87 protein-coding genes and 2 tRNA genes (2 of these 89 running past the window's edge) are annotated in these 115,343 nt (G+C 45.7%); 48 read left to right on the forward strand and 41 right to left on the reverse strand.

Annotation, left to right across the window (positions count from 1 at the left end):
* The 7 genes in view from SEDOR53_RS18600 to SEDOR53_RS0112100 are tightly spaced (at most 46 nt apart) and all read right to left on the reverse strand, a layout consistent with a single transcriptional unit that may run on beyond the window.
* Positions 1-774: the 5' portion of a hypothetical protein gene (locus SEDOR53_RS18600; RefSeq protein WP_157576795.1), read on the reverse strand. The gene continues 108 nt to the left of window position 1, outside the view; only the first 774 of its 882 coding nucleotides appear in the window; the start codon lies at positions 772-774; its stop codon lies beyond the left edge, outside the window.
* Positions 775-820: 46 nt separating this feature from the next.
* Complete coding sequence (locus SEDOR53_RS0112075; RefSeq protein ID WP_037361173.1) at positions 821-1,369, reverse strand: HAD-IIIA family hydrolase; 549 nt, start codon at positions 1,367-1,369, stop codon at positions 821-823.
* A gap of 2 nt (positions 1,370-1,371) precedes the next feature.
* Positions 1,372-1,947 carry an SIS domain-containing protein gene (locus SEDOR53_RS0112080; protein ID WP_026769956.1) on the reverse strand — a complete coding sequence of 192 codons (576 nt, stop codon included), beginning with the start codon at positions 1,945-1,947 and terminating at the stop codon, positions 1,372-1,374.
* The gene (locus SEDOR53_RS0112085) at positions 1,944-3,071 is read right to left on the reverse strand and encodes a glycosyltransferase (protein ID WP_198018914.1); all 1,128 of its coding nucleotides are present in this window, start codon (positions 3,069-3,071) and stop codon (positions 1,944-1,946) included. Before SEDOR53_RS0112085 ends, SEDOR53_RS0112080 begins: the two co-directional genes overlap by 4 nt.
* 25 nt (positions 3,072-3,096) lie before the next feature.
* Entirely contained in the window at positions 3,097-4,035 is a 939-nt protein-coding gene (locus SEDOR53_RS0112090) for a glycosyltransferase family 2 protein (RefSeq protein ID WP_026769958.1), read from the reverse strand.
* 6 nt (positions 4,036-4,041) lie between these two features.
* Positions 4,042-4,554 (reverse strand): DUF4199 domain-containing protein, encoded by a 513-nt coding sequence (locus SEDOR53_RS0112095; RefSeq protein ID WP_026769959.1) that lies wholly within the window; start codon positions 4,552-4,554, stop codon positions 4,042-4,044.
* A 22-nt stretch (positions 4,555-4,576) separates the two neighbouring features.
* Positions 4,577-5,842: a dihydroorotase gene (locus SEDOR53_RS0112100; RefSeq protein WP_026769960.1), complete on the reverse strand. Its 1,266-nt coding sequence runs from the start codon at positions 5,840-5,842 to the stop codon at positions 4,577-4,579.
* 88 nt (positions 5,843-5,930) lie between these two features.
* Here SEDOR53_RS0112100 and SEDOR53_RS0112105 point away from each other — a divergent pair.
* A tRNA-Pro gene (locus SEDOR53_RS0112105) sits at positions 5,931-6,004 on the forward strand.
* A 564-nt stretch (positions 6,005-6,568) separates the two neighbouring features.
* Here SEDOR53_RS0112105 and SEDOR53_RS0112115 read toward each other — a convergent pair.
* The 5 genes from SEDOR53_RS0112115 to SEDOR53_RS0112140 all read right to left on the reverse strand — a co-directional run bounded on the left by SEDOR53_RS0112115 (position 6,569) and on the right by SEDOR53_RS0112140 (position 30,641).
* On the reverse strand, positions 6,569-7,729 hold the full coding sequence (locus SEDOR53_RS0112115; protein ID WP_026769961.1) for a hypothetical protein: 1,161 nt from the start codon (positions 7,727-7,729) through the stop codon (positions 6,569-6,571).
* Between the two features lie 544 nt (positions 7,730-8,273).
* Complete coding sequence (locus SEDOR53_RS17880; RefSeq protein ID WP_051416623.1) at positions 8,274-20,207, reverse strand: LysM peptidoglycan-binding domain-containing protein; 11,934 nt, start codon at positions 20,205-20,207, stop codon at positions 8,274-8,276.
* A gap of 14 nt (positions 20,208-20,221) precedes the next feature.
* Complete coding sequence (locus tag SEDOR53_RS0112125) at positions 20,222-21,640, reverse strand: hypothetical protein (RefSeq protein WP_026769962.1); 1,419 nt, start codon at positions 21,638-21,640, stop codon at positions 20,222-20,224.
* 17 nt (positions 21,641-21,657) lie between these two features.
* Positions 21,658-25,362 (reverse strand): hypothetical protein, encoded by a 3,705-nt coding sequence (locus tag SEDOR53_RS0112130; RefSeq protein WP_037361184.1) that lies wholly within the window; start codon positions 25,360-25,362, stop codon positions 21,658-21,660.
* 3,602 nt (positions 25,363-28,964) lie between these two features.
* Positions 28,965-30,641: a Hint domain-containing protein gene (locus tag SEDOR53_RS0112140; RefSeq protein WP_037361190.1), complete on the reverse strand. Its 1,677-nt coding sequence runs from the start codon at positions 30,639-30,641 to the stop codon at positions 28,965-28,967.
* Between the two features lie 664 nt (positions 30,642-31,305).
* Between SEDOR53_RS0112140 and SEDOR53_RS0112145 the strand changes: the two genes are divergently transcribed.
* The 13 genes from SEDOR53_RS0112145 to SEDOR53_RS17885 all read left to right on the forward strand — a co-directional run bounded on the left by SEDOR53_RS0112145 (position 31,306) and on the right by SEDOR53_RS17885 (position 45,265).
* Positions 31,306-31,959, forward strand: coding sequence for a response regulator transcription factor (locus SEDOR53_RS0112145; RefSeq protein WP_026769966.1), 654 nt, complete (start codon positions 31,306-31,308; stop codon positions 31,957-31,959).
* Positions 31,960-32,204: 245 nt separating this feature from the next.
* Positions 32,205-32,708 carry a hypothetical protein gene (locus SEDOR53_RS0112150; protein WP_026769967.1) on the forward strand — a complete coding sequence of 168 codons (504 nt, stop codon included), beginning with the start codon at positions 32,205-32,207 and terminating at the stop codon, positions 32,706-32,708.
* A gap of 671 nt (positions 32,709-33,379) precedes the next feature.
* Positions 33,380-34,171, forward strand: coding sequence for a sensor histidine kinase (locus SEDOR53_RS0112160; RefSeq protein ID WP_026769969.1), 792 nt, complete (start codon positions 33,380-33,382; stop codon positions 34,169-34,171).
* Position 34,172: 1 nt separating this feature from the next.
* Positions 34,173-34,820 carry a response regulator transcription factor gene (locus SEDOR53_RS0112165; RefSeq protein WP_037361193.1) on the forward strand — a complete coding sequence of 216 codons (648 nt, stop codon included), beginning with the start codon at positions 34,173-34,175 and terminating at the stop codon, positions 34,818-34,820.
* Positions 34,821-35,177: 357 nt separating this feature from the next.
* Positions 35,178-35,603, forward strand: coding sequence for a hypothetical protein (locus SEDOR53_RS0112175; RefSeq protein ID WP_037361196.1), 426 nt, complete (start codon positions 35,178-35,180; stop codon positions 35,601-35,603).
* Positions 35,604-35,623: 20 nt separating this feature from the next.
* A complete protein-coding gene (locus SEDOR53_RS0112180; protein WP_051348002.1) occupies positions 35,624-36,193 on the forward strand; it encodes a globin family protein in 570 nt (189 codons plus the stop codon).
* A gap of 79 nt (positions 36,194-36,272) precedes the next feature.
* Complete coding sequence (locus SEDOR53_RS0112185) at positions 36,273-36,821, forward strand: sigma-70 family RNA polymerase sigma factor (RefSeq protein WP_026769973.1); 549 nt, start codon at positions 36,273-36,275, stop codon at positions 36,819-36,821.
* Positions 36,822-36,825: 4 nt separating this feature from the next.
* Complete coding sequence (locus SEDOR53_RS0112190) at positions 36,826-37,605, forward strand: anti-sigma factor domain-containing protein (protein WP_026769974.1); 780 nt, start codon at positions 36,826-36,828, stop codon at positions 37,603-37,605.
* A 118-nt stretch (positions 37,606-37,723) separates the two neighbouring features.
* The gene (locus SEDOR53_RS0112195; protein ID WP_026769975.1) at positions 37,724-38,290 is read left to right on the forward strand and encodes a fasciclin domain-containing protein; all 567 of its coding nucleotides are present in this window, start codon (positions 37,724-37,726) and stop codon (positions 38,288-38,290) included.
* 328 nt (positions 38,291-38,618) lie between these two features.
* Positions 38,619-41,360, forward strand: a complete 2,742-nt coding sequence (locus SEDOR53_RS0112200; RefSeq protein WP_037361199.1) for a DUF1553 domain-containing protein — start codon at positions 38,619-38,621, stop codon at positions 41,358-41,360.
* Positions 41,361-41,379: 19 nt separating this feature from the next.
* Positions 41,380-42,888, forward strand: a complete 1,509-nt coding sequence (locus tag SEDOR53_RS0112205) for a DUF1501 domain-containing protein (protein WP_026769977.1) — start codon at positions 41,380-41,382, stop codon at positions 42,886-42,888.
* Positions 42,889-42,908: 20 nt separating this feature from the next.
* The gene (locus SEDOR53_RS0112210; protein WP_026769978.1) at positions 42,909-43,838 is read left to right on the forward strand and encodes a sugar phosphate isomerase/epimerase; all 930 of its coding nucleotides are present in this window, start codon (positions 42,909-42,911) and stop codon (positions 43,836-43,838) included.
* 29 nt (positions 43,839-43,867) lie between these two features.
* On the forward strand, positions 43,868-45,265 hold the full coding sequence (locus tag SEDOR53_RS17885) for a c-type cytochrome domain-containing protein (RefSeq protein WP_037361201.1): 1,398 nt from the start codon (positions 43,868-43,870) through the stop codon (positions 45,263-45,265).
* 78 nt (positions 45,266-45,343) lie between these two features.
* Here the strand turns inward: SEDOR53_RS17885 and SEDOR53_RS0112220 are convergent, their stop codons facing one another.
* From SEDOR53_RS0112220 to SEDOR53_RS0112235, 4 genes are all read right to left on the reverse strand, one after another.
* Entirely contained in the window at positions 45,344-45,649 is a 306-nt protein-coding gene (locus SEDOR53_RS0112220; RefSeq protein WP_026769979.1) for a hypothetical protein, read from the reverse strand.
* Positions 45,650-45,822: 173 nt separating this feature from the next.
* Positions 45,823-45,896, reverse strand: a tRNA-Arg gene (locus tag SEDOR53_RS0112225).
* A gap of 72 nt (positions 45,897-45,968) precedes the next feature.
* On the reverse strand, positions 45,969-46,748 hold the full coding sequence (locus tag SEDOR53_RS0112230; RefSeq protein WP_026769980.1) for an SDR family oxidoreductase: 780 nt from the start codon (positions 46,746-46,748) through the stop codon (positions 45,969-45,971).
* A 76-nt stretch (positions 46,749-46,824) separates the two neighbouring features.
* The gene (locus tag SEDOR53_RS0112235) at positions 46,825-47,637 is read right to left on the reverse strand and encodes a phytanoyl-CoA dioxygenase family protein (protein WP_026769981.1); all 813 of its coding nucleotides are present in this window, start codon (positions 47,635-47,637) and stop codon (positions 46,825-46,827) included.
* Positions 47,638-48,007: 370 nt separating this feature from the next.
* On the opposite strand from SEDOR53_RS0112235, the gene SEDOR53_RS0112240 reads away from it, so the two are divergent.
* Positions 48,008-48,886: a BamA/TamA family outer membrane protein gene (locus SEDOR53_RS0112240; RefSeq protein ID WP_198018916.1), complete on the forward strand. Its 879-nt coding sequence runs from the start codon at positions 48,008-48,010 to the stop codon at positions 48,884-48,886.
* 1 nt (position 48,887) lies between these two features.
* Here the strand turns inward: SEDOR53_RS0112240 and SEDOR53_RS0112245 are convergent, their stop codons facing one another.
* The 5 genes from SEDOR53_RS0112245 to pfkA form a co-directional block, all read right to left on the reverse strand.
* On the reverse strand, positions 48,888-49,565 hold the full coding sequence (locus tag SEDOR53_RS0112245; RefSeq protein ID WP_198018918.1) for a phosphatase PAP2-related protein: 678 nt from the start codon (positions 49,563-49,565) through the stop codon (positions 48,888-48,890).
* A gap of 23 nt (positions 49,566-49,588) precedes the next feature.
* Complete coding sequence (gene nagB, locus SEDOR53_RS0112250; RefSeq protein WP_026769984.1) at positions 49,589-51,487, reverse strand: glucosamine-6-phosphate deaminase; 1,899 nt, start codon at positions 51,485-51,487, stop codon at positions 49,589-49,591.
* 183 nt (positions 51,488-51,670) lie between these two features.
* Complete coding sequence (locus SEDOR53_RS17890) at positions 51,671-53,302, reverse strand: beta-N-acetylhexosaminidase (RefSeq protein WP_037361205.1); 1,632 nt, start codon at positions 53,300-53,302, stop codon at positions 51,671-51,673.
* Positions 53,303-53,455: 153 nt separating this feature from the next.
* Positions 53,456-54,946, reverse strand: a complete 1,491-nt coding sequence (gene pyk, locus SEDOR53_RS0112260; RefSeq protein WP_084220424.1) for a pyruvate kinase — start codon at positions 54,944-54,946, stop codon at positions 53,456-53,458.
* 41 nt (positions 54,947-54,987) lie between these two features.
* Positions 54,988-55,974: a 6-phosphofructokinase gene (gene pfkA, locus SEDOR53_RS0112265; protein ID WP_026769986.1), complete on the reverse strand. Its 987-nt coding sequence runs from the start codon at positions 55,972-55,974 to the stop codon at positions 54,988-54,990.
* 159 nt (positions 55,975-56,133) lie between these two features.
* On the opposite strand from pfkA, the gene SEDOR53_RS0112270 reads away from it, so the two are divergent.
* Positions 56,134-57,015, forward strand: coding sequence for an SDR family oxidoreductase (locus SEDOR53_RS0112270; RefSeq protein WP_026769987.1), 882 nt, complete (start codon positions 56,134-56,136; stop codon positions 57,013-57,015).
* Here the strand turns inward: SEDOR53_RS0112270 and ctlX are convergent.
* Both ctlX and SEDOR53_RS0112280 read right to left on the reverse strand, forming a co-directional pair.
* The gene (ctlX, locus tag SEDOR53_RS0112275) at positions 57,002-57,916 is read right to left on the reverse strand and encodes a citrulline utilization hydrolase CtlX (protein WP_026769988.1); all 915 of its coding nucleotides are present in this window, start codon (positions 57,914-57,916) and stop codon (positions 57,002-57,004) included. The two genes, SEDOR53_RS0112270 and ctlX, sit on opposite strands and share 14 nt — an antisense overlap.
* Positions 57,917-57,920: 4 nt before the next feature.
* Complete coding sequence (locus tag SEDOR53_RS0112280) at positions 57,921-59,357, reverse strand: arginine deiminase family protein (protein WP_026769989.1); 1,437 nt, start codon at positions 59,355-59,357, stop codon at positions 57,921-57,923.
* A 216-nt stretch (positions 59,358-59,573) separates the two neighbouring features.
* Here SEDOR53_RS0112280 and hutI point away from each other — a divergent pair, with 216 nt between their 5' ends.
* Both hutI and SEDOR53_RS0112295 read left to right on the forward strand, forming a co-directional pair.
* Positions 59,574-60,818 carry an imidazolonepropionase gene (gene hutI / locus SEDOR53_RS0112290; protein ID WP_026769990.1) on the forward strand — a complete coding sequence of 415 codons (1,245 nt, stop codon included), beginning with the start codon at positions 59,574-59,576 and terminating at the stop codon, positions 60,816-60,818.
* 56 nt (positions 60,819-60,874) lie between these two features.
* Positions 60,875-61,921: a formimidoylglutamase gene (locus SEDOR53_RS0112295; RefSeq protein WP_026769991.1), complete on the forward strand. Its 1,047-nt coding sequence runs from the start codon at positions 60,875-60,877 to the stop codon at positions 61,919-61,921.
* On the opposite strand, the gene SEDOR53_RS0112300 is transcribed toward SEDOR53_RS0112295, so the two are convergent.
* From SEDOR53_RS0112300 to SEDOR53_RS0112310, 3 genes are all read right to left on the reverse strand, one after another.
* Entirely contained in the window at positions 61,918-62,478 is a 561-nt protein-coding gene (locus SEDOR53_RS0112300; RefSeq protein ID WP_026769992.1) for a UbiX family flavin prenyltransferase, read from the reverse strand. The two genes, SEDOR53_RS0112295 and SEDOR53_RS0112300, sit on opposite strands and share 4 nt — an antisense overlap.
* A gap of 56 nt (positions 62,479-62,534) precedes the next feature.
* A complete protein-coding gene (gene glgP / locus SEDOR53_RS0112305; protein ID WP_026769993.1) occupies positions 62,535-64,187 on the reverse strand; it encodes an alpha-glucan family phosphorylase in 1,653 nt (550 codons plus the stop codon).
* 113 nt (positions 64,188-64,300) lie between these two features.
* Positions 64,301-65,251, reverse strand: a complete 951-nt coding sequence (locus SEDOR53_RS0112310; protein ID WP_037361208.1) for a hypothetical protein — start codon at positions 65,249-65,251, stop codon at positions 64,301-64,303.
* Between the two features lie 136 nt (positions 65,252-65,387).
* On the opposite strand from SEDOR53_RS0112310, the gene SEDOR53_RS0112315 reads away from it, so the two are divergent.
* From SEDOR53_RS0112315 to SEDOR53_RS0112325, 3 genes are all read left to right on the forward strand, one after another.
* A complete protein-coding gene (locus SEDOR53_RS0112315) occupies positions 65,388-67,271 on the forward strand; it encodes an Nramp family divalent metal transporter (protein ID WP_026769995.1) in 1,884 nt (627 codons plus the stop codon).
* Between the two features lie 65 nt (positions 67,272-67,336).
* A complete protein-coding gene (locus tag SEDOR53_RS0112320) occupies positions 67,337-68,569 on the forward strand; it encodes an NADP-dependent isocitrate dehydrogenase (protein WP_026769996.1) in 1,233 nt (410 codons plus the stop codon).
* Between the two features lie 138 nt (positions 68,570-68,707).
* A complete protein-coding gene (locus SEDOR53_RS0112325) occupies positions 68,708-71,632 on the forward strand; it encodes a prolyl oligopeptidase family serine peptidase (RefSeq protein ID WP_026769997.1) in 2,925 nt (974 codons plus the stop codon).
* Positions 71,633-71,635: 3 nt separating this feature from the next.
* On the opposite strand, the gene SEDOR53_RS0112330 is transcribed toward SEDOR53_RS0112325, so the two are convergent.
* The 3 genes from SEDOR53_RS0112330 to SEDOR53_RS0112340 form a co-directional block, all read right to left on the reverse strand.
* Positions 71,636-72,352, reverse strand: coding sequence for a hypothetical protein (locus SEDOR53_RS0112330; RefSeq protein WP_026769998.1), 717 nt, complete (start codon positions 72,350-72,352; stop codon positions 71,636-71,638).
* Between the two features lie 183 nt (positions 72,353-72,535).
* Positions 72,536-73,963 carry a dihydrolipoamide acetyltransferase family protein gene (locus SEDOR53_RS0112335; RefSeq protein WP_026769999.1) on the reverse strand — a complete coding sequence of 476 codons (1,428 nt, stop codon included), beginning with the start codon at positions 73,961-73,963 and terminating at the stop codon, positions 72,536-72,538.
* Between the two features lie 167 nt (positions 73,964-74,130).
* Complete coding sequence (locus SEDOR53_RS0112340) at positions 74,131-75,387, reverse strand: competence/damage-inducible protein A (RefSeq protein ID WP_026770000.1); 1,257 nt, start codon at positions 75,385-75,387, stop codon at positions 74,131-74,133.
* Positions 75,388-75,439: 52 nt separating this feature from the next.
* On the opposite strand from SEDOR53_RS0112340, the gene dacB reads away from it, so the two are divergent.
* The gene (dacB, locus tag SEDOR53_RS0112345) at positions 75,440-76,846 is read left to right on the forward strand and encodes a D-alanyl-D-alanine carboxypeptidase/D-alanyl-D-alanine-endopeptidase (RefSeq protein WP_157576799.1); all 1,407 of its coding nucleotides are present in this window, start codon (positions 75,440-75,442) and stop codon (positions 76,844-76,846) included.
* A 275-nt stretch (positions 76,847-77,121) separates the two neighbouring features.
* Here dacB and cas5 read toward each other — a convergent pair whose 3' ends face one another.
* Positions 77,122-77,211 (reverse strand): CRISPR-associated protein Cas5, encoded by a 90-nt coding sequence (gene cas5, locus SEDOR53_RS19500; RefSeq protein WP_369751319.1) that lies wholly within the window; start codon positions 77,209-77,211, stop codon positions 77,122-77,124.
* 17 nt (positions 77,212-77,228) lie between these two features.
* Here cas5 and SEDOR53_RS19505 point away from each other — a divergent pair, with 17 nt between their 5' ends.
* On the forward strand, positions 77,229-77,645 hold the full coding sequence (locus SEDOR53_RS19505; RefSeq protein ID WP_157576803.1) for a hypothetical protein: 417 nt from the start codon (positions 77,229-77,231) through the stop codon (positions 77,643-77,645).
* Here the strand turns inward: SEDOR53_RS19505 and SEDOR53_RS0112355 are convergent.
* Entirely contained in the window at positions 77,615-78,043 is a 429-nt protein-coding gene (locus SEDOR53_RS0112355) for a thioesterase family protein (protein ID WP_026770003.1), read from the reverse strand. The genes SEDOR53_RS19505 and SEDOR53_RS0112355 overlap by 31 nt on opposite strands.
* Before the next feature lie 132 nt (positions 78,044-78,175).
* Between SEDOR53_RS0112355 and SEDOR53_RS0112360 the strand changes: the two genes are divergently transcribed.
* The 4 genes from SEDOR53_RS0112360 to SEDOR53_RS0112375 are packed head-to-tail and all read left to right on the forward strand — an operon-like array spanning position 78,176 to position 84,568.
* Positions 78,176-81,220: a tetratricopeptide repeat protein gene (locus tag SEDOR53_RS0112360; RefSeq protein ID WP_026770004.1), complete on the forward strand. Its 3,045-nt coding sequence runs from the start codon at positions 78,176-78,178 to the stop codon at positions 81,218-81,220.
* A gap of 45 nt (positions 81,221-81,265) precedes the next feature.
* Positions 81,266-83,041 carry a hypothetical protein gene (locus SEDOR53_RS0112365; RefSeq protein WP_157576805.1) on the forward strand — a complete coding sequence of 592 codons (1,776 nt, stop codon included), beginning with the start codon at positions 81,266-81,268 and terminating at the stop codon, positions 83,039-83,041.
* A 9-nt stretch (positions 83,042-83,050) separates the two neighbouring features.
* A complete protein-coding gene (locus tag SEDOR53_RS0112370) occupies positions 83,051-83,611 on the forward strand; it encodes a hypothetical protein (protein WP_026770006.1) in 561 nt (186 codons plus the stop codon).
* A 42-nt stretch (positions 83,612-83,653) separates the two neighbouring features.
* A complete protein-coding gene (locus tag SEDOR53_RS0112375) occupies positions 83,654-84,568 on the forward strand; it encodes a class I SAM-dependent methyltransferase (protein ID WP_026770007.1) in 915 nt (304 codons plus the stop codon).
* On the opposite strand, the gene SEDOR53_RS0112380 is transcribed toward SEDOR53_RS0112375, so the two are convergent.
* Both SEDOR53_RS0112380 and ychF read right to left on the reverse strand, forming a co-directional pair.
* Complete coding sequence (locus SEDOR53_RS0112380) at positions 84,565-85,371, reverse strand: glutaminyl-peptide cyclotransferase (protein WP_051416625.1); 807 nt, start codon at positions 85,369-85,371, stop codon at positions 84,565-84,567. The two genes, SEDOR53_RS0112375 and SEDOR53_RS0112380, sit on opposite strands and share 4 nt — an antisense overlap.
* 9 nt (positions 85,372-85,380) lie before the next feature.
* The gene (gene ychF, locus SEDOR53_RS0112385) at positions 85,381-86,484 is read right to left on the reverse strand and encodes a redox-regulated ATPase YchF (protein WP_026770009.1); all 1,104 of its coding nucleotides are present in this window, start codon (positions 86,482-86,484) and stop codon (positions 85,381-85,383) included.
* A 66-nt stretch (positions 86,485-86,550) separates the two neighbouring features.
* On the opposite strand from ychF, the gene SEDOR53_RS0112390 reads away from it, so the two are divergent.
* The 4 genes from SEDOR53_RS0112390 to SEDOR53_RS0112405 all read left to right on the forward strand — a co-directional run bounded on the left by SEDOR53_RS0112390 (position 86,551) and on the right by SEDOR53_RS0112405 (position 88,998).
* On the forward strand, positions 86,551-87,810 hold the full coding sequence (locus SEDOR53_RS0112390; RefSeq protein WP_026770010.1) for a nucleoside recognition domain-containing protein: 1,260 nt from the start codon (positions 86,551-86,553) through the stop codon (positions 87,808-87,810).
* Positions 87,811-87,860: 50 nt separating this feature from the next.
* A complete protein-coding gene (locus tag SEDOR53_RS17895; RefSeq protein WP_037361213.1) occupies positions 87,861-88,046 on the forward strand; it encodes a hypothetical protein in 186 nt (61 codons plus the stop codon).
* Between the two features lie 110 nt (positions 88,047-88,156).
* The gene (locus SEDOR53_RS0112400; RefSeq protein WP_026770011.1) at positions 88,157-88,342 is read left to right on the forward strand and encodes a hypothetical protein; all 186 of its coding nucleotides are present in this window, start codon (positions 88,157-88,159) and stop codon (positions 88,340-88,342) included.
* 2 nt (positions 88,343-88,344) lie between these two features.
* Positions 88,345-88,998 carry a hypothetical protein gene (locus SEDOR53_RS0112405; RefSeq protein ID WP_026770012.1) on the forward strand — a complete coding sequence of 218 codons (654 nt, stop codon included), beginning with the start codon at positions 88,345-88,347 and terminating at the stop codon, positions 88,996-88,998.
* 22 nt (positions 88,999-89,020) lie between these two features.
* Here SEDOR53_RS0112405 and SEDOR53_RS18605 read toward each other — a convergent pair whose 3' ends face one another.
* The 4 genes from SEDOR53_RS18605 to SEDOR53_RS0112425 all read right to left on the reverse strand — a co-directional run bounded on the left by SEDOR53_RS18605 (position 89,021) and on the right by SEDOR53_RS0112425 (position 92,422).
* The gene (locus tag SEDOR53_RS18605; protein ID WP_026770013.1) at positions 89,021-90,328 is read right to left on the reverse strand and encodes a hypothetical protein; all 1,308 of its coding nucleotides are present in this window, start codon (positions 90,326-90,328) and stop codon (positions 89,021-89,023) included.
* Between the two features lie 46 nt (positions 90,329-90,374).
* Positions 90,375-91,064 (reverse strand): Sir2 family NAD-dependent protein deacetylase, encoded by a 690-nt coding sequence (locus SEDOR53_RS0112415; RefSeq protein WP_026770014.1) that lies wholly within the window; start codon positions 91,062-91,064, stop codon positions 90,375-90,377.
* Positions 91,061-91,885, reverse strand: a complete 825-nt coding sequence (locus tag SEDOR53_RS0112420) for a bifunctional 2-polyprenyl-6-hydroxyphenol methylase/3-demethylubiquinol 3-O-methyltransferase UbiG (RefSeq protein ID WP_232214773.1) — start codon at positions 91,883-91,885, stop codon at positions 91,061-91,063. The genes SEDOR53_RS0112415 and SEDOR53_RS0112420 overlap by 4 nt, the downstream gene beginning before the upstream one ends.
* Before the next feature lie 120 nt (positions 91,886-92,005).
* The gene (locus tag SEDOR53_RS0112425) at positions 92,006-92,422 is read right to left on the reverse strand and encodes a nucleoside-diphosphate kinase (RefSeq protein WP_026770016.1); all 417 of its coding nucleotides are present in this window, start codon (positions 92,420-92,422) and stop codon (positions 92,006-92,008) included.
* A gap of 134 nt (positions 92,423-92,556) precedes the next feature.
* Between SEDOR53_RS0112425 and SEDOR53_RS0112430 the strand changes: the two genes are divergently transcribed.
* Together SEDOR53_RS0112430 and SEDOR53_RS0112435 are read left to right on the forward strand one after the other, a co-directional pair.
* On the forward strand, positions 92,557-93,564 hold the full coding sequence (locus SEDOR53_RS0112430) for a bifunctional oligoribonuclease/PAP phosphatase NrnA (protein WP_026770017.1): 1,008 nt from the start codon (positions 92,557-92,559) through the stop codon (positions 93,562-93,564).
* 5 nt (positions 93,565-93,569) lie between these two features.
* Complete coding sequence (locus tag SEDOR53_RS0112435) at positions 93,570-94,511, forward strand: FKBP-type peptidyl-prolyl cis-trans isomerase (protein ID WP_037361216.1); 942 nt, start codon at positions 93,570-93,572, stop codon at positions 94,509-94,511.
* A gap of 93 nt (positions 94,512-94,604) precedes the next feature.
* On the opposite strand, the gene folP is transcribed toward SEDOR53_RS0112435, so the two are convergent.
* The gene (gene folP, locus SEDOR53_RS0112440; RefSeq protein ID WP_026770019.1) at positions 94,605-95,459 is read right to left on the reverse strand and encodes a dihydropteroate synthase; all 855 of its coding nucleotides are present in this window, start codon (positions 95,457-95,459) and stop codon (positions 94,605-94,607) included.
* Positions 95,460-95,525: 66 nt separating this feature from the next.
* Between folP and SEDOR53_RS0112445 the strand changes: the two genes are divergently transcribed.
* From SEDOR53_RS0112445 to SEDOR53_RS0112460, 4 genes are read left to right on the forward strand one after another with little or no spacing between them, the layout of a single operon-like run.
* The gene (locus SEDOR53_RS0112445; RefSeq protein ID WP_157576807.1) at positions 95,526-96,071 is read left to right on the forward strand and encodes a DUF1599 domain-containing protein; all 546 of its coding nucleotides are present in this window, start codon (positions 95,526-95,528) and stop codon (positions 96,069-96,071) included.
* A 21-nt stretch (positions 96,072-96,092) separates the two neighbouring features.
* The gene (locus SEDOR53_RS0112450) at positions 96,093-97,169 is read left to right on the forward strand and encodes a BT_3928 family protein (protein WP_026770021.1); all 1,077 of its coding nucleotides are present in this window, start codon (positions 96,093-96,095) and stop codon (positions 97,167-97,169) included.
* A gap of 57 nt (positions 97,170-97,226) precedes the next feature.
* The gene (locus SEDOR53_RS0112455; protein ID WP_026770022.1) at positions 97,227-98,420 is read left to right on the forward strand and encodes a DUF1624 domain-containing protein; all 1,194 of its coding nucleotides are present in this window, start codon (positions 97,227-97,229) and stop codon (positions 98,418-98,420) included.
* A gap of 22 nt (positions 98,421-98,442) precedes the next feature.
* A complete protein-coding gene (locus SEDOR53_RS0112460; protein ID WP_026770023.1) occupies positions 98,443-99,489 on the forward strand; it encodes an ABC transporter permease in 1,047 nt (348 codons plus the stop codon).
* Positions 99,490-99,570: 81 nt separating this feature from the next.
* Here the strand turns inward: SEDOR53_RS0112460 and SEDOR53_RS0112465 are convergent, their stop codons facing one another.
* Positions 99,571-99,852 (reverse strand): DUF721 domain-containing protein, encoded by a 282-nt coding sequence (locus tag SEDOR53_RS0112465; RefSeq protein ID WP_026770024.1) that lies wholly within the window; start codon positions 99,850-99,852, stop codon positions 99,571-99,573.
* Positions 99,845-100,942 (reverse strand): DNA replication/repair protein RecF, encoded by a 1,098-nt coding sequence (locus SEDOR53_RS0112470; RefSeq protein WP_037361220.1) that lies wholly within the window; start codon positions 100,940-100,942, stop codon positions 99,845-99,847. Before SEDOR53_RS0112470 ends, SEDOR53_RS0112465 begins: the two co-directional genes overlap by 8 nt.
* An 80-nt stretch (positions 100,943-101,022) precedes the next feature.
* On the opposite strand from SEDOR53_RS0112470, the gene pyrR reads away from it, so the two are divergent.
* Genes pyrR through coaD form a run of 3 tightly spaced genes read left to right on the forward strand, consistent with a single transcriptional unit; the run spans position 101,023 to position 102,987 of the window.
* On the forward strand, positions 101,023-101,544 hold the full coding sequence (gene pyrR, locus SEDOR53_RS0112475) for a bifunctional pyr operon transcriptional regulator/uracil phosphoribosyltransferase PyrR (protein WP_026770026.1): 522 nt from the start codon (positions 101,023-101,025) through the stop codon (positions 101,542-101,544).
* A 33-nt stretch (positions 101,545-101,577) separates the two neighbouring features.
* The gene (locus SEDOR53_RS0112480; protein WP_026770027.1) at positions 101,578-102,504 is read left to right on the forward strand and encodes an aspartate carbamoyltransferase catalytic subunit; all 927 of its coding nucleotides are present in this window, start codon (positions 101,578-101,580) and stop codon (positions 102,502-102,504) included.
* Between the two features lie 9 nt (positions 102,505-102,513).
* Positions 102,514-102,987, forward strand: coding sequence for a pantetheine-phosphate adenylyltransferase (gene coaD, locus SEDOR53_RS0112485; RefSeq protein ID WP_026770028.1), 474 nt, complete (start codon positions 102,514-102,516; stop codon positions 102,985-102,987).
* Positions 102,988-103,099: 112 nt separating this feature from the next.
* Here the strand turns inward: coaD and SEDOR53_RS0112490 are convergent, their stop codons facing one another.
* Positions 103,100-103,531, reverse strand: coding sequence for an Hsp20/alpha crystallin family protein (locus tag SEDOR53_RS0112490; protein ID WP_026770029.1), 432 nt, complete (start codon positions 103,529-103,531; stop codon positions 103,100-103,102).
* 217 nt (positions 103,532-103,748) lie between these two features.
* Here SEDOR53_RS0112490 and SEDOR53_RS0112495 point away from each other — a divergent pair, with 217 nt between their 5' ends.
* The 8 genes from SEDOR53_RS0112495 to SEDOR53_RS0112530 all read left to right on the forward strand — a co-directional run.
* On the forward strand, positions 103,749-104,165 hold the full coding sequence (locus SEDOR53_RS0112495) for a BrxA/BrxB family bacilliredoxin (protein ID WP_026770030.1): 417 nt from the start codon (positions 103,749-103,751) through the stop codon (positions 104,163-104,165).
* A 113-nt stretch (positions 104,166-104,278) separates the two neighbouring features.
* Positions 104,279-105,433 carry a prolipoprotein diacylglyceryl transferase gene (locus SEDOR53_RS0112500; protein ID WP_026770031.1) on the forward strand — a complete coding sequence of 385 codons (1,155 nt, stop codon included), beginning with the start codon at positions 104,279-104,281 and terminating at the stop codon, positions 105,431-105,433.
* 141 nt (positions 105,434-105,574) lie between these two features.
* Positions 105,575-108,034 (forward strand): TonB-dependent receptor domain-containing protein, encoded by a 2,460-nt coding sequence (locus SEDOR53_RS0112505; protein ID WP_026770032.1) that lies wholly within the window; start codon positions 105,575-105,577, stop codon positions 108,032-108,034.
* Positions 108,035-108,216: 182 nt separating this feature from the next.
* Entirely contained in the window at positions 108,217-108,708 is a 492-nt protein-coding gene (locus SEDOR53_RS0112510; protein WP_026770033.1) for a YajQ family cyclic di-GMP-binding protein, read from the forward strand.
* A gap of 112 nt (positions 108,709-108,820) precedes the next feature.
* Positions 108,821-109,072, forward strand: coding sequence for a type B 50S ribosomal protein L31 (locus SEDOR53_RS0112515; protein ID WP_026770034.1), 252 nt, complete (start codon positions 108,821-108,823; stop codon positions 109,070-109,072).
* 349 nt (positions 109,073-109,421) lie between these two features.
* On the forward strand, positions 109,422-111,038 hold the full coding sequence (locus SEDOR53_RS18610; RefSeq protein WP_051416627.1) for a hypothetical protein: 1,617 nt from the start codon (positions 109,422-109,424) through the stop codon (positions 111,036-111,038).
* 22 nt (positions 111,039-111,060) lie between these two features.
* Complete coding sequence (locus SEDOR53_RS0112525) at positions 111,061-112,497, forward strand: hypothetical protein (protein ID WP_157576809.1); 1,437 nt, start codon at positions 111,061-111,063, stop codon at positions 112,495-112,497.
* Positions 112,498-112,570: 73 nt separating this feature from the next.
* A protein-coding gene (locus SEDOR53_RS0112530; protein ID WP_037361224.1) for a DUF5977 domain-containing protein crosses the window boundary here: on the forward strand, positions 112,571-115,343 show its 5' portion. It continues 1,601 nt past the right edge of the window; the window shows 2,773 of its 4,374 coding nt (coding positions 1-2,773); it begins with the start codon at positions 112,571-112,573; its stop codon lies off the right edge, out of view.

Below are 115,343 nucleotides of genomic sequence, written 5' to 3' on the forward strand. Positions count from 1 at the left end.
TACCAGCGTATGTTTCTGTGCAGTCTCACCTGTTTCACTGGTAAGATGTGAGAATATGATGAGGTCCAGATCGCGCTCGTAATTGAGTTTGGCATTGGCGCCTTTTTTAAATTCCAGACAGAAACGGTATGCGGGTTGTGGCGGTTTCAGCGCATCGTTGGGATAACTGAAATAACGGCCGCCGAATTGCGGACTGCCATCGGGGGTGAACGTTAACACTTCAACCCATTTCTTGGTGGTACGTGCATCGTTCTCGTCATACCCCATCAAGGTATAATATTTTCTGTGGTTGTATTCTTTGAGGATGATGCTGTAATAAATGGCACCGATCCAGTTGCGGTTGCTGCGTACAGAATCTACCGGCGCTTCGGTGAATTCAGAAAAATCAAACAGAGGAAATATCTTGAGCGAGCCATCGGTTGTATGCATTTGTATTACTCCTTTCTGGCGGTAATACGTGTAATCTTTCATCACCTGCCAGGTAAAAATGCGAAAACTGCTGTCGGGCGCGTATAGTTTTGAAATGGTGGTCAGCGAATCGAAGGGATAAGAAAAAGAATACGGAACGCGCAAAGCCTGCACCAGTCCGCGTGTAAAGAAACTGTCAGCCCTGAACCGGTCCGGCATTTCTTCCGACTCCATAATGGCTGTAGCATAAGGCTTGATAACCGTTTCAATGCCTCGTATCTTTTGCACATATTCATTGGCAGATTTTTGTGCATTGAGTAAAGATGTTGTCAACAGCAGCAGGCAAATAAAACCTGTTCTTTTCATAACGAATGATATGAACAAATATCAGGAATCTTATGTAAAGATTTTGTTAGAGCAAGCGGGCAAATTCCAACAGGCTGTCCACCCGCAGGTCGATCAGCGGATCGGGGTAGGGTACATCGGGATGAGTAGTGGCCAGGAAAACCGTGTGCATGCCTGCGTTGCGTCCGAATTGCATATCGCTTAAACGGTTACCAACCATGATACTTTTGCTGAATATGATTTCGGGAGCATCTTTTTGTGCCTGGAAAGCCATGCCTGGCTGGGGTTTCCGGTTAGGGGAAAGGTTGTCGAGGTCGGAGCAGAAATAGATGCGATCGATGCGTCCGCCCCTGGTTTCAATTTCATCCAGCATGTGCCTGTGGATGTTGGTAAGATCGGCTTCACTCATCAATCCTTTTCCGATGCCTTTTTGGTTAGTCACTAATATGATCCTGCGAAAATGACTTGCCAGCAAGGGAAGTGCTTCGAGGCTTTCGGGGTAAAATACAAATTCACCCCAGTTGAGGATATAGTCATTATCCTTTTCGTGGTTGATCACTCCGTCGCGGTCGAGGAAGAGGGTCCAGCTATGATCGATCTCTTTGAGTGGCAGCATGATTATCCGAAAATATTAGCTTCTACCAACTGGCAAATGATATGTCCGATCAGTATATGCGATTCCTGTATGCGGGGTGTATCGGTAGAAGGTACGTTGATAAGGCAATCGCTGATGGCTTTCATTTTTCCTCCGCTGGCGCCGGTCATGCCAATCGTGATCACCCCTTTTTCCTTCGCTGTTTCAAACGCTTTAAGGATATTACCCGAATTACCCGATGTGCTAAGTCCGATCAATACATCACCGGCTATACACATACCGTCTACCAGTCTTGAATAGATCACATCGTAACTGTAATCATTGGCTACGGCCGTTATATAAGAAGTGTTGCAGTGCAGTGCTTCGGAAGGAAGCGCTTTACGGTCTTTATAAAACCTGCCGGAAAATTCGGCAGCCAGGTGCTGGGCATCGGCAGCACTGCCACCATTGCCACAAAACAATACTTTATTACCTTTTTGGAAGGCGGTGGTCACAATATCAATTACCTGCTGTATGGTTTGTTGGAGAGCTGCATCTTCCAGCACCTGGCGCTTCACTTCAATGGATGCTGCAATGAGCTCTTTTATTTTTCCGTTCATGGAACTAGGGTTGTAATGGTTTCGGTGAGCCTTGTCCAGCTATACCGCTGTTTTTCATTGCGAAGATGAGGCAAAAAATAATTCTCACCTAATTCATACAATTGCACAATACCGGTGGCAATGGCTGTGGCATTCGGTTCAACAACCACTCCTACCTTACCATCCGGCACCAGGTCGGGCAATCCGCCAACATTGGTAACCAGCATGGGCTTTTCGAAATGATATGCCAGCGGTGTTACACCGCTTTGGGTTGCATCGCGGTAAGGCTGGATAATGAAATCGGCGGCGCTGACATAATAAGCCACTTCATGATTGGGTATGAACCCCGTATGCAACAATAGTTGTGGGACGATCTGTAATCGTTCAATCAGTTGGTCGTAGGGTTCGCGGTTTTCATAGAACTCGCCGGCAATGAGCAGTTTGATTCTTGCATTGCGTATGCGTTCATCGTTCATCGCTTCCAGTAACAGGTCGAGCCCCTTGTATTTACGGATGAAACCGAAGAATAAAATGATTTGATCGTTGGCCGGCAGTTTCAACTTGCTTCTTGCAACATCTTTTGGTATGGCCGGGCCAAAATTATCGTACAACGGATGTGGTACCAGTTGCGATGGTTTGTTGGTGAACTGTTGCAGATCCTGTTGCACCTGTTTGCTCATGGTGATGAACCCGTGCACCGGTTGTATAAAATATTGTGTGAAAAGTTTGTCGCCCGGCCGTTTTTCATGCGGGATGATATTATCTGCGATGCAGATGATCCGGGTATGCTTATTCGTTCTTACTATTCGCAGGATGGTACCAAAACAAGGGCCCATGAATGGGATCCAATAGCGTACTACAATGTAATCGGGCGCCAATGCTTTCAATTCCCTGCCAACTTTCCACCAGTTGAAGGGATTGATGGAATTAATGCGCACTTTAATGGGTATGCCTTCAGGGGCGGGTTCATCAGTGTATTGCGAACTGCCCGGGAATAAAAAATTGGGGTATTGTAATGAAAAAGTATAGATGGTGGTATCAAATCCCTGCCTGATATATTCCAGCGCCAGCCTTTCATTGAAAGTTGCCAAGCCGCCTCCGCGTAGCGGCCAGGCGGGACCTATGATGATCAGCTTTTTCTTCATGATCCAAATATCAACAAAAGAGTGGTCAGTCCAATTTCTTTTCTACCAGGTAAACATTCCTTTCACTGGAATTGCGGGTAACCAGTTCGGCTACAAAGCCGGTGAGAAACAGTTGCATGCCAATGATCATAGTAGTGAGGGCAATATAAAAACTGGGCCTGTTGGTCAATGCAAAATCGGTAACCATGAATTTGGCGATGACTAGATAAATGCTCGCAATAAAACCGATGAGGAAAGAAATGGTTCCCAGCAGGCCGAAGAACTGCATAGGGCGCTTGCTGAATTTACCCAGGAACATAATGGTGGCCAGGTCAAGAAAACCATTTATAAAACGCTGCCACCCAAACTTGCTGATACCATATTTACGCGGGCGGTGTTCCACCACTTTTTCCCCGATCTTGCGGAATCCCGACCACTTCGCGAGTATGGGAATATAGCGATGCATTTCTCCGAACACTTCAATGCTCTTGATCACTTTACGATTGTATGATTTGAGACCGCAGTTGAAATCATGCAACTGTATACCCGAACTAATCCTTGCCACCGAATTAAATAATTTAGAGGGCAGGTTCTTGGTAAAAGTATTATCGTAGCGTTTCTTTTTCCAGCCACTTACCATATCGTATCCATCCTCTATGATCATCCTGCGTAATTCGGGAATTTCATCGGGAGAGTCTTGCATATCGGCATCCATGGTAATCACCACATCGCCCTGGGTCGCTTTGAAACCTTCATTCAGCGCAGCCGACTTACCATAGTTGCGTTGGAACTTGATACCCTTGAAGCGGTTATCGCGTTGATGGATCTCTTCGATCACTTTCCAACTGTTGTCGGTACTGCCATCGTCTACCAGTATCACTTCAAAACTGAGCTGGTGAGCGTTGGCAACAGATTCAATCCAGCTGCACAGTTCGGGCAGCGATTCATCTTCATTGAACAGGGGAACTACGATCGATACATCCATATATGCTTACTGCTCTAAAGTTGGGTTGGGATTCTTTTTAGCAACTGCGGCACCGATCAGTGATGCTACGGCGCCCAATATAGCGCTCATGATCAGCGTGCCGCCGATGGCAAAAGGCATGAAAAATTTCCGCATCATATCCAGTCCCTGTTTGATCTGGTCATCGGACATGTTGCCTTTTGCTTCCATGTTCTTTCGTGCTTCTTCTATGGAAGCGTCGATCATTTCGGGATAAATGAATTTGAAAGCCAAGAAAGCATATACAGCAGTGATAGCAGCAATAGCAGCCGTTACTTTAAAACCGTGTGCGAACACATTGCCAAAAGTTACATTGCCCTGCATCTGCTTGGCATAATTGGTACATGCCCAGATAATAGCAGCTATCATGATGCAGAACTGTATCCATCCGAGGGATTTGTTCTGTGCTTGTCCGGCGAAATAGATGATCAGTCCGATCACGATCAATATAAGACTGATGAGCAAGCCCTTCAGCCAGGGTGGAGTAATTTTGTTTTCCATGATATGCTGTTTAGGTTTGGTTTTAGTTGTTTAAAGATAGTTTTCCTTTATGGATAATTCCGAAAACTTTTCCTTTCAACGGCTTGTCAAGGAAGGGCGTGTTAGCCGATTTACTCCTGATGGTTGCTTTGGTAAGCAGGGTGTTTTCTTTTTTACTGAACAGGCTCAATTCAGCCTCGGCTCCTTCGGCAATGCTAACCGGAGGAAGCGAGAAGATGACGCGGGCATTGGAACCCAGTAGTTGAACCAGTCTTTCATCCGTTAATTCAGGCAGTACTTCGTTGACTACAGCAAACAGTGTTTGCAAGCCCAGCATACCAGGCAGTGCATATTCAAATTCGCAGGTTTTGTGATCCCAATCCTGCGGCAGGTGATGTGAAGCCAGGCAGTCCACAGTGCCGTCCAATACAGCTTTGCGCAAGGCGAGCATATCGCCCTTGCTTCTGAGTGGCGGATTCAGTTTGAGATTGGTATCGTAACGCTGCATGTCTTCGTCGGAGAAGAAGAGGTGGTAAGGTGTAACACTACAAGTTACCTGCAAGCCTTCCTGCTTAGCGGCTTTGATCAGTTCCAGGCTTTTTTGCGTGCTCACAGCTGTGATATGCAGTTTCGATTGTGTATAGCGCAGCAGTTCAAGGTCTCTGCGGATCATCAGTTCTTCTGCTATGGCGGGCAAGCCAGGCAGGCCTAACCGGGTAGAGATGATACCCTCGTTCATGAGTCCGCCTGCACCAATGCTTTTATCAATGGGAATCTGAACCAGTACACCGTCGAATGCTTTTACATATTGCAGGGCTTTCAGGAACAGTCCGGCTGATTGTACCGGCTCCAGTCCGTCTGAGAAAGCGATAGCCCCGCTGTTGCGCATATCGTACATCTCTGCTAATTCTTTGCCTTCTTTTTTCTTGGTAACGGTACCCATTGGGTGAATGGTGACGGGCAGTGAAACAGCACGTTGTGCGATGTATTCAACCTGCGCTTTATTATCGGTTACCGGGTGTGTATCGGGCAGGGTAAAAACCCTGGTAAAGCCGCCAGCCGCAGCGGCAGCAGCTCCGGTATCCAATGTTTCTTTGAATTCGTATCCGGGATCACAAAAATGAACGAAAGGGTCTACCCAACCCGGAGAGACCTGCAAGCCTTTTTCTTGTAGTTGGATATCTGCTTTCTCGCTGATTTTATCTGCGATTTTTGCGATGTGATGACTATCAATTAATATGTCTTTTACGGAACCGTTAAAGGGGGAGAGTGGGTCGGTAATTTTAACCTGGCTGATGAGAATCTTCATGTAGCGGTGTAAAATTTTGTGCAATATAATCTGAAATTTTCTATTTGCGTTTACATCCCTATATTTGCAGCCCAATTCAACCCATGTTCGGGAAGTGGCGCAGCCCGGTAGCGCACTTGTATGGGGTGCAAGGGGTCGCAAGTTCGAATCTTGTCTTCCCGACTGAAGAAGAGATCAAACGAAGGTTTGGTCTTTTTTTATTTCGGGTTGTCAGTGATGCGGAAGTAATCTGCGATCCTTATCCAGATTGCGTTTTAGCCAATTTGTCCCATTTTTCGCCCCGACAAAATGGCTTATTCCGAAATATAAAATGTTAATATCAGCGTGATTTTTCTGCATAACCATAGCAGAAAATATCAAAAAATATCAGACTTGTTTCAGGCAAATCCTTGAGTCGTGTCAGGCATACGGCTTGAACTCAAGGAATTTGTACTGACATGCTGAACTCCGGCTACTAGGTCATCTTTTGATCTGATTGGTTCGAATCTGATCCGGAATAGAACCTGCGGAACACGTGAAAATGTGCAGAAAGACTCAAATCATTTCAAAACGAATTAAAAAAGTCTGACATGAAATCGACACACACTTTTGCGGTGGATATGATCATCCGTCGCAGCAAAGCAGAATAGGCATTGATATCTCCAATAAAAGGTACCGTATAATAAAGTCATTAGGGAATAGTCCTGCAACTTGTGGAATTATTTAATATGCTGACAAAATTGGCATCTATTTGGAAGATGGCATAAAATTGATCGTGACGCTAATAAATCCAAATAGATTTCCCTTTGAAGGATCATAGCTTACTGTCAATGGTAACCACACACTCTGAAACAGTTTATATTTAAAAACTGCATTTGCAGTTAGTTTTCCCCTGTCCTTAGCAGTGTTAAATACGTAGGAGTAGTCGCCACTGAATTTTAATTCCATTTGAGATTCGCCTTTCTCATTTTCCAACAGAATTTTGTTAACTCCCAATGAGAAGTCTCCTATCGACTGCTCTAAACTGACTTTGGTAGTGGCAGTATCATCTTGGAAATAATAAGACACTGTACTAATCAATTCCAATGGTTTTTTCTCCGGATTTTTGTTTAATGAAACTAATAGATTACTTCCTGCTCCCAGTTTTGAAAATGCTCCATACTGATAATTGTAGGATATGGCCGGGTATGCAATCCATAAGGGTTTTCTCTGTATGGATTTTGCGAACAGATTAAAATCCTTGTGCCATCCTGTATAATAATCAAGGAATGATAGTGCCTTAGATTTTGTAATTGAATCAGTAACAGCATTCAAATATTTCAGGTAATTTTTGTCTATTTCGCCGATTGATTTTCCTCCTTCCAAATTAATAGTATTAAATGCGGTGTTAGTGATGTTATCTGCTTCGGGTTCCGACTTGCCGGATTTGATTAAATCGTCATAATATTTAATTTTGGCTATGCGCATTATTGATAAAGCGTTAAGCTCACTTTGTTTGTTCCGGTATACATAAATGGCACTATCTCTTTTATTCAAAATGGTAAATACAGATCCTAAATTAATATTGGTGATATTTTGAGACTTATCCATATTGACACCTGCATTAATTTCGGTGTATCGTAGAAAACGATTTTTAGGGTTAACGAAATTTGTATCAATGGTCCACTTAGCGGAATCTTTAATTGATTTTAAAGACATTAGCGACATTTTAAAAGTATAACCGCTGGTGCCGCTTGTAATGTGATCTGCTACCACTCTGAAGTATGATGTCAATTGGTTATTATATTCCTCTGTTGCTCTGCTATTGACGGAATCATTGGTTTTTTTGTCTCTATTTGTATTTTGGCTCAAAGCAAACACAATATTTAATGAGAGGAAAGTTGTCAGCAGTATTTGTCTGGTTTTCATAAAATATATTTATACGCTTATTGTAAGGCTTTTTAAGAAGGGGCCTGCGGAATTTACTGTCAAGGGGAGGGTTTTACTGCTAGACGTTATACCCTTAATATCTATCGAAATATTGCCGCCGAGAGGACAATGGCCGGCAATGCCAATGTTATATGATTCCTGGGCTAGAATCTGATCCCAACTGTCACTGCGGTCGAAAAAATGTTCTAATGTCACCCGGTGGTTGAATATATTTATGGAGGTATCTCCCACGCCCGAGTTAATGGTTACGGTAAATGTTACTGTAGGCATAGTAAATATTTTAAGGTTTGGATAATTTAATTTGAACGTCAAATTGCCGTGATGCCCAATCCACTTACGGTAGTAGTAATGGACCAACTGCTACTTCGGAAACGTCCGCCACTGGCACTCCGTTTTCGCTATATACATCAGGTCATAACTGCAGGTTTTATTTAGAGAGTTTATTACAGCGGTGATAGAACTTTTTAATTTAACCTTTCTCCGAATTGTATTTTAATACTGTCTGTCGCCTGACATACACTGACTAACTTTTTTGACCCTGTTTCGGCGCAATACGATACACCAGGTGTTCAATATTCAATAAAGTCTGCGGGTAATCCGTAAGTTGAGAATACTGTTTCAAAGAAAAGACCCATGCACCTCCTTTTTCAACCGGGTTATTGTCCCTTTTCCATTCAACAATAACATTGTTCAGGTCGTTTGCTGTAGTGGCGGATAAGGGTTGGTTAGGATACAGCCCGATTGGCAGATAAGTAATAAGCCCTTCATCATCAAGACCAGAGGGCGCTACCAGTTCAAAACCATAACTGAGTTGAATGGTTACCGGTTGTCCATTCATTGAGGTTCCGAACAAACCATTAAAACAGGCATTCAATGCATCGGTAAGATTGCTGCCCAAAGCGCTGATGTCAACCCGTTTGCCGAATGTATTGAGGGGGGTAACAATGCCGGGTGCAATGACTGTATCTGTTGAGAAAATAAAATCAGTATTGGTACTGGCATGATCGATGAGGTCCTGGTTGCGCTGTACATGCATTTGCGAACGTGCATTCTGTACAGTTGCCAGGTTCAGGCTTCTCCAGGTTAATTTGAACACCGGCCAGCTAACAGGAGGTATGCTGATGGCAGCTGGAACCTTGTATACGGTGGTATCCGGCACGTCGCTGTGCGGCTCCAGTTGTTTGAAAGAACCGTCGGGTAATTGTACAAATGCATCGGGCCAGCTATTGTTGGGACCGGGCTGGTTACCCAATCTTTTTAATGTAAGCGTATCCAGATCGTTGTTATTACGATAACTTACCCGCGCATTGAATTCATAGCTAAGGGCTGCAACTACGAGGTCGAGTTTATTGGTGGCTATTTCTTTTTGTGATATTCGTGCGCTCCAATACTGGTTGATATTTCCTGCAAGGGTGGCGAAAGTCCGTACCGCATTTTCAATATAGCCGATGGGTAATTTTGTTTTCGGGTCGGTTAATCCGTTGATGAGTCGCCATAACGGATCAGCTACCGTAATGTACTGGGCCAATTCGGTGAACAGGTCGCGCAGTGGGTCTATCATTTTCCGCGCAGCAGTCGGCAGCTTAAGGTTGAACTCTGCTTTCAGTACCACATAATCCTGCTCTGCATGCTGGTGGGTGTATACGTAATCGTAATTCCAAACGCCCAGCTGGTTAACAGTTTCAGTTCCGTCAGGGAAGGTCTGCTTTGCCTGCTGGGAAACGATCTTGGGCATATCGGGGAAATTCCGCAAAGGAATGGGAACATCAATTTCAATACTGGGGTCAGTACCCGATAAGGCAGCGGGCTTTTCTGGTTTAGACAACAGCGGAATAAAGCTAAGCCAATCTGATGCCTTGAAATTTTGTGGCAGGTGGTCACTGCTAATATTGAATTCAAGATGCGATACATCGTAGAAGAACTTACCCGATACGTCTTTATGAAAAGCCAGGTTATCCAGTGTCATGAGGAAATTCACATAAGCGCTGGCTTTGGAAAGATCTGTTTTAGCAGCAATCATGGTGAGCCCGAAAAGAGGTTCATTGGTAGTAGTATCGATGATCTTTCCATTACCGTATAGACCGGCTGGCTTTGGCAGAACAGCAGCTTCTGTTTTTGAATCATACTGAATAAGCACGGTTGATTCATAGGTCTTTGCCAGGCTTACACCCAGTTGTTGTTCCAGCGCATCTACTGCGCTGACCAATGCCGGTATTTTATCGGTATCCTGTACATCCAACACATTGCTCAATCCCGCCGCAATAGCCGGAATCAACCCGGTCTTTGCATCGAGCACCAGTTTTAACTGGTCGCGGATATTGACATTTTTATAAACGGCCGCTGCATAAGAGCCGGACAGGAAACGATCCATGTCTTCCACAAAACGGCGTGCCCATAGTTCCACGTCAATGCTCTGGAAAGAACGCTGCAGTCCTGCATCCAGCGTGCCGTCGGTCTTCAAAGGGCTTACTGTTACCGGGCGCGTTACCAGTTGCTGGTACAATGGTTTCAGTGCAAAGAAACGCGGCTGCGGTTGGTTATTAATGGTGATTGCTCCAACAAATTCGACTTTTTTAAACCCGCTGCTGTTGAAGTTCACCTGCCAGAGATCCTGCACCACGCCGGTTACCTGTGCGGTTCCCAAACGCAACTGAGGTAATGCAACTTTCATATTAGCAACAAAATCATTCAGGGTAAGACCGCTGGTCTTACTATTGTCTTTTACAGGTGCCGGGAAATCGGATTCGGCCATTTCTACTGCCCCTGTTCCTTTTGTTGTTTCAAAGCCCGGATAGATTAGCGCTTTGGGGCGCAACAGGCGAAGGGATACTTTTAATGGTGTAATGGGCGATTCATAAGGACCGCCTTGGTCAAGCGATGTACTGAAGCTGATCATGGCAGGAGGCAGCATGGCAAGGGCGCCTGATTTAATGAAAGCTACATTTGCATTGATATCAATGATCTGGCTGGCGCTAAGACTCACTTTTTTTGCCGCAAAGCGAACGATCAGCGTATTGAATGTGTCGTTGTCGCCTGTTTGAATCGTAATACTTCCCGGCTCTGCCGACGCCTGTAAGGTTTTTTGTGGAGCAATGATGCCCTGCATGGCCGTATTGGCCAATGCAAAAGCGCCGGCACTCACACCATACATACCCGGTATATCAGCAGGCATGGTGTCTTGCGTGAATCTGGCAGGCGGACAAAGGAATAAAGCGCCGGTGTTTAATACGCCCGTACTGTTTCCAATTGAATTAACGATATCCTGCAAACTGCCTGCAGGCACTTTCTGCCGCAAAGCTTTTAAGAAAGAAGTGAAAGACGGATTGCCTGAACCGGTATTCACAGGATAGGTGTTGCCACCAACGGTTATCGTAACATCAATGCCGGGGATTAGTGCGCCTGGCATATTGGAGTTATTCGTTGCCAGTTGCAGGGCAGCAGAAGTGGTGGCAGTATTGAAATTGAATTGTTGCGCAATATTGTTTAATGTATCGGTGCTGCGAACGGTATACGGAACGTTAATAACACCGGTATTGGCAGGCCATGCCAGGGTGCCTGGTAAAACGAAAGCGCTGTTGGATGGAAGTGTAAGTCCGGCGTTATTGCTGAGTAACAATTCAACCGGGCAGGCATACCGGTCTGCAAACTGTTGCAGTGAAACCGGTGCTGTTCCGGTAGTAACAGCTGCAAAATTTCCAAAATAAACCAAAGCTCCCGGGTCGAAAAGATCCTGTGTATTGCCATTGTTATTGGCCAGGTCGGTGACGCTTACTCCACTCTTGTTTTTATCCAGTGTATCGCCATCCTGCACCAGGTATGCTTTTACATCAAGTGTTTTGTTGAGGGCCAGCATACCTCCTTTCTTATTATGTGTAGTTGCCAGCGCTTCTACCGTAGTGTTCACGCCATTATTGGCGAATGCGTCAACCACCAGTTTAAAACTATTGGTAGTGGCATCTACTTTTACCACTACTTCTGTATACTCATCTACCTCTACAGCAAATTCAAAACCGGTTTGCAGTACAGGTTGTTCATTGTTCTGTGTGGCCAGGTGCGCTACCGTAGTATAAGCACCATCTGCAAGGGTTTGCAGGCTGGCGGTAGGTGGTGTTATTCCTGTTGTAATTGTTTTACCGGGGATCACCAGCAGTGTACCGGTTTTCAGTAACAAGGAAGTATTCTCAGCGTAAGTGAGGAGGGTTACAGGGGTAGCCGGTACGGGCCAGCCCACAGGAGGCAACGCAGCCAATGCCGTGATGGAAAGGTGTTCTACAAAAGGAAAATAAGCGGGCACTACCGGAACCGTATTGCCAAATAATTGTTGTACAGCATAACCTGCGTTGGCCTGGGCCAGCTCTGCATAGCGTTTCTCAATACCATACTTTGTAATGATATCGCCCAGCGTTGTAATACCTGTAGGTTGAGCCGCCAGAAAGCTGCGCAGCGATGTTACCACAGCATAAGAGCCTGCCGCGAATTTCCACAAAGGGCTGATCTCACTGATGGCAACGCCTTTGTTACCATAGTTCGGGTCGCTGATATAATTTAGTGAAGTAACCAGCCAACCGGTAAGTCTGGGTTGTATGAGTTGGTAATACGTTTGACTGAATGACTTTTGTTGCTGTTTAAGCAGGTCATTGTTCACATCTCCCGGCTGTGTGGGTGTCGGCAGTAATTCAGAAGGGCGCGGTGCAATGTAAATGGTGAGCACTGCATTGGAACCCGATTGCTGTACATTGAAATAACGGGCAACAGATGACCAGTCGCCCACCGAAACCATGTTGTCAGTATAACCAACTTTAATAGAAGTAGTACCTTGCCCGTTTCCGTTAGCGCCCGTGCGGTTACCCAATACATCGCCAAAACCAAAGACAAAATTGGCAACAGGCAGTGCCGTCTGGGTACCGAATCCCTGGTAAGGATCATCTTTCGCAGGAGGCAGTCCCGTTACATCGGCTGCGGCAAGTACTGTGTCAGGCAGTATAAACCGCGATACAGGTAATACCTGTGCGTAACGCCAGTAAGGTTTAGCACTTGTATCTGCTGTTGTTACAAGTTTAGCTGCAATCGCTTTGCGAAGAGCACGCGCTTTTTCCCACGCCTGTTGTCTTGAATTGTCCGAAGGATCGGGCATCACGGGCATGCCTGATGGTGGTGCATAGAAAGGAGATCCAGTTTGTTGCGACACTTCAAAACTCAACAGGCTGTACAGGTTGCGTAACAATTTTACCGGGGCAGGGGGGGCAGGTGTAATGGTATCCGGATTGGCAGTAACCAACTCAAATCCAACGTTGCCGGGTGGAACCAATGCCTGTGCAATTGTTTCTGAAGGATCGGTACTGCCTGCGCTTTCCATGAAAAGAGAGAACTGCGCATTGTATGCACCAGGGCCGATCAATGCACAATTATTGAAAGGAAGCAGGCTGCGCCCATTAGGAGCGAGTGATTGTTGTGTACCTGCGATCACTAATAATTGTAAAGTGATATTTCCCTGCTGGTCGAATGCACTTCCCGGAAGTTCCAGACCCGGACTGAAATAATAACCAACGCCCCCTACTACACTTCCTTCCCATAACAACTCAAGGAAATCGGCCAGTGATGCCATGGTTGCATAATAAACTGTATCATCTGTTTCTTTCAGACTCGCTGTCCTTACCAGCATGGCAGGAGGAACCGATACGGTCGACAGGTTGGTCTTTATTAAGAAAGCATTTGCAGCCGTTGTTGAAAGTATGGTGAGGCCCGATGCATTGGTAGCATTCGGCGCAGGTGAAAGCAATAGGTTTACGGTGGTTTTATCGGTACTGCCCTGTTGGCGCAGCCAGTTACTGAGTGTAATCAGCAGGTTGCGTTTATCGGTATCTACACCCATCAGATTGAACTGCGATGAACTGTCATTCATCCGTTTCACTTTAAACGGAATGAGCGTGCCATAGGTACTGCTGTTGATTTGAACAGCTTTGCTTCCTGCAGCTGTACCTTGTTGCACCGTTAATATTTCATACAGGGTAGTAATACCATTTCTTGCTTTCTCCTGCAGATCGGAAGGCAACATCCACAAACCAGGATTGCCGGTGATATTAGGAAGGGCAGGATCTGTTGGAATAGCAAGCGCCAAAGGCGTTTGTAATTCAATGCCATGCTCCAGTCCATAGGTGCGCGGTACTGTACCCAGTATCTTCATCACCACAGGTGCAGGCGGCGTGGCCGGAACGGGTGTGATGGCTAAACCTGTTGCGGGCATTACACCCAGTATATCTGCATTGGTATAACTATAATCGAGCGAGTTTACCGGTGCGGTCAATAATATCATGCCAACTTTAAAAGTAGACTCATTGAGTCCCGGGTTGTATACAAGCAGGTTGGGGTAAGCTGCTTCCAGTGAAGCCAGCGTTTGCCCGGTTTGCACAGTAATGGAATTGAACAGTTTGATCCAGCTTTGTTGTGATGCAAGGGAGAGTGTAAGTGCATTATCTGTTGGTTTGGTACTGTCCAATGCAATATTGAACTGCTGACCAGTAAGATCATACAGTGGAGAAGGATGGGCAGGATCAGGCACTGTATGTCCGCCTCCGTCCGTTGTCAGTGATGGCAGACGTAATCCTGAGAGCAACATTCGTGAGGACTGGTTCACGATGGATGTAAAACTATCGCCTTGCAGTACTGCATTCACCAGAACAGTGATATCCTGCGCCGGTAATAATTTCACTTTCAGCACGGTGCCACTGGCATAGAGACCGTTTAATTTTTTAAGACGCGTGGCTGCGTCGGTAACAGTAAGTCCATATTTTGTCGAAAGTATGCTGAAGCTGAGCGGGGTGGTTGAAACTACCGTTGCATTGGGTACGGTGATGCTGGCGAGCGGTGCAATGATTTTTGCTGTCGATAACCATACGGCCACTTTATCCCAGTCGTATGACCATGTGCCTTTTGAAGGTTGCACCGGTATAATGCTTATCCAGCTTGCGTTTACAATCAACCGGCGCACCAGCGATTCAATGTTTGTTCCGGATTCAATGATCATTCCTTGCCATGCGGGGATAGACCAGCTTTGTGTGCCGGAGGATGTAACGCCTGCCCGGAATGTAGGCCACTGTGTAATACCTGGTGGGGTAGTAGTTCCGAAATCCTGCTGGAATACGAGCGCCAGCGCGATGCGATAAAGTGTATCGCCTGCAACAGTGGTATAATTGTTACGATTAGCGAGTATATTGTAGGCATTCTGATAGGCATTCGGTACCGATAAAACCTGACCCGGTGGTAATTCAATGACCGAAGGGATCTTTTGCTCGGGGAATAATTGTTTCAACAGGTCCTGGTTCACCTCGGCAATGGCCTGCACATACCAGTTGGCCATATCGGGAAGCGGTGTATTTTTCAATATTGATGCATCAAGGTAACGTGCAAAGAAAACACCTGCGACACGCAGCTGAGCAAAATCGGCAGGTGCATTGGTAAATGTTTGCTGCGGCAAATCAAAACTGTTTCCTGGTGCCAGGATATTTGGGCCAGAAGAAAGTGGCGGATAAGCTTTATCCTGGTAAGAGAGTATAGTAGCAACGCTTGTTATGTTGAAGAGGTTTGCAATATTTTGCAGGGTATCGTTTTGAACGGCCTGGTGAACCAGTGTGCCTAATGTACATTGATTGACGGAAAACGAAATACCGGCGTTGTCCATAGCCAATACTTCGGGTGGAACGCCCAGCTTAATGGTAAGGAGCGTACCAACGGGTAATGTTTCAAGGTCGCTTTGCAGGTGATCGTTCAGAAATGTAAGCTCTTCAACTGTTGCACCCAGGCTTTCCGCTACGCTTTCAACTGTGTCTCCCGAACAGATCCTGTATGGCACGCTGGCATTGGGCAGTGTATTTGCTACTTGTTCCAGGTTTTGCACTACACTGCTCACAGTCGTTACGGTAACCGTGGTATTATTCATCTGCTTCTGCATCTCCTTAATACCGTTCTGCATAAGGATGAGGCAAAAGTCGCGGAACATGAAACTGGTGAAGGATTCGTAAGTGGAGGGGTCGTCCTGCGCCGGCTTCTTACTGTTGTCTCCGCCTACCGGGAAATAATCACCTAGCAATTGTGAAATACCCCATTCATACCACGGCCCGATCTTATTTTTAGTACTGAAATCAATTGTGCCTCCCTGCGGTGAAGTCCATCCTACAAATGGAGGGAGTGGCAATACCATGGCAGATTTGTCATCAGGACGGGGTGTAATATCGCCACTGATCCAGAGATTGATATTGGTTGTGAAGAATGTTTTAAGGTAGTCGATGGATAGTCCGCTCAACATGGTATCGGGCATATTGAGCTGATCCAGCAAGGACGTGATCTGCCAGGCCGTAATATTGTTGCCTTCTGAAGGGTCGCGCGGGAATGCCTGGATGGCATATAAAAGCAAGCCCTGTGTGAGTATATCGGCAGCGAGCAAACTGGTATCGGTATCGCTTACCGTCATGGCGCTGTGGGCCGCACTGCGTATGGCGCAGTCAGCCGCTGTTACGGCGGAGGTGGACATGCCGGTGTCTGCAAAAAGAACAAAAGCGCTTCGGTAATTGGGGTTGCTGTTTACCGGTGTTGTGCCATCCCAGTTAACCGGTACACTATTAATGGTGAATACTGGCAATAAGGTAAGGTGTGCATTGCGTGGTGAATCAGGGAAAACCTGATTGGTGGGATGCCATACCAGATTGTATTCCTGCAAAGCAGCCCTGCCCTGTAAACCCATGTTCATTACATGCGCTTCACGAAGCACTTGCAAACGCCGGTGCTTGTTGGTTCTCAACGCAACGGGACGCCTAGGGTTCAGCAGGTGATGACTGGTAGTTGCCAGTGCAGCGGAGGACCTGCCGCCACTGCTGTTGTTGCTGAGTATCCAGGGTGTGGGTTCGGCGGAGCCAACGGTGAAATCGAGGCTTAGGTGTACGCCAAATGAAAAATAAATTCTGACGAATAATATTTTGATCGATGCTTCGGCGCTTACATCCACTTCCAGTTCAATGAGCATAGGCTGATAACACTCATAGATGATGCTCACCTGTGCATAGGCTTCGAGGGTAATGGATACTTTGACCACTACAAAATCTACCGAGCCATATATTTTTCCATGAATGGCGGCCACGCCCTGGCATTTGAAAAATTTGGCGGGAGCAGCGCCGCTGCTGTTGGGATTGAACCAGGCGAGCACACCCTGGAATATGACCTGCAGCTCTACAAAAGCGCCGCCTGCAAGAATGCCGGCGCGTATCTCTCTTCCCACACCTGCTGAGATGCCGATGCCCAGTTCTATAACGGGTGAGAAATTACCGTTGGAAATACGTGGTACCTGCGTGGAAGTGTCGCCATTCAATACGCCGAGGTAAAAACCACCACGGCCAATAAAGATGGTAGCCTGCAAACTGAAGGAACGATCGAAGTTGCGGTTATACGGGAAGCCAAGATCTACTTTGAAATTACCGTTGGTATAAATTTCAATTACGATGATGCCGAGTGTGATAGAAACCGCGCCCAACTGGATGGTGCGGAACATATCGGGTACCTGGAACTCAATGCGGTACATGCCTATTTCATCGGTGATCTTTTTATAGAGTATTTCAAAACGCAGGCCGGCCAATGGTCCGGCACGTTCACCGCTCAATGCAATGGATAAGCCATATAGTTTGGGGTCGTTGAAGATGATCCCGAGATCAAGGGTCTCCATCAGTTGTATATCCAGTCCGATCAGCCATTGGCTATTGGCAGCATACAACATAGTGCTGGGCAATGGATTACCATCGTCCGGCGGCTTCTTCATGTCCTGCTTCAGCTTCTTAATACTATCCGCAACGGTACTGGGGGTAGTGCCGCTGAATGTTACCCTCTGGCCCAGGCCCAAGTAACGAAGGTTGACCAGGCTTGGTCCTTTCCCGGGAACAGCGGGAGGCGGATCATTGATCACATCCCAGCTTAATGGCTTATCGTTGGTGTATTGCTGTCCGAGGAAACTGCCGGTGAGGATCAGGTCTACTTTTCCGTCGCCGCTTTTTTTACTGTACCGCACACCAATTGAATCGAGTTGTGCAATCACCAGGTCAACATTGGCATTGAATACAAATTCAACGATATTTTCTTTCGGATCAATGGTCAGCACAAAACGGGAGAGGTCCACTTTCTTTAATACATCCCAGGGCGAATCGAGCTTGAAGCCAATGGTAGGTGCAGCAAGGTTCACCAGGTATTCCAGTATATCGCCCAGTGTAACACCGCCTAACTGCAATGAAACAACCTGGTGGCGGTTGTTCTGTTCGCCCCGCCACGATGTGGTGGCCTGCAGCCAAAGCTGGTCGAACTGTACTTTGAAAAGATAGGTAGGCTCGGCAACGCCGAAAGTCAGGCTGGCAGTAAGCTGTATTTTATTTACGCTGAAAGTGCCTGTAAGTTTACCGCTGGGCGTATCGGTAGTAGAAGGTTTGGCCAGGTCAATGCCGGCTGAAGCATTGATCTTTAGCGGGGTATTGAAAATATTGGGCTCCCATCGAACGGAAATCGTTCCGCCGAAAGTGTAAGAGGCTTTAACTTCTCTGGTTGCTGTTTTGGAACCAGTGGTGAAAACAACATCAAGGCGGTCGATGAGAATATCCGGAACCCAGCGGGGTGGATGGGTTGTACCTCCGCCATAAATAAATTTATAAACCAGTTTTGTAACGCTGATGGATGTGCCGGGATACAGATGACCGCTGAGTGTCCATCCTTCCGGTGCATCGGGCTGTTGCGGCGGATATTCCGCGCTGATCATGATCCGCGGCATTTTGTAATCGCTGGGATCGCCCTGGTCCAGGAAAAAAGTGCCGCTGATCCCGCCCGATACTTTACCATCATTCACGGCAATATTAAATTCGAGCTGGTTGAGTATGATGGTAATAACAAAAAGATTGATCATCCATCCCTGTTGCGGATCCGGGTTTCCCGGTTCGCCAAAAAATATGGTGGCTTCCGCAAAATAATTCTGACCAATAGGATCTGCAGAGAACCTTAACCTGGTAACATTCATTTTTTGCAGGCCGGTAGAAGGTCCCTCATTCTTAAAGAAAAAATTCAATGCTTTGCCAATGGGGATATAACTGTCTTGTGCAAGAGAGCCGGAGATGATAAAATTGGGCAGCGACATGTTTACGTTGAGCGATACCGGATTGTCGTTTACAGCAAGTGCTTTACTACTGCTATCCGGTGCATCATCCGGCGGTGGGGGAGCAGGTAATAATACCGTTTGCTCATTGCTGCCTCCAAAATTGATGGTGCCGAATACAGAACCTGAGATAGTGTAATTTTTTTCCAGCCCGTTCTTTCCGTTCACCATCGACCATCCCCATACCCACCGTGTACCCACTTTGTCAATAGTAACAAAGGGGATAGGAGGATCCCATGTTTTATCTGATCGTATGGTAACGGCCAGGTTTAACAAGGAGAACGATGGCAGGAGATCCGATCCGGATGTGTTTTCTAAATCGATATTAATTTCTGATACATAAAAATCGCTGAGCACAGGAAAGTTCATGGGAATAGGAAGCTCCACACCAAAAATACGGGTGAGTTGCCCCAGGCCCTGCCTAAGTGATATAGTGTCTTTTTTAAAACGAATCGTAAAATTCCAGGTGTCACCTGTGGAGAGGATAAGCGTGGTAATACGCCCTTTTATTTCACCTAATGCAAAATCAGCAAACAATTGCAATGTTGAAAAAGCATTCCTGTTCAATCCTTGTGGCGGTATCAGCGGTTGTACTAGCAATGTGAGGCCGGGATTAACAAGCGACATCGCATCGGGCCCGTTCACGCCGGGTTCTTTTGCGGCATTGATGATGGTATTGTTACCGCGGGCATCAAGGTTGATCAATGGATATGTTCTTGTGCTGGTGGGCATGGTAACAGTACCAGTTATAGCAAGCGGCCACGGGCCGATCATCGGTGTTTTATTGAGCAGGAACTGATTGTTGGGCTGCAATAGAGAACCAGTGAGATTTAATTCGGTTTTCCCGCTCTGTCCTGTGAAAATAGCAGAACGTATCTTCATGCCAATCAGCACGGAAGGATACCACCTGATATTCGATTGTGCATCAGCACTTCGCATCAATGTGTCAGGTAAAGGAGGAAAGAAGTCTGAAAAAAGCCAATCAGTGTTAAGAGATAACACAAGCGAAAAAACAGCCCCCTGCTCTATGTATTGTAAAGTGGCGCTGACTGGATAAGTGACTGCCCCTACAAAAGCCCCGTTGCCCGTTAAACGCACACTGGCGCCACTTGGGCTTTCTGTTAACACAACAGCAGTAAGCGGGTAAGTGGCTTTAATATTAAATAAACCAAGCACAGGCAGCATACCTGCCAGGTCTTGAGAACCATTGGCTGCAGTCCATAAGTCAATAGCATTGTTTTGAATAAAACTATTAAGTGCTCTATATACATTTTCTGTGCTCATGGTTCAGTGGCTGCTTAGTGAAACTGGTTAAGTCGGTTGAGGAATTGCAATTCACTTTGAACAGGTTGCTTAAGAGATGATGGGTTGCTTTTTATTCGAGCCGATACGGGAGCCGCATTAATTGACTTTTCTTCAGGCATTGGCTCGTGTTCCGCGGAGCTGAGTGTTACTGTAGGGCCTGTAAACAACGTGAGCGGTAAAGCCAGATTGGCGTAACCGCCTAAGAGAAAACTCCCGTTTGTCTGCGTTTCATATTGCCAGCAGGCAAAACCATTGATGGCGCCGCTTGATGAAACTACCCCTTGTGATGGGCTGGCTGTATTTGTAAGGCCCAGGTTATAAGAGAAAGTAGACCATCCATCAAAGTACCGGGTAGCAAAAGTATTGGTTAGGGTTTCGAATGAATAGGCTGCACTCTGGAAGAGTATCATACCGGTAACGGTACCCACACTTATATCCAAATAAGCAGTAAGCCTGTGCGAATTTTTTTGTACTAACCGGGGATCTCTTAAAATAGGCGTTGTTATTTTTGGAATGAAATAAGTCATTAATTGCAAGGAGGGATGCCGGTGTTTCTGGTAAGCACTAACAGTAAGTGTCCGGGATTTTAGCAGGCCTGAAAAGGTACTCACTACAGCTATTGCTTCAAAGCTTGCAGACTCAGATGATTTAACGGCAAACCCTGTTGCCCTGCTTCCATGGTGGGGAAGGGTGGTCATCTTGTTGTTGTCAAATACGGTAGTGCCGTCGGCGAAAAGCCTGTTTGTAGCCCCCATTGTAATATTTGTTGCGTCGCCACAAATCACATAAGAGGCCCCCGCGTAATAGAGACCGCAAACAAGGGATACGCGATTCTTTGCTTCTGCCGTTGCTCCATCCACGCTTAAATCACTGTCATCCCAATCCGGATCGGATGATAATACATTACCAACGATTTTATATACATAAACACTGTTGTCGGTACTATGCCATAAATTACCTGTATAACTTTTGCTTGTTGGTTCGTAATTGGTAGAATTACTGTAGATCGAAAAAATATTGTCAGAATCGCAAAGATTCTCATCCTCAATGTATTTAAGGATATTGAAAGAGTATTTCGTATAATTATCATAGTCACCTCCATAGATCACTTCCCTGACAACAGGTTTTGTTGTTTCCCAGATTTTATCAAGTACATATTTGGCAAGGCTGATATGGTCTTTGTCGCTATGTGAAAAAAAGATACAGTCGAACCCCGGCGTATCCATTGTAAGCACTTTTGTGGCGATATAATCCAGGTTGGTTTGCGTTTCATCGCTTTGTTTATCGCTTCCGCAATCAAAAAGAAGTGCATGTATCAGTTTAGGCGTACTGCTCGTGTTATAAATCTCCACAAAAGTACATTGCCCCTGTCCAACGTCTACTACGGTTACTTTTACAACGCCTGTTGCCATATTGTATCGTTTTTATTTCACCCGATGGGAGGCGTACGCCGGCCCGATTTTAAACGCCGCTGCACATGATCAGGTAGCGGTGTTGTATTTTCTAATAATAATGGATCTGCTGTTGTTTGTGCATCGTCTTTGCCATCGCTGTATGCTGCATACCAACCCAATGAACCTTTCGGGTTTCGCGGCTGTCCGAATAAAATGATGTTGTTATTGCCGGGAGGAAAACTCCATACCAATACAGATAACGAAAACTGCCGGAGTCGTAACAGGTACCCAAGCTCGTTTAGCGCTGTAGGATAGGTTTCGAACTGAAAATTCCGGAAGCCGATCTTCAATACGCCCTGTAAAGGGAAACTTCCGCCAAGGGCCGGTATGCCCGGCAACTTTAACCCGAGGTAAACGGGTATATCCGTTTGCGAAGCGCCTTTCATCCAGGCGGCGAGGATGGAAATTTTAAAACTATTACTACCAGTCAATGCACCGAATGTTCCGAGATCCAGCGTTAGTGCCAGTCCATACCAGCCAGGCACCATCGGCGTTTGCTCCAGTGGCGCTGCAACAGAAGTATAGCCCATGTCTTCCGGTGTTTGTCCGCTTGGCTTTTCGCCTTCCGCTGCAAGATTGGGGCTGGCAACCAATCCGCTGATGGTTAATGGGAAATTATTCATCAGTGAGGATGTCCGTTGATGACTGGCCACCATGTCGAATGCAGTATTGGATTCTTTTACCGTAAAGGTTTGTTGTTTCGGTGTAGCCAGTGAGAACTGCATGTTAATACCAAGTCCATTGTATCGCAGGAACCTGTCGTCGGTATCTTCGCCCGGACCAAAAGAGAACAGATCGAATGCTTCTATGCGCAGGAACCTGAAATTCCCCATCAATATAAAATTGGTGAGCACGTTTACAGAATTGGTAATTCCACCATTAACCACCTGTACCGATAATACTTCGATGTCTGTAAGCACCGTATCGTTGGCGTTGAAAATATTTTCCCCATTCAGTGCAAATGCATAGCAGGGGGCGCCGCCCACACGCTGGTAAGAGCCTTCAATGATCAGGTTATTTCCGCGTGCTGCTATTTGCTTGGTTAATGAAGATCCTAACAGGCTGTTAAGCATGAGTTCTACTTCGGCCGAGAAATCTACGAGGGCCGCATTGGCAAAACGCACCCGCAGCCTTGTTGTTTTAAAACCAAATGGAATGCTCTGTTCTGCATACAGGTCCATCGGGTCTTCATAATTGATCAGTCCGAATGCAGCCGTCTGTTGCAACTGGGGAACACCATTCAGCACATTGAAGGGCGTTTGTGAGAAACCGATATGATGTGCACAGAATTTGGTAAGGTCAATACCTGCTGTTAAGAATTTCAGGTCATCGGGCATCTCTGAAATATCCACCGGAGCATTCAGAAATAAGAAGCCGTTCCAGTTTTTGTCGTTGAGCACCGTATCGTAAAAAATGCGCAGGGGTTTGGCTGCATCGGGTGCCGCCGCCGCCTTACAAATATTTAATAATACCGTTTGAGTTTGAGACAGCGTTCCATTCTGAGGTGTAGCTACTTCGGGCCAGTACCAGCTGCTGGTATCATTGGCCAGGTCTATCAATGAACGGTTGCAGAATTTGGCAACCAGGAGTGTTGGGCTCTCGGCATCGGTACGCCAGGTACGGGGCGACAACTGGAAAGTCCATCCATCCATTTCCACTTTGAGTATGCCAGCCACTTTGAGAAAAGAACCGAGATCATTACCCGCAGCAGTGCGGATACAGTTTACAAATAACTCCTCCGTATCAAACGGCTGTGTGGCCCTGCTTACAGCCAGGTATACGGCATCAATAACAGCCTGCGTTACGCCCATCGCCAGCAGAAAGGGTTTGTCTTTTTCTGTCAGCTGGTACCGTACCGACGTGCCACTCATAAGCACGCCTGCGTTGGTTGCTACAAAAAACAATTGATTGTTCTGCAAAGCCTGCTTGAACATGCCTTCTACGGCTGTGAAGTCTACTTTGGGATAATTAGTGCCGGGCATATTACCCATGATGAGACCATCGAAATTTTTATAGTCGGGCGTCAGTTCAGCTACGAGTCCTTGTGGTGTCACACCCAGCGGATCATTCACGCTGCGTAAACGTCGTTTGGGTACTGGGAAGTTTTCCGCGTTGGCGGCATGGGCTGTTACACCATATTGTTTACTGATAAAATAATTACGGTAGGGGGCCAGGCTTGCATTTTCCATTTCACGTGCAAGTGCATTCTTATCACTGCTGAGCCCTTTGTAAATCCCTACGGGAAATACAACTGGCTGCTGTTGCACATTATAAGGAAAGGTAAAAGCAGGCATGGGATTGAAATCAAGGATATTGTCGGTACGATGATCGATACCAGAGAAGAGCGGCGCTTCGCGCGGTTGCGCATAATATACGGGGTTAACCACCTGGTTGTTGAGCGACATCACAGTGAGGTGTGAAGTAGTTGCCGCTCCTGTCAGTGCTTTAGATATATCGGGTGCCTGTGATTGCGATGGCGGAACATAAGGAATGAATGCCGGTTTGTTTCCCTGGAATATGATCATGTAACTGGCGCCATCGAGGTTTGTGTATTCCAACCCGGACAAACCCAATAATAATTGATTGGGCAGGGGTGTAGTTGTGCTGCGCTTACTCTTTTTTTGCGAAGGAGTGAGGATGGTTGCCTGGAATGCACCATCGGGACTTAAATGATAACGATATCCTTCTTCTGACAGGCTTTCCTGTACCGGACAATAGCCGAATACAAAACGTGCATCGGGGAATACCCCATTCGCTTTGAGTGGTGTTAACTGAATAGTGTATCCACGTGTGGTTCGCAGGAAACTTTCCTGTATGGGTGAAGCCGTTGTTCCCGCAGGAAATAAACTGAATGAAGTGCGGGAAGCTACCAGTGGCAGCAATGGATCGAACAGGATGCCCAGGTTAAGGGTTGCCGTTTGCCTTGCGAACACAGGCATGAACAATATTTTTGTTGCAGTTGCATAGGCCATAGCTGCCGGGTCGGGATCATCTCCATTAACAGGAGGAACTGGTTCATCATCAGAAGAGGTAGGTGCCGCTGCGTATTGCAAACCGATGTTGAGTGCTTTCCACAGATCGCACTGCTCCTGGCTGGAAGGTGCTGCAATAGTCATGCTGCTACTGAATGCACCAAGTGCTGTTCCGCTGAATGACAGCTGTGCTGTTGGAAAAGTATAGCCCCCTTCCGGGCCATTGAACACCCCGCCAGGAAAGCCTATACCGCCTCCGTTCTCATCGGTGATATAAGTGAGTGTACTCAATCCTGTCAGCGATAATTGGTAAGCGCCGATGTTAAAAGCTACGGATCGCATCAATTGCCAACTGATGTTGACACCTGTTCCGGTAGCTTTTGCAAAAGCTACCGTGATCTGCCATTGCAAATAAGACTGACCTGCATTGCTGATCCACACACAACGCACGATATCAGGCGGACCCAGATTTGGACGAAGTGCTGTTAAATCTGCTGCGAACTTTGTCCAGTCGGAAGGTATTTGATCTAGGAATAAATAAAAGCCACCGATGTTCTGCCACACTGTACTTGTACTGGCGCTGGTGCCCAGGCTACCAGGTGGATCTGCAAAGTATCCTGCCCAATAATTGACCAGTCCGGTATCTGCGAGTGTTGACAACACATATACGGAAGAGTTAACCTGGTTGAATACCGGAACAGCGCTCATGAATGGGTTAATATTTATCTGTGATAACCTGGTCGCCAGGCATTAATGGAACTGACATGGCATTCAACCCATTACCTGTTCCGTATACGGCTAAACCATTCCAGTCGACACACAATTCCAGTTGAGGTCCCAATGCTGTTGCTGAAGTTATACTGGTGATCGCCGGCACGATGGAACGGTAAACGCGAAGTTGTTTCAATACCGGTGAGGTGGATACCGGCCGTAAACCCAATTGTTCCAGCAGGTTGCCCAGGCTGGTACCCATAGGTACAAGTCGTTCGCTTCCATTCACCAATACTTTGATCACCACTTCTACAACAGCTCTGCCCCGGAAATACGCCGTAGGGTTATTGGACGGATCAACTGTTGTGCTTTGCAAACTGCTGTATTTGTTTGCAGCTACCAGTGTAAAATTCGATCCTGTCAGATTTGACCCACTGCCCCAGGGGCTACTGATGGCAGATGGAAAATACAGGCGATAGAAAGGCTGTATGAATTGCGGGTAATACAGGTCAACCGCTCCGGCAAGGCCGGCCTGAACGGAACCCGTAGAGGCAGCTGGTGATGAAACGGTAAGAGAGCCCTGCGAAGTAAGTGTATTAAAAAATGCATCGAACCCTGTACGCCAATTAGTGCCGGACAGATAGCTGCCTATTTCAAAATCGAGAATGGTAGCGCCTGCATAACCGTTGATCCAGGAAGGCAGTCCGCTTTGCGCAATGCCAATGTAGTCGCTTGCAGCTACCCTCAACACCATGCCCGGCCTGAGGTCTACATAACCCGCCCCCACAGTGGAAACTGTAGAGAATCCAAAATTGTAATAGAGTTGTTCTGCAAAAGTCTGTGGTAATGAACAGGCGATGGCCGACTGCACGAGCGAGATACCAAACGGCGTGGCGCCGGCAAGTGTGCCACCGGGAGGCGTTTCAATATTCTTCAGGAAATTGACATAGGCCTGTTGCAGAGCGGCACGGATAGCTGTAGTATCGAATGTCCAGGCCAATGGATCTGCTGCAATGGTTAGCTTATAGGGTAAAGCAGTATTTCCTGAAGGTTCAATCTTGAAAGGAGCTACTTCAATCGGTGTGGTGCCGAGTGCTCCGGATGCAGCACCCAGTTCGGGTAAATACAATACAATGGCCTGTGCTGTTGGGCCTGTGGTTGCAGTGCCGAGCGCCGACATGCTTTGTGCCGGATAGATATACGGATAGGCGGCAGAAGCCGGTTGCTGGCTCAGGAATAAGGCAGATGCGAATAGTTTAAGTGATGTTCCCGCAAGACCTGTTCCATTTTTCATAATGGGTTGTACATAGGCCGTGTATTCTTTCCCCGAGGCAGCCGTAATAGTGAACGAATCGCTGGTGGCACTGGTGGTATTGGTATACACTTGGTTGGCAGGCGTTGCATTGTCGTATACCGATATACAGTAGCATACAGCATCTGGCACCTGCTCCCACTCCACAGTTGTATTGCTACCAGTGAAGCGGACTGTGGAAACATTGGCCATATTCGTTGGCACCCATGCTTCATTAGAAGGAGGCCCTGTAATCGGAACACCGTTTGAAGTTCCGGTTGCCCTTACAGTATAACCGAGCAATGCTCCAAGCGTAAGCGCTGTTGTTAATGCAAAAGCGTTTGTTGGAATATTGGTTTGCGGATTGCCTTTTGTAAAATTGATATTATAGGCAATAGCATTGGCACCTGTAACAGCGGTCCAGTTCAGTGTAGCTATATTGGTAGTGGCTGCAGCAGTAGTTGCGTTGATAATGGGCGCTGTCAATAACGGACTGGCACTACAGGTGGCAGCCATAGACGGATCACACTGAAGTGTAACCGGTCCAAGTGAAATATTTACCATTGCCACCAGGTTGCCGGTATCCGGAATAGAAAGGGCGGCAAGCTGAATGGCACTGCGTGTAGCAGTTGTTTCGTTTCCACGATAAATAGTAGTAGCGCCGGATGCAATGATCGCACGATAGCTTACCGGTAATGTATTGGCTGCCGGAAGCGTGGCCGGTACGGTCCAGGTAATACCGATTTGTCCCTTTGTTGTAACCAATGAAGCCAGCAATGGCGGTGCAAACAGCGCATACAAAGTTTGTGCAGGGCTATTACCGCCGGTAATGCCGGTAGCAAAGAGTTGTATGGTTTGTGTTTTGGAGGTGTCGATTGCTGTTTTGGCAAACGTAAGTGTGGCAGTAGTGCCGGAAATGGTTTGCGTAGCTATAACAGTCGTTTCCTGTAAAACAGAAACTGTATAAGCAGTAACATTGGCAGCGCTATCAGGCAGGCGGTTCCAGGCAATATCCGCTCTCCATTGTGCGTTGTTTGCGGGATCGATGAGCAGGAGGGCGGATTGCAGTACAGGTGCGGTGGCCAGTAAAACGGCGGGCTTACTTGCAGGACCTGTTACTGTTCCATCGGCAGATACACTGCTGGCAACAACGCTTAGTCCAACCATTCCTTCTACATTGTACTTTGATGTACTATAGCTAAAACTCACCACGCCGCTAGTGGGTGCAACAGGACCGGCAAGTACTATATCTCCATCCATCAGGTAAGCTTGTGCGGAAAGACCTGTGGGGGTCGTTGCAATATTTGCCGTTACTTTTCCTGCTGTTTTATCAGCAACAACATTAGTTACCGTTGGCGCCTGCGTGATCAGGCTGAAGGACAAAGGTGTACTGCCAATATTATTCGCTAGAGTAGATAACTGAACGGTAATGTTTGACTGGCCATAAATATCCAGCGGAATATTGGCAGAAACAGGGCCTCCTTTAAAACTGGCAACAACCTGGTTGCTGGCAAGGACCTGTATGAGGCTGGAATCGGGGTTCACGCAACCGGCAATCGTATCGAGGTTCCAGGAAAGAGAAAGGCTTTTGCCATTGTAAACAGCTGCAGCAATTGTTTTAGCCGCTTGTGGTACGCTGGTGTAATTGCTGATCACGGTAGGAGGTCCCATGCTGAAAGGGGGTGCAAAAGCACCGCCTCCCGAATTGCTGGTGGGAATAATGGCTTGTGCATTGAAAGAGAATGGCGCAGTAAACCCGGTGGTGGTAACAGGTACAGATAACCTGTTACCCTGAGTTTGCGCGCTGCCAATATTCACATATACACCGCCTGATAGGGCGAATACATTTACCTGTGCACCTACCGCAACACTGCTTGCACCATAGGTTACCGTTGCATCAAGCGTAGTGCCATTGAAAGCGGCGCTACCTACCATCACTTCGGCAGCGGTTACGGGTGCAGATGCGATGGCACTGTTCCAGTCGATATTTTCAGGTGGTGTGCCCGACGGCACCCAGATGATATCGATCATATAAGACTCGGTGGCGGATAAAGGAAAAGACGGCTGATAGATAGCCGTCTTTACACTTGTACCGGGACCGGATGTAGCAGATATACCAATAACCACCGGGCTTGACGCCATCCGCAAGCGGATCACCAGCACGGGGTTGGTAACGCCGGCAGGCGTGGGTGATTGCGCCGGATCTGTCTGTAATGTTACACCTGTAGTACCTACGCCGGGAGGTGGAACGGAATAGGGGCTGGCATAAAACAGATTCTTGATAAGACTGTTGGCCATGAGTAGGGTATTAAAAGCGCTTGTGATGTAGTGCGGATGCATAATCAGTATGCAGTTCCTGTTTGATGCGCGGCAGCATGTATTCAAGATCATGGTGCGCTTCATTGCAATGATGGCGCATTGCCAGCTGATCACCGCAAAGGATTCCATTGGCATAATAGTTTGCCATATTGTGCGGAAAACTTTTTTCAGCTTGTTCTTTTATATTACCCAGTGCCAGGGCATAAAACATATCGTTGTAAGCAATCGCTTCAATGCTTTTTACCGTAGACATGCCTTCATCGGTCATTACTTTGTCGCCCGCAACAAGATGGCTGATACTTCTGCACTTATCCGCCGTCATAAAGACCATGTGGTTCTCGGTAGCAGTGATGCTTTTATCATTAGCGGTGGTGAGCCGGAATATCTCTTTGCGGGTGCCCGCTGCCGGATCGGAACTATGTCGCCCTAATGCGGTAGCGCATACTGCGAAACTACTTCCGTTAGTACCGGTTTTTACCCTGAAGGTTTCATTGATGGCTTCAATTGGTTTTTTACTACCATCTTCCAGCGTTACTAATGTGCCTTTGGCCAGGCAATGCCACCAGAAATACAGGTTTGGTATCTGCGTGCAATTGATAGATGGGTCTTCGGGTGTGTTTTTGCTGCAGACAAAAAATGGAGGTGCTGTAGCGCCGCCTTTTAATGGGATGCCATTAAATGCGAAATAGAAATAACTATCAATTTCGTTGCCCAGCGAAGTAGAGTTGTATACAATTGAGTTTGTTTGTTGGTAACCCTTTTGATCATAGGGAAATTCCCACTGCAAAACATTGGCAGGAGTACCCACTGAAAAAGCACCAATCATCTTTGCATCTGTGGTGTATTGGGTAGCTCTGGTGATTTCGACAGTAGAGCCATGTCCATTGTTTACAAAAATACTGGTACTGAGATCTGCAATGGTAAGGCTGGGCAAGTCAATAAGCCCGCTCAGCGCCACATTACCTTTAAAAGGAACAATGAGATAAGGATTGTTTTCATTGACAGAAGGTTCTATGAAGATATAGTCAGTATTGGATGGAAATGGAGAACCTGCTATTCTGCCCACTGCAATCCAAATGTTTACATTGCCTGTATGCTGAATCACAGGCATAGTAATATTAGCCTTGATGCCATCCAGCGCTACCGCAACTTTATTGGTATAACTGTAAAAACGAGTAGACCCGTCGGCATCTGTTGTGTGCCCCATGTAGAGAAGAGAGAGGTTTTTTCCGGCCGGCGCAGCGGTAGCGCTCCTGGCAGGACAAGCGAGAAAGCCTCTTTTCACCGCTGTATTCTCTCCCTGCGCCAGTAGTGCGCCGGTATCACTATCGAACACCATTAAATTGCCCCCTTTGATCAGGCTATCGTTGGATGAGCGTGACCAAACAGTGGCAGTAGCTTTTCCGGCAGTAGTTTTCCCTGCATCTACCATGCGTACATTGTCCACGCCAGGGGCTCCCTTATATGGACCTCCCGTGTTCAGTGCTTTATAGAGGTATGGGTAATTGGCCGGTGTTCTGCCGGCAGCATTGAGCATACTTTCAATGAATTTTCGATGTGTGGGATCTGAAGGGTTGAGGTAAGTAGTTGCCCCTTGTTTCGAAGCACGTTGAAATGCGAGTAACTCACCAGCTTGTTGTGTTGTTAGTGTTGGCAGAGATTTCATAAATAGAATTTTATGTCTGTGATTTTTGATTGGAACCGTATACTTTCCTTCAGATGAGAACAGAAACACCGGGAGGTCAGTTTTGTATTTTATACTCATTCATTGGATAGGATTTGATATGGAGACTGAAAACAAAAAACGCCGAACAAATTAGCACGAAAGACGACGATCTAATGGTTAGAAATTAATTTAAGCGCTCGATATTCTGCATTAAAAATCAATTTGTTACAGATTTTCTTTCGCAATGATTGATGCCATGCAACAATACAATCAAATTTTGACTGATACAAGGGGGAAAACCCCCTATTTGAGTGAATGAAACAGGATTTTTTTACTCATTTCGTTTCCCACTCTAAGTTTCGTAGATAAATTTGGATTTACTCTTTTTGATTTGATCGATGGGTGCCGTGTTCAAATTTGTTTGCAAATAGCAACCCATCTGGATGACATTATTTATCAATGATAATGTATGATTTATGGAATCAAATATTATCCCAGATAAAAGCCGGCTCTTTTGCAGCTTTCTCCGTAATTGTTGAGCTTTAAGGTGGCGACTGAAAGCGTTCGTTATTTAATTCAGATTTTATAGGTAGGCTCCGTTTTTAAGGGCCAATAAAACAAGTTAAAAGCCTTAATTTTAGTTTACTGAAACCAATGCTGCTCAATGATTAAGATTGCCTTAGTAGATGATCATCCGGTAACCAGAAGGGGTATCGCTATGCTGATTGAATCGACTGATGAAATTCAGATTGTAATAGAAGCAAGTAACGGGGCAGAACTTTTTAAAAAAATATCGGGCACCTGTATACCCGAAATTGTCCTTTTGGATATTTCAATGCCGGTAATGAACGGTCAACAAACCATGGAGAAATTGTTGTTGTCATATCCGGATATTAAAATTATCGTATTCTCTTTTTACAGAGAAGAGGATACGATCATCAACATGATTGTAAACGGTGCCTGCGGGTATATTAATAAGTCATCTGATCCTTCCATTATACAGAAGGCAATCGTATCAGTGCATAAATATGGTTTTTATCTTGGCGATCTTGTTAAAAAGGAATATTTCCAATTTCGAGAGCATTTTAATAAAAAGACAGGATTTTACGGCAAGAGTATTTTAACAAAGAAAGAAGTTGAATTTATTCAACTTGCCAGTACCGACTTGAGCTATAAAGAGATAGCTGAGAAAATGGGGGTTAGTTTCAAAACGGTAGAAAATTACCGGGACAGCCTGTTTCAAAAGCTTGACCTTAACAGCCGTCCCGTTTTGGTATTATATGGAGTCCTGAACGGAATGATCGCATTCTATCACTGAGATATTGCTTCCCCGATTATTTTTTATGTGTGCCCCCATTTATGGGGGTATTTTATTATCCCTGGAAACATTGTTTTTTTATTCCAATGACAGGGTAATATTTGTCACTCAAATCAGAAATTCTTGGCACACATTATATTATATATATGACACATGTGTAATTAATTGTTTTATAAATTATTGAAACTGTATTATTACAATGAGGTCGGATAGTTTGGTGGTATTATTCACCTAAACTAATTCCAATGACAACAGCACAAGTTCTTCAGAAAAGCGGGCGGTTGGTCGGAACCAAACATGTTGACCAACTTATCAGCCGTTACAAAAAAGAAAGATGGGTAGCCAACACCCAATTTTTGGGGAAACCCGATTCTTTAAGCACCTGGTTCGGTATTGAAGAAATCACACAGTTTCTTCGTTTAGCGTCCGAGCATGGGGCGGATGGCATTAAGGTCTACTATGGTGTTTACCCGGAGGATTTCGAAGGGGATATTGAGCTGCGGGGAAGGCAAACTGTGGTTCTGGTGGCTACAAAAGAGAAAAAGACTGAAAATGGTCTTTTTCATAAAAACCTCTATGTGCCTCATAAAGGTGGTGCCGAAATTCTGGCATTCAATTACGGGACAGCCTGTCCTCCCTTTTGTGGCGGAAACGATCCTCTTGGTACGGAAGGCATCCCTTTCGGGCTGGAAATGGAAAGAGTTGGACTGACCATTTTAGAGGACGAAAAGGGGATTAAAGTTATCTAGTTTCCGCCCTAAAATTGAGTAATTTGGCCCCGGCAAAACCGGGGCCTTTTTATGCATTCCATTAATCCTGATCTGTGGATCCTACTAGCTGCAATGATTATTGCTGTTTACACTACTTTCCAACGTAGACGGATTGAGCGCGTAATAATCTCAATGCTGTTGTGTTTTACTTTCTTTGTAGAAGCCGTCGGCACCTATTATGCCTGGCATAGTTGGAATAATCTTTTATTCATCAATTGCCTTTCAATAGTTGAATTAGCGCTGTATACTTCTTTTTTTTATGTAACATCTGAACCAGGCCTACAAAGAAAGTCAATTCTGTTTTCCGGCTTTTTCGTTGCGAGCATATGTATCACTGACATTTTTTTTATTACGGGATATAAAGCTTTTCACACCTATTCCTATGCCCTGTCTGCTGTTTGGCTGATCTTTGTGGGTTTGTGGAAGGTTAAAAATTTCCTTCAAAATGAGAAGAACGAATTGCTGCCACTAACAAAAGATTTTGTTTTCTGGGTTACTGTTGCGATTCTTTTCTTTTATACCGGATCTCTTTCAGTTGTTGTCGTCCTTAACAGTCTGACCAATTTCTCAAAGGAAATTGTAAGGAATATGCATATCTTATTACTCAATATAAACAGTCTTTACTATCTACTCCTGATAATCGCTTGCTTATGTCCAAAGAGAATCCCGAAATCCTTCTTCAAGCAGTAGTCACTCTTATTGTTGCTGTTTTTTTAATTGGGTTTATACTACTGGTTGTACGACTGATCCAAAGAGGGAAGAGGCTTCAGGAGGAGGAAATCAAGCGGTTTAAAGTAATTCATGAAAAAAAACTGCTTGAGACCCAGATAGAAACCCAGGAAGAGATATTGAAAAATGTCTCCATGGAAATACATGATAATGTCAGTCAGATTCTTCTACTGGCGAATGTAAATCTGTCATTATTTCAATTTGCTGAGACGCCGGAACAATCCTTTTCTCTTATAGCTGAATCTAAAAGACTGATCAGTTCCGCTATGGAAGATTTGTCAGAACTGTCCAGGAATATCCATAGTGACCGAATCAGCGAGATTGGAATAGATGAAGCCATACGAAATGAACTTGATTGGTTGTCAAAAAAAGGGGCAATCAAAACAATTTTTTTTGATGATACTAATGGTAAAACGATCACCCTACCGAATGAAACGCAACTTGTTCTTTTCCGAATGCATCAGGAGGCTATTAAGAATATTCTTAAGCATGCAGAAGCCAAGACGGTTAGCTATCTGTTCGAATCCGTTCCCGGTGGGATAACGCTTACTATTGAAGATGATGGTAAAGGGTTTGAGCCGGAGACCGTGAAAAATGGTATCGGGTTGAGGAGCCTGCATTCGCGTGCTGAGTTGATTAAAGGGTCTATACAGATAAAGTCCAGCGTTGCGGAGGGTACCCATATTTGTATCTTTATTCCATTTGCCGAATAGTATGAAAAGAAAAATATCTGTCGCAATTGCTGACGATCATTTGATGCTTCGCAAGGGGGTTGTCAGTTTATTGCGATTAGAGTATGATTTTCAGCTTTTGTTTGAGGCAGATAATGGAAGCCAGGTTGTCAGCGAACTGACCAACAGGAAGATACCGGATGTATTGATCCTTGACATCAATATGGGAGAGGGGAAGGATGGTTTTGAGACGGCGCAGTGGGTCACTAATCATTTTCCACAAATTAAAATCCTGGCATTGTCGATGTATCAAGACGAGACCTCAATATTGAAAATGATTCAGGCCGGCGCTAAAGGTTTTATTACTAAAAATGAAGACCCCCTGAATCTTATTTTGGCCATCCGCCAGGTATTTAACAACGAAGTGTATCTTCCTGCTGCATTATCCAAGAAGATATTCCAGGGGATTCAAGATAATGTTCTTGTGCCCGCGGGGGCTTCCCCGGTATTGACGGAAAGAGAAAGAAAGTTTCTATCACTACTACGCCTCTCATTCACGTATAAGGAGATTGCCGATAAAATGCATATAAGTCCGCAAACCGTCCATGACTACCGAAAGAATCTCATAAAAAAATTAGCAGTAAAAGGTAAAGTCGGTCTGGTGGTCTACGCGACAGAAAATGATATTTAACTTCATCATCTGAAGAAAAGTGGGCTCTATTGTTCTTTCTGTGGATGAAGTTTACAATAAAAAAGTATTTGGTTGATGGACAACGTTTGATACCTTTGCAATAGTTCTTTCAAACACATTTTTACCTGCGACGTAGGGCTTGAGTTCAGTGCCTGAGCTTATGCAAGCCGCTAGTTAATAATACTTTATAACTAATTTCGAATCTTGTCTTCCCGACTTCGCCCGCCATAGCTTCAGCGACGGCGGGCTTTTCTTTTTTATCTGCTTTCCAACATTTTTTTTCTTTCTGAATCTGCTCCTGCAAGATTTCCGTACATGTTTCATATTGCCATCACAATATTGAATAAATGTACACTTATGAAAAAGAACCTCTTCAGAAAAGCACTCAAGTACACATTGATTCTGCTATTCTTGTCTTTCGGAACGTTACTGGTACATATTTACCTGGTAACGAGGGTTAAACCGCCTGATAATAATACACTTATTATGGCTAGGATTGATATTAAACAGCCAATTGATCAGGAGGATGCAGCTAAAATAACAAATTGGATGTATGGCCAGAAAGGGATCGATCACGTATTGTGTAATACGCAGAACGGCATTGTCATATTTACGTTTTTCCCTATCACAACAAGTGGGGATGCCATTGTCGCCAACTTTAAAAAATCACTGCATTACAAAGCTGAAAGATATCTTCCTACACAGGAAGAAATGAGTGCCGGTTGCCCGGTAGCCGCTTCGGGAACAAATAAACTTTATAACTACATCAAAAAAAATCTTTAAACCACAAAAAAAAGTAACCAATGAAAAAGATGACAGTTTTTTTAGTTTTCTCTACCCTGTGCATTGCCTTTCTGGCGATTCAGGCTTGCTCCAAGAAAAACGATGCGATGGCAGCAGCACCCATGCCTACACTTTATGATTCTCTGGGGGGAACCACGCTGGTTGCAGATCCTAAACAGCAGGGTACCCAGATCGAAAAGGGGCGTCTGCTTATCCGTACGATTGTAGACAGTACAATCTTTGTTATTGCGGCAGATAGTAAGATCAATGGCTTTTTCAAAGTTCTACTGGCAGAAGTTACTTCAGGTAATACCAGTGGATTTACTGCATTGAGTAAAAACCTGACAGACTTTGTTTGTGTGGGTACCGGAGCAAAAAACTTTAGTTATGGTGGAAAATCAATGGTGGCTGCCCATGACCCTGCTCAAAATCCCAGGATGAATGGTAAAGCTGGGAATGCAGACATGGACCAGTTTGAGACAGATCTCTTTATGGGAGCCAATAAAGCCGGGGTGCCTTCCAATACACCAGCCTTGGTAAGCGTGGGAAAAATTGTTGAATCATTGCGGGGAGCAGTTGTTCAGAAATAATAAACATTATTCGCTCTAACTGAACATTTATTCCGAAGTTATCGGGAACTGCCATATATTTACTTTGAAAGTCCTGCTATTGACAGCGAACACGCAAAATACGGAAACAGAACTTGTTGCATCGCTAAAGAACAAAGATCGACAAGCATATAATTATCTTTACGATAATTATGCCGGAGCTTTATATGGTGTTATTATTAAAATACTGGATAAGCAGGAAGTGGCCAGCGATATATTGCAAGAAGTGTTCATTAAGATATGGCGTCACATTGACAGCTATGATGCCGGAAGAGGCAGGCTATACACCTGGATGTTGAATATTGCCCGTAATGCAGCGATTGATACATTGAGATCGTCGGGATACAACCAGGAAAAGAATACCCAGTATTCCAGTGATAACATGTCTGCACATGAAAGCAGGTTATCGATATCCATGAAGACCGATCATATTGGTTTAAAGCAATTACTGCTTGTTCTTAAAGAGGAGCACCGTCAGGTTATTGATCTATCATATTTTAAAGGCTACACGCAGGAAGAGATCGCGAAAGAACTTGACATTCCTCTTGGAACTGTAAAGACAAGATGCAGGAAAGCTTTGCTACAATTAAAGGATATAATGAAATCATAATGAATTGAATATCGAGGACTACATATCATCCGGGCTAATAGAAGCATATGTTTTAGGTGTGGCTTCACCTGAAGAAATGCATGAATTAGAGTTGATGGCATCTAAACATCCTGAAGTAGCTACAGCTATTTCGGAATGCCGAAAACAACTGGAGCAATATGCTACATTGTACAGTCAGGCGCCACCTGATGATATGAAAGAGCAGATATGGTCGGCTTTGCAGCAGGAAGAACTACCCGCAACAATAAGCAATCAGAGTAAACATAAGGATGCCTATCTTATTTCAGATACTAATAAGCCCGGCAGAGTTGCTTCAATGTATCATTTATACAGGGCTGTAGCTGTTGTATTATTAATTGCAAGTATGGTATTCAACTTGCTATTGTTGATGAAAGATCGTGCATCTAAACAGGAATTGGCCGGCCTGAAAGCAGAACAGGAAAAAATGAATCTGCTGTTAAGTCCTGCGGTAAAATCGATCCCATTGGCTGGGGTTGGTGCACATAGCGCTAATACCGTTATGTTGTTCTGGAACACGCAAAACAAAGAAGTCTATCTTTCTCTCAAAGACCTTCCCACCCCGCCAAGTGGCAAACAATATCAACTATGGGCTATTGTTGATGGCAAGCCAATAAATGCAGGCGTATATGCTTTAAATAGTAATGCATTCATACAAAAAATGAAAGTGATTGATCGTGCGCAAATGTTTGCAATTACCCTTGAAAAGCAGGGTGGTAGCGATCAACCTACTCTTACAGAAATGTATGTAGCCGGGAAAGTCTGATATGTCCTGATTTTTTTAGAAAGCAATATTCGTAATGAATATTGCTTTTTTTATTTCCGATGATAAAACCATCAAGATATTATCTGCGTAAATGAATATAATCAAATTAAAACCATTTATGAAATTATTGAAACACAAGTCCCTGTTGCTGATTGCAGTAACGATGATGACTTTCTCATTTAGCAATGCTTTTGCACAGGATAGCAAAGCAGTTATGGTAGGTGGTGCGCCAATGTATCCCACCAAAAATATTATTGAAAATGCCGTTAATTCGAAAGATCACACCACGTTGGTGGCGGCAGTAAAAGCTGCTGGTCTCGTAGAAGCGCTTTCTGGTGCGGGCCCTTTTACCGTTTTTGCACCTACAGATGAAGCCTTTCAAAAACTGCCTTCAGGAACAGTTGACAATCTTGTAAAGCCGGAAAACAAATCCACGCTCACTGCTATCTTAACCTATCATGTGATTCCCGGTAAGATGGACTCGAAAGAGTTGCGTAAGAAGATCAAAGAAGGACACGGAAAGGTGATGTTTACCACGCTTCAGGGAGAGCAATTGACTTTTGCAGAAAAAGGGAAAAAACTATGGGTAATTGATTCCAAAGGTAATAAAGCAGAAGTAACAATTGCAGATGTGTATCAGTCAAATGGCGTCATTCATGTGATTAACACTGTTTTGATGCCATAGTGTGTAATGATGTGAATAGGGAGGATATGTCGATGAGATGATCATTTTTCAATGGCTGGCAAATCAATACATTCAAATGCCGGACGGTTATTCACCGCCCGGCATTTGAATTTTAACTTTACTCATTTTGTATCCTTTTTATTTTTTTACCAATGTTGAATGCGTATTAATAAAGGTGTAATGGATTCGCCCTGAGTTTGTGCGGGCTCCTAAAAGCTGGATATATATATAAAATATTTATAGGCAATCGATTGTCTGTGCTCTGCAAGCAAATGATTGGTAAAAAAAGCGTATTTTTTAGCACTGATTCTACGATAAAGACTGCCTGATGAAATTTCTTTTTACAAAGAAAAAATATGTTATTACCGGAATTGCCGTTATTGCAGCAACGGGTTTTATCTTTTTGCTGTCGCCCACTAAAAGGATCGATTTTAATACAGAAGTAAAACCCATCCTCAATAAAAAATGTATTTCCTGTCACGGCGGAGTCAAAGCCAAGGGCGGATTCAGCGTATTGTTCCGCGAAGAAGCATTGGCTAAAACAGAGTCTGGCAACCCTGCTATTATTCCCGGTGATCCTAACGGAAGTGAAATGATCCGCCGGCTGACTTCCAAAGACCCGGAAGAAAGGATGCCCTATAAACATGAAGCCCTTAGTAAAAATGAGATACATATCCTGAAAGAATGGATCAGGCAAGGGGCTAAATGGGGCGATCATTGGGCCTACCTTCCCGTACAAAAAACGGATGCCCCTGATATCGCCAATAACTGGATACACAATGATGTAGATAAATTCATTTATGCCAAACTGAAGGAGGAAAAATTACAACCTGCTGCCCAGGCAGATAAAGCTACCTTGTTAAGAAGGGTAAGTCTTGACCTGATTGGTAGGTATCCAACGCAGACAGTTGCAGAACAATACCTGAAAAGCAATAATGATAAGGCATACGAAGTGTTGGTGGACTCCCTGCTTGCTTCACCGCATTTTGGAGAACGATGGGCTTCCCTTTGGCTGGACCTGGCGAGGTATGCCGATACCAAAGGATACGAAGCCGATGGAGGCCGTTCTATCTGGAAGTACAGGGACTGGCTTATCCATGCTTTCAATGAAGACAAACCATACAACCTTTTTATTACGGAACAAATGGCCGGCGATCTGTTGCCAGATCCTACAGATGCACAATATATTGCTACTGCTTTTCACCGGAATTCAATGAACAACGACGAAGGCGGAACCGACAATGAAGAGTTCAGAACAGCCGCAGTGATAGACCGGGTGAACACTACCTGGGAATCGTTGATGAGTACCACTTTTTCCTGTGTACAGTGCCACAGTCACCCTTATGATCCTTTTCATCACGAAGAATACTATAAATTCCTGGCTTATTTCAACAATACCCGTGATGAAGATGTACCCGGTGAATATCCCTTACTGCGTGAGTACAACGATACGATGCAACAAAAATTAAAGTCGGTTGTTGAATGGACAAAAAAATATGCATCGGAAGCAGAAGCAAAGAATCTCAAGAAATTCCTGCGTACATTACAGCCATCGGTTAATTCCACAACGGCCGACAGTTTGAAAAATGCAGTGATTGCGAATCATAATATTCAATTGATCATTCGCAATCACGCAGTAGCCCGTCTTAAAAAAATAGACTTGCAACAAAAGAACCTGCTGGTGTGCAAACTCTACACCAATAACCCATCAGGCACATTGAAACTGCATGTAGATGCGCCGGACGGGCCCTTACTGGCTTCTGTGGCATTAAAGGCAGTACCACAGTGGCGGAATGAATATATCAACCTGTCACCACAAACTGGTGAGCACGATGTGTATCTCACTTACGAGAACCCCACATTGCATCCAGACAACAAAGCATTTGCCGTATACTTCGACTGGTTTGGTTTTATAGAACAATTGCCAGGCAAATCTGTATCCGGTTTTACAAAAACAGAACAGTCCTTCCATGAACTGTTGGATGCCAAAGTAACTACCACACCTGTAATGGTAGAGAATCCATCCTGGAAGTGGCGGAAAACGAATGTGTTCATAAGGGGAGCCTGGACCAGTAAAGGAAAAGAAGTGGAACCGGCAGTACCGAAAGTATTTGCGTATGCCATGCCCACCGGAGCACCTAAGAACCGCATGGGATTGGCCATGTGGTTAACCGATAAACGGAATCCCTTGGTCTCCAGAACGATTGTAAATCGTTTATGGGAGCAGCTGTTCGGCACCGGTATTGCCGAAACACTTGAGGACCTGGGCACACAGGGAATACCACCTACTCATAAAGACCTGCTGGATTTTCTCTCCTGGAAGCTGATGAATGATTACCGATGGAGCCTCAAGACCTTACTAAAAGAACTGGTAACGAGTACTACTTACCGGCAAGATTCGAAACTGAACAATGAAGTAAAAGAAAAAGATCCGTTCAATAAATATTATGCGCGCGGACCAAGGGTACGATTAAGCGCAGAACAACTGCGTGACCAGCATTTGTGCATCAGTGGTATGATGAGTGATAAAATGTATGGTCCAGGCGTGATGCCCTGGCAGCCAGAAGGGATATGGCTTTCACCCTACAATGGCGCAAAATGGATCAACAGCAAAGGAGAGGACCAGTACCGCAGGGCCGTGTATACTTATTGGAAACGCACCGCGCCGTATCCCTCCATGATTACATTTGATGGGGTGCCGCGCGCATTGTGTACAGCCCGCAGAATCCGCACCAACACACCGTTGCAGGCATTGGTAACAATGAACGATTCTGCTTACCTGGATATGGCACGACATTTTGCATACCGTATGCAAGAGGAAGCGGGTAAAAAAACAGAGCAGCAGATCATGAAAGGATATGAACTCATGTTGTATAAACCCATCAGCCAGGTGAAATTGAGCCTGTTCAAAGGCTTGTACGACAGGGCCTTGAGAGAATTTAAAAATGATCAGGACAAGACCTGCGAGATGATCGGCATGAATGATCAACACAACAACCCTGAAACAGCAGCACTGGTTGTGGTAGCGAATGCTATGCTGAATCTCGATGAAATAGTGATGAAATGGTAAACGAGCAAAACAGTTGTTCATGACACAAAAAGAATTACAGGTACAACGGTTGGTGAAAGAAGCGCAGGAAGCGCAATTGCGCTTACATACCCGCAGGCATTTCCTGAAAGAAAGTGCTATGGGGCTCGGCGCATTGGCCATGGGTTCATTGTTGGGTGGATGCGGCAGTAACAGCAATGCTATTGCACCTGTTGCATTCGATCCCGCACATCCATTGCTTCCCAAACCCCCACAATTTGCAGGCAAAGCCAAAAGTGTCATTTACCTGCACATGGCGGGTGCTCCTTCTCAATTGGAATTGTTCGATTATAAACCTGAATTGATGAAGATGGATGGACAGGATTGTCCGCCTTCATTGCTTGCCGGGAAGAAATTCGCTTTCATAAGCGGTGTGCCTAAAATGCTGGGTCCGCAAGCCCGTTTCGCACAACATGGTGAAAGCAGGACATGGGTAAGCGAGAACCTGCCACATTTTTCAACAGTAGTAGATGAAGTGAGCTTTTTAAAAGCAGTTACTACCGATCAGTTCAACCATGCACCTGCGCAACTGTTGATGCATACAGGCAGTCCGCGTTTGGGAAGACCCAGCATGGGCAGTTGGGTTACTTATGGCCTGGGAACAGAAAACCAGAACCTGCCCGGCTTTGTAGTACTAACAAGCGGCGGCAGTTTCCCCGATGCAGGTAAATCGGTATGGGGGAGTGGTTTTTTGCCATCGGTTTACCAGGGTGTACAGTGCCGAAGTGAAGGCGATCCGGTTTTATTCATCAAGGATCCTAATGGTATGAGTCGCGATTTACGAAAAGCATCGATTGAAACGATCAATGAAGCCAACCGGCAGGAATATGCCGAATACAATGACCCTGAAATTCTTTCACGCATCTCACAATACGAGATGGCTTATCGTATGCAGATAACGGCTCCCAATGTAATGAACATCAACGATGAACCATCATATATACATGAGATGTACGGTACCCAGCCTGGTAAAAGTTGCTTTGCGAATAATGTATTACTGGCGAGGAAGCTGGTTGAAAAAGGCGTGCGTTATGTGCAATTATTCGATTGGGGTTGGGATGCACATGGAGATAGTCCCAATAATGCAGTCAATATAGGCCTCATCAATAAATGCCGGACGATCGACAAAGCCATTACAGCTTTGTTGCTCGATTTAAAACAAAGAGGCCTGCTCGAAGAAACACTGGTGGTATGGGGCGGCGAATTCGGCCGTACGCCCATGATGGAAAATAGGAATGGCATCAATGCGCCATTTAAAGGAAGAGACCATCATACAGAAGCATTCACAATATGGATGGCGGGTGGCGGTATCAAACCGGGATATACTTATGGCGAAACGGACGAGATCGGTTACAGTGCCGTGAGCGGTAAAACAGACGCCTTCGATATACAGGCAACTATATTGAACCAGTTGGGTTTTAACCATGAACAGTTCACTTATTATTTCCAGGGAAGACCTTTCCGCCTCACAGATGTAGGAGGGAAAGTGATCCGGGATATCATCGCTTAAAAAAACTATAAACAGATACAATGAAACAAAGCCGAAGGAATTTTATCAAACTCAGCGCCACAGCAGCCGGCATGCTGTATTCATTAGACGAATTTGCAGCAACGGATAAACCTTCCTTTAAACAAAACGGGAAATTCAGTTTGTTGTTGATGGCTACCAACTGGGGATTCAATGGCACGATCGATGAATTTTGCGCTGCCGCCAAAAAAGAAGGCTATGATGGCATAGAGCCAGTGTGGCCAACTGAAGCCAAAGACCAGGAGGCATTGTTTGCTGCTGTGAAAAAACATGGACTCGAAGTGGGATTTTTGTGCAGGGGCTGGCAAAACGATTTCAAGGAGCATCTCGAAAGCTTTAAAAAAGTAACTTCCGATGCCGCCAACAACCGGTTTCAAAAACCGGTATATATCAATTGCCATTCCGGGCGTGATTATTTTAGTTTTGATCAATCGGCATCTTTCATCGATCATACCACGCAACTTTCTAAAGACACAGGTATTCGGTTCTGTCACGAAACGCATCGTTCGCGCATGCTGTTCGCTGCGCATATTACCAGGCAGTTCATAGAAAAGAAACCCGACCTGAAACTTACTTTCGATGTATCGCATTGGTGCAATGTGCACGAAAGCCTGCTGGGCGATCAAAAAGACACGGTTGATATGGCGTTGGAAAGGGTAGAGCATATCCATGCGCGTATCGGCCACGAAGAAGGGCCGCAAGTGAATGATCCGCGCGCACCGGAATGGGAAGCGGCGGTTAAGCAACATTTCGCATGGTGGGACAAGGTAGCGGAGCGTAAAAAAAGAAATGGCGAGCGAATGACGATCCTCACCGAATTCGGGCCACCTACATACATGCCCACACTGCCCTATACGAGGCAACCACTGGCCGATCAATGGGCCATCAATGTGTATATGATGAAATTACTGAGACAGCGATACGGTGCGTAAAGCCCTTCGTTTAAAAAATTGTATCGATCATGTTTTTATCTGTTTCAGGTTTGATGGGACGTTTTCACCCGGTACTGGTGCACTTGCCTATCGGTATCTTATTGCTAGCCTGTTTTTTTCAATGGCTTTCTATAAAAGAAAAATTTGCATTGCTTAGGCCGGCAATCCCTGTGATGCTCTTCTGGGGTGTGCTGAGCGGAATATTCTCCTGTTTAACAGGGTATATGCTTTCACTCAGCGCAGATTACGATGCTGACTTGGTAGAGCAGCATCAATGGCTGGGTATTTTTTCAGTAACAGCTTCTTTGATCTTCTATTTGTTGTATAAGTTTTCGTTCAATGAAAAAATGGCCCGCTGGTTTTCCCTGGGCATCATTGTATTGATTACCATTACCGGGCACCTGGGCGGATCATTGACGCATGGATCGGATTACCTTACGTCCGGCCTGCACAATAACCAGGAAGGCCCTGCATTGAAACCCATTCCCAATATCCAGGAAGCAGCGTTGTATCCTGGTGTGGTACAGCCTTTGTTGCAAGCCAGGTGTTACAGTTGTCATGGGCCTGAAAAACAAAAAGGAAAATTAAGACTCGATCAACAAAACTTCATACTCAAAGGAGGGAAGGATGGCGTAGCACTCATCGCTGGTAAAGCAGATGAAAGCGAAATGATCAGGCGAATATTGCTGCCGGTTTCCAATGAAAAACATATGCCGCCCAAAGAGAAACCTCAACTCACCGCAGAAGAAATCGCCTTACTGCATTGGTGGATCAGTACTGGCGCAGATTTTAATAAGAAAGTTAAAGACCTGCCGCAAACAGAAAAGATCAAACCGGTGCTGATTGCTTTGCAATCGGGCAATGTTAAAAAAGAAGAAAATGCAATGCCTGATCAGCAGGTGGCGAAAGCTGATGAAACCATTGTCAACAGGCTGAAAAAAGCCGGGGTAATAGTGGTGCCTGTTGCACAGAACAGCAATTATCTTTCTGCCAATTTTGTGAATGCCAATGCCGATTCCCTGATAGCGTTGCTTGAACCACTCAAAGAACAGCTTTTATGGTTGAAGTTAGATCATGCCGCTATCGATGATGCTGCTATGCCGGTTATTGGCAAACTTACGACTCTTACAAAACTGCAACTCAGCAATACACTTGTTACAGATCAAGGGATCGCTGCATTGCAATCATTGCATCACCTGGCATCTCTTAACCTCACAGGAACAAAGGTTACGGCAAAAGGAATAGAACAATTAAAACCTTTAAAAGAACTCAGGTATCTGTACCTGTATCAAACAGATGTGAAAAACCAGGAGTGGACTTTGTTGCAGAAAGTATTTCCGGCAACGAGACTGGACTCGGGAAAATACATAGTACAATCGTTGCCTACTGACACGATGATTGTAAAGCCCCCTCCCAAAAAAATGTAATAATGAAAAAAATATTTCTGTATTTGTGCTGTACCCTTGTGATACTGACATCCTGTAAAACAACATTGTTGACGTAAGTCAACGGCTTATCGAGGGCACTTCATATTCGTTTTCATCAACCATGTCCAGTATCCTGGTTTTAGGATTGATCATTACAGTCCCTTCTACATTACTCCATAATTTTTTTAACGCATTCAGGGTTAACAGGGCATTGTCTATATGATCGAAAACCAAATCAACAATTACATAGTTCGGGTCTTCGCTCAGCCTGTAGATGCGATAACGCTTGACACCTGATTTTTTTCTGTCAATCGGATCGCTGTCAAAGGCTTTCTTCCAGCCATTGTAGTTTGGAACAAGGTGCTCAATTTGTAAAATAGTCATATCGAACAATTTTAATTGGTTACGACGATACAATGTTGAAGCATGTGCGGCATAAGAATGTTATGGAATTTAAATGAAAATACGGATAGTTCAAAGCCGCCGGCGAAAGATGTGATAACTGAAGACGCCAGGTGAGGTAAATAAAAAAGAGCAGTAACATACTGCTCTTTTTGTGACCGCGTCAGGATTCAAACCTGAAACCTTCTGATCCGTAGTCAGATGCTCTATTCAGTTGAGCTACGCAGCCATTCCCATTAATCGGGCTGCAAATATAAAGGCTAAAAAAGAATCTGCAAAACCAATTTGCGTTTTTTCAACATTAATCTAAATCATATATACCTGCTGAAGCTTTCTCTACCAGCTTCTTAGGCAATAACCACGCAAAAAATGCACCGAGTTTATTGATCATACCAGCGATCAACTCTGTTTTGCGGGCAAACATAGCGTGTACCGCCAGCCGGGCAACTGCTTCAGGTGTCATGTTCACTTTCTCGGCCGTTTTAAGGGCTTTAGGCCCCACATTGGCCCTGTGTGCAAAACCGGTGTCGGTAGAACCCGGACTCACAGCCGTTACCGATACCCGGGTATTACGCAATTCATAGCGCAGCCCCCGGCTGAAATTCAAAACAAAAGCTTTCGAAGCGGCATACACGCTCAGTCCGGGCACTGCCTGGTATGCTGCCGAACTGGCAATATTCAGGATATAAGCCTGCGGCTGTTCTTTTAAACGGGGCAGGAGGGCACTGCAGAGGGCTACAGGCGTCATCATGTTCACTTCCATCATTTCGCGGTGCTCAGCGGCATTATAAGCCGTAAACGGGCCACTCAATCCATATCCCGCATTGTTTACCAGGATATACACCGGATAATGCTTTTCATCTACCCAGCGAAGGATTTGTTCTACTGCGCCGGCCTTGCCCAGATCGGCTGCCAGGTAATCTACCTGTATACCGTGTTTAACAGTCAGCTCATTAGCGAGTGCCGACAGCAGGTCGCCACTGCGGGCTACCAGCAGCAGGTCGATCTTTTTAGCCGCTAACTCTTCTGCAATGGCTTTGCCAATTCCTTTGCTGGCCCCGGTAATCAATGCGTAACTCATTGTACTTGTTTTGAATGAAAAAGGCCAACAGTTGTTGACCTTTTCACAATATCATTTTTGACTGAGGGTATAATTTTTAATGATGCACTTTGCTGGTAAAACGGTGATAAAAAGGTGTTTTACTGTTCTCATCCTTCGGTTTGTACTTACCCGTTACAATGGGCACATACATTACACGGCGGCGGCTCTCTTCACCGAATTTTGGTGATTGCTTCACGCGGTGCCAGAGACGGCCATCGTGCACCGACAGGTCGCCGGCGTTGAGGTCGAACCCAACTTCACGGTTATCATCGCTGTTATCGATGAAATATTTTTTACCGAACAACAATTTCAGTACACCTTGCTTGTGGGTACCAGGGATCACACGCAAACCACCATTTTCAAAAGGACAGGTATCGAGGTGTATACCCACATTGAGCATGGGCATGATCTTTTGTCCTAAGAAAAGGTCACGGGGCGCATCGGTATGCCAACCCATTTGGGTAAAAGTGCTGTTAGGTGTGTTGATGTAATTGTTGATGACCAGTCCGTCTTTTTCATTCTCCGCAATACGTCCTTCGTAAGGCCCGAGGAAAGCGGTGAGGGCTTTCAACCGGTCGTCTTCCAGTAATTGGTGCAGAGGGTCGCTGTATAAAGAACTGAAACATAAACGCTGGATGGTTTTGTTGCCATGCTCGTCTTTGCCAAATTTCAAGGGGATGCCGTTCACTTTATCGCGTCCTTCTTCCAGCCATGTCTGCTCCAGGCGTTTCAGCTCATCAATGAATATATTCACTTTTTCCCTGCTGATGAAGTTCCTGAATACTATTACACCGTGCTTGTCGAAAAAATCCAATTGCTCCGCGGTTACAGTATCTCCCAGTTGAAAATGACTATCCCATTTTTTCATTCTTACGCTGTTACGGTTAGTATATTAGTGTAATGTTAATTAATTATTACAAAATTGTAAAGGGCAAAACCCCAAAAACACGCAAATCTAAGCAATTTATGAAGAGATTCCTCTAAGATAATGTATAAGAGGTTTATTTTGCGTGTTTTATGACACAAAACGCTGTTTTATGTGCAAATTAACTGCCGTATTTATACTATCCTGGTGCTTTTACATTACGGCAGTTGCACAAAAAGATTCTGTCAGGCATACGAATTTCCTTGTTTTACCAGTGATTGCCAAATCCATTGAAACGGGCTGGTCTGGCGGGGCCGTGGGCTCTGTCACATTTCGTTTACATCCTAAAGATACGATAAGTAGAACATCCAACATGCAACTGCTGGCATTGTATTCTTTAAAGAAACAATTGATACTGGCTATCAATGGCGCGCAATACAGCCGGCACGAAAAATACATATTGAGTGAGCAAGTTTCATTCAGTTCATTTCCCGATAAATTCTGGGGATTGGGCAAGTACACCAAAGACAACGATTATGAATCGTATAAGTACAAACAGTTTTATATCTACCTCCACCTGATGCGTAAACTGGGCCATCATTTTTTTATCGGCGGCCTGTTTGAGCGCCAGCAACTCAATGATGTGGAGTACCAGGCCGGCGGTCTCTTCGATCAGCAACAGATTGTGGGTAGAAATGGATATACAGTTGCCGGGTTGGGTATGAGTTTTACATACGATACCCGCAACCATGCATTTGCACCTAATAAAGGTGGGTTCGCGCAGGTATATTTCAACCACTTCGATAAATACCTTTTCTCCGATTACAATTATACCAACATTGTGATCGATCTTCGCAAGTACATTGCTTTCGGTAATAATGTATTGGCTTTGCAGGCCTATAGTTTTGGTAATACGGGTAATGAAGTACCGCTGCGCAGCCTGGCACTCCTGGGTGGCTCCAACAGCATGAGGGGTTATTATGCCGGCCGTTTCAGGTATACCCACCAGATGGTTTTCCAGAGCGAGTATCGCTTTCCTATTTATCGCCGCTTCGGAGCAGTAGCCTTTGGTGGTTTGGGTGATGTGGGAAACAGCTTCACCGATTATTCATTCGGCGACTTCAAATATTCAGTAGGTGCCGGCCTGCGCTTCGCGCTGATGAAGAGTGACAAACTCAACCTCCGTCTCGATTACGGTATTGGACAGGGTAATAACAGCGGACTGTATTTCCAGTTGGGAGAAGCTTTCTGATCTAACAACCTGTTACCAGCTTACCCATACGGTAAATGATATAAGTGAAAATAAAAGCAGCCAGTACATCAATGGTATAATGCACATGCTGTATCAGCACCAGGCAAGCCACAGCAATGGTAGCCGTGAGGGTGATGATCTTGTCTAGCTTCTTTTTCACACTGAGGAAAATGAGGAACTGGATAGAAGTATGGCCGGAAAAGAAGAGGTCTTTTGTGATGAATTTATCAGCACCACCATAAAAAATACTGGTGAGCGGGTCTTTCAAAACGATCAGTCCTTCTGGTGGTGACAATGGTACCAATGTAATAGTGAGCACGCGTGCGAGGCATAAAAAAAGAAACGACCACAACATCAGCAAGAAAATATCGGCACGCTGTACACACCTGATCAGCAAAAGGATACTCACAGACCAGATAACGATGAAAGTGATCAGCGAAACATCTGCCACCGGTATTTGCTGGAGAATGAAATCATTCAACTGTATACCCTGCCGCTTTTCAACATAAGAAAAGAAAAACGGGAACAAAGCCAGCAGCGCCACCAGCAACATACCACCAACAATGGTTTTGACCCGGAAGCTCTTATTACGCCAGGCTTCATCCCAGGTCTGGGCCGGCATTTCATTTTTCTTTACTTCAGCAATAGGAACATACGTATTGACCTCGGGTGTCTGCATCGGACAAAAGTAGTTATAATGGCTCAATAATGCCATCTAACGAAGGCTTCCATCGCCGCATACTTGGTCATGCCCAATTCAGCGTAGAGATTGGCGGTATTGGCATTCCGGTCTTCCGCTCTTTGCCAGAATTCGCGGCTGTCGGTACCCTGGAAGGGAACCATGTCTTTCTGCGACTGGTGAATGAAGATGCCAAAACGTTTTTTCATTACCTGGTCGGGACTCATTGGAATGGCCATTTCTATTTCTGAAATATCCCATTCCTGCCATGCGCCTTTGTACAACCATACCCAGCAATCTTTTATCCAGGATTCGCCGGCAGCTTTAAGACGGTGCATGCTTTCAAAAATAATATCGAGACAAACTTTGTGCGTGCCATGCGGATCGGCCAGATCGCCTGCACAATAGATCTGGTGCGGTTTTAATTTGCGCAGCAACTCCATGGTGATCTGCACATCTGTTTCGCTCATGGGTTTTTTCTCTACAGTACCTGTTTCATAGAAAGGCAGGTTCATGAAATGACAACGGTCATCGGTGAGACCAACATAGCGACAGGTAGCTTTGGCTTCGCAGCGGCGGATCAAACCTTTGATAGCGCGTATTTCGGAAGTGTCGGATTCGTCTTTTTTCTTAGATGCCAGGAAGGTACGTGCTGCTGATAGTATCTGCTGGCTCTTGTTGTTGTCGATACCAAACATATCTTCAAAACCGACTGCAAAATCGAGGAAACGGGTAACAAATTCATCGGTCACCGCAATGTTACCGCTGGTCTGGTAAGCTACATGTACCTCATGCCCCTGGTCGTGCAGGCGCATGAACGTACCTCCCATGCTAATGATATCATCATCGGGGTGTGGGGAGAAGATGAGGCATTTTTTAGGATAAGGTTCGCTTCTTTCCGGATGCGTGGGCAACACTACACCAGGCTTGCCGCCAGGCCAGCCTGTGATGCTGTCGCGCAACATATAAAATACCTGCAGGTTGATCTCATAAGAATCCCCTTTTTCAACCAGCAGATCAGAAAGGCCGTGCTCGTTATAGTCGTGAGCGGTTAAACTCAATACAGATTTTTTCAACTTGAGACCCAGGTTCACTACCGCTTTTTTGATCATCTGCGAAGTCCATTCGATTTCACCTGCGAGCCAGGGATATTTGATGCGGGTCAATTCCTGCGCAGCAGGTTCATCAATCACAAATGTGCAATCGCCATGTTGTTGCAAGATGCTCGCGGGCACCTGCTCGGTCACATGTCCTTCCACTGCTTTGGCTACGATGGCGCTTTTCATACCCCATGCCATCAGTAAAATGCGCTTGGCTTTGAGGATGGTGCTGATACCCATGGTGATGGCCAGCCTGGGCACTTTAGACATGTTCTGGAATTCGTAAGCATTGGCCAAACGTGTGCCGTTATCGAGATTTACCAGCCTGGTTTTGGAATAGATGCTGGAACCTGGCTCGTTGAAACCAATATGTCCGTTGTTACCGATGCCCAATATTTGCAGGTCTATACCTCCGAGTTTTTCAATAGCTTCTTCATAGAAAGCGCAGTGCTTTTTGATCTCTTCTTTGGGCCAGTTGGCATCGGGTATGTGAATATTGGCAGGGTCAATGTCTACATGATTGAACAGGTGGCGATGCATAAAACTCCAGTAACTCTGGAATGCATCTCTTTCAATAGGATAATATTCATCGAGGTTGAAGCTGATCACATTCTTGAAACTCAATCCTTCTTCGCGGTGCAGGCGAACCAATTCGGCATACATGCTGATGGGGGTGGAGCCGGTAGCGAGACCCAGCACGCAAAGCTGGTTGTTTTTTTGTTTCTCGCGGATGAGTTGTGCGATCTGCTGCGCAACGTAACGCGAACCATCTTTGGAACTGGGGTGTATGGCAACCGCGATTTTTTCGAATGAATCAACCATGTTAGTGAGGTATTTGTAGTGTAGTGTTTTTTACGGTTCGCTAAAGTACACGCTCTTTTGAAGATAGAAAAGAAATGAGGCCAGGAAAACGCTAAAAACCTCAATTCAATCAATCGGTTGCATACGCTACAAAGCCCTGTAATACTGCATTACAGGGCTTTGTAATATTTTTATAAACAGGTGTTAGTTATTGGCAGGATCGAAATAAGCCTTGCTGTAATTCACTTTCCACCAGTCGTAACGCTTGAACTCGGCGCGCAGTTTCTGATCGAACCGATCCCAGTTGCGCTGTGATTGCTGGCTCCAGAGCACTTCACTCAGGGCGCTCATGCGCGGGAAGATCATGTACTCTACTTTGGATACATTGTTCATGTACTCAGTCCATATATTCGCCTGTGCACCCAATACATATTTTGCATCGTCTGCCGACAACTCTTTAGGTATGGGCTCATAGCTGTACACTTTCTGAACGGTGGTGTATCCGCCGATGGTAACAGAGTCTTCTTTCTTATCCTGAGAATGGTCGAAATACATCCATCCGCCGGGTGTCATGATCACATTGTGTTTTTGCCTGGCCGCTTCAATACCGCCCTGCTCGCCGCGCCAGCTCATTACTGTGGCATTGGGGGCCAGGCCGCCCTCCAGTATTTCATCCCAACCAATGATCTGTCTTCCTTTGCTGTTCAGGTGTTTTTCTATACGCTGGATAAAATAACTCTGCAGGCCATGCTCGTCTTTCAACCCTTTTTCCTTGATCAGTTGCTGGCAGAAAGGAGAGCGCTTCCAGCTTTCTTTAGGGCACTCATCGCCGCCGATATGGATGTATTTGCTGGGGAACAAAGCGATTACTTCATCCAGTACATTTTCCAGGAATTTGAATGTATACTCGGTAGGAGCAAACACATCGGGGAATACGCCCCAAACCTGCTGCACCTGCTTACCGGTAGAATCACCATGCCATGCGGTCTTGGCGGGATGTTTGGTAGACTCATCTGGGAAGCAGCTCAGTTGCGGGTAAGCGGCGATGGCGGCAGAAGAGTGACCAGGCAATTCAATCTCGGGGATCACGGTGATGTAACGGTCACTCGCATATTTCACAATTTCTTTCACCTGTTGCTGGGTATAAAAACCACCACGACGGATGCCATCGTTTCCTTTACCGGGATAACGGCCAATGATGGTACCGTTCCTGAAACCGCCCACCGATGTAAGACGGGGATATTGCTTGATCTCAATACGCCATCCCTGGTCTTCCGTTAAATGCCAGTGGAAAGTGTTGAGCTTGTACATGGCAATGAAGTCGATGTATTTTTTAATGAAATCAACGGGGAAGAAATGACGGCCCACATCGAGGTGCATACCGCGGTATGCGAAGCGGGGCCTGTCTTCTATGCTGAGAAAAGGAACAGTGAATGTTTTGCTTTTTTCCAGCGGTAATAATTGAATGAGCGACTGGATGCCATAAAATGTACCATTCTCAGTATGACCGGCAATGGTTACGCCACTTTTGTCGATGTTCATGGTATAAGCGCCATCCACACCGTCTGTCATGGCAGCCTGCTTCAGTACAATGCCCGAAGCAGCTTTGCCTTTGATCACCTTTAAATTGAACCCATAAAATTTTTGCAGGTAATCGTTCAGGAAACGGGCAGATTTTTCCATCCCGGCTCCGCTTACAATGATCTTGGTATTGGCATCAATCGTAAAATGCCCCTGTCCAACTTCCATCTTGGCAGGTTGGGGAATGATGTTTACACTTTGTGCATGTAACTGCATCAGCGGAAGCATCAATAAAGCTAGCAATGTTTTTTTCATGGCGTGAATATGGTTAAAGAATGCTGCTAATGTACAGCCTCTTTCTAATAATCTGGAGTTGAAACATTAAAAGGCACAATCGTTTGCGTGTGTAAATGGCATTAAAAAAGCCCATATGTGATTACAGTGGGCTTTTAATAAGATGATATCAGCTTATTCTGCTTTGGTTATCTTGATGATATTGGTAGGAAGGTGCAGGTGCACAGGCGTGCTTCCTGTATTCACCACCACATCATTGGTATTGACAAAACCACGCTCTTTGAGGATATTGATCTGGTCAAAAATGATATCGTCCAGGCTGTCTTCTTCTGCATAATAGAAAGCACGTACGCCCCAACTGAGGCTCAGTTGGTTCACCAGTGTTTTTTCCTTGGTGAAGATATACAGCGGAGAAGATGGGCGATAGCTGCTAAGCATGAAAGCGGTATAACCACTCTGCGTCATACCAATCAATGCTTTGGCTTGTACGTCTTCAGCGATCTTACAGGCATTGTAGCAAACGGCATCGCTGTGGAAAGAAGGAGAGTGGGGTTGCGGTTTCAGGTCTTCCGAACGGTTGTAACGGTATTCTTTGCTTTCCACTTCCATAATGATTTTGCGCATGGTTTGTACTACCAGTGCAGGGTGTTGGCCGGTAGCGGTCTCACCGCTCAACATCACCGCATCGGCACCTTCCAGTACGGCATTGGCCACGTCGGTGATCTCACTGCGGTTGGGTTTTACGCGGTCGATCATGCTTTCCATCATCTGTGTAGCCACGATCACCGGCTTGGCGCGGTGGAGACATTTACGGATCAGTTCTTTCTGGATCAACGGAATGCGCTCTACGGGCAGTTCCACACCCAGGTCGCCACGGGCCACCATGATACCATCGCTTTCCACGATGATGTCACGGATATTGGTGAGTGCTTCGGGTTTTTCAATTTTAGCAATGATCTTGCTCTTGCTTTGTTTTTCCCTGAGTCTTCTCTTCAGGTCAACAATATCGTTCACACTGCGTACAAAACTCAACGCTACCCAGTCGCATTTTTGTTCAATGATGAATTCCAGGTCAGCCAGGTCTTTCTCGGTCAACGCAGGCAAAGAAATTTTGGTATCGGGCAGGTTGATGCCTTTCTTGGAAGAGAGAATACCACCCAGCGTTACCACTACTTTTACATCGCCGTTCTTTTCAATGCTCACTACTTTTACCTCCAGTTTGCCATCGTCTATCAGGATGATGTTGCCGATGGTTACGTCGCCGGCCAGGTTGGGGTAAGAAACATAGATCTTCTCCAGCGTGCCGATGCATTTTTCATTGGTGAATGTGAGGATATCGCCCACTTTCACTTCCAACGCGTTGTTTAAGATCTCACCTACGCGGAGCTTGGGGCCCTGCAAATCGGCCAGGATGGAAATATTATAAGGCTGGGTTTTATTGATGTTGCGGATATGTTCAATGATGCGCGCTTTGTCTTCATGACTGCCATGCGAGAAGTTGAGCCTGAAAACATTCACACCTGCCTGTACCAATTCAAGCAGTTTTTCATAGGTATCGCAAGCAGGGCCTACGGTAGCTACGATCTTGGTACGATGGTTCACATGGTCGATACCCGCTTCTTTGTTCATATCCTTGTGCAGGTACTTATCTATATTCTTTGACATCTTTTATTCAGTTGGGGGGGGTGAAATAAATGGGTTAGTGTTTAGCTGGCGAGGATCTTCACGATCTTCAACCATTCTTCAGATATTTTTTGTTTGGCCTTGATGGCATTGTCAAGCGGTGTATAATACAGGTTGTTGTTTACGATACCTACCATTACATTGTGCTTGCCGTTGAGCAGGCATTCCACTGCATGATAGCCCATGCGGCTGGCAATGAGCCTGTCGAGACAGGTAGGAGAGCCGCCACGCTGGATATGGCCCAGGATACAAACCCGTACATCGGCTTGTGGTATGCGCTTTTTGATAACGGCCGCCACTTCATTGGCGCCACCGAATTCATCGCCTTCGGCTACCACCACCAGGTTCACCAGTTTCTTTCGCTTTTCTTTTTCGGTGAGCGAATGGACCAGCTCTTCCATATCGGTCTTGCTCTCTGGGATGAGGATATTCTCAGCGCCTGTAGCGATACCACTATGCAACGCAATATAACCGGCATCGCGGCCCATTACTTCCACAATGAATAAACGATCGTGCGCATCGGCAGTATCCCTGATCTTGTCAATGGCATCCACTGCTGTATTCACTGCCGTATCGAACCCAATGGTAAAATCGGTACCGGCAATATCTTTATCGATGGTGCCCGGCAAACCAATACAGGGTATATCGAATTCGTTGCTGAACTTTTGCGCACCGCGGAAACTGCCATCGCCGCCAATGATCACCAATCCGTCAATCCCTTTTTTCTTGAGGTTCTCAAAGGCTTTTTTACGGCCTTCGGGTTCAAAAAATTCTTTGCACCGGGCTGTTTTGAGAATGGTTCCGCCGCGTTGGATGATATTGGCAACAGAACGGGAATCCATGGGGATAATGTCGTCATCTATCATTCCGCTGTAACCGCGTATGATTCCGAAAACTTCCAATCCATGATAAATACCGGTTCTGACTACAGCCCTCACGGCTGCATTCATACCCGGGGCGTCTCCTCCTGAGGTCAGTACGCCGATCTTAGTAACTTTTCTTGCAGACATTTTTAGATATGCGATTCTTCTTTAATTCGACTAATGGGTTTTGGTATTTGCTCCTGTAACCAATAAAAGTGTACTTGCTACACGGAGTTTCAAAAATAAGCATTTGATAGTAAATGCCAAGTTCGGATAGTGAATTGCATATTTCGTTAATCTTGTAAAATGAAAATAATCATAACGGGTTCTAACGGATTTTTAGGTCGGCATTTGTCGCTATCTCTTGCTGGAAAAGGATTTGAAGTGTATGCACTCTCGCGGGGGGAGAGCAGGTTTCCACTCGTGAAAAATATTTGTTACCATTCACTGGAACTAACGGATGTTCGTAAAGTAAAGCAGATAATTGACGATTTGATGCCCCATGCCATCGTACACACTGCTGCGTTGAGCAAACCCGATGAATGCAATGCAGATCCTGAAAAATGCCTTGCATGCAATGTAGAAGCTACCCGTTACCTGGCCGATGCAGCCAAAAATACAAATTCGCATTTTATATATATGTCTACGGACTTCATTTTTGGGGAAGACGGCCCCCACAGTGAAGACGATGAACCCGGCCCGCTGAATTTCTATGGAGAAAGCAAATTGCGGGCAGAACAACTGCTGCAACAAAGTGTATTGGATCACTGCATTGTGCGGCCGGTCTTCATTTATGGCAAATGTCTCGAAGGTATGCGCCCCAGTTTTTTACACTGGGTGAAGAACAACCTGGAACAAGGCAGGGCTATTAAGGTAGTAACCGATCAACAACGTACCCCGACTTATGTGGGCGATCTCTGCGCGGGTATTACACAGATCATAGAACATCGTACAAGAGGTGTGTACCACCTGGCCGGTAAGAATATTGTATCGCCTTATGAGATGGCGCTTGCTGTGGCAAAGACATTGGGGCTCAACAGTGCATTGATTGAACCTGTTACTTCCGATACTTTTCCTGAGCCGGTGCGCAGGGCCAAACGCTCGGGATTGAAGATCGGCAAAGCTATCCGCGACCTGGGTTATGCGCCGGTTGATTTCGAAGAAGGCGTAAAGCTCAGCTTTTTGTAGGAAGAAAAACTTCGGCCATCATACAACGGGCGCTGCCACCGCCATTGGTTTCAATGGTAGTAATATCGGCATGCAGGATGGGATTGAACGATTCCAGTTTTTGTAGTTGTTCTTTTGTTAAACTATGAAATGCCTGTGACGACATCACCAGGAAATGCTGACCGTACTTGTTGTGCACCTGTAGCATATTCCCCGCAAAACGATTCATCTGTTCAAAGCTGATGTCGATGATCTCTTTGCCGCTGCTTTGCAAAGCTTGCACTACTTGTTGCTTTTCTGTTTTGCTGGCAATACTTTCCAAACAGATCACTGCATAAACATCCGCCACACACATCATCACATTGGTATGATAGATGGCAATGCCTTTGGCATCGGTTGCGGTAAAACGAACGGCCCTGTATCCGAAACGTTTGCACCAGTCGTCCAGCACAATGGCATTCGTGCGGGGCGAAAGGCAGGCATAAGCAATGGCATGATCCCGGTCGAGCACCATGCTGCCGGTACCTTCTAAAAAAAGCCCGTTGTTCTCATAACCCGTGAGATCTATCATACCCGCTACCTTGAATTGCTCGTTGATGCGGTCGAGTACTTGTTGTTTTCTTTCCTGCCTGCGGTTCACAGCAAACATGGGGTAGAGGCAGATGGTGCCGTTGCTGTGAAAAGAGATCCAGTTATTGGGAAAAACAGAATCGGGCGTATGCGGTTCGGGTGTGTCATGCACAATAGTCAGTTCAATACCATTGTCCAGCAACAGGTTGGTAAAATGGTCGAACTCTGCAGCCGCTTTTTCCTGTAATGTTTCGTCGTTCGACTGTACCTGGAAACTATTGTTCACAGCTGTTTCGGTATTGAAATCGAAACACACCGGTTTGATCATGAGTATATGTGAACTGTGTTGCATGGTATTATTGTAAAGGTTCACGCCACAAAGGCAAACTCATACAATGAAATCCACCCCTGGCCCTGGAAAGCTCCGCCGATGGCATCAGTATGAGTGTATTGGATATTTCGTCAATGATCACTTTACCTGCATCCAATTGCTGCAACAATTCTTTTGCATAAACGATCCTGAAACCGGCATTGCGAAAGGCTTCAGTAGTTTTGTCATTCCGGTCGTATCCCAATACCACGCCTTCTTTCAAGGCCAGCAGGTTGCAGGAATCTGTCCATTGTTCCCTGGCATTATAAGGGAACTCATTATTTCCCGAGAAAATAAACTGTACCTCTCCTTCACAATGCAGGTCATTTTTGCTCACATCGGTCAGCAGGTCTTCCAGGCTTTCAAATGTAATGGGGTGATGAGGTTGTTTTTTATGGAATTGCAGGATCTTGATCTTTTCTTCTTTCTTAATCTCCAGCACGCGTTCAATGGCATTGGCATCTTCCTGCCGGATGGCTTTGCGTGAAAAATTACCCAGCATCACCCATACATCCCGCTTTACTTGCGTGAACACCGTATCGATGTGCATGTAATCTCTTTTCTTAGGGATTTTGATAATGGTCACTTTCTCTACAATGTTTTTCTCGAAGAGTATATTGGTGATCCTGGCTGCCGCTTCTGAACTGGTCCTTTCACTCACGCCTACCAATACATGGTTATCGCTTACTACCATGATGTCACCGCCTTCCAGCGTCATTTTGCGATCATCATCGTCTTTTGGTAACAGGAAGCCATGGTGCGAGTCGGTCAGCTCGATGATGTTATGCTTCCATTTTTCAAAGAAAGGGTGATGGAAGAAAATATACTTGGCCAGTAATGCTTCGCGTGTGCGTGCTTTCTTGGCTGGTTTGTTGAGCAAGAGGTGGTCTTTGATGGTAATGCCAATATCCCTGGTGAAAATGAAATTGGGAATGGGGGCAAACAGCAGGTGCTTGTCAGTTGAAGAGCCGGTGATAAATGTTTTGGCCAGGTCGTTGGGTGTATAGTTCAGCAGCTCCTGTTGCACACGGTATGTGCATCCTTCTATGGCACAAACAGAAGCCACCAGTTTTACCCTAATCTCGTGGCTGTCCAGTATGCTTGCCAATAACCATTCCAGTTCTATCACTTTATCTGATTGAAAAAAAGAAGGGTGGCACGGTTTGTAAAAACTTCTGTCGGAAGCAGGATCGTCAATTGCACTGAGTTTCCCATTGATCTTTTCAGGATCGAGGAAGTAGAGTAATAATTTGGTGTAATAATCGTATTCGTCTTTGCGAATGGTGTCGAGGTGAACGATGTCTTCAAATAACCAGTCCTGCGCTTTCGATGGTACTACTTTTCCCAGTCCGCTATCCGGACTGTGAACCAATAAACGTTTCAGGGTACCGATTTCCGAGGTAACCGATAATAGTTGATCCATAAAATGTTGGGTTGATGAAAAAATTAAGTTTTCCGTTGTTACACAGATGAACTTAATGATCGGGCATGGGATTGAGGCCGCGATACATCCAGGCAAAATGCGCTGTCAAAAAAACAAAACTGCTGCAGGTATGCATATATGCAATGTACAACATTCTTTTGAACCATGTATCTGCACAAGATTGTTTAACAAGTGGAAAGGGGGTATATTGTGTACATGCTCAGGTTGATTACCCACATTAAATGCCTGGTTGGTACAAGAAATACCAGTACTGTTTTGAGAGGCGCGGCACTAGGAGAACTGCCTTGTTTGGAAGATGCTTTTTTGTTGCTGGATGATGAAAGGATCGCAGCGTATGGTCTCATGAAAGACATTGATAAGCAGGAACTTTCGAATGCAACCGTGATTGATGCCAGGGGCGCTTTTGTTTTACCTACCTGGTGCGACAGCCATACCCACCTGGTTTTTGCAGCCAGCAGGGAGGAGGAGTTTGTAGACAAGATCAGGGGAATGAGCTATGAAGCCATCGCCGCCAAAGGCGGTGGTATTCTTAACTCTGCCCGCAAGCTGCAGGAAATGCCCGAAGAGCAGCTTTTCGAACAATCGCTGCAACGTTTATATGAACTGATCCGCTTGGGTACAGGTGCCATTGAGATTAAAAGCGGGTATGGTTTATCGGTGGAAGGAGAGTTGAAAATGCTGCGGGTGATTAAAAAACTGAAGACCGTTTCACCCATACCCGTTAAAGCCACATTTTTAGGGGCACATACTTATCCGCTGGTTTATCGTAATGATCACCAGGGATACATCGATCTCCTGATTCATGAGATGTTACCTGAGATACCAAAAGAAAAACTGGCCGACTACATCGATGTTTTTTGTGAAGAAGGATTCTTTTCACCGGCTGAAACCATCACCATCTGCAAAGCAGGTATGATGGCAGGATTGAAACCCAAAATACACGCCAACCAATTGCATCTTTCGGGCGGTGTACAAGTGGGCGTACAATTGGGTGCCTTATCGGTAGATCATCTCGAAACCATGGATGCCGATGCCATTAAAACGCTCGCTGCGTCCAATACCATCGGTACATTGTTGCCTACTGCCGCCTTTTTTTTGCGCATGCCTTTTCAACCAGCGAGGCAATTGATAGATGCAGGCTGTGCCATAGCGCTGGCGTCTGACTACAATCCCGGCTCGAGCCCAAGCGGCAATATGAACCTGGTGGTATCCATGAGCTGTATACAAATGAAACTATCACCCGAAGAAGCCATCAATGCCGCCACGATAAACGGCGCTTATGCTATGGAATTGGGCGATCAACTGGGTAGTATCACAGTAGGTAAAAAAGCCAACCTCATTTTTACAAAACCCATTCCTTCGCTGGCTTATTTGCCTTATGCGTTCGGGTCGAACCTGGTAGACAGGGTGATGATCAACGGAGAATGGATAGAAAAGTGATTTTATGTTTTCAGGTGAATACGTTAACTTAACCGGAAAGGAAACCTGTTAATACGATGAAGCATTTTAAATTCTACAACAAGCAGGATGTTTTGTCTCTCACAAAAATCCGCCGTTATGAAACCAAGCTCGGAGAGCGGGTGCAGGTATCGGCCGGCCCCCATTTACTCGAAACAACATTGCAACAGTCTACTGCGCCATTTGTTTTGTTTGGTATACCCGAAGATATCGGGGTAAAAGCCAATATGGGCATTGGGGGAGCTGATTCGGTTTGGGTGCCCTTTTTGCAGTCGTTCCTGAATATACAGAGCAATGATTTCCTCGAAGGCAGTAATATTTTACTGTTGGGACATTTTGATTTCTCAGACATCGAATCACTGATAGAACAAAATGCCCATGATTTCGACGAGAAGCTGGAAGCCCACCGGCATGCTGTTAACATGATCGATGATGAAGTGGAGCAGTTGGTGCATATGATTACGCAGAATAAAAAGATACCGGTTGTCATTGGTGGTGGGCATAATAATGCTTATCCCTGCATCAAAGGCGCTGCCAAAGGATTTCATAAAGCAGGTATCCTGCCCATTGCACAGATCAATGCCATTAACCTCGATGCCCACACCGATTTCAGGCCCATGGAAGGCCGGCATAGCGGTAACGGTTTTACTTATGCAGAGGCCGATGGTTACCTGGAAAAATATTGTGTGGTGGGCATACATGAAAACTACCTGCCTCAAAATGTGTGGATGGATATTGTGAACAATCCCTTTGTTGATTGTATTACTTATGAAGACATATTCGTGCACGAAAAAAGAACTTTCCTGCAAGCCATTGGCCATGCAACGGGCTTTACAGAAGATAGTTTGTGTGGAATAGAAATAGACCTCGATTCTGTTGCAAATGTGTTGAGCAGCGCTTCCAGTCCGGCCGGTATCAGCATTCAGCATGCCCGACAGTATATCAATTTTACGGCAGCAGATAGCAAAGTGGCGTATCTGCATATTTGCGAAGGCGCTGCACAGTTGTCTAACGGAAGAACCAGCACCGATACAGGGAAGCTGATCAGTTATCTGGTGAGCGATTTTCTGAAAGCCAAGAGTTAAGCGCTCCCCCAGCGAAAGCTGTTAATTTCAAATCCTGCTAAATCGAGCATTCGGTCTACTACAGTAGATGCAGCTGCCTCAATGGTAACAGGTTTACTGTAAAAAGAAGGACTGGCAGGACAAATAATGCCCCCTGCCAGTGTTATTGTTTCCATGTTCCGGATATGAATAAGGTTGTAAGGCGTTTCGCGCACCAGTAAAATGAGCCTGCGTCTTTCTTTCAGCATCACATCGGCGCTACGGGTAACCAGATCGTCACTTACACCACTTGCTATTCTGCCCAGCGTGCCCATACTACAGGGCGCTACCATCATAATATTGTAATGCGCCGATCCCGAAGCAAAAGGCGCTTTGAAATCATGTTTATCAAAAAAACGGAAAGGGTATTTGCGATAATCATCATTGCCTAATTCTGTCTGCCATACCTCTTCTGCATTTTTGCTCATCACAATACCCACTTCAGCATATTGTGTTTTCAGTAATAACAACTTATCCAGTAACAGCTTTGCATAAATGGCTCCACTGGCTCCGGTAATGGCTATGGCAACTTTATTCATCCGCCAAAGATAGAATTATAGTTGAGAGTTGTTAGTTGCTAGAATTAATCTAACATCTATTTATACATGATCTCGTAGTACTCATGCGCCATCCTGTTGCTGTCGAACTGGAAACGCACATCACGCATACCGTTTTTCATGATCTGCCTCCAGGTATCGAAATTATCGTAGTAGATGGGCAGTATCTGTTGTTCCAGGATTTCATACATCTTATGCAGGTCGTATTCGTCCTGGTCATGTACGGTCATGTTGCCATAATCGGCCTTGGGTACGACGAAACCATTGTTGCCATGGTTCACGAATTCAGGTATCCAGCCATCATCGGTAGAAAAGTTCACGGCTCCGTTCATAGCGGCCGTCATACCACTGGTACCCGATGCTTCGCGGGGTACACGCGGGTTGTTCAGCCATACGTCGGCCGACTGCTTCAATCGCTTGCTCAAACCCAGTTCATAACCGATCAATACCGCTACGTTTTTGTAATTCTTGCTCAGGTGTACCAGGTTGTTGAACTGCGAAATGGCCGGGTAATCAACAGGGTACGGTTTACCTGCCCAGATGATCTGTACAGGGTATTTCGGATTATTCAGCAATGCCTCAAAACGCTCCATATCGTAGGTGAGCATATCGGCACGCTTGTAACCGGCAAAACGCCTGGCCCATACAATGGTGAGAACATTCGGATCAAAAACCTTCCCGGTTTGATCAGCAACGATCTCAAAAGCCCTTTTCTTCAGGTATTTTTTGCGGTCATCGAACCCAAGATCATTGCCTTCTTCCTGGAAACGATACAATTGTTTATCGGCCCAGTAACGCCAGTTCTGCGCGTTGGTGATGGAGGCGATCGGACAAATGCCTTCATAGTTCTTCCACATTTCACGGCTCACGTGACCGTGCAAAGCAGATACGCCGTTGGCTTTACGGGCAAAGCGAAGCGCCGCCAGTGAATGGTTGAACTGGTCGTCTTTGATGCCAGTGAGCTTGCGCACCTCATCGATGCTGAGTCCGCAGAAATAACTCATTTTATGACAGAGATAAATATCATGCTTCTCATTGCCGGCTTCTTCGGGTGTATGGGTAGTGAATACCAGGTGCTCTTTCACTTTCTCTACGCTCTTGAATTTGTTGAGCAGGTAAAAAGCGGAAGAAATGCCGTGTGCTTCGTTCAGGTGATACACATCGGGGTTGAAACCGAGCTCGTCTATCAGCTTCGCGCCACCCACGCCCAAGAGGATGAACTGGGCCACTTTAGTGGCCACGTTGGCATCATATAAGCGGTGGGTAATGGTTTGCGATACATAATCGTTCTCCGGCAAGTCGGTGCTCAGCAGGAACAGGGGTGCACTGCAAAAAGTTTCCGGATGCAGGTAATAGGCTTTCACCCATACCGGATGATCATGTATCGATATCTGGAATTTAATGCCGGTATCTTCCAGGAAACTGTAGAGCTTTTCCATAAAAGTCACCTGCAGGGTCTGGTCCTGGTTACGTGCCTGGTCGTAATAACCGTATTTCCATAAAATGCCCACGCCGATAAGGTTCTGCCGCAATTCATAGGCGCTGCGCAGATGCGATCCGGCCAGGAAACCCAGGCCGCCGCTGTATATTTTCAAGGGTTGATGAACAGCAAATTCCATAGAAAAATAAGCCGCTTTCTTGCTGTACTGTTCACTGATCTGATAGGGAACCTGGAAATTTCTGAAGTTCATGAGTGCTTGCTTTGGTACAATTTAGTTGCGCAATATAGGTTTTTTCAATCAACATGTATTTTATACACATTAATCTGTGGGAAAGATGTTTAAGATTGATAGAATCGTTTGGGTTATCCCTGCTTACGGGCAGTTTTGGATTCCCTTTTCTTACGGAAGGAATCATCGAAGAAACATTTGATACCGCGATGGTTGCCGCAACTACCTTTTTCCTTGATCCTTAATGTATTGCCTTCAAAGTTGAAATCGATCACACAGGGGTCGCCACTCGCTGAAAACTGTGCCGTATTGGGTGTATGAATGACCAACTGACCTTTCAGTTCACCGGTGCAACTGCCACCATCTTTTTCAAAATGAATGAAGAAGACATAGTGGCTGGGATCTTTTCCGTCACGCAACGATACAAAATTCTTTTTATCCTGCACATAGTCGCCGCTGAGCTTGTTTTTACGGGATAATGTATCAATGGGGTTGATGATAGCCGATTTCCGCGGTTCTTCATTGGAATCATGTATTGCTACCATGAACAATCCCGCATTGTTGAACACCCAGCCGGTGCGTGAAAACAACAAGGTATTGTCTTTCCCCATCCTTTCTTTGCTGACGATGAAAGTGGGCTCGCGGTTCACAGAAACAGAATGCGTATATCCATCATCCCTGGCATTGGATAACAGTTCTTTGGCACCCAGGAATTTGGTCTTCTTATCGGTCACGATCACTCCCAGGGTTATCTTGTTCCGTTTAACGAAATTGAGCAGGAGATAATTTTCCTTGTCCTTTTCGATCAATCCAACAGGGTGTATCTGCAAGCGCTTCGTGTCTTTCCCCGTCAGTATATCAAGCGCACTGTCGGGCACAAACTGCTCCAGCGCCTTGTAGCCGATGGTAAGGGTATCTGCTTTTTTGCCTACATTGGTATCCGTCACACTGAATACCGTTGTGATCTTCGGAAACGCTCCGATAAAATCGGAAGCTTTGAGCGGCGCATCACCTGAGAAGTCGGTCTTTTTCTCTTTGCAGGATAAAATGCCCAATAGTAAAAAGCAAGCGATCCATTTTTTCATTCAGATATTGTTTGTGTAATAATTGCTTTGCCCGGTTTTATGCCATAAATGTAAGCGTTTCGCGTGAAGTGACTAAGCGGACAGTGTTATCGATAAAATAATTTAGATTTGTCTAAATGTTTAATTTAGACTCATAATGAACAGGGTGCAGGCAGACCAGTCGCTGAGTGAAGTGCATGAATCGGTAGATACTACCACCCCGCGCAAAGGGTGGAAGCGCATATTGGCTTATATAGGGCCTGCTTACCTGGTAAGTGTGGGTTATATGGATCCCGGTAACTGGGCTACTGATTTGCAGGGAGGTTCCCGCTTTGGTTACCAGCTGATTTGGGTATTGCTGATGAGCAACCTGATGGCTTTGCTCCTGCAGGGCCTCAGCGCCAGGCTGGGCATCGTTCGCCGTCGCGACCTGGCACAGGCCAACCGCGAGACTTATCCTCCATTGGTCAACTTCTGCCTGTATATCCTGGCTGAACTGGCCATTGCCGCTACCGACCTGGCCGAAGTGCTGGGCATGGCCATTGGTATCAACCTCCTCACAGGCTTGCCATTGATATGGGGTACCGTTATTACCCTGCTCGACACTTTTCTTTTTCTTTTGTTGCAGCGTTACGGCATTCGTAAAATGGAAGCCTTCATCATTGCATTGGTAGCTACAATCGGGTGTTCTTTTTTGGTGGAATTGTTTCTTGCCAAACCTCACCTGGGAGAAGTAGTAAACGGTCTTGTGCCTTCTGTACTCGACAACGGTGCACTCTATATTTCAGTAGGTATCATTGGCGCCACGGTGATGCCGCATAACCTGTACCTGCATTCGGCACTGGTACAGACAAGAAAGATCAGTGATGATAAGCCGGGGATCTGGCGGGCCATCAGGTACAACCTGATCGACAGTTTTATTGCATTGAACAGCGCTTTTTTTGTGAACACAGCTATCATGGTGCTGGCAGCAGCTGTTTTTTTCAAGACCGGCAATACGCAGGTGGCACGAATTGAAGATGCCCATCGCCTGTTGCAACCCTTATTGGGAACGAGGCTGGCGCCGGTGTTGTTTGCGGTGGCTTTGATCGCAGCGGGACAAAGCTCAACTGTTACCGGTACTTTGGCGGGCCAGATTGTGATGGAAGGATACCTGCGCCTGCGGCTGAATCCCTGGCTCAGGAGACTGCTTACCCGTCTCATTGCCATCATACCCGCGGTAGCAGTGATATTGATTTATGGTGAAGGAAAGGTAGACGACCTGTTGGTATTGAGCCAGGTGATACTGAGTCTGCAACTGGGCTTTGCCGTGATCCCGCTGATCCATTTCGTGAGTGATAAAGAAACGATGGGAGAGTTTGCCATTTCCTGGCGCATCAAGGTACTGGCCTGGCTGGTAGCGTTGATCCTGGTGATCCTTAACGTAAAACTCGTTGCTGAAGAAACAACGCAATTGTTTCATTCGGACGGATTGTGGATATGGAAGATACTGTTGACACTGGCGATACCCGGGTTTACATGGTTGTTCCTCATCATGACTTTCCAGCCACTGGTGCGTAAATACAAAGCCCGCCGCCAGATTCCTCCCATGCACGGCGATGTAGTAAACCTGCGCAACCTGTTAGTAAAACCCACAGAACGGATCGCTGTATCGCTTGATTTTTCCATTGCCGATGAAAAGCTCATCGCCCATGCGGTAACCCAGGGCAAAAAATCGGTCCACTATATTTTATTGCACGTGGTAGAAAGTGTGTCGGCCAGCTACCTGGGGTCGGCCAGCGATGACGACGAGACCCGCCGCGACCGCAACCGGCTGGAGGCCTATGCCCACCAGTTGCGCGACATGGGTTACCAGGTAGAGACCGCATTGGGCTACCGGAGCCGGGTGAATGAGATCATCCGGATCGTGAAGGATTCGAAGGCCGATCTGCTGGTGATGGGCGCCCACAGGCACAGCGGTCTCAAGGATTATCTCTTTGGGGAAACCATTGAAGACGTAAGGCACGCGCTGCCCATACCGGTATTAATCGTGAATGTTTAGCCAAATTTTGAAACTTCATTTGATGTACATTTGCTCCGTTTTACAATCAATAAAAGCAATCGTTCATGCCACAAAAAATCAAAGTAGCTAATCCGGTCGTGGAACTGGATGGAGATGAGATGACAAGGATCATCTGGAAATTCATCAAAGAAAAACTGATACTTCCCTATATTGAAGTTGATATCAAATACTATGACCTTGGCGTGGAATACCGTGATGAGACAAACGACCAGGTAACGATAGATGCGGCCAATGCCATCAGGCAATATGGTGTTGGTATCAAATGTGCTACCATCACACCCGATGAAGCCCGTGTGAAAGAATTCAACCTGAAACAAATGTGGAAGAGCCCGAACGGAACCATCCGTAACATCCTCGATGGCACCGTTTTCCGTGAGCCCATCGTTTGTTCCAATGTGCCCAGGCTGGTACCTAACTGGACTGCCCCCATCTGTATCGGCCGTCACGCTTTCGGCGACCAGTACCGCGCCACCGATTTCGTAACCAAAGGAAAAGGCAAGCTCACCGTTAAATTCGAAGGAGAAGACGGAACCGTTCAGGAATTCGAAGTGTACAATTTCAAAGGCGATGGCGTAGCCCTCACCATGTACAATACCGATGAAAGCATCCAGGGATTTGCACGCGCCTGCTTCAACCAGGCCCTCATGAAAAAATGGCCCCTCTATCTTTCTACCAAGAACACCATCCTTAAAAAATACGACGGTCGTTTCAAAGATATTTTTGAAGACATTTACCAGAAAGAATTCAAAGCTGCTTTCGATGCAGCCGGTATCACTTACGAACACCGCCTGATCGATGACATGGTGGCGAGCGCACTGAAATGGCATGGCAATTTCGTATGGGCTTGTAAGAACTACGATGGCGATGTGCAAAGTGATACTGTTGCACAAGGTTTCGGTTCACTGGGACTGATGACTTCTACACTGGTAACACCCGATGGTAAAGTGATGGAAGCCGAAGCTGCACACGGTACCGTAACACGTCACTACCGCGAATACCAGAAAGGGAAGCCTACTTCTACCAACCCCATCGCTTCCATCTTTGCATGGACACGCGGACTGGAATTCCGTGGTAAGCTGGATGGTAACCAGGAACTGATCGATTTCTGTCAGGCACTGGAGCAGGTATGCGTAGAAACAGTGGAAAGTGGTAAGATGACCAAAGACCTCGCTGTATGTATCCATGGCAATAAAGTGAACCATGGCGAACATTACCTGTACACCGAGGAATTCCTCGATGCGCTGGACCAGAACCTGAAAGCCAAACTGGGCAAATAAAATTCCCGGATATAATAAAACAAAGAGCATCTCTTCGGGGATGCTCTTTGCATTCACCCACTCATCACATTTCCAAAGTGCATAAAGTTGTGGTGCAGATTGTTTGAGTATCTTCGGAGGCTTTCAACCCCCGACTACATGAAAAAACGACTGCTGTCTATTGCCTGTCTTTGTGCTGTAACCGTTTATGCACAGAAAAAGCCATTAGATCATACGGTGTATGATCAATGGCAATCCATCACCGAGAGAACCATTAGCAACGATGGGAAATACGTAGCTTATACCATCAACCCGCAGGAAGGCGATGGCGTGCTGGTGATCCAGGCTGTGAATGGTGCTTATAAGCAGGAAATAGCCCGGGGATACAGTGCAGTTGTTTCGAATGATAATCGCTTTGTGATCTGTCGCATTAAACCTCCATTCAAAGACACCCGCGACGCACGCATTAAAAAGAAGAAGCCCGAAGACATGCCTAAGGATAGCCTTGGCATCATAGACCTGGTTACCGGTCGCGTTACGAAGACGGCCAGGGTGAAGAGTTTCAAAATGCCTGATGAAATAGGCACATGGTTGGCCTACTTGCTGGAGAAAGTATTGCCGGAGACGAACAGACTTTTGCCAGTTGATTCATTGACTCGTATCAACAATATGCTTACTATGGCCGACAGCCTGGCTCATGCGGCAGATAGCCTGCGCAACAAAGCCAATGCGGCCAAAGAAAAAGGAATGGGCGAGTTACAGGTAAAAGCCCCGCGTAATACAGCGGCAACTAAAGTACCGGATGAACCCATCGAAGAGGGTACCGACCTGATCCTCACCAACCTGGCTACCGGGGAAACACGCACATTCCACCAGGTAAGTGAATATTTTTTTAACAAGAAAGGCAATGCACTGGTGTTGGAAACCACCCGGAAAAATAATGACCCCTCACAGAAAGCATCTATTACATACTTCAACCTCGATCAGCGCACACAACATACCATTCTTGTTGGTTTCAATGATGCCAAAGGGTATCAGTTCGATGAAACAGGCAATCAACTTGCCTTTGTAGCAGAGCGTGACAGCAGTAGTAAAGCCCTGCAGAAATTTTATCGGTTATATTATTACAAAACCGGCGCCGATAGTGCGATAGCAATGGCTGACAGGAAAACAAAAGGCATTCCTGCTAACTGGACGGTGAGTGAAAACAGTAATATCAGCTTCAGCAAAAACGGAGCACGGCTTTTCTTTGGAACTGCTCCCATATTGCCGGCAAAAGATACCAGCCTGCCCGAATTTGAAAGAGTGAATGTAGATATATGGCATTATAAAGATGATTATATCCAGCCGGTGCAATTGAAAAACCTCGACAACGAACTGAAGCGCAATTATCTCGCAAGGTTTGATCTGACTAATAAAGAAGTGATACAACTGGCTACCGATAAAATGCGCCAGGTGGTGTCAACAGGAGAAGGCGATGGCCAATGGTTCTACGGAACGGCAGATAATGGGAAACGCATTGCCACACAATGGCAAGGTTTTAGTTTGAACGATGTATATCGCATCAGTCCGGAGAGCGGTGCGGTTACGCTCATTAGGAAAGACCTGAAAGGAGCTGCATTGTATCCTTCGTATTCCGGTAAATACCTGCTTTTCTTCGATGAGCGCAAACAGCATTATTATGTGTACGGCGCTGTAAGCGGGCAACTCCATCCCGTTGCTGCTGATATCACTACCAAATTATACGACGAAGACAATGATGTGCCCGACGACCCCAATGCCTATGGAGTGGTAAAATGGATGGAGAACGGCCGGTATGTGTTGCTGTACGATCGATATGATATCTGGAAGGTAGACGCAGAAGGAAAAGAAAAATCGATTCGCCTGACCAATGGCCGGAAAGACAAAATACAATTGCGTTATGTGAATACGGACCCCGACGAACACTTTATCAAAGACTCGCAGCAACTGCTGCTGCGCCTTTATGATGAAAAAGATAAAAGCAGTGGTATTGCCCTGCTCAATCTGGCCAAACAGCAGGAACCAACAGTGCTGTTTAAGGAACCGAAGAACCTGGGCCTGGTTATCCAGAAAGCAAAAAACGCAGCGGTAATCAGTTACACCAAAGAATCATACACCGAATCGCCGAACCTTTATGTGCAATCTTTGCAGGCAACTACTGCGAACAGGTTATCCAACATCAACCGCCAACAGGCAGATTATAACTGGGGAACAGCCGAACTGTTCAAATGGAAAGCTTATACAGGAAAAGAAACAGAGGGGGTGTTGTATAAACCCGAAGGGTTTGATCCGCACAAGAAATATCCTATGATCGTATATTTCTATGAGCGGAACAACAACACACTGAACAATTATATTGCACCGGCGCCTACACCTTCACGATTGAATATCTCATTCTTTGTCAGCCGCGGTTATATTGTATTCGTGCCCGATATCTGGTACAAAGTAGGGTATCCCGGGCAAAGCGCTTACGATTATATTGTAAGCGGAACAAGGGCTGTGGTAAAACAGGGATTTGTTGACAGCACGCGCATCGGCTTGCAGGGACAAAGCTGGGGCGGATACCAGATCGTGTACCTGATTACCAAAACCAATTTATACGCAGCCGCCTGGGCCGGTGCGCCGGTAGCCAACATGACCAGTGCTTATGGTGGCATTCGCTGGGGAACAGGACTCAACAGGCAATTCCAGTATGAAAAAACACAGAGTCGTATTGGCGCTACTTTATGGGAGAAGCCCGAACGCTATTTACAGAATTCAGCGCTGTTCTCTTTGCCCAAAGTAACCACACCACTGGTGATCATGGCCAATGATGCCGATGATGCTGTACCCTGGTACCAGGGTATTGAAATGTACACGGGCATGCGACGTTTAGGTAAGAAAGTGTGGATGCTGAATTACAACAATGAAGCCCATAACCTCATCGAAAGAAAGAACCGCAAAGACATACAGGTACGCGAACAGCAATTTTTCGATTATCTCCTCAAAGGAGAAAAACCTGCTAAGTGGATCAGCGAAGGTGTTCCTGCAGTCATGAAAGGAAGGGATTGGGGATTCAACTAACCTTTATTCTTCAAGTGAAATAAACTTCACCAGGCTCCGTTTTGCAATAGGCAACAATGTCTCTTCCATTGGAATGGTGAGCGCAGTTTCTACCGAGTACACAGCAGGGTTGGGGAAGTCCGATCTGTTCCTGATCAATTGTGCTTTGATACTTTGGTAAGAGTTGACGAAGTTCCGCTGCCATACATCCACGAACTCGGTCTTGATGCTGCGGTATTTCTCATCATGCTTTTCAAAAATACTGAGCCGGTACTGGTACACCCAGGTATTCTTACAAGCTCCTTCACAAAGCATGAAATATCCTTCTGTATGATCCAGCGGCATAATACCGATGGGCTCGATGGTAAGGGTGCTTTCTACAAATTCATAAATCTGTGTGGCGCTGGTAATGGTACGTTTCATGTTGGAAGAAGCATAATTGATAATATCTTCCAGTTCCTGCATCAATTCATCGTCCTGTACCAGCGATTCATACAGTAGCTGTAATTTTTCGATCTGAATGCCGGTCAGCTTCTTGGGAAACTGCTCCTGCAGGTATTTCTTGTTTTCCCGGAAAGCTACCAGGTTATTAAAGTGGAAGATGAGGTCGGCCAGTTGCGGATAGAGCTTGTTCTGGTTGAAATAACTGTTGATCTCCTGTAAATAAGCCAGCAGCGTGTATTTTTTCAGCTCAAAATCGATGTACCCATCGGCAAACCAGGTTTGTGATAAGGTTTTCATATCCATTCATTTGGTTACTGAATTTACCAATAGGATGCATGAATACCTGAATTGTTTACTAACACTATGTGAAAATCAAACGGGTTTGCAATCTTTTGATATGAAGGGAGCTGTTAAGTGGTGAGTTGTTAGTTGTTAGAGTTGAGTGATATAACTCCTTTTCTAACAACTAGCATCTAACAACTATATATAATGGAACCATTGCTTATTGACATCCCATTTCTCAAACTCTTTAGCCACTTCTGTTAGGAAGCTGGCGCCAATGCTGCCATCTACAATGCGGTGGTCATAGCTGAGTGAGAGGTACATCATGTGCCTGATGCCAATAGTATCGCCATTGGGCGACTCAATAACCATAGGACGTTTTTTGATGGCGCCAACGGCCAGTATGGCTACCTGCGGCTGGTTGATAATAGGTGTGCCCATGAGACTGCCGAAAGTACCTACGTTGGTGAGTGTGAAAGTACCGCCATTGGTATCATCGGGCTTGAGCCGGTTATTGCGCGCCGCATCGGCCAGGTTATTTACGGCTTTACTCAATCCTACTACATTTAATTGATCGGCCCCTTTGATCACAGGTACGATCAGGTTGCCGCTGGGCAGTGCGGTAGCCATGCCAATATTGATATCTTTCTTGATGATGATCTTATCGCCTTCGAGCGAACAATTCACCAGCGGGAAACGTTTGATAACGTTTACAACGCACTCTATGAACATGGGAGTGAAAGTGAGTTTGGTACCTTCTCTTTGCTCGAAATCTTTCTTCACGCGCTCGCGCCACATTACCATATTGGTTACATCGGCTTCGGCAAAGCTGGTCACGTGCGGACTGGTATGCTTGCTGTCAACCATGTGTTTGGCAATCAGCCTGCGCATCCTGTCCATCTCCATGATCTCGGTACTGCCACTGAGTACTACCTGAGATGGGTCGGCCACCCTGCCGGAATAGCTAATAGCTACCGCTGGTACACTTGGAGCTGGTGTGATGGCAGTTTGTACAGGTACAGTGGTGGTTGTTTGCAGCGCTGTGTAAACAGGAATATGTCCTTCTTTTTTATGCTGTATGTATTGCAGGATATCTTTCTTGGTAACCCTTCCTTCGTTGCCGCTACCCTGTACACGTTCCAGTTCGCTCAGGCTGATGCCTTCACTGTTGGCAATATTCAACACCAGCGGGGAATAGAAACGGGCGCCGGAAGGTTTACTGGGTATTTCTACGGCATTGGGTACATAGGGTACTTCTTCGGCGGTCAGTTCCGCAACCGGTGCTTCCTGCTTCGCAGGTTGCTCTGTTGGCGCAGGCGCTATGGCTTCCTGGCGCTCGACTGTAGGTGCAAAAACAGGCTCATGGTTAGCAGGCGCTTCTGCAACACCGGTTTCAATTTTAGCAATAACAGTGCCGATGGGTACTACTTCATTCACCTGGAACAGCAATTCGGTAATAACCCCTTCAACGGTGGAAGGCACTTCACTGTCTACTTTATCGGTAGCAATCTCAAGTACCGTTTCATCCAACTGCACACGGTCACCCACCTGTTTATGCCATTTGAGAATGGTGGCTTCCATGATGCTTTCGCCCAGTTTGGGCATCACCAGTTCCGCTATTGCCATACTATCGTACTGTTTTTAATGGTCTAAAAAAAACGATCAAGTGTTAGTTTTGCGCAATGTTAAAACAAATCGGATAATCATTGGCCAAAACTTTTCCTGACTCGAAAAACAGGTATGCACAAGTGCTTATACCTCAACAAAAATAATGGTTCGGGTGCGATATTTAATCAACTCTTTTGCAGGATGAACTGGCGTAAAAGGTTCAGGGCATTGATAGCCGTTAATTCAATATTACGCATCCGGTCGAACCGGAAATGGAATTGCCGGGCAATGGTTTCAGAGTGGTCGCCCACAGCGATCCACACCATACCTACGGGTTTTTCCTTGCTGCCGCCATCAGGCCCCATGATGCCGCTCACGGCAATAGCATAATCAGTCTGCATTACCTGCAAAATACCCTGGACCATTTCACGAACAGTCTCTTCACTTACGGCTCCCTTGCTTTCGAGTGTAGCAGCCTTTACATCCAATACCCGTTGTTTGATGCTGTTATCATAACTCACCACACTTCCCATAAAATAAGCCGACGAACCGGCATGGGAGGTAAGCTTATGGGCAATATAACCGCCGGTGCAACTCTCGGCGGTGGTCAATGTTTTTCCCCTTTCTTTGAGGAGATGTCCCACCACCAATTCCAGTGGAATATCATCATCGATCACCAGGTAATCTTTTACTGCTGTAACCAATAAGTTAAAATGATGATCGATCTCTTTTTGCAATAGTTGTTGATCCTTGCCAAATGCCGTCAAGCGAAGCCGTACCATGCCATAATTGGGGAGATAAGCCAGTTTAATATGCGCTGGCAGTGCTTCTTCAATGTCTTTGATCATATCGGCCAGGGATGATTCGCCGATCCCTGCCGTAAGTAAAGTTCTGTGTTCAATATGGCCGGTTTGGTACCAGGAAGATAATTGTGGGATCACCTGGTGTTCCATGATCCATTTCATTTCCTGGGGTACGCCGGGCATGGAAATAAAGCGGGTATTTCCTTTTTTGAACAACATGCCGGGCGCTGTACCCAAAGCATTCCGCAACACCGTGCAAACATCGGGTACTTCTGCCTGTTTGCGGTTTCGCTCTGTGATTGGTCTTTTAAAAACGCGCTCGAACAAATCCTGTACATGCAATAAGGTGGGCTCATGCAGGATCATCCTGCCTCCAAAGTAATCACAGAGCAGCGGCTTGGTAATATCATCGGCAGTAGGGCCGAGTCCGCCTGTGATCAGCACCAGGGGCGCCTTTTCACTTTCTTCATCCAATGCTTTCCAGATATCATCCCGCACATCGCCAACCGCCACCCTGTTGCGAATCATGATCCCTGCTTTATTTAATTCCTGTGCTATCCAGGCACTGTTGGTATCCACAACCTGTCCTATCAGTAACTCATCGCCAATCGTAATAATTGAGGCAAAAACTTTTTCCATAAATTAGCCCTGCTGAAATTTGGCACAAGGTAACAGGATAATCAATTGGATCATGAGAGATGTAATGAAAAAGCTTTTAGCAGGAACGGTCTGTTCATTATGTATGATGGCCTTGCACGCTCAATCTGTTAAAACAAAACTGGAAACTGCAACCACTGCTTTGCTGGCCGACCCGCAAATGAAACACGCCATAATGGGTATGAAAGTGGTGAATAGTGAGACGGGCGAATTAGTGTTTGAACTGAATCCGGAGACCGGGCTTGCTCCTGCCAGCTGCCAGAAGACCATTACCAGTGCTACTGCGATGGAATTACTGGGCCCCGGTTTCCAATATAAAACTGAAATCGGCTACGATGGCTACCTGAGTAACAACAAGTTGAAAGGGAATATTCACATTACCGGTTATGGCGATCCCACCATGGGAAGCTGGCGTTATAAGAATACCCGGGATTCTGCCATCATGCGGCAGCTGACGCAAACTTTGCAGGCGAGGAGCATCCGCCAGTTGAAAGGCGCTTTGATCGGGCATACGCAGAAATGGGAAACCAGTACGGTGCCGGGTGGATGGCCCTGGGATGATATCGGCAATTACTATGGCGCTGGTACATCGGCATTGAATTGGCATGAAAACCAATTTGATATTATATTGAATTCTGGGTCACAAATTGGTGATTCTGTATATATTGTAAAATCAGACCCCGAATTGTATCATGTACAGCTCGTCAGTGAGCTCACGGCTGCGGATAAAAGTTCAGGGGATAATTCCATTGTATACACTTCCCCTTTGAGTAACCGCGGATACCTGCGCGGAACGATCCCGGCGGGTGAGCAGGCTTTCGTAGTGGCAGCCTCCATGCCCGATCCGCCTATGCAATTATTGTCGGCTTTCGCGCAAGGACTTGCTAAGGCTGGTATGAAACCCACTTCATTCAATTATACTACGGAAGGGGTTGATACCGCCAACTACCAATCACTTTACACCTATCTGTCGCCCACGCTCGACAGCATCAACTATTGGTTTATGAAAAAGAGCATCAACTTTTATGGCGAAACATTGCTCAAAACCATCGCTTACGAAAAAACAGGGTTCGGCTCCACGGAAAAAGGATTGGAGATCGTTAAGCAGTTTTGGAAAGAACGGGGTATCGACCCAACAGCCCTGCGTATGATCGATGGAAGTGGTCTTTCTCCCCAAAATCATATTACCGTAGATGCGTTGGTGAAAGTATTACAATATGCTCGTACAAGGCCTTGGTTCTCTTATTATTATGATGCATTACCTATATATAATAACATGAAGCTGAAAAGCGGAACCATTGGAGCGGTTAAAGGATTTGCCGGGTATCATAAAGCGAAAGACGGTACAACTTATACTGTAGCACTGCTGATCAATAATTACAGCGGCTCTACTAACGATATCGTTAAGAAAATGTTTGTTGTATTAGACGAATTAAAATAAAATTTGAATCAGGATGTATTGGAAAAGACGGGTGGTGTTTTTGTATTGTTTGTTGAATGGACTACTGAGCCAGGCGCAGGACAATTATGAAATACAGGTATATGGGTCGGAAACGGTGAAGCATCGCACTACCATGGTTGAGCTGCACAGCAATTATATTTTCGGCGGCACCAAACTGGTGGAGAACGGTGTGCTCCCCACGCACCATATCTTGCATGAAACCATTGAAATTACCCATGGGTTTACGCCCTGGTTAGAAGTGGGGTTTTACCTGTTCAATGCCATCGGTTCAGATAACAGAACCAGTTATGTAGGCAGCCATATACGGCCGAGGGTAAGGGTACCGGATAGCTGGGGTTGGCCATTGGGGGCCAGCCTTTCAATGGAGGTAGGTTATCAGAAACCGGAATACAGTGAAGACGACTGGAGCTGGGAGATCAGGCCCATCGTAGACAAGAAAATAGGGAAGACTTATCTCTCTTTCAATCCCACTTTCGAAAAGTCGCTCCATGGCCTCAACAGCAATAAGGGATTTATTTTCTCACCCAATTTCAAAGCCAGTTATGACCTGTTAAAAGTAGCCGCGGTGGGAATGGAATATTATGGTTCTTTGGGTAACCTGTTTCGTTTCGATCCCTATTCGCAGCAGCAACACCAGTTATTCGCTGTTACCGATCTGAATATATCGCCCGACTGGGAATTTAATATCGGGTATGGATGGGGGCTGACCAGCGCTTCCGACCAGCCCATCATCAAGCTTATTGTCGGTTACAGGATCAAACCATCTTCGGGAAAATAAACCGCCAGCTTTGACTGGAGTTCGTGGGGTATCACGGTGCGTTTACCTGTTTCAATATTGATGAAATACAGCGTTACCTCACCGGTGGTGAGTAGTTTGTTTTTTTCGTTATATACTTCGTTAAAAAAAGTGATGGAATGCCCCTGGGGTAATTCTTTCAGTATGGTCTTGATGGTAATGAGATCGTCGTAATGGGCCGGCCGCAGGTAGCGCGCTTTCAATTCCACCACGGGCATACGAACACCCATTGCTTCCATTTCTTTGTATGTAAAACCCAGATCGCGAATGCTTTCTGTACGGCCTACTTCGAAGTACTGGGCGTAATTGCCATAATATACAATGTCCATCTGATCGGTCTCTGCATAACGTACCCTTACCTGGCTGATGTGTTCGTACATAGGGTTATCCTGATTTGTTGACAAACTTACGGGAACTATCTGTTTTTCCACAAATCATGGAATGATGTTTGCTAAAGCAAAGCTCGTGCTACCTTTAAAACAGGTTTCAGCTTAAAGCACACCCCATTTGCTATGAATAAACTTCTCAAGATTGGTTTACTTGTCGTTGGCTGCAGTGTAGGACCATGGGTTCATGCACAAACCACGCAGGTTTTACAAGATCCGGATGCCGAATTCAAATCGGCCAAGGAATTGTACCAAAAGGAACAATTCAGCCTGGCTTATCCCGTGTTCAAAAAAATATACAGCAACGGCATCGGTAAAACCAACCTGCCTATGTCGGTACAGTTGGAAGCCAAATATTATTATATCATCTGCGGATTACAACTGAACGATGAAACAGCCGAACCCATGGCTGTGGCTTTCTCAGAATTGGAACACGATGTACCGCATGTGCAGATGATGAACTATCATCTTGCCGAATATTATTACCGTACCAAAAACCTGGGTAAAGCACAGGAATATTACCAGCAAGCTAATATAGCCAACCTGAGCAACAGTGAAATTGCCAACATGAAATTTCACCAGGGGTATGCCTATTTCAGCATGCAGCAGTTCGATAAGGCCAAACCCTTGTTCAATGCTATCCGCCAGTTGCCGAAAGATCCTAATTATGTTGATGCCAACTATTATTATGGCTTCATCGTTTTTAGTGAGAAGAATTATTCGCAGGCGCTGGAATGTTTTCGCATAGCACAGCAATCGCCTGCATACCAGAACATCGTTCCCTTTTATATTGCCGAGATCTATTATTTCAACGGAGAAAGAGACAAGGCCCTGGAATATGGAGAGCAAATGTTGTCGAAGCCCGGCCAATATTATGACCTGCAATTGAGGCAATTGGTTGGACATATCCTCTTTGAAAAGAAACAGTATGCGCGTGCACTGCCTTACCTGGAGCAGTATGTATCTAAAAAAGACAAAGTAAGGCGCGAGGATCTTTATGAATTATCCTATTGTTATTATGAAGCCGGTAACTGGCCAAAATCCATCGATGGATTCAAACAGTTGGGAGGAGGAGAGGACTCACTGGCGCAGAACAGCATGTACCTGCTGGGCGATGCTTACCTGAAGACAAACGACAAACCGAATGCGCGTAATGCTTTCCTTTTCTGCGCTTCCAATAACAGCAATGCGGTGCAGAAAGAAGTATCGCAGTTCAACTATGCGAAACTGTCTTACGACCTGGGTTATATGGATGTAGCGTTGAAAGGTTTCCGGTCTTTCCTCACGGATCACCCTCAATCAAAATTTTCCCAGGAAGCCAAAGAATTGTTGGTAAGCACATTGGCCAATACCAGCAATTATAAAGATGCGTTGAGCCTGTATGAAAGTCTTACGGGACAAAGTGAAAATACGGTGAAGCTGTACCCGCGTTTGTTGTATGGCCGTTCGGTAGAACTGATCAATGACCAGCAGATCACCAAGGCAGATGAATTGCTTACGCGGATCATACAGTCGCCCTATAACAACCAGCAACTTCCCTATACCTATTTCTGGAAAGGAGAGATCGCTTACCGCAAAGGCGATCCGGGCGCTGCGATCGGTTACCTGAGCAATTACCTGCGCAATCCCCTGGTTAACGGAGAAGTGAATCCCACCAATGCGCGTTACAGCCTGGCCTACAGTGAACTGAAAACAGAGAATTACGAAGCGGCCCGCGGGCATTTTGAGCAGGTGGCAGGAAGCTATGTTTCCAGTGCATCCTCTGCCATTGAGCAGGATGCTTATTTGCGAGCGGCCGATTGTTATTTCATGACCCGTAATTACAAACAGGCTTTGCGTATGTACGAACAGGTGCTCAGTCAGCGTTTGCCGGGTGCGGATTATGCACTGCTGCAAAAAGCAGTCATAGCAGGCGCTTCGAGCAAGAACACAGAGAAAGTAGGTTTGCTGCAATCGCTGGAACGCCAGTTCCCCGGTTCTGCTTACACAGCCGAGGCCAATATGGAGATTGCCAATACCTATATGGCCGATGAAAATTTCCAGGCTGCACTGGCGCCGTTGAAACTGGTGCTGGATAACAACAAAGCCACATCTCTGCATCCGCAGGCTTATTTGAAAATGGGTATTGCGTATTTCAACCTGGATAAGAACGCCGAATCGTTGGAGCAGTTCAAGAAATTGGTAGCTTATTATCCCAATACACAGGAAAGCAGTGATGCAGTGGAATATATCCGGAATATTTTTGTAGCCAATCAAAAACCAGGCGATTTTGTGGCTTTCATGCGTCAACAGGGGAAACCGGTAACTTACAACGAAGAAGATTCACTCACTTTCCGTTCTGCCATGATGCGGTATGAAGCAAAGGATGTGGCAGGAGCCAAAGCAGGGTTTGCCGATTACCTCTCTAAATTCCCCGATGGCCGTTACAATATAGAAGTCAATTATTTCACCGCAGAATTGTACATCGCTGCTAAAGACTACAACAAAGCGCTTCCTTATTATACAGCAGTTGCTGCCAAAGGACAGAGCCAGTATGCCGAAAGAAGCCTGTTGCAGGCGGCACGCATTTATTATTTCGATTTGAAAGATTATGCTGCTGCAGAAAAATATTTCACCCAACTGAAAGAGCTGGCCAGGCAACAGGAAAACAAACTGGAAGCCATGCGTGGCCTCCTGCGTTGCCAGTTCAAAGCACAGAAATGGAAAGAAGCGGCGCCCAACGCGCAGGAGTTGTTGCAGGAAAAAGGCATTGCTACAGACGACAGGATGATGGCCAATATGGTGGTTGCGAAAAATCACCAATTGAACAATGAGCCCGATCTGGCGCTGGCTGCATACAAACAAGTAGTGGCTGCCGGTAAATCTGAATGGAGCGCTGAAGCGCAATACCGTTCTGCAGAAATACTGTTCGCAGAGAACAAATTACCCGAGGCGGAAAAAGGAGCTTTTGAAGTGATCAAGAAACTGGGTTCTTATGAATACTGGGTTACCAAAAGCTACATACTGCTGGGTGATATCTATACCAAAGAAAAAGACTGGTTCAATGCCGAAGCCACTTTTAAGAGTATCGTTGAGAATGCTACGATCACCGAGTTGAAAACAGAAGCACAGCAAAAACTGATACAGGTGCAGCAGGAGAAGAATAAAGTCAATAAAGTAGAACAACCCTAAAGTATTACATACATGCATTATTGTAAGAAAATATGTTGCTTTCTTTTGCTTGTATCGTTGACAACGGCAACGGTACAGGCCCAGCATAAAAAGAAGGGTAAGAAAAAAGTCCAGACAACGGCGCATAAAAAAGCGTCCGCGAAAGCAAAAAAGTCACACACGGCTGCTACGCCTGCGAGGAAAAAGACGGCCGTTTTCAGTGCGGCCGAATCCAGTACTCCGGTAAAACTGAATCGCGAAGGATTGGGAGATACGACCTCGCCGCGGGTAGTAACAGTGACATCTGCATTCAAGCCTTCATTGAAGAATGCAGCCAAAGTGAATTTTACCGCTGCTTCCCCGGTGATAGACTCATCACGTGTACCTGTGCTGTATAATATCCCTGCACAGAACCTTCTGTTCTCTTACCAGCCCGTACCCATCAAACCGCTGGCGCTGCCGCAGGATAGTGGCTTGGCATGGGTGAATGATCATTACATAAAAGCAGGTATCGGCAATTATACTACGGGATTGGCCGAAGGCGCTTTCTCTTTTGGAGATGGCAAAAAATCCATCACCAACCTGCGCGCCAATTATTTGACCACCAAGGGTAACCTGCCTGCGCAGCAATATTCGAAATTCGGTATGAATGTGATCTCTATTTTGAATACCAATCATAATAACGAATGGACCACCAAAGCCTTTTATGAAAACACCACGCGCTATTTTTACGGTTACGAGCCGGCTTCGTTGAATTATAAAAAAGACAGCTTGCTGAACCGCTTCAATACAGCAGGAATAGAAGTGGGATTGCAGAACAAGGCCCGCAACGATTTTAATATTACTTACCATCCGCAGGTGCAGTTGCGCTATTTTGCCGATAACCGTGATAATAAAGAATACGCGTTGCTGGCCAAAGCAAACATCAATAAGGGTTTTGCAAAGATCTATGCGTTTGACCTGGGACTCACGGCTGATATTTCCAAAGCCACTTTCTTCCCTTCCACGCCGAACCAGCGTACATTGAAGAACAACCTTTATTATGTAAGTCCGACTTTACAATTCAACACCCCCAATTTCAAACTCTACCTGGGTATCCAACCTTCATGGGACAACCAGAACTTTTCAACCCTGCCCAATATCACGGCAGAAGCGAGGATCAAGGAGAATGCCCTGGTGGTGGAAGGAGGGTGGACGGGTTATTATAACAAGAATACTTACTATTCCCTCGCAGGATTCAACCCCTGGTTAGCAGCGCTTACAGACCTGCAGAATACCAAAGCGATAGAAACCTATGCCGGCATCAAAGGTTCGGCGGGAAATCATTTCACATACAAAGGACGCGTGTCGTTCATCAAGCTCAATAACCAACCGCTTTTTGTGAACGACCTGCTCGATGGAAAAACATTCAATGTACTGTATGAACCCAGTATGCAACTGATGAAATTGCATGGAGAAGTAGGGTATAATGTACAGGAGAAATTCTCCTTCCTGGCCGGCGCTACTTTCCAAAAATTCTCTTCCCTGGTAGTGAACCAGGAAGCATGGGGACAATTGCCCTTTGAAGTGACGGGCACCCTGAAATGGAAAGTGCTGAAAGACCTGCAGGTAAAAGCAGATGCATTCCTGTGGGACGGACCTTATTACCGCAGCAAATCGATGCAGGCCATGAAGCTGGATCCCGCTGCCGACCTCAACCTGGGAATAGAATTTGCAGTGATGCCCAAGCTCAACCTGTGGTTCCAGGTGAATAATCTCCTCAACAACAAATACCAGCGATGGAACCAATACCAGGTATTGGGACTGAACGTGTTGGGAGGAGTTGTATATTCGTTCAGGTAAAAAAGCAAGATGGACGAACACCTGTATAAATACCTGGTATTGCATCGCCGGTTAGATATCCCGGGCCTGGGCCGCTTCCTTATTGAAAATAAGTCTGCCCGAATGGAGGAAGGCGGCAAGCTGATACAGGCGCCGGTTCCCGTGATCAGTTTTAGACAACAGGCGGTGCAGGCCGATAAACAGTTCTATGATTTTCTTGCATGGGAAATGGATACGGATGAAGTAGATGCCATTAACCGTTTCAGAGACTATACCGAAGAGCTGAAAACCAAAGCAGCCAGTGAATCAGGAGTCGAATTGAAGGAAGTGGGCCATCTTTTTATACGGGAAGACGGAACAACTGAATTCCGCGCCGTTGCCAGTCCGCATGAATTATTGCCACCGGTATCACTGCCGGATGGCATTATTTTTGAGCATACAGCATCCATGCCACATGCACTCAAAACCAACGAAACAGATACCAACGATGAATATACAGAAGCCGAACCAGCTTCAAATAATAGATGGTGGCTCTATGCCGCTATCTTGTTATTGATCGGTATAGGAATCATTCTTTTTTACTACGCATAATCTCTTTTCTTTGCATCCGGTTCGATCTATTTTCAGATGATCATGAGCGACAAAAATTTTATCAACCATACCCTTTGCCCTTTTTGTCAGAGTGCTGCAATACAACCTGTATTGGGTGTAAGAGACCATACGGTGAGCAAAGAACTCTTCGAAGTATGGCATTGCGACGGATGCGCTAACCGGTTTACGCAACTGGTGCCCGATGCTGCATCTATTGGTCCCTATTACCAGTCCGCCGCCTACATTTCCCATTCAGATACCAATAAAGGACTTATCAACCGTCTTTACCACCTGGTGCGTAATTACACGTTGCACAGCAAAAGGAAATTGATACAGCGCGTAACGGGTAAAGAAAAAGGGTTATTGTTGGATGTGGGCGCCGGCATCGGCGCTTTTACAGATGCGATGCGCGAAGCAGGCTGGGAGGTAACGGCGCTGGAGCCCGATGAAACGGCAAGGCAGCGGGCCAAAACGAAATACGGACTGGAACTCCAACCTCCGGAAACATTGTATACCCTGCCCGATGCCCGTTACGATGCGATCAGCCTCTGGCATGTGCTGGAACATGTGCACGACCTGCACGGGTACCTGCAAACATTCTCGCGCATATTGAAGCCCGGCGGCAAACTCATCATCGCCGTACCTAATTATACCAGTTACGATGCTACAGTGTACCAACAGTATTGGGCGGCTTACGATGTGCCCAGGCACCTGTATCATTTTTCTCCTGCGGGGATGGAATTACTCGGACAACAAAAGGGCTTCAGGCTGGAAACAACTTTACCAATGTGGTTCGACAGCCTGTATGTATCGATGCTCAGCGAACAATACAAGAATGGAAAATCCAACCTCCCCGGTGCACTGCGCACAGGCATTTGGTCGAATGTCAAAGCACTTTCTAACGCAAAAAAATGCAGTTCGGTGATCTATGTTTTTTCGAAAACCGGGAGTGTTTAATTGAACTTCACCTCACAGAGAATGGGCCATCTTTTACCGGTAATATAAAAGCTGTTCTTGGCGGCATCATAAGCAATGCCATTTAAAACATAACCGGAGTCTACCTGGCGGGGATCGTAAGTGGCGCCTGCTTTTTGTAATAAGTTCGACATATCGACCTTGCCATCTACATGGCCTGTTTCAGGGTTGATCTTGATGATATAGTCGGTTTCGTAAACATTGGCATAGATATTACCATTAACATATTCCAACTCATTCAGGTTGGGTACATACCCATTATTATCATTTACGCCAACAGTTCTTTCGATGTGGAAGTTTTCAGGGTTCACGAAATACAGGTTGCTATCACCGGTTGAAATAATTAGCTGTTTACCATTTGTGGTGAGTCCCCATCCTTCATAAGGCCACTCAAATTCCTGCAGTTTTTTGAAACTGGATAGGTCGTAAACATATACTTTGTGTTCTTGATAGGTAAGTTGGTATATCTTGTTGTTTAATATAGCGATGCCTTCACCAAAAACGGTATCGGGCAGTGATATCTGTTTGATGGGTTTACCCGTATTGATATCTACAGTGCGCAGCTTGCTAACGCCACGCCAGCCGGTTCCTTCGTACATGGTATTGTTCTGCCAGATCAGTCCCTGCGTATAAGAACTGGTATCATGCGGATACACTTTTACCAGGCTGTAATTGATCACTGCCGGAGGAGGAATGGCAGGAATCGATGCGTCTTCGCTTTTATTCGTATCATGACAGCCTGCTAGTAAGGCAGTAGCAATAAATGCAAGAAAGATCTTTTTCATGATTTCAATTTACACATTAAATCGGAAGTGCATAATGTCGCCATCTTTGACAAGATACTCTTTTCCTTCTATGCGCAACCTGCCGTTGTCACGTGCTGCGGCTTCGCTTCCGAATTTAACAAAATCATCATAGGCGATCACTTCAGCCTTGATGAAACCTTTTTCAAAATCAGTGTGGATCACACCGGCAGCCTGCGGCGCTTTCCATCCTTTGTGAATGGTCCAGGCCCGTACTTCCTGTACACCGGCTGTGAAATAAGTATCGAGGTTGAGCAGTTTGTACGCAGAGCGGATGAGGCGGTTCAGGGCCGGCTCGGTCATCTTGTATTCTTCCATAAACATCTGCTTATCATCCGGAGATTCCATTTCGGCGATCTGCGCTTCAATATTGTTACACATTACAATCACTTCGGCACCTTCATCTTTCACCCCGTCGATCAACAACTGGGAGAATTTATTGCCGGTATGCATGGATGCTTCGTCAACATTGGCTACATACAACACGGGTTTATCGGTGAGCAGGAAAAGATCGGCTACGGCTGTTTTTTCTTCTTTACTCAATCCCAACGAGAAAACACCTTTTCCTTTTTCCAGGTGTTCTTTACAACGGGTCAGCACTTCGAATTCGGCTTTTGCTTTGGCATCGGTACCCACGCGGGCCATTTTTTCTACGCGCTGCATTTTCTTTTCCACGCTCTCCAGGTCTTTCAGCTGTAGTTCTGTATCAATGATCTCTTTATCGCTCAAAGGGTTGATGGCACCTTCTTCGCGCAATACGTTCTCGTCTTCAAAACAGCGGATCACATGAATGATGGCATCCACTTCACGGATATTGCCCAGGAATTTATTACCCAAACCTTCGCCTTTACTGGCGCCTTTTACGAGGCCGGCAATGTCTACGATCTCCATCTGGGTAGGCACGGTACGATTGGGTATTACCAGTTCGGCCAGCTTGCTCAGGCGTTCATCGGGCACGTCTACCAATCCAACATTGGGTTCAATGGTACAGAACCTGTAATTGCTTGCCTGCGCCTTGGCGCTGTTACTCACGGCATTGAACAAAGTCGATTTTCCTACATTGGGTAGTCCCACGATTCCTGCTTGTAAAGCCATATTTCTTCAAAATTTGAGCCGCAAATATAGCCCCATTCCTTATTTTCACCTCATTAATTGCAGGCTATGGCATTAAACTATGTTTGGATATTTTTCTTCCTGATCGGACTGGCGATCGCTTTAGTGAAACTGATCGTTTTCCAGGATTATGAAATATTCAAAAAACTGGTGGAGGGAATATTCGATGCCTCCAAGTCTTCCGTGATGGAAATAGGCCTTCCGCTGGCCGGCGCCATGATGTTTTTCATGGGACTAATGAATATAGGAGAAAAAGCTGGCGCCGTTAATTTCCTGGCACGTTTGCTCAATCCTTTTATGAAGCGTTTGTTCCCCGAAGTACCAGAAAAGCACCCGGCCATGGGACAAATGGTGATGAATTTCAGCGCCAATATGCTGGGTTTGGATAATGCAGCCACTCCATTCGGACTGAAAGCCATGAACAGCCTGCAGGAACTGAATCCTGCCAAAGACACGGCCAGCAATGCACAGATCATGTTCCTGGTGCTGCACACGAGCGGGCTCACCCTCATTCCTTTGTCGATCATTGCCTATCGCGCCGGGGCGGGCAGTATCAATCCAACCAGTGTATTCGTGCCCCTGATGGTAGCTACCACTGTTGCAACGATGGCCAGCATCATCATTACCATTGCCTACCAGCGCATCCGTATGGATAAGGTATTGCTATTGTGGTTGGGTGGTATCATTGCCAGTGTATTATTATTTGCATGGTTTATAGATGGATTGCCTTCAAAAGCCGCTGCGGGCAGCCCCACGCTTTTTGCCAAAGAAACATTCACCAATGTGCTGGGTAACCTGATATTGTTTCTCATTGTGGCTTCTTTCCTTATTGGTGGCTGGGTGAAAAAGATCAATGTGTTCGAAGCATTTATTGATGGGGCCAAACAAGGCTGGGATGTGGTACTCAAAGTCATTCCATACCTGGTAGGGTTGCTGGTAGGCATTCGTGTATTCCGCGACAGTGGCGCTTTGGATGCGATCATCAACGCTATTACCTGGTGCTTTACGGCCAGCGGTATGCGGGGCGATTTTGTGCCGGCCCTGCCGGTTGCCATCATGCGACCGTTCAGTGGAGGCGGTGCCAGGGGACTGATGCTGGATATTTTCAAAACGCATGGACCGGATAGTTTCATTGGCCAACTGGCTTCCACTTTCCAGGGCAGTGCCGATACCACTTTTTACATTGTTGCGCTGTATTTCGGTAGCGTGGGCATCAAGAAGGTACGTTATGCCATCTGGGCCGGTATGCTGGCTGATCTGATAGGAGTAATTGCAGCGGTATTCATCGGGTATATCTTTTTTAAATAATAAGTTGTAACTTTATAGTAGCGAAACACTTCAAGGAAAATAGAAAGTATATGTCTATTCCTTATACACTATGGACGCTGCGTTTTTTCGGTCCTGTTATTTTAATGGTGCTGTGGATTTTCTACCAATTTTTTATCAGAAAGAAACCGTTCAAATCATTGACCAACGACGCAATTGCTGCTTTTTTCTTTGTGGTGGTATGGATAACCCTTTCTTATTTCGGCTTGCATAGCTGATGTCCGATTGAATACGTTTTTTCAATTGTTTATTCCTGATCTGATTGATTGTTCAAAAATCACGTACAAACTCCTGTTTTTTTGCAAGGCGCTTGCAGTAAATTTGTAGTATGACTGATCAAGATATTAAAAGGTTAATAGACCGGGCTAAAAAAGAGCTGGCTCTAGCTAAAAAATTTACAAAGGAACAAGCGCTTGCTTCCCTTGTTTCTGCTGGTATTCTGACGAAGAAAGGTAATTATACTAAACCATACCGAAATATCGGTAGGTATATGAGACAGCAGGTTAAAAAGTAACCATGTATAATTCGAGGCCCGGGCTGGTTATTGCTTTTCACGGATGCGAAGCCGATACTTGTGATGCGCTTTTGACCAATCCTGACTTTATTAAAAGGAGTGAAAAGCCGTATGACTGGCTGGGACATGGTATGTATTTCTGGGAGAACAATATCGATAGAGCGTTTGAATGGGCGAAGAATAAGAAAAGTAGAGGCGAAATTCGCACGCCCGCTGTCATTGGGGCAGTATTGGATTTAGGTTATTGTTTTGATCTTACAGATTCGAGGTTCATATCAATGATTAAAATGCATCATTCGAAACTATCTCAAATTTATAAGAAGTTAAGGGAAGAGCTACCACAGAATAAGGATAGTAAAACAGACCAGTATAAAGATAAAATCCTTCGAGAACTGGACTGCAAGGTGATCGAATTTATGCATGATCAAATTACCAACTGGGTCGCTGCAGACATACAATTGAAAGGGTATAGTGAATATAGAATATTCGATTCGGCAAGAGGTGTATTTACTGAAGGCGGTCCTGCATATACCGGAGCAGGCATTGCTGAAAAAACGCATATCCAGCTTTCTATCAGAAACCCTAATTGCATCAAAGGTTTTTTTCTTCCACGACAAGAAATTGATTTTCTAAAATCCTCCCTGTCCAAAAATTAAACCACATAGAATAATGAAGGCATTATTTCACTTCAATTTCTTTTACTCCCAACACTGCATATAATTTATCGCGGAAAACTATTTTATACCGGCTTTTGCGTAGGTAGAGGTAGTAATAACCGTTTGGTGCATTGATATAAGTTTGATCGGCAGGCACTACCAGGCCGGCGGTTTTATCATTGTATTCATTGGCATAATAAGCCTGTACAAAGAAGAGCGATTGAAACGCCGGAGGCACGGGCAGTTCTTTTTTCCATCCATCCATATTGGCCCATTGCGGGCGGCCGTTATGAAATTTTGTTGCCGGATGGATCACATAAACATCGTACAACTTATATCCGAAAGGGTCTAATGCTGTATCACTTTGCAAAGGAACCACAGGAGCAGCAACCGGACGCAGCTTGAGCCATGTTTCATAAAAACTGGCTTTGTCATTCGACGTACTGCCTTCACACAGCGACGTCTGGTCGATCGTCAGCGGATCGATGCCAGAGATCACGCTGAAATAAGCGGCCATGGGAATATAGTTTTCCGTAGCAATTTTCGATATATGTCCGTAACCGGCATGCACCAATATTTTAGCAGTACTGTCTTTTTTCAGGATCGCATTGATGTTAGATGCCTGTATGTATTCACGTTGGTTGGGGCCGTGTTTGTACGCCAGGGAATCTTCATAAGCCACCAGTTTGTAACCGATTTCCAGGGCTTTCCGCACCAATTCTCCACCCATTGGCTCGCAGGTATAATGACCGGTGTACATATTCAACCGGGTAAGTGGCGTGTTGCGATTCGTGTTCAGGGTTTCCATGGCCAGGTAGCGGAATCCCTCTTGGTACAGGCCTTCCAGTAAAGAGGCGGTGAAAGCCCTGTGAAGGGGCTTGTCGTGTGCTTCGTTAATCATTACAACGCGACTGGTAGCCGCCTTTTTCAGAATATACTGTCTGGCGTCAGCGTATTGAATGGACTTGATTGTTTCCGTTTGTTTACTGGTAAAACTTATAGCCGAGTCGCTCACGGGATCGTGCCCCAGTTTGCTCAATTGCAAAACGCTTGCATAGTCACCTGCAAAAGCGAGCGCCTGTGAAAGCTGGTCGTAATAAGTAGCAGCATCCGTTGCCGCAAGAATCGTTTTTTCTTTTTGGAAAGCTTTATACAACGGATAGAGGTAGTGCAGTTCTTTGTGATAATATGGATAAAGCGCCGCGCTGCTATCGGTTGGTAAATTGGTTTGCTTGCCGGTAAAAGTTTTGAGTTCCAGGTACTGTTCACTCAGTTGCGCAGTAGCGGAAAGTGCAATAAACCAGGAAACAAAAAGTAAACCAACCCTCATGCAATGAAATTTGTGCAAGATTATAACAGCCGATGTTAGCAAAATTCTAAAGATACGCCGCCAGCTTGTTTTTTAACAATTGTACTCCTTCCGATGCAGGAGCTTCGATAGGAGTTAGATTGTATAACGATGGGGAAGAAGGGATCTGTTTGTCAACAATGAATTTGGGCACGCCATAAGGCACATAATTGACAAGTCCCGCCGCGGGATATACCACCAATGAAGTGCCGATGACTGCAAAGAGTTCTGCTGTCCGCGCCACTTGTATAGCCGCTTCTATCATAGGAACAGGTTCCTCGAACCAAACGATATGAGGCCTGAGCTGCCCGCCGTCGGGCGCTTTGTCTCCCAAACGGATATCCTCACTGATGGGATACGTCATGTTTTCATCCAGCACACTGCGCATTTTGAATATCTCGCCATGTAAATGTAATACCTGCCTACTGCCCGCCCGTTCATGCAGGTCGTCGATATTCTGTGTGATGATGTGCACGTCGAAATCCTGTTCCAGCGCTGCCAGTGTTTTATGTGCAGCATTGGGCTGGGCAAGGGCTACATCCCTGCGGCGCATATTGTAAAAATCGAGTACAACCTGTGGCGACTGCTGCCATCCGCGCGGAGAAGCCACTTCGTATATATCATATCCTTCCCATAAACCATCGCTGTCGCGGAAAGTTTTCAGTCCGCTTTCTGCGCTGATGCCCGCGCCCGTCAACACCACCAATCGCTTTTTCATGCGTGAAGCGGTTTAATGAGGTAATACACACAAGTGGTGAAGTAGTTGCGGATATAAGGGATATTGCGCAAAACAGGCAGCTGCGCTTTCGCATGCCATCCGAATTTCCATTCGTAAATAGGGTTGATGAGATAATGCAAACGATGATCGATCTCGTAGCCTGTTTGCTTCGCTATGCGCTCAAACCTTTCAATAGAAATGCGTGTGTCCCTGATCTCCAGCAGATCGGCAACAGGTTCTTTATAATGTTGTAAAATCGCTTTGTAAGCCGGGAGGGGCAATAAGTGATAGTAGGGGAGTTTCGACAACCATTTATTCCTGCACAATTGCTGGTGTCCGCCAAAAGGCATTTGCCAGGGCGGGAAACCGAAGAAAATAGCGCCTTGTTCTGTGAGAAAATGTTTCATCCAGGCGATCAATCTGGGTTGATCGTGTATATGTTCAATAACATCTTTCAACACAATGAGGTCGAAACTGCCGCCCAATTCTGTTTCTACATCTACCTGGTAAATGTCTTTGGCTACAAATCTTATTCTGCCGGCAGCAATATCATCAGCCAGCCAAATAGTGCCGTTGTCGATACGGCCTTTCTCTAACTCTACGCCCACGCCTGTACATCCTTTGTTGACGAACGCTTTGAGCACGCCTCCCTCCCCACAACCGATCTCCAGTACACGCATACCGGGGCTGATGGGAAATGTTTGTTCAATAAAGGGAATGACATATTTCTCGGTATTCCATACCTGTATATCAAAATATCTTTTTCTGTCTTTATGGAATTCGAACATAATATGGTATTCAGGAAATGCAAGATATTTCAAAATTGCTCATTTATGCGTCATCCTGAGCGAGCGAAGCGAGTCGAAGGAGCTGCACGAATATGAAAAAGGCCGTCAACGATTAGATTGAACGGCCTTTGAACTATTTATTAAAACAATGATTTAGAAACGTTCCAGCTTGGAGAAAAAGAAATCACCTTCAATAACTGCATTTTCATCACTGTCGCTGCCGTGCACCGCATTTTCTCCTACAGAAGCGGCAAATTGCTTACGGATAGTGCCTTCTTCTGCCTGGGCAGGATTGGTAGCACCGATAAGTTTCCTGAAATCAGCCACTGCATTGTCTTTTTCAAGGATGGCCGCTACGATCGGACCACTGCTCATGAAATCAACCAGTTCACCGAAAAAAGGACGCTCGCGGTGAATATCATAAAAAAGACCGGCCTGTTCTGTAGTAAGGCGAGTCCATTTCATAGCTTTTATACTGAAACCAGCTTTGATGATCTGGTCGAGAATAGCCCCTGTATGCCCTTTAGCAGTAGCATCGGGTTTGATCATGGTAAATGTTCTGTTGCTCATATATACTGATAAAATTTCGGCCGCAAAGCTAAGCATTCATCCCTTTTAATAGGGTATTGCGGCCTGTTTTTTGTTAAAGTCCCCTAAATTGATTTGATAGAATAAGCCGGAAACTGCAATTTTGCCGCGACTCTATGCAAGCAATAGACCTGTTTTACCCCCGATTGAATACCCCTGCCAAAGTGGTCATTACCATGCACCAGAAACCCGATGGAGACGCTATGGGGTCTGCATTAGGACTGTACCACTTTCTCACTGCAATGGGGCATGAAGCAGTGGTGATATCACCCACGAACTGGGCTAATTTTCTCGATTGGATGCCGGGTGTGGACCGGGTCATTGATTTTGAACGCTATCGCGACAAGGCAAAAAACATGATCCAGTCAGCCGAAATTATTTTTTGCCTGGATTTTAACATCCTGCATCGCACCAAAAACATGGAGCAACCGCTCACCGAAGCCACCTGTACCAAAATATTGATCGATCATCACCAACAACCTCAGGAAGAGGCGTTTGCCTATGGCATCAGTGATACATCCAAAAGCTCTACCTGTGAAATGGTGTATGATTTCATCGTGGCATCGGGCCATGCCGCTAAATTAGACCTCAACATAGCCGAATGCCTGTATACGGGACTGATGACCGATACCGGCTCTTTCCGTTTTCCGTCAACCACTGCGGCTGTGCACCGTATGGCGGCACACCTGAAAGAATTGGGCCTCAATCATACCCATGTACATGAGATGATTTACGATAATTTCCTGGAAGGAAGGCTGCGCTTTATTGGTTATGCACTCCTGAACAGGATGGAAATATTGTACGAATACAATACGGCTTTGATGTATATTACCCGCCAGGATCTGCAGCGATTCGACATCAAAACGGGCGATACGGAGGGTTTGGTCAATTATTTGCTAACAATACAGGGTATGCGGCTCGGTGCCCTGGTCATCGATCGCGATGAAGAACGGAAATGGAGCTTCAGGAGCAAGGGGAATTTTGATGTGAACCTTTTTGCCAGGCAACATTTTGAGGGAGGCGGCCATCAGAACGCAGCCGGTGGAAGAAGCAGCGAAAGCCTGGAGGCAACCGTACAAAAATTTAAAACGATCATAAAAACTTATCAACAACAATTACAATAACAACCATGATGAGAACAACAACCACCCTGTTGCTGGCAATTGTATTGCTGGCCGGCTGTAGCCAATACCAGAAAGCGCCTTCCGGTATGAAATACAAGATCACAAAAGGAGGCAGCAAAGAAACCCTGAAACAGGGACAGTTTGTGAAATTCCATGTTGAATACAAACTTTCTCCGAAAGATACCCTACTGAATGTTTCATTTGGTCACGTTCCGGCTTATTTCGTGATCGATACAGCCCGCCTGGGTAAATACAATTTCACGGAGTTCATTACCAAAATGGCGCCGGGCGATAAAGCTGAATTTGCACTGAGCATCGATACCCTGAAAAAAATGCAGATGATCGATCCCAACAGCCCTGATTTTCATAGCGGAGATATGATCAATGGCCGCATAGAGATCATCAAAACATTCCCCAACCAGGAAGCGATGATCGCCGACCACAAGCAGGAAGTAGAGGCAGAAAAAGAAAGGGAAGTGAAAGAGTTGGCTGACTATACCACCAAACAAGGCATCAAAACCCAAAAAACAGCTTCCGGTGTACTGGTAGAAATACAGCGTGCGGGTGACGGACAAAAAGCAGATTCAGGTTACCAGGCTTCTGTGATGTACAAAGGATATTTTACCGATGCAAAACGCAAGTCTTTTGATTCCAATAACGAAGCGGCCAGTCTTCACAAAGATCCGCTCCAGGTAATCATTGGTTCACCCGGCATGATCCCCGGAATGGACGAAGGCCTGCGCCTGTTTGCCAAAGGTGGTAAAGGAAAGCTGTTTATCCCCTGTATGCTGGCTTATGGCGAGAGAGGTATGCCCCCGGCCATCAGACCCTGGGATAACCTGGTGTTCGATGTGGAAGTAACAAATGTTGCCAAACCCGCACCAGCGCCTGCTGCCGTTGCGCCTGCTCCGGCACCGAATGCCGCTGGGGTGCAGCCTAAGAAATAAAAACAATTAATCGTCATCCTGAGCGAGCGATAGCGAGTCGAAGGAGCTGCCTGATGGTTCGGGCAGATCCCTCGGCTACGCTCGGGATGACGATTAATAAACGCTCGGGCTACCGAGTGTTGTATCAGATATTTTCTCCACCAGCTCTATTGCCTGCACAGCTTCTTTTACATCATGCACCCTCAATATATTGGCGCCATTGAGCAGTCCAATAGTATTGAGAACCGTAGTGCCATTCAGGGATTCTTCGGGTGTAATACCCAGCGTGCGATAAATGGTGGACTTCCGTGATACACCCAACAACAAAGGACATTGCAGCATTTTCAAAAGCCCCAGCTCTTTCACCAGTTGAAAATTCTGCGCAGTGGTTTTGCTGAAGCCAAAACCCGGATCAATGATCACATCGGTAATGCCTGCATCGCGACAGTTCGCAATGCGTTGAATGAAATGATCGAGCAGGTACTGCATTAATAAAGGATAATCTGCTTTTTGGTGCATGGTCTGCGGTGTTCCTTCCAGGTGCATGCATACATAAGGTACTTTGAGCGCGGCTACGGCAGGTAACATAGCGGCATCGAAACTGCCACCGCTGATATCGTTCACCATGCAGGCGCCGGCTTCAATGGCACCCTGTGCCACACCGGCGTAATAAGTGTCAATAGAAATATAAGCCTGCGGAAATGCTTTGGCTATCGCTTCTATAACCGGTGCTACCCGTTGCAATTCTGCTGCCGCTCCCAACTGCTCACCGCCGGGTCTTGTACTCTGACCGCCAATGTCGAGTATGACAGCGCCTTCTTCCAGCATCAGCGCGGCTTGTTTCAAGGCACCATCAATGGTCTGTTGCCTGCTGCCGCTGTAAAATGAATCGGGTGTGCTGTTGATGATACCCATGACAACAGGTTTGTCGAGCGCCAGCAGCCTTCCCTTGCAGTTAAGTGTGAACATTCTGTCTATTGATTTATATTGCATCCGCATCAAAGATATTCAAAGCCTTTAACCTTTGTTCCGATAATGAGCCAGACCGACCAGCAATTCAACCAGGCCATCGCACAGTGCAGGGATATTTTTCTCAAGAAGACAAAAGATTATGGCACGGCCTGGCGTGTATTGCGCACCATTTCCGTGGTTGACCAGATCTTCATCAAAGCGCTGCGCATACGCAACCTGCAGGAATTGGAAACGCAGAAAGTACAGGATGATATCCCATCTGAATTCATGGGCATCGTGAACTATGCGGTCATTGGGTTGATACAACTGGAACTGAACGATGCCATGGTGGAAGAATTACCCCTGGAGCGGGTAGAAAAACTATATGCCCAGGCTGTAGATATGGCCCGCCATACCATGCAGGATAAAAACCACGATTACGGAGAAGCCTGGAGGGAGATGAGCCAGGAAAGCTTTGCCGACCTCATTCTCATGAAACTCATGCGCATCAGGCAGATACTCAACAACGATGGAAAAACACTGATCAGCGAAGGTATCGATGCCAATTATGTAGACATTGTGAACTATGCTGTTTTTGCCCTTATCCTGATAGGTGAAGGGAAGCATTAACCAAAACCATAAAACCAACAGATGAAACAAGTATTGACCATTATCCGCTGGCTGGTGGGACTGCTGTTCATTTTCTCGGGCCTGGTAAAAGCCAACGATCCGCTCGGACTCAGTTACAAAATGCAGGAATTTTTTGAAGTGTGGGGATGGAATGGTTTTCACGATTATACACTAAGCCTTTCCCTCATCATGAATACATTCGAAATAGGAGCTGGTGTGGCGGTGATCGTAGGATGGCAGCAAAAACTGGTGAACTGGTTATTGCTTTTGCTCATTATTTTCTTCAGCTTCCTCACGGGCTATGCACTGCTCTCGGGTAAGATCAAAACCTGCGGATGTTTTGGTGATTGTCTTCCGCTTACACCTGCACAATCTTTCGGGAAAGACCTGGTCTTGCTGTTATTGATTCTCATACTCTTTTTTTCTACTGCTGCCGACGGCCGAAACAAAGGAGCCGGGTTCGCGGTGTTCGTAGCGGTGTTGCTCACTTCGGCTTTGCAATGGTATGTGTTGAAGCATTTGCCATTAATTGATTGCCTGCCTTATAAAGCAGGAAATAATATTGCGGAACAGATGAAACAGCCAGCAGGCGCTGTGCCCGATAGCATGTCTATCGTATTCACTTACCGGAAGAATGGAAAAGCACTCACATTCGACCAGGACCATTTTCCACCCGATTTCGACTCTACCTACCAGTACGTTGGCCGGCAGGATAAAATAGCCAGGAAAGGGAATGGCCTTCAACCGGCGATCCCCGAGTTTGCTATACAAACCATCACCGGCATGGATACCACTTCTGCCTTATTTGCTTCTGCTGACAATTACCTGCTGGCAATGACCAAAGATATGAATGGGGTAGATCAATGGAAGGCAGCGCTCGAAACAGTAGCCAGCAAAGCTTTGCAGCAAAAAATACCGCTGTTCCTGGTTACGGCGGAACCCGAAAAAGCAATGATACTCTTCCCACACTATCACATTTTAAAATGCGATGCCATTGTGCTGAAAACAGCGGCAAGGGTAAGACCTACCTTCTTTTTAATGAAGGGAGCTACCGTTGTTAAAAAACTGGCTTATGCAGATGCGGGTAAAATTTGGTAGCATAACTCCGGCTTTTGGTTAAATTTACGGGCTACCGTCCCAACTAAAACCCGAAGTATGACGTCATCATTAACTGCCCAGGTAAAAAACAACCGCGTTGAATCGATCGATCTATTGAGAGGTTTTATTATGCTGATCATGGCACTGGACCATGTACGGGATTATTTTCACCAGGGAGCTTATCTCTACGATCCCACAGACCTTACACATACCACACCCGTAGTATTTTTTACACGATGGATCACGCATTTCTGCGCACCGATTTTTACTTTTCTCGCTGGCACAGCTGCTTACCTGAGCAAGAGCCGCAAGACAACCAAAGAACTTTCTTTTTTCCTTTTTACAAGAGGCCTTTGGCTGGTAGTACTGGAAATGCTGGTGGTAACACCGGGATGGACCTTTAATCCTTATGTGGTGCTGATCTGGCAAGTGATCTGGTCCATCGGTATCAGTATGATCTGCCTCTCGGCACTCATCTATTTACCCATGCCGTTGATACTGGTCATTGGCTTGTTGTGTATGGTGGCGCACAACTTGCTCGATAATGTGCACGTGCAGGGAGAAGGAGGCGGCGCATTCTTTTGGGCCTTCCTGCACGAGCAGCGCCTGTTCAATTTTTCACATATACATATTTTTGTCGGTTACCCCATCATACCCTGGATAGGAACCATGGCCACGGGCTATTGTTTCGGAAGGTTGTATGCCAGTGATGTAGACCCTGCGAGAAGAAAGAAAGCGCTGATCAGACTGGGGGTTGGTGTTATCATGCTGTTCATCATCGTACGTACGCTGAACATTTACGGCGACCCCCATACATGGGCGCCGCAACACGATTCTGTGTTTACCCTGCTCTCATTTTTAAATACCACCAAGTACCCGCCTTCCTTCCTGTACCTGCTCATGACATTGGGACCTGCCTTCCTGTTCCTGGCCTACGCAGAACGGCCGTTGAACGGATTCACTAGAAAGGTATTGGTATTCGGAAGGGTGCCCTTGTTCTTTTACATCATCCATATTTACTTCATACACCTGCTGGCCGTCGTTGGCGCTCAAATATGCGGGTACAAATGGACAGACATGGTGATCTCTACATGGGTAACGCTGAGTCCGGGTTTAAAAGGATATGGCTTCAGCCTGGGCATCGTATACCTCATTTGGATAGGCGTATTGGTTATCATGTATCCCTTGTGTAAATGGTACGACCGGTATAAAAGCAGCCACAAGGAAAAGAAATGGCTGAGCTATTTGTAAGCTTTGTTGTTACATTTGGATCATGCTGTCGCTCATTGCCCGTAAAATGTTATATGGTCTGCTGGTACTCGCCGGCGTGATCGTGGTGGTCTTCTTTTTGTTCCAGGGCTTTGGCGATCCGGCAAGGCTGGTACTCGGACAAACCGGCGATAAAGCCACTATTGAAAACATACGCAAAGAACTGGCGCTGGACAAGCCCAGGTGGCAGCAATTCCTCCTTTATTTGAATGATGTGTCGCCAGTAGGCATACACACAGAAGCGGAGATCAAGGCCAAGGACCTGAAAGGTTTTTTTATCGGGGGAGAAACCAAGCTGGGCTTGAAAGTACCTTACCTGCGGCGCTCATACCAGACCAAAAAGAATGTGGGCGAAGTATTGATGGATGCCCTGCCGGGTACACTGATCCTGGCTGTTGCAGCCATGCTCATGGCAACGATTGTGGGAATCCTGTTGGGCATACTGGCTGCCGTGAAGCAAAATACCTGGATGGATACCGGCTCTGTATTTGCGAGTGTGCTGGGTATTTCGGCGCCTTCTTTCTTTATGGGTATTGTACTGGCTTATGTGTTTGGTTTTGTGCTCAGTCGTTATACGGGTTTGCACATGACGGGCAGCCTGTTTGATATAGATCCGTTTACTGGTAAATCATTGCAACTGAAAAACCTGGTACTGCCTGCACTCACTTTAGGCATTCGTCCGCTGGCCATCATTACCCAGTTAACGCGCAGCGCCATGCTCGATGTGCTGGACCAGGATTTTATCAGAACGGCTTATGCAAAGGGATTGAGCAGGAAACGCGTGATTTTCCGTCATGCTTTACGCAATGCACTCAATCCCGTGATCACTGCTGTTACCGGCTGGTTTGCAGAACTGCTGGCCGGGGCTTTTTTTGTGGAATATATTTTTGGATGGAAGGGGATCGGAAAGGTAACAGTGGATGCGCTGGAGAAACTCGATTTTCCAGTGGTGATGGGAAGTGTGTTGGTGACGGCTAGTTTTTTTATACTGGTAAACTTGATAGCCGATTTGCTGTATGGCATCGTAGATCCGCGTGTCTCGTCATCCTGAGCGAGCGAAGCGAGTCGAAGGAGCTGTTGAAAACTTAGTGAGATCCCTCGGCTGCGCTCGGGATGACGATCGAAAAAATGCTCACTGTACGATGACTTCAGTAATCACTTTCTCGCCAAACGCTTCATTCACTCTTTGTATGATCTGCTCTTTCTGGTAGATCAACTCATTTTTCAACGGACCAACAGCGGTATGGATGAATAGTTTCTGGTTGATGATCTGTATTTTGTCGGTATACTTGGCAATGGTTTTACCCATCAGGTTCTCCCATATCTCTTCTATCTGCACAGCACGGATACCGTTACGCAGTGGACTCTTCTTCAAAAATCCTTTCAGTGCATCACCGATGTGAAATTCACCCATGGTGTAAAGATAGTTGAATGATTTGGTAAGGCACCCCTGTTTCATTCAAATGCTCTTTCAGCCTTTCCTCGTGTGTATCTGAAATGAACACCTGCCCGTCGTTTTCGGCACAAACCCAATGCAACAATTGCTGCATGCGCTGTGCATCGAGTTTTTCGAATACATCATCGAGCAAAAGGATGGGCGTGAATCCTTTTTTTTCTTTCAGTACCTGCCATTCGGCCAGTTTGAGCGCAAAGAGCAGGCTTTTCCGCTGCCCCTGCGATGCTTCGGTCTTGAAAGCAGCATGATCCATCAGGAACACCAGTTCGTCGCGATGAATGCCTACTGTGGTTCTTTGTAAAGCGAGGTCTTTGTGATAAGCTGTTTTGAGTAGGCTTTTCATATCTCCATGCAGTAACTGGCTTTCATAGCGTATCTGCAGTCCATCGGCTTTGCCGGCAATACGTGTATAGACCGATTGAATGGCCGGGAAAAATATTTCCAGGAAAGTTCTTCTTTCCTCAAAAATGAATTGCGCTCTCGAAATCAGTTGTTCATCCAGTACCTGCATCAATGCTGTATCGCTACTGCCTGTTTCGGATAGCTGTTTGAGCAGGCTATTCCTTTGCTGGATGATCTTGTTGTAATCGATCAGCTGCTGCATGTAAGGCTGACTCAATTGCGAGAGCAGCGTGTCGGTGAATTTCCTTCTTTCTTCACTTCCGCCGGTGATCAGCACGAGATCATCGGGGGCGATCATCACACAGGGAAAACGGCCGATATGATCGGATACTTTTTTATACGCTTCGTTATCGAGGATGATCTCTTTGCGGTTGGTCTCGCGGAGAATGCAGGCGAGCCGATGGTCTTTTTCGTTCAGTTGATAGGCGCCATCAATGCGCATACCGATGCTGCCATGGTGTACGTTCAGCGAATCGGGACGGGAAAAATAACTCCTGGAAAAACTGAGGTAATAGATGGCATCGAGCAGGTTGGTCTTGCCCGATCCGTTGAGACCGGAAATACCCACCACACGTTCGTTGAAATCGAACTGTGCTTGCGAATAATTACGAAACTGTAACAGGGTTATGGATCGGAGCCTCAACATCGGGGCAAATTAAAGCACTACAGGCCGAATTATTCGCATGTTCTCGGGGAAAGCATTTATTTTTATTCTAAAATTCAGGTTTGAAGACGATCTTATCCGAACAACAACTGGCACTGACCGTTAAAAGGCTGGCCCACCAGATACTGGAAAATAATTTACAACTGTCGAATACCGTCATCATCGGACTGCAGCCCCGCGGTGTATTCCTGAGCAATCGCATCGTGGCCGAACTGAAAAAGATCGTTGGGGAGGCCGCTATCCATTACGGGAAACTGGACATCACTTTTTATCGCGATGATGTGCGGAAGAGCCTGCACATTGCCAATGCCACCGATATTCCTTTCAGCATTGAAAACAAACACGTGGTGCTGATCGATGATGTGCTGTACACCGGCCGCACCATCCGCGCAGCGCTGGATGCCCTGCTTGATTTCGGCCGCCCGTCCAAAGTATCGCTCTGTGTGCTGATAGATCGCCGTTTCAACCGGGAACTGCCCATACAGCCCGATTACACCGGCAAGACCATCGACACCATCGTATCTGAAAAAGTGAAAGTGTGCTGGAAAGAAAGAGACGAACGGGAAGAAGTAGTGTTGTTATAGGATTTCCTCAAAACGCTTTATCTTTGCCCTTTAATGAAACTATCTACCAAACACCTACTTGGTATCAAAGACCTGAATAAGGAAGATATTCAGTTGATTCTCTCCACCGCCCAGCAATTCAAAGAAGTTTTACAAAGACCCGTAAAGAAAGTTCCCTCGCTCAGGGATGTGACGATCGTGAATCTCTTTTACGAAAATTCCACCCGCACGCGCATGTCTTTTGAGTTGGCGGAAAGACGCCTCTCGGCCGATGTGCTCAATTTCACGGCCGGCAGTTCTTCTGCGGCAAAAGGAGAAACCTTGCTCGACACAGTGAACAATATCCTGAGCATGAAAGTAGATATGGTGGTGATGCGGCACAGCGCTTCGGGTGCGCCACATTTTCTGGCGCAACATATTCCCGCTGCAATTGTGAATGCAGGAGACGGTATCAATGAACATCCCACGCAAGCACTGCTCGATGCATTTTCAATGCAGGAAAGGCTGGGTAAACTGGAGGGACTGAAAGTGGCCATCATCGGCGATATCATGCACAGCCGCGTGGCTTTGAGCAATATGTACCTGCTGAAGAAAATGGGCGCAGAGATCATGGTGGCAGGTCCGCCTACACTGATACCCAAATACATTACCGAAGCCCTCGATGTGAAGGTGGAATACAATGTGCAGCGTGCCCTGGAATGGTGCGATGTGGCAAATGTGCTGCGCATACAACTCGAAAGACAGAACCAACCCCTGTTCTCATCGCTCAGGGAATACAACCTGGCCTATGGTATCAAAAGAAAATTACTCGACGGCCTCAAAAAAGAGATCGTGATCATGCACCCGGGCCCCATCAACAGGGGCGTGGAGCTGGACAGCGAAGTGGCCGACGGACCACATTCGATTGTACTGAACCAGGTGGAGAATGGGGTGGCAGTGCGTATGGCGGTACTCTATCTGCTGGCCGGCAGGGAAAATTAAACCATGCTTATGAAAAGAATCTGCCTGTTTCCCGGAACCTTCGATCCTGTTACATTGGGACATATCGATATCATCAACCGCGCGTTGCCACTCTTCGATAAAATTTATATTGGTATTGGCATCAATTCGGCTAAAACGCCCATGTTCAGTCCCGAACAACGCCAGGAATGGTTCAAAGAAATTTACAACGGAGAGCCCCGTGTGGAAAGTGTGATCTATGAAGGACTTACTATTAATTTTTGCAAATCGATTGGTGCGAGGTTCATACTCAGGGGGATACGTTACGTGAGTGATTTTGAATACGAAAAGACTATTGCCGACGCCAACCGTACGCTAGACAAAAACATAGAAACGATTTTTCTTACAGGAGAACCTAAATACACATCGGTGGCTTCTACCATTGTGCGCGATATCCTGCGCAATGGAGGCGACGCGTCGCCCTTCCTTCCCGACGTTGTCATCCGCTCGATACATCATCGATAATAGCATCAGCAGTAAAAAATAAACCCCGTGTGGATACGCGGGGTGTTAGCCAAAACCAACTGCTTATGAAACAAAATCTGTTGGCTCTGTGCCAATGATTTTTGTAATGGGATTATGAAATAGTAATTTGTTTAGGAGCTGTTTTCACTTCCTCTTTTTTAGGAAGCAACAGTTTCAACACGCCGTTCTCATATTTGGCCTGGATGGCATCTGCATTGATGTTTTCATCGAGGTTGAAGCTGCGTTTGAAGCTCTGGTAGCTGAACTCTTTGCGGATGGTTTTGTACTCCTTGTTCTCAGTTTCGGTTTTCTTTTCGTAACTGATGGTGAGCAAACCATTTTCCACATCGATCTTAAAATCTTCTTTGTTGCGGCCGGGTGCATTCAATTCTACATGATAAGCATCGGCGGTTTCATGGATGTTCACTTTGGGAGTGCTGAAAGCTGTTTGCACATCCCTTCCCCAGTTAACGGGATGGTTACCAAAGAATTCATCGAATAAATTGGTGAAGTGGGCGGCGGGGTGATGTTTTACGAGTGTCATGGTATTTAATTTTTAGTTTTTCAATCGTTTCAACATCTTTTTCAAATCGTATACCATCCGATTTTTGGCGAAAGAAATATGCCATTAAAAGAAAAATTGTCTATTCTTGACGCCAAAATGACGTTTTTATAAATTCAATAACGCCATTATGACACTATTTGACACTTTTTTGGTGTTTCAACTTTATCGTATCTTTGCATTCTAATCAGCAAAAGATATGTATCCAGCAGAAATAGTATTACCCATGAAGGCCGAACTGACCGATCATGGTTTCGATGAGCTGGTATCGGCCCGGGAAGTGGACGATACCCTGAAGCAGAGTGGCACCACCCTGGTGGTGATCAATTCAGTTTGTGGTTGTGCGGCAGGCGCTTGCAGGCCCGGCGTGTTGATGGCTGTTCAGAATGCAGGAAAGCTTCCGGACAGGCTGACGACCAGCTTTGCAGGTTTTGATGTAGAGGCGGTGAACCAGGTTCGCCAGCATTTATTGCCTTATCCGCCTTCTTCACCCGCTATTGCCCTGTTCAAAGACGGGCAATTGGTGAGCATGGTGGAGCGGCACCAGATTGAGGGTCGCCCGGCGCAAATGATCGCCCAGCACCTGATCGCCGTTTTTGATGAGTATTGTAACTGATTTTACCTTAGTTTTGTTTAGAGATGGGTTAGTAAGTATGGGCTCCGCTTCTGCGGAGCCTTACTTTTTTACAGCAATTTCACTGCTAAATATTTAACCATTATCTTGCTGCCATGTACCCTAATCTCTACTACGCATTCAAAGATATTTTCGGAATCGACATACCTGGACTGAAGCTGGTAAACACCTTCGGTTTTTTTGTGGCCCTGTCTTTCATCGCTTCAGCCTGGATACTTACCCTGGAATTCCGCAGGAAAGAAAACCTGGGCCAGTTTGTGTATACAGAAGAAAACATCACCATTGGTGCACCTGCAAGCCTGCAGGAATTACTGCTGAATTTTATACTGGGATTTGTGTTTGGCTTTAAGATCATCGGCGCTTTTGTAACCAGTAATGCCTTGAACGATCCGCAATCATTCATTCTTTCCACGCAAGGTAGCTGGCCGCTGGGAATATTACTGGGACTGGTTTTCGCAGGATTGAAGTGGTGGGAGAAAAAACGCCACCAGCTCGCGAAGCCGGAAAACAGGGTGGTAAGAATATGGCCGCACGACAGGGTAGGAGACCTGGTGATCTATGCTGCGGCATTTGGTTTTGTAGGCGCCAAGATCTTCCATAACCTGGAAAACTGGAACGACTTTGTAAAAGATCCTGTTGGCGCATTGATATCTTTCAGCGGACTTACTTTTTACGGCGGACTGATCTGCGCCGGCATCGCCTTTATTGTGTATGCAAGAAAACATAAGATCGGTATTGCACATCTCTGCGATACGATGGCGCCAGTGATGATGTTCGCTTACGCAGCCGGAAGAATTGGTTGCCACATGAGTGGCGACGGCGACTGGGGTATTGTGAATACCCATCCCAAACCCTTTGGTTGGATACCCAATTGGTTATGGGCCTACAACTATCCTCATAATGTGGTGGGCGAAGGCATCGCCATCCCCGGATGCAGCGGCCCTTATTGCAGCCAACTGGTGCCGCCGGTATTCCCCACACCTTTGTACGAGTTGATCGTTTGTTTTATCCTGTTCCTTATACTGTGGTCGGTACGCAAAAAAATCAAAGTGCCTGGTCAGCTCTTCGGCCTTTACCTGCTGATGAATGGCGCAGAACGGTTTTGCATTGAACTGATCCGCGTAAATACCCGCTACGAATCCCTTCCTTTTAAGCCTACCCAGGCAGAGCTGATCGCCAGTTTATTGGTCATTGCCGGTATCGTTGTGATGGCAAAATCCAAAAAATGGACCGCCGTTACGGCTAAATAATCCCTAAACTCCCCGGTTTTCCGTTCATCCATCCCAGGAACCGCCCATGTTAAAACTATGTACTTGGTTTTACATAGTACATAGTTTTGTTCTGTAATTAGTAACAACTGGAACTAAATCAATCATTATAAAACTAATTGTATGAACAAATTTCTATCTATGTTGCTGGCGATGGCACTGGTTTCCACGAGCCTGGCAGCACAGGGGCCAAACCCGGCAGGTTTAGTGAGTGGGAAACTGTCGTCAGCCCAAAAAAACGTGGAAGCGGCATCTATTGGCTTGATTCGCACGAAAGATTCTGCTGTAGTGAAAAGGGCCGTGACCGATAAGAACGGTGACTTCTCCATAGAAAAGATCCCGGCGGGTAAATACCTGGTAGCGGTACAGGCAGCAGGTTATGCTAAATATTACAGCGATGCTTTTGAATTATCGGCCAACCATCCAACGCATCACCTCAACATCACTGCGCTTAAACCGGTTGCCAATGAATTGGCAAATGTGTCGGTCGTTTCTAAAAGACCTTTTATCGAGCAGCGACTGGATAAGACAGTGATCAACGTAGATGCTTCTCCATCCAATGCAGGTACAAGTGTAATGGATGTGCTGGAAAAATCGCCGGGTGTCAGCGTTGATAAAGATGGCAATATCAGCCTCAAGGGCAAGCAGGGTGTGATGATCCTGGTAGACGGAAGACCTACTTATTTAAGCGGGCAGGACCTGGCCAATATGCTCCGGAATATGTCGAGCAGTCACCTCGACCAGATAGAGATCATGACCAATCCACCTGCTAAATTCGACGCATCGGGTAATTCAGGCGTCATCAACATCAAAACAAAAAAGAACAAAGCGCAGGGTTTCAACGGAAGCCTTACAACAGGGTATGGTCAGGGTGTATATCCTAAAACGAATAACAGCATCAACCTAAACTATCGTACAGGGAAGATGAACTTTTTTGCTAACGTGGGTCATTATTATTGGCGCAGTTATGGTGACCTGAACCTTACCCGTAATTTCAGGGATAAATCTTCCGGTAGTCTGTTGTCCATCTTTGATCAACTGGCAAAGACCGACCGCGAATTTCGCAGCTACAATGCCAAAGCCGGGTTCGATTATTTCGCTTCTAAAAATACGACCCTTGGGTTGGTAGCAACCAGCTTTGGTAATAATGGTACGGAATTCACTGCCAACCAAACGCTGATAAAAGACAATGCGGGAACCTTGAATACGCGTACGCAATCTGTCAATGATGCCCATAATGATTTTAAAAACATCGGGTTGAATTTCAACCTTCGCCATGTATTCGATACAGCGGGCACTGAGCTGACAGGCGATGTGGATTATATTCATTATGCTTCAACTAATACACAACTGTTGAACAGCTTGTTTTATGATAATACAGGTAATAAAAAAGGACCAGATGAAACGATCAAGGGATTGGTGCCTTCTGCCATTGATATTTACAGTGCAAAAGCCGATTTTTCGAAAACATTGCATGGCGGGATCAAGTTTGAAGCAGGTTTGAAAAGCAGTTATGTAACTACAGACAACAATGCGCAGTACGGCAATATACAGAACGGACAATACACAACCGATTCGGGCAGAAGTAACCATTTTCTTTACAAGGAAAACATCAACGCAGCGTATGTGAATTTTGGAAAACAGTTCAATAAAAAATGGAGCGGGCAGTTAGGATTGCGGGCAGAGAATACAGTTATGAAAGGCGACCAGTTAACAACCGGGCAAAATTTCAACCGCGATTATACACAGCTATTTCCTACTGTATATATCGGATACACATTGAATGAAAAGAATCAATTTTCACTCAATTATGGACGCCGCATCAACCGGCCCAATTACCAGGACCTGAACCCGTTCTTTTATTTTCTTGATAAATACACATACCAGGTGGGTAATCCTTATCTGAATCCGCAGTTCAGTCACAATATTGAATTGAACCATATTTATGGAGGCGTCTTCACCACTTCGCTGAACTATAGCTATACCACCGATATCATCCAGGATGTGTTGGAACAGATCGACAGTACCACTACAAGTTATGTAAAGAAAACTAACATTGCCAGGCGCTGGAACCTGGGTGTATCGGTGAATTTGAGTGTGCCATTGGCGAAGTGGTGGCGCACCAATCTGTACATGCTGTTCTTTCACAACCAGTTCGATGGCATCGTGAATGGCGGCCCGATATCAATCGGTGGAAATAATTTCATGGCGAACATGAACAACCAGTTCACTTTCAAAAAAGGATGGGGTGCAGAACTCAGCGGTTTTTATCGCGGCAACAGTTTGGAAGGTGTGTTGATGATACAGCCGATGGGCGGTATGAATATCGGCTTGAGTAAGCAAGTATTGAAAGGTAAAGGAACGATCAGGATGAATGTGAATGATGTACTTTATACACAGCAGTTTAATGGTTACAGCAGGTACCAGAATGTAGACGTAACCATTCACCAGGTGCGTGACAGCCGTGTGTTCAATTGCAGTTTCTCGTACAGGTTTGGTAAAGGAAAACCTGTACAACAACGCAGAAGAGGTAGTGCAACCGATGAACAAAGCAGGGTACAACAAGGAGGTAATGGCTCTTAATAAAGAGAAATGATCCATTTGAATAGGCGTATGTCCGTTCATCATCTTTTAGCAATTTTATCTGGTCGATTCCATTCACATTCGCAACATCAAATTTGTTTTTTCTCATGTGCATTATATAGACGGCGGCCCCGATTTCCATCGGGGCCTTTTTTATGGCTATATTTGTTAAAATTTTGTTTATGCCGTCATTTGATATTGCCAGCAAAGTAGACCTGCAAACACTCGATAATGCCATCAATACAGTCAAGAAAGAAATAAGCGGCCGTTTCGATTTCCGCGATTCGCCGGTGGTGGTGGAACTGAACAAAAAAGATTTTGTAGTATCCCTGGAAGTGGAAAGTGATATGAAGATGAAACAGCTCATCGATGTACTCATCAGTCGCGCTATGAAACAGGGTATCGATGCCAGCGCTTTCGATTTTGAAAAGGATGCTTATCCCAGCGGGAAAGTGGTGAAGAAGGAAGTACCTGTGCGGAATGGCCTGAAGCAGGATGATGCCAAAAAGATCGTCAAAATGATCAAAGACAGCGGCCTGAAGGTACAGGCGGCCATTATGGACGATATTATCCGGGTTGCCGCCAAGAAAATCGATGATCTTCAGGATGTTATAGCCAAATGCAAGGCCGGCAATTTCGGTATTCCGCTGCAGTTTATCAACATGAAAAGCTGATGCACCCAATCATTGGCAAATTTTCAAATTGGCTAATTGCCTAATTGTACTTACCTTTGCCAGCTCTTAAATAATCGTACGGCCAAATCCGTACCACCTTAAAATAGAAACCATGAAACAAGGTATCCATCCTGAAAGTTATCGTTTTGTTGTCTTCAAGGACATGAGTAACGGTTATGCATTCCTGAGCCGTTCTACTGCTGCTACCAAAGAAACCATCCAATGGGAAGATGGCAAAGAATATCCCCTGGTAAAACTGGAGATTTCCAACATGTCACATCCTTTCTATACTGGTAAGAATGTGCTGGTAGATACTGCAGGTCGTATCGACAAGTTCAAGAAGCGTTACGAGAAGAAAAAATAATTCAGCTCAACTTATTGATTGTGAAAACCCGTTCTACAGAGCGGGTTTTTTCATTATGGGCAATACGTGTTTTCTTTACCCGTTTAAATACGTTCTTGTGTAGTTGATCTACTACATCTGAAATCTGGAAACATCGATATAAAAATAACAATATCCGGTGTTACTTACATTGTCTATCACTGTTGCCTTTTCTGTGCAAAATATCCCCCCATCAGCACAGTAACGATAACAAACAAATAACAAGTTCATTATCATTAATTAACCACTGGTATTTCGGGGTCAGGGTGTGTGCATATCATTTGCATGTCATCGCTGTGTCCTGCCCATAACATGAAACAATCTTCAGCCGATGAAACAAATTTTACTCAGCCTGCTTACTGTATTGATTTTTAGTGGAACGCTGCTGGCGCAGACATCGCAAACAAAAACAAAGGCTAATGCGGGTCGCCAGCCAGAGAACGGATCGGAATCGCGTTCAAATGAAACGGACGAACACGGTCACCATCGTTTTTATAAAGACACTTTGCTGGCTAAAGCGGGTATCTTTTACGATTCTCTTTCATTGAAGGGGTACCGGGTGCTTACTACTGCTCAATTGCAGGGCAATGCCAATTACCTGGCCAAATTTTCGGCCAATCAAACGCTGGTCAACAGCCTGGTGCAGGATAATGGCACCAGACTGTTGGTGAATGGAGCAATGTCAATCAGGGACTCTGCCAATATCAATGGGCTCCTGACTGTTGGTGCGCTTACGAGCCTGGGTAATGGATTGAATGTGAATGGAGCCGCGAACTTCAATGGTATTACGAATCTCAATAACGCTGTTATTATCAAGGGGCCTGTGACTGCTAATGCGTTTACGAGCTTGGGTGCGGGACTGAATGTAAAAGGCACTGCGAATTTCAGTGACTCTGTTAATGTAAATGGTATTACCAATCTCAATAATGCTGTTATTGTGAAAGGACCTTTGACTGCCAATGCACTCACAAGCTTGGGTGCTGGCCTGAATGTAAAAGGCACGACAAATTTGAATGATTCTCTCAATATCAATGGCCCAATCAATATCAATACGCTGATGAGTTTAGGTTCGGGACTGAATGTGAATGGTGCAACGAACCTCAATGGCGCTGTTATTGCCCAAGGGCCTCTGACTTCCAATGCACTTACAAGCCTGACAGCTGGCTTGAATGTAAAAGGCACTACAAACTTCAATGACTCTGTTAATGTGAATGGTCCTATCAACATTAATACAGTAATGAGCTTGGGTTCAGGGTTGAATGTGAATGGCCCGGTAGTGCTGAAAAACGGATTAACGCTTCAGGCATTGCCGGCCGGACAGACCACGGACAGCCTCCTCACCATTGGCGTTGACGGAACAGTGAAAAGAAAAGATGCCAGTCTGCTGTTCAATCCGCATCCGTCTTTTTCAGATCTCACACTCACAGGCCCGCTCACAGGCACTACAGCTCAGTTCAGTAATGGGCTCAGCCTGGGTAGCGCTAATAGTGGTGTATACCAGTGGAAGATCGCTGGCAGCAGTCCTTATCTCGCATTGTCTACTGCTGCCAATGCCAATGCATTCACACTTCAACCCAACGGGAATATTGGCATTGGAACTGCTGCGCCTGGTGATTACCAGTTGGCAGTGGAGGGCACCATTGGCGCGAGGAAATTGAAAGTAGTTGCTACAAGTCCCTGGGCCGACTATGTATTTGATCCTGCTTATCGTCTCAGACCGTTACAGGAGGTGGAGCAATTTATCTATACTTATAAACATTTACCCGAAGTGCCTACAGCAGATAACGTGAAGCAAGAAGGGGTAGATGTAGGAGAAACACAGACTGTATTGCTCAAAAAGATCGAAGAACTGACTTTATACCTCATCGATATCAATAAAAAGATGGAAGCGCTTAGCAAAGAAAATGAGATCATGAGGCAACAGATTGAAAAGTATGGAAAAAAATAAGGCGTTCACCTAATTGTTGCCTATGCGGTCATTATTACTCTTTTTATCATTTACAGCTTGTAGTTACTGTACATCGGGGTGGGCGAATTCACCATCCGACAGCGCAGCGACTAAACTACAGGCAATACCGGAACAACTGGGGCAGAAAGATATTCGTTTGATCACCAAACGGTATGAAGCGATCACGAAGAAACTAAATTCCTATACTGCCGGTACCTTAGAACAACTGCAAAAGAAAGAAATGCGTTTGCAAAAACAACTGCAACGCAAAGACAGCGTGGCTGCAAAACAATTATTTCTCAATGCTCATGAACAGTATGCGCGGCTGTTGCAACAGATGCAGCAGCCGGTAGCAAACCTCAAACCTTCTTTGGGAAATTATCTGCCGAGGCTCGATAGCCTGCAAACTGCATTTCACTTTTTAGATAAGGCAGGCATTCCATTGCATGGGTTAGGACGGTCAATGGAGCAACTCACTCAACTGCAGGCTCGCTTACAATCGGCAGCAAATATCAGGCAGTTCATCAAAGAAAGGCAGCAGGTGCTCCAAACAACGCTCGACAAATATGGACTGGGCAAGGCATTACAACGGTTTCGTAAGCAAGCATATTATTACCAGGAACAAGTGAACGAATACAAGGCAATGATCAGCGATCCTCAAAAACTGGAGCAGCGGGCGATGGGCATGGTGCGGGAGTTACCGGCATTCAAAGATTTTATGTCAAAGAACAGTCAACTTGCGCAACTCTTTGCTATGCCTGCAGGCTACGGCAGCGAGGAGGCTTTACAGGGATTGCAAACCCGTGCAGAGGTGCAGCAGCAACTCAATCAGCAGCTCGCGGGGACCGGGAGCAGTCCGCAACAGTATTTACAACAACAGGTGCAGCAGGCACAGTCCGAACTGAACGGGTTAAAGGACAAGATAAATAAGGCTGGCGGACAGAGCAGCAGCGACCTGGAAATGCCAGATTTCAAGCCCAACAAGGTGAAGACAAAAACTTTCTGGAAGCGAATAGAATATGGTATGAACGTACAATCCCAGAAGATGAACAGCCTGCTACCCGTTACCAGTGACCTTACATTGATAGCAGGATATAAACTCAGTGATAGAGCCACCGTAGGAGTTGGGGCAGGATATAAAATGGGATGGGGTAACAATATCAATAGTATTAGGATCACCGGTGAAGGAGTTTCGCTGAGAAGCTACTTGGATGTGAAATGCAAAGGCAGTATCTGGATCAGTGGGGGCTATGAACTGAATTACCAGCAATCGTTTCCAAAGATCGAGCAATTGAAGAACCTGGACGGCTGGCAAAGAAGTGCTCTTGTGGGACTGACAAAGAAGTACAGGATAGGCAAGAAAAAAGGCAACCTTCAATTGCTGTGGGATTTTCTGAGTTACAGCCAGGTACCAAGGACGCAACCATTGAAATTCCACATAGGATATGTGTGGCGCTAATGAGAAAAGGTGCATACAGTACAAGTTAAAGGTTAAGGCAGATTTTTATCTAAAACTAAAATTATCTCGTTATATGAACACTAGGGCCTTGAAATTATTATTTGTTTGTTTGCAATTGACAATTATAGTTGTGCAGGCTCGCGGGCAAACAGCTTCGGCGGTTGCTATAGAAAGAGTAACTCCACCATCTCCTGAGGCGGCAGCTTTGGGAAAATCAGGAACGGTACCCGTGGGTTTATTTACTGGCACACCCAATATCGGTATTGAATTGTACAGGCTGAAAACAAAGAACCTGGAACTACCCATAACACTCAATTACAGTTCCAATGGCATCAAGGTCGACGAAATCCCAAGCCGTGTGGGCATGAGTTGGGTGTTGAATGCTGGGGGTGTGGTTACCCGCACCATCTATGATAAGCCGGATGATAAATATGCCAGGGCAGGAGCTCCGCCTTCGACGGATTTTAATGCTCAATCGCCCGACCCGAACCTGGTGAGTTGGGTGGAAAATATCAGCGCAGGTCAGCAAGACACTCAGTTTGATGAATACAGCTTTAGCTTCAACGGGTATTCAGGTAAATTTATTATTGACCTGAATAACAACCCAGTATTGATTCCCTATTCCAATCTTAAGGTTGAAGTCAATTTAACCTCCAATGTGTGGAACTTCCGGATTACGACACCCGACGGAATAAAATATTATTTTGGCGCAAGTGAAAGTACACTGACGGGCTCGGGGAGTTGCAGCAGAAACGACAGCAGAGGCGCCAGCAGTTCATGGTTCCTTACACGCATTGAAAATCCTAATGATCCTTCCGACTTTATTACCCTAACCTACAATACCACCACTTATTCTTTCACATCGCATATTACACATACTATCACTTATTGGGATCCTGCAAATGTTTGTGGCGTGAGTATTGATCCAGTAACCGGTAATGATAATAGCTGCGGATGTGGCCCCACTCCTTGTATTTATGGGGCTCCAGGAGGTGCTAATGACTTTGGAACAGATAAATTCTGTATTTCCCAGAATATTTATAACGGTGTTTACTTAAATGAAATCACTTCTTCGCTTTACGGCAAAATTCATTTTTCTTATATCAGCAAACCAGGCGTCAATACCGGTAACGACTACCTGATGAATTCTATGCAGGTTTATCAGAATAATGATGGAACCGGGCTGTTAAAAGCGGTCAACCTGGACTATACAATGGCCAGTCCTCTGCCAGGTCCGCCCAATATTTATTATCAAAACAATCCCAGTGCAGCTCCTGTTTCTCCCAGACCGTTTCTCACATCAATGCAGGAACTGGATAAAAATGGAGCAGTGATCAAAACACACGGTTTTGAATACAATGATATTAACAATCTGCCACCCCGTTTATCTTTCGCCCAGGATTATTATGGGTATTATAATGGATCGGGCAATTATTATTCTTTCATTCCGTTGCCGGAACAATATGGAAATATGCTTCCTCCGAGCAAAGTGGCTGACAGAAATCCGAATTATACCTATGCTGCAAAGGGTGTTCTTACCAAAGTAAATTTTCCTACAGGTGGATATGTACAACTGGTATGGGAAGGTAATAGTCCGCAGCAGACACCGACTTCACTTGCTAGTTCCGGAGGTGGATTACGAGTTAAGCAGCAAATTATTTATGACCCGTCTAGCCTACAGACTACGACCACTAATTATCAGTATGTGGGGATGATCATTCCTTTTTCACCAACCTATTTTAATCGTATCACCAGTAAGCAGGGGCAGTACCTTGCGGGCCAAACACCAGCAGGGGCTCCCACTTGTAATTATGATTGTAGCGCCTCGAATGTATCCTGTAGTTATATCCAGTTTTCATCCAATTCGTCTGTTAACTTATATGGAAGAGGAAACAGCCTTGTATATTATACTTCCGTTACTGAAAGTATAGGAGATAATTTCATAACAGGGGGTATTGAGCATACATACACGTATGAAAATTATCCAGGTTTTAATATTCTCCACGGTAATGTTATACCAAACGCTGTGGTGCCGTCATATAACTGGAAAAATGGACTTGAAGTAACTCGGAATATTTTTAAAATGGTAGGCGGAGTAAAAGTATATCTGAAAAAAACTACCAACACCTATACAGATGACAGCCGTGTTGGCCAGGTCTTTACACAATATGTTATAAGAAATAATGGCAGCACACCAAGTACCCCCTATTGTACGGATGCTTATGGTTATTATAAAAGGATGGATTTCTTTGACGTAATGAGTTATCCACTTACTCAGCAATGGAGATATTTATCTTCTTCACAGGTGGAAGAGCGTGATCAGGATGGAATTAATTCGATAATAACAGTGACAAACTACTTTTATGATAACCCGATACACAGCCAGCTTACGCGAACAGAAAGCCAAAACAGTAAAGGCCAGCTTATGCAGACCATTAAGAAATACCCGGGTGATAACGCCACGATTACCAATCTTAATGCCACAGAAACGGATGCTATCAATAAGTTAATAGTACAAAATAATATCTCTCCGGTTCTGGAAAGCGAACAGTATGTAAACGGGAATCTGACCACTCGGTTGCATACCGGTTATAATGATTGGGGTAATGGCATTTTAAAACCTCAGATCATTAAGGAACAGGTGCAGAATAACAATATAGAAAGCAGAGTGAAATTTCAGCAATATGATTCAACCGGCAATCTTTTGCAGCAATCCAAAGCAAATGATTTAAATACTTCTTATATCTGGGACTATAAATTATCTTATCCGATAGCCGAAGTGAAAAATGCATCAGTCTCTAATACCGCATACACTTCTTTTGAATCGAGTGGCAACGGAAACTGGC

Source organism: Asinibacterium sp. OR53 (assembly GCF_000515315.1).
Taxonomy (GTDB): domain Bacteria; phylum Bacteroidota; class Bacteroidia; order Chitinophagales; family Chitinophagaceae; genus Sediminibacterium.

Bases quoted from the DNA above. Each gene is read 5' to 3' on its own strand.
- SEDOR53_RS0112075 (WP_037361173.1), bottom strand. From the start codon at position 1,369: ATGCTGCCACTCAAAGAGATCGATCATAGCTGGACCCTCTTCCTCGAC.
- SEDOR53_RS0112080 (WP_026769956.1), bottom strand. From the start codon at position 1,947: ATGAACGGAAAAATAAAAGAGCTCATTGCAGCATCCATTGAAGTGAAG.
- SEDOR53_RS0112085 (WP_198018914.1), bottom strand. From the start codon at position 3,071: ATGAAGAAAAAGCTGATCATCATAGGTCCCGCCTGGCCGCTACGCGGA.
- SEDOR53_RS0112090 (WP_026769958.1), bottom strand. From the start codon at position 4,035: ATGGATGTATCGATCGTAGTTCCCCTGTTCAATGAAGATGAATCGCTG.
- SEDOR53_RS0112095 (WP_026769959.1), bottom strand. From the start codon at position 4,554: ATGGAAAACAAAATTACTCCACCCTGGCTGAAGGGCTTGCTCATCAGT.
- SEDOR53_RS0112100 (WP_026769960.1), bottom strand. From the start codon at position 5,842: ATGAAGATTCTCATCAGCCAGGTTAAAATTACCGACCCACTCTCCCCC.
- SEDOR53_RS0112115 (WP_026769961.1), bottom strand. From the start codon at position 7,729: ATGAAAACCAGACAAATACTGCTGACAACTTTCCTCTCATTAAATATT.
- SEDOR53_RS17880 (WP_051416623.1), bottom strand. From the start codon at position 20,207: ATGAGCACAGAAAATGTATATAGAGCACTTAATAGTTTTATTCAAAAC.
- SEDOR53_RS0112125 (WP_026769962.1), bottom strand. From the start codon at position 21,640: ATGGCAACAGGCGTTGTAAAAGTAACCGTAGTAGACGTTGGACAGGGG.
- SEDOR53_RS0112130 (WP_037361184.1), bottom strand. From the start codon at position 25,362: ATGAGCGCTGTTCCGGTATTCAACCAGGTTAACTCTTCCGTATATGTG.
- SEDOR53_RS0112140 (WP_037361190.1), bottom strand. From the start codon at position 30,641: ATGAAATCTCTGCCAACACTAACAACACAACAAGCTGGTGAGTTACTC.
- SEDOR53_RS0112145 (WP_026769966.1), top strand. From the start codon at position 31,306: ATGATTAAGATTGCCTTAGTAGATGATCATCCGGTAACCAGAAGGGGT.
- SEDOR53_RS0112150 (WP_026769967.1), top strand. From the start codon at position 32,205: ATGACAACAGCACAAGTTCTTCAGAAAAGCGGGCGGTTGGTCGGAACC.
- SEDOR53_RS0112160 (WP_026769969.1), top strand. From the start codon at position 33,380: ATGTCCAAAGAGAATCCCGAAATCCTTCTTCAAGCAGTAGTCACTCTT.
- SEDOR53_RS0112165 (WP_037361193.1), top strand. From the start codon at position 34,173: ATGAAAAGAAAAATATCTGTCGCAATTGCTGACGATCATTTGATGCTT.
- SEDOR53_RS0112175 (WP_037361196.1), top strand. From the start codon at position 35,178: ATGAAAAAGAACCTCTTCAGAAAAGCACTCAAGTACACATTGATTCTG.
- SEDOR53_RS0112180 (WP_051348002.1), top strand. From the start codon at position 35,624: ATGAAAAAGATGACAGTTTTTTTAGTTTTCTCTACCCTGTGCATTGCC.
- SEDOR53_RS0112195 (WP_026769975.1), top strand. From the start codon at position 37,724: ATGAAATTATTGAAACACAAGTCCCTGTTGCTGATTGCAGTAACGATG.
- SEDOR53_RS0112200 (WP_037361199.1), top strand. From the start codon at position 38,619: ATGAAATTTCTTTTTACAAAGAAAAAATATGTTATTACCGGAATTGCC.
- SEDOR53_RS0112205 (WP_026769977.1), top strand. From the start codon at position 41,380: ATGACACAAAAAGAATTACAGGTACAACGGTTGGTGAAAGAAGCGCAG.
- SEDOR53_RS0112210 (WP_026769978.1), top strand. From the start codon at position 42,909: ATGAAACAAAGCCGAAGGAATTTTATCAAACTCAGCGCCACAGCAGCC.
- SEDOR53_RS17885 (WP_037361201.1), top strand. From the start codon at position 43,868: ATGTTTTTATCTGTTTCAGGTTTGATGGGACGTTTTCACCCGGTACTG.
- SEDOR53_RS0112220 (WP_026769979.1), bottom strand. From the start codon at position 45,649: ATGACTATTTTACAAATTGAGCACCTTGTTCCAAACTACAATGGCTGG.
- SEDOR53_RS0112230 (WP_026769980.1), bottom strand. From the start codon at position 46,748: ATGAGTTACGCATTGATTACCGGGGCCAGCAAAGGAATTGGCAAAGCC.
- SEDOR53_RS0112235 (WP_026769981.1), bottom strand. From the start codon at position 47,637: ATGAAAAAATGGGATAGTCATTTTCAACTGGGAGATACTGTAACCGCG.
- SEDOR53_RS0112240 (WP_198018916.1), top strand. From the start codon at position 48,008: ATGCAACTGCTGGCATTGTATTCTTTAAAGAAACAATTGATACTGGCT.
- SEDOR53_RS0112245 (WP_198018918.1), bottom strand. From the start codon at position 49,565: ATGCAGACACCCGAGGTCAATACGTATGTTCCTATTGCTGAAGTAAAG.
- nagB (WP_026769984.1), bottom strand. From the start codon at position 51,487: ATGGTTGATTCATTCGAAAAAATCGCGGTTGCCATACACCCCAGTTCC.
- SEDOR53_RS17890 (WP_037361205.1), bottom strand. From the start codon at position 53,302: ATGAAAAAAACATTGCTAGCTTTATTGATGCTTCCGCTGATGCAGTTA.
- pyk (WP_084220424.1), bottom strand. From the start codon at position 54,946: ATGTCAAAGAATATAGATAAGTACCTGCACAAGGATATGAACAAAGAA.
- pfkA (WP_026769986.1), bottom strand. From the start codon at position 55,974: ATGTCTGCAAGAAAAGTTACTAAGATCGGCGTACTGACCTCAGGAGGA.
- SEDOR53_RS0112270 (WP_026769987.1), top strand. From the start codon at position 56,134: ATGAAAATAATCATAACGGGTTCTAACGGATTTTTAGGTCGGCATTTG.
- ctlX (WP_026769988.1), bottom strand. From the start codon at position 57,916: ATGCAACACAGTTCACATATACTCATGATCAAACCGGTGTGTTTCGAT.
- SEDOR53_RS0112280 (WP_026769989.1), bottom strand. From the start codon at position 59,357: ATGGATCAACTATTATCGGTTACCTCGGAAATCGGTACCCTGAAACGT.
- hutI (WP_026769990.1), top strand. From the start codon at position 59,574: ATGCTCAGGTTGATTACCCACATTAAATGCCTGGTTGGTACAAGAAAT.
- SEDOR53_RS0112295 (WP_026769991.1), top strand. From the start codon at position 60,875: ATGAAGCATTTTAAATTCTACAACAAGCAGGATGTTTTGTCTCTCACA.
- SEDOR53_RS0112300 (WP_026769992.1), bottom strand. From the start codon at position 62,478: ATGAATAAAGTTGCCATAGCCATTACCGGAGCCAGTGGAGCCATTTAT.
- glgP (WP_026769993.1), bottom strand. From the start codon at position 64,187: ATGAACTTCAGAAATTTCCAGGTTCCCTATCAGATCAGTGAACAGTAC.
- SEDOR53_RS0112310 (WP_037361208.1), bottom strand. From the start codon at position 65,251: ATGAAAAAATGGATCGCTTGCTTTTTACTATTGGGCATTTTATCCTGC.
- SEDOR53_RS0112315 (WP_026769995.1), top strand. From the start codon at position 65,388: ATGAACAGGGTGCAGGCAGACCAGTCGCTGAGTGAAGTGCATGAATCG.
- SEDOR53_RS0112320 (WP_026769996.1), top strand. From the start codon at position 67,337: ATGCCACAAAAAATCAAAGTAGCTAATCCGGTCGTGGAACTGGATGGA.
- SEDOR53_RS0112325 (WP_026769997.1), top strand. From the start codon at position 68,708: ATGAAAAAACGACTGCTGTCTATTGCCTGTCTTTGTGCTGTAACCGTT.
- SEDOR53_RS0112330 (WP_026769998.1), bottom strand. From the start codon at position 72,352: ATGAAAACCTTATCACAAACCTGGTTTGCCGATGGGTACATCGATTTT.
- SEDOR53_RS0112335 (WP_026769999.1), bottom strand. From the start codon at position 73,963: ATGGCAATAGCGGAACTGGTGATGCCCAAACTGGGCGAAAGCATCATG.
- SEDOR53_RS0112340 (WP_026770000.1), bottom strand. From the start codon at position 75,387: ATGGAAAAAGTTTTTGCCTCAATTATTACGATTGGCGATGAGTTACTG.
- dacB (WP_157576799.1), top strand. From the start codon at position 75,440: ATGAGAGATGTAATGAAAAAGCTTTTAGCAGGAACGGTCTGTTCATTA.
- cas5 (WP_369751319.1), bottom strand. From the start codon at position 77,211: ATGGCCAACCCCAGCTATCCGGTACCCTTACCCTCGGCCGTATATGGC.
- SEDOR53_RS19505 (WP_157576803.1), top strand. From the start codon at position 77,229: ATGGAGGTAGGTTATCAGAAACCGGAATACAGTGAAGACGACTGGAGC.
- SEDOR53_RS0112355 (WP_026770003.1), bottom strand. From the start codon at position 78,043: ATGTACGAACACATCAGCCAGGTAAGGGTACGTTATGCAGAGACCGAT.
- SEDOR53_RS0112360 (WP_026770004.1), top strand. From the start codon at position 78,176: ATGAATAAACTTCTCAAGATTGGTTTACTTGTCGTTGGCTGCAGTGTA.
- SEDOR53_RS0112370 (WP_026770006.1), top strand. From the start codon at position 83,051: ATGGACGAACACCTGTATAAATACCTGGTATTGCATCGCCGGTTAGAT.
- SEDOR53_RS0112375 (WP_026770007.1), top strand. From the start codon at position 83,654: ATGAGCGACAAAAATTTTATCAACCATACCCTTTGCCCTTTTTGTCAG.
- SEDOR53_RS0112380 (WP_051416625.1), bottom strand. From the start codon at position 85,371: ATGAAAAAGATCTTTCTTGCATTTATTGCTACTGCCTTACTAGCAGGC.
- ychF (WP_026770009.1), bottom strand. From the start codon at position 86,484: ATGGCTTTACAAGCAGGAATCGTGGGACTACCCAATGTAGGAAAATCG.
- SEDOR53_RS0112390 (WP_026770010.1), top strand. From the start codon at position 86,551: ATGGCATTAAACTATGTTTGGATATTTTTCTTCCTGATCGGACTGGCG.
- SEDOR53_RS17895 (WP_037361213.1), top strand. From the start codon at position 87,861: ATGTCTATTCCTTATACACTATGGACGCTGCGTTTTTTCGGTCCTGTT.
- SEDOR53_RS0112400 (WP_026770011.1), top strand. From the start codon at position 88,157: ATGACTGATCAAGATATTAAAAGGTTAATAGACCGGGCTAAAAAAGAG.
- SEDOR53_RS0112405 (WP_026770012.1), top strand. From the start codon at position 88,345: ATGTATAATTCGAGGCCCGGGCTGGTTATTGCTTTTCACGGATGCGAA.
- SEDOR53_RS18605 (WP_026770013.1), bottom strand. From the start codon at position 90,328: ATGAGGGTTGGTTTACTTTTTGTTTCCTGGTTTATTGCACTTTCCGCT.
- SEDOR53_RS0112415 (WP_026770014.1), bottom strand. From the start codon at position 91,064: ATGAAAAAGCGATTGGTGGTGTTGACGGGCGCGGGCATCAGCGCAGAA.
- SEDOR53_RS0112425 (WP_026770016.1), bottom strand. From the start codon at position 92,422: ATGAGCAACAGAACATTTACCATGATCAAACCCGATGCTACTGCTAAA.
- SEDOR53_RS0112430 (WP_026770017.1), top strand. From the start codon at position 92,557: ATGCAAGCAATAGACCTGTTTTACCCCCGATTGAATACCCCTGCCAAA.
- SEDOR53_RS0112435 (WP_037361216.1), top strand. From the start codon at position 93,570: ATGATGAGAACAACAACCACCCTGTTGCTGGCAATTGTATTGCTGGCC.
- folP (WP_026770019.1), bottom strand. From the start codon at position 95,459: ATGTTCACACTTAACTGCAAGGGAAGGCTGCTGGCGCTCGACAAACCT.
- SEDOR53_RS0112445 (WP_157576807.1), top strand. From the start codon at position 95,526: ATGAGCCAGACCGACCAGCAATTCAACCAGGCCATCGCACAGTGCAGG.
- SEDOR53_RS0112450 (WP_026770021.1), top strand. From the start codon at position 96,093: ATGAAACAAGTATTGACCATTATCCGCTGGCTGGTGGGACTGCTGTTC.
- SEDOR53_RS0112455 (WP_026770022.1), top strand. From the start codon at position 97,227: ATGACGTCATCATTAACTGCCCAGGTAAAAAACAACCGCGTTGAATCG.
- SEDOR53_RS0112460 (WP_026770023.1), top strand. From the start codon at position 98,443: ATGCTGTCGCTCATTGCCCGTAAAATGTTATATGGTCTGCTGGTACTC.
- SEDOR53_RS0112465 (WP_026770024.1), bottom strand. From the start codon at position 99,852: ATGGGTGAATTTCACATCGGTGATGCACTGAAAGGATTTTTGAAGAAG.
- SEDOR53_RS0112470 (WP_037361220.1), bottom strand. From the start codon at position 100,942: ATGTTGAGGCTCCGATCCATAACCCTGTTACAGTTTCGTAATTATTCG.
- SEDOR53_RS0112480 (WP_026770027.1), top strand. From the start codon at position 101,578: ATGAAACTATCTACCAAACACCTACTTGGTATCAAAGACCTGAATAAG.
- coaD (WP_026770028.1), top strand. From the start codon at position 102,514: ATGAAAAGAATCTGCCTGTTTCCCGGAACCTTCGATCCTGTTACATTG.
- SEDOR53_RS0112490 (WP_026770029.1), bottom strand. From the start codon at position 103,531: ATGACACTCGTAAAACATCACCCCGCCGCCCACTTCACCAATTTATTC.
- SEDOR53_RS0112495 (WP_026770030.1), top strand. From the start codon at position 103,749: ATGTATCCAGCAGAAATAGTATTACCCATGAAGGCCGAACTGACCGAT.
- SEDOR53_RS0112500 (WP_026770031.1), top strand. From the start codon at position 104,279: ATGTACCCTAATCTCTACTACGCATTCAAAGATATTTTCGGAATCGAC.
- SEDOR53_RS0112505 (WP_026770032.1), top strand. From the start codon at position 105,575: ATGAACAAATTTCTATCTATGTTGCTGGCGATGGCACTGGTTTCCACG.
- SEDOR53_RS0112510 (WP_026770033.1), top strand. From the start codon at position 108,217: ATGCCGTCATTTGATATTGCCAGCAAAGTAGACCTGCAAACACTCGAT.
- SEDOR53_RS0112515 (WP_026770034.1), top strand. From the start codon at position 108,821: ATGAAACAAGGTATCCATCCTGAAAGTTATCGTTTTGTTGTCTTCAAG.
- SEDOR53_RS18610 (WP_051416627.1), top strand. From the start codon at position 109,422: ATGAAACAAATTTTACTCAGCCTGCTTACTGTATTGATTTTTAGTGGA.
- SEDOR53_RS0112525 (WP_157576809.1), top strand. From the start codon at position 111,061: ATGCGGTCATTATTACTCTTTTTATCATTTACAGCTTGTAGTTACTGT.